109 protein-coding genes and 1 tRNA gene (2 of these 110 running past the window's edge) are annotated in these 113,010 nt (G+C 65.0%); 41 read left to right on the top strand and 69 right to left on the bottom strand.

The features are described 5' to 3' along the window. The 26 genes from BDD21_RS17780 to rimP all read right to left on the bottom strand — a co-directional run. Window positions 1–2,142 carry the 5' portion of a CDC48 family AAA ATPase gene (locus BDD21_RS17780; RefSeq protein ID WP_120798288.1) on the bottom strand. It extends 6 nt beyond the left edge of the window, so 2,142 of the gene's 2,148 nt are visible here — the first part of the coding sequence; it begins with the start codon at window positions 2,140–2,142; its stop codon lies beyond the left edge, outside the window. Between the two features lie 4 nt (window positions 2,143–2,146). Then, window positions 2,147–2,689, bottom strand: a complete 543-nt coding sequence (locus BDD21_RS17775) for an Hsp20/alpha crystallin family protein (protein ID WP_120798287.1) — start codon at window positions 2,687–2,689, stop codon at window positions 2,147–2,149. 85 nt (window positions 2,690–2,774) lie between these two features. Continuing rightward, complete coding sequence (locus BDD21_RS17770; RefSeq protein ID WP_211335091.1) at window positions 2,775–3,449, bottom strand: hypothetical protein; 675 nt, start codon at window positions 3,447–3,449, stop codon at window positions 2,775–2,777. Window positions 3,450–3,465: 16 nt separating this feature from the next. Next, window positions 3,466–3,816, bottom strand: coding sequence for a gas vesicle protein (locus BDD21_RS17765; protein ID WP_120798286.1), 351 nt, complete (start codon window positions 3,814–3,816; stop codon window positions 3,466–3,468). A gap of 10 nt (window positions 3,817–3,826) precedes the next feature. After that, window positions 3,827–4,210 carry a gas vesicle protein K gene (locus tag BDD21_RS17760; RefSeq protein ID WP_120798285.1) on the bottom strand — a complete coding sequence of 128 codons (384 nt, stop codon included), beginning with the start codon at window positions 4,208–4,210 and terminating at the stop codon, window positions 3,827–3,829. Then, window positions 4,197–4,412, bottom strand: coding sequence for a gas vesicle protein (locus BDD21_RS17755; protein ID WP_120798284.1), 216 nt, complete (start codon window positions 4,410–4,412; stop codon window positions 4,197–4,199). Before BDD21_RS17755 ends, BDD21_RS17760 begins: the two co-directional genes overlap by 14 nt. Further along, window positions 4,409–4,705: a gas vesicle protein GvpG gene (locus BDD21_RS17750; RefSeq protein WP_120798283.1), complete on the bottom strand. Its 297-nt coding sequence runs from the start codon at window positions 4,703–4,705 to the stop codon at window positions 4,409–4,411. The genes BDD21_RS17755 and BDD21_RS17750 overlap by 4 nt, the downstream gene beginning before the upstream one ends. A gap of 73 nt (window positions 4,706–4,778) precedes the next feature. Continuing rightward, entirely contained in the window at window positions 4,779–5,543 is a 765-nt protein-coding gene (locus BDD21_RS17745) for a GvpL/GvpF family gas vesicle protein (RefSeq protein WP_120798282.1), read from the bottom strand. Between the two features lie 44 nt (window positions 5,544–5,587). Continuing rightward, on the bottom strand, window positions 5,588–5,980 hold the full coding sequence (locus BDD21_RS17740; protein ID WP_120798281.1) for a hypothetical protein: 393 nt from the start codon (window positions 5,978–5,980) through the stop codon (window positions 5,588–5,590). 1 nt (window position 5,981) lies between these two features. After that, window positions 5,982–6,980: a gas vesicle protein GvpN gene (gene gvpN / locus BDD21_RS17735; protein ID WP_120798280.1), complete on the bottom strand. Its 999-nt coding sequence runs from the start codon at window positions 6,978–6,980 to the stop codon at window positions 5,982–5,984. Between the two features lie 87 nt (window positions 6,981–7,067). Then, complete coding sequence (locus BDD21_RS17730) at window positions 7,068–7,793, bottom strand: hypothetical protein (RefSeq protein WP_120798279.1); 726 nt, start codon at window positions 7,791–7,793, stop codon at window positions 7,068–7,070. A gap of 168 nt (window positions 7,794–7,961) precedes the next feature. Beyond that, the gene (gene gvpA / locus BDD21_RS17725; RefSeq protein ID WP_120798278.1) at window positions 7,962–8,180 is read right to left on the bottom strand and encodes a gas vesicle structural protein GvpA; all 219 of its coding nucleotides are present in this window, start codon (window positions 8,178–8,180) and stop codon (window positions 7,962–7,964) included. 768 nt (window positions 8,181–8,948) lie between these two features. Then, window positions 8,949–9,344: a response regulator gene (locus BDD21_RS17720; RefSeq protein ID WP_170164800.1), complete on the bottom strand. Its 396-nt coding sequence runs from the start codon at window positions 9,342–9,344 to the stop codon at window positions 8,949–8,951. After that, on the bottom strand, window positions 9,337–10,803 hold the full coding sequence (locus BDD21_RS17715; RefSeq protein WP_120798276.1) for a PAS domain-containing protein: 1,467 nt from the start codon (window positions 10,801–10,803) through the stop codon (window positions 9,337–9,339). The genes BDD21_RS17720 and BDD21_RS17715 overlap by 8 nt, the downstream gene beginning before the upstream one ends. 46 nt (window positions 10,804–10,849) lie before the next feature. After that, on the bottom strand, window positions 10,850–11,611 hold the full coding sequence (locus tag BDD21_RS17710) for a GvpL/GvpF family gas vesicle protein (protein WP_120798275.1): 762 nt from the start codon (window positions 11,609–11,611) through the stop codon (window positions 10,850–10,852). Continuing rightward, window positions 11,608–12,360 (bottom strand): GvpL/GvpF family gas vesicle protein, encoded by a 753-nt coding sequence (locus BDD21_RS17705; RefSeq protein WP_120798274.1) that lies wholly within the window; start codon window positions 12,358–12,360, stop codon window positions 11,608–11,610. The genes BDD21_RS17710 and BDD21_RS17705 overlap by 4 nt, the downstream gene beginning before the upstream one ends. 7 nt (window positions 12,361–12,367) lie before the next feature. Further along, the gene (locus BDD21_RS17700) at window positions 12,368–13,774 is read right to left on the bottom strand and encodes a sigma-54-dependent transcriptional regulator (protein ID WP_211335090.1); all 1,407 of its coding nucleotides are present in this window, start codon (window positions 13,772–13,774) and stop codon (window positions 12,368–12,370) included. A 216-nt stretch (window positions 13,775–13,990) separates the two neighbouring features. Beyond that, complete coding sequence (locus BDD21_RS17695) at window positions 13,991–14,500, bottom strand: response regulator (RefSeq protein ID WP_170164799.1); 510 nt, start codon at window positions 14,498–14,500, stop codon at window positions 13,991–13,993. Between the two features lie 446 nt (window positions 14,501–14,946). Then, complete coding sequence (locus BDD21_RS17690) at window positions 14,947–15,720, bottom strand: competence/damage-inducible protein A (protein WP_120798272.1); 774 nt, start codon at window positions 15,718–15,720, stop codon at window positions 14,947–14,949. 405 nt (window positions 15,721–16,125) lie between these two features. Continuing rightward, the gene (gene pnp, locus BDD21_RS17685; protein WP_120798271.1) at window positions 16,126–18,225 is read right to left on the bottom strand and encodes a polyribonucleotide nucleotidyltransferase; all 2,100 of its coding nucleotides are present in this window, start codon (window positions 18,223–18,225) and stop codon (window positions 16,126–16,128) included. Between the two features lie 182 nt (window positions 18,226–18,407). After that, entirely contained in the window at window positions 18,408–18,677 is a 270-nt protein-coding gene (gene rpsO / locus BDD21_RS17680) for a 30S ribosomal protein S15 (protein ID WP_120798270.1), read from the bottom strand. 194 nt (window positions 18,678–18,871) lie between these two features. Further along, window positions 18,872–19,789: a tRNA pseudouridine(55) synthase TruB gene (gene truB / locus BDD21_RS17675; protein WP_120798269.1), complete on the bottom strand. Its 918-nt coding sequence runs from the start codon at window positions 19,787–19,789 to the stop codon at window positions 18,872–18,874. Beyond that, window positions 19,773–20,183, bottom strand: coding sequence for a 30S ribosome-binding factor RbfA (rbfA, locus tag BDD21_RS17670; protein WP_120798268.1), 411 nt, complete (start codon window positions 20,181–20,183; stop codon window positions 19,773–19,775). Before rbfA ends, truB begins: the two co-directional genes overlap by 17 nt. A 4-nt stretch (window positions 20,184–20,187) precedes the next feature. Continuing rightward, window positions 20,188–22,941, bottom strand: a complete 2,754-nt coding sequence (gene infB / locus BDD21_RS17665; RefSeq protein WP_120798267.1) for a translation initiation factor IF-2 — start codon at window positions 22,939–22,941, stop codon at window positions 20,188–20,190. 18 nt (window positions 22,942–22,959) lie between these two features. Then, window positions 22,960–24,462, bottom strand: a complete 1,503-nt coding sequence (nusA, locus tag BDD21_RS17660; protein WP_120798266.1) for a transcription termination factor NusA — start codon at window positions 24,460–24,462, stop codon at window positions 22,960–22,962. A 129-nt stretch (window positions 24,463–24,591) separates the two neighbouring features. After that, window positions 24,592–25,050, bottom strand: a complete 459-nt coding sequence (rimP, locus tag BDD21_RS17655; RefSeq protein ID WP_120798265.1) for a ribosome maturation factor RimP — start codon at window positions 25,048–25,050, stop codon at window positions 24,592–24,594. 373 nt (window positions 25,051–25,423) lie between these two features. Between rimP and BDD21_RS17650 the strand changes: the two genes are divergently transcribed. Then, window positions 25,424–25,972, top strand: coding sequence for a SprT family zinc-dependent metalloprotease (locus BDD21_RS17650; protein ID WP_120798264.1), 549 nt, complete (start codon window positions 25,424–25,426; stop codon window positions 25,970–25,972). Window positions 25,973–26,202: 230 nt separating this feature from the next. Here the strand turns inward: BDD21_RS17650 and BDD21_RS27930 are convergent, their stop codons facing one another. The 5 genes from BDD21_RS27930 to nagZ all read right to left on the bottom strand — a co-directional run bounded on the left by BDD21_RS27930 (window position 26,203) and on the right by nagZ (window position 30,745). Next, window positions 26,203–27,234, bottom strand: coding sequence for a hypothetical protein (locus BDD21_RS27930; protein WP_170164798.1), 1,032 nt, complete (start codon window positions 27,232–27,234; stop codon window positions 26,203–26,205). 140 nt (window positions 27,235–27,374) lie between these two features. Next, window positions 27,375–28,115 carry an S-methyl-5'-thioinosine phosphorylase gene (locus BDD21_RS17640; RefSeq protein ID WP_120798263.1) on the bottom strand — a complete coding sequence of 247 codons (741 nt, stop codon included), beginning with the start codon at window positions 28,113–28,115 and terminating at the stop codon, window positions 27,375–27,377. A 126-nt stretch (window positions 28,116–28,241) separates the two neighbouring features. Beyond that, window positions 28,242–28,718 (bottom strand): hemerythrin domain-containing protein, encoded by a 477-nt coding sequence (locus BDD21_RS17635; protein WP_120798262.1) that lies wholly within the window; start codon window positions 28,716–28,718, stop codon window positions 28,242–28,244. Window positions 28,719–29,120: 402 nt separating this feature from the next. Next, window positions 29,121–29,672, bottom strand: a complete 552-nt coding sequence (locus tag BDD21_RS17630) for a hypoxanthine-guanine phosphoribosyltransferase (protein WP_120798261.1) — start codon at window positions 29,670–29,672, stop codon at window positions 29,121–29,123. Next, complete coding sequence (gene nagZ, locus BDD21_RS17625) at window positions 29,669–30,745, bottom strand: beta-N-acetylhexosaminidase (RefSeq protein ID WP_120798260.1); 1,077 nt, start codon at window positions 30,743–30,745, stop codon at window positions 29,669–29,671. The genes BDD21_RS17630 and nagZ overlap by 4 nt, the downstream gene beginning before the upstream one ends. A gap of 334 nt (window positions 30,746–31,079) precedes the next feature. Between nagZ and BDD21_RS17620 the strand changes: the two genes are divergently transcribed. Then, window positions 31,080–31,655, top strand: a complete 576-nt coding sequence (locus BDD21_RS17620) for a hypothetical protein (protein ID WP_120798259.1) — start codon at window positions 31,080–31,082, stop codon at window positions 31,653–31,655. A gap of 164 nt (window positions 31,656–31,819) precedes the next feature. Here BDD21_RS17620 and BDD21_RS17615 read toward each other — a convergent pair whose 3' ends face one another. Further along, the gene (locus BDD21_RS17615) at window positions 31,820–32,731 is read right to left on the bottom strand and encodes a PDZ domain-containing protein (protein WP_120798258.1); all 912 of its coding nucleotides are present in this window, start codon (window positions 32,729–32,731) and stop codon (window positions 31,820–31,822) included. Between the two features lie 250 nt (window positions 32,732–32,981). Here BDD21_RS17615 and ftsH point away from each other — a divergent pair, with 250 nt between their 5' ends. The 4 genes from ftsH to BDD21_RS17595 all read left to right on the top strand — a co-directional run bounded on the left by ftsH (window position 32,982) and on the right by BDD21_RS17595 (window position 38,115). Beyond that, a complete protein-coding gene (gene ftsH / locus BDD21_RS17610) occupies window positions 32,982–34,913 on the top strand; it encodes an ATP-dependent zinc metalloprotease FtsH (protein ID WP_120799994.1) in 1,932 nt (643 codons plus the stop codon). Between the two features lie 133 nt (window positions 34,914–35,046). Next, on the top strand, window positions 35,047–35,682 hold the full coding sequence (locus BDD21_RS17605; RefSeq protein ID WP_120798257.1) for a Maf family protein: 636 nt from the start codon (window positions 35,047–35,049) through the stop codon (window positions 35,680–35,682). A gap of 386 nt (window positions 35,683–36,068) precedes the next feature. Continuing rightward, window positions 36,069–37,628 (top strand): lytic transglycosylase domain-containing protein, encoded by a 1,560-nt coding sequence (locus tag BDD21_RS17600; protein ID WP_120798256.1) that lies wholly within the window; start codon window positions 36,069–36,071, stop codon window positions 37,626–37,628. 172 nt (window positions 37,629–37,800) lie between these two features. Continuing rightward, complete coding sequence (locus tag BDD21_RS17595; RefSeq protein WP_245969668.1) at window positions 37,801–38,115, top strand: SemiSWEET family sugar transporter; 315 nt, start codon at window positions 37,801–37,803, stop codon at window positions 38,113–38,115. 241 nt (window positions 38,116–38,356) lie between these two features. Here the strand turns inward: BDD21_RS17595 and BDD21_RS17590 are convergent, their stop codons facing one another. Then, window positions 38,357–41,035, bottom strand: a complete 2,679-nt coding sequence (locus BDD21_RS17590) for a bifunctional acetate--CoA ligase family protein/GNAT family N-acetyltransferase (RefSeq protein ID WP_120798255.1) — start codon at window positions 41,033–41,035, stop codon at window positions 38,357–38,359. Between the two features lie 258 nt (window positions 41,036–41,293). On the opposite strand from BDD21_RS17590, the gene BDD21_RS17585 reads away from it, so the two are divergent. From BDD21_RS17585 to BDD21_RS17575, 3 genes are all read left to right on the top strand, one after another. Then, a complete protein-coding gene (locus BDD21_RS17585; RefSeq protein WP_120798254.1) occupies window positions 41,294–42,226 on the top strand; it encodes a histone deacetylase family protein in 933 nt (310 codons plus the stop codon). A gap of 472 nt (window positions 42,227–42,698) precedes the next feature. Continuing rightward, window positions 42,699–43,484 carry a dienelactone hydrolase family protein gene (locus BDD21_RS17580; protein ID WP_120798253.1) on the top strand — a complete coding sequence of 262 codons (786 nt, stop codon included), beginning with the start codon at window positions 42,699–42,701 and terminating at the stop codon, window positions 43,482–43,484. A 248-nt stretch (window positions 43,485–43,732) separates the two neighbouring features. Next, on the top strand, window positions 43,733–45,184 hold the full coding sequence (locus tag BDD21_RS17575; RefSeq protein ID WP_120798252.1) for a cryptochrome/photolyase family protein: 1,452 nt from the start codon (window positions 43,733–43,735) through the stop codon (window positions 45,182–45,184). Window positions 45,185–45,446: 262 nt separating this feature from the next. Here BDD21_RS17575 and BDD21_RS17570 read toward each other — a convergent pair whose 3' ends face one another. The 4 genes from BDD21_RS17570 to BDD21_RS17555 all read right to left on the bottom strand — a co-directional run bounded on the left by BDD21_RS17570 (window position 45,447) and on the right by BDD21_RS17555 (window position 49,935). Then, window positions 45,447–47,204: a SulP family inorganic anion transporter gene (locus BDD21_RS17570; RefSeq protein WP_425470260.1), complete on the bottom strand. Its 1,758-nt coding sequence runs from the start codon at window positions 47,202–47,204 to the stop codon at window positions 45,447–45,449. A gap of 53 nt (window positions 47,205–47,257) precedes the next feature. Further along, on the bottom strand, window positions 47,258–48,085 hold the full coding sequence (locus BDD21_RS17565; protein WP_120798251.1) for a TatD family hydrolase: 828 nt from the start codon (window positions 48,083–48,085) through the stop codon (window positions 47,258–47,260). 466 nt (window positions 48,086–48,551) lie between these two features. Continuing rightward, the gene (locus tag BDD21_RS17560) at window positions 48,552–49,292 is read right to left on the bottom strand and encodes an NYN domain-containing protein (RefSeq protein ID WP_211335089.1); all 741 of its coding nucleotides are present in this window, start codon (window positions 49,290–49,292) and stop codon (window positions 48,552–48,554) included. A gap of 100 nt (window positions 49,293–49,392) precedes the next feature. Next, entirely contained in the window at window positions 49,393–49,935 is a 543-nt protein-coding gene (locus BDD21_RS17555) for a DUF2058 domain-containing protein (RefSeq protein WP_120798250.1), read from the bottom strand. 259 nt (window positions 49,936–50,194) lie between these two features. Here BDD21_RS17555 and BDD21_RS17550 point away from each other — a divergent pair, with 259 nt between their 5' ends. From BDD21_RS17550 to BDD21_RS17525, 6 genes are all read left to right on the top strand, one after another. Further along, the gene (locus BDD21_RS17550) at window positions 50,195–50,710 is read left to right on the top strand and encodes an OmpH/Skp family outer membrane protein (RefSeq protein WP_120798249.1); all 516 of its coding nucleotides are present in this window, start codon (window positions 50,195–50,197) and stop codon (window positions 50,708–50,710) included. Between the two features lie 188 nt (window positions 50,711–50,898). Continuing rightward, the gene (locus BDD21_RS17545; RefSeq protein ID WP_120798248.1) at window positions 50,899–51,135 is read left to right on the top strand and encodes an HP1242/YdcH family protein; all 237 of its coding nucleotides are present in this window, start codon (window positions 50,899–50,901) and stop codon (window positions 51,133–51,135) included. Between the two features lie 250 nt (window positions 51,136–51,385). Beyond that, window positions 51,386–52,018, top strand: coding sequence for an MBL fold metallo-hydrolase (locus BDD21_RS17540; RefSeq protein WP_120798247.1), 633 nt, complete (start codon window positions 51,386–51,388; stop codon window positions 52,016–52,018). 152 nt (window positions 52,019–52,170) lie between these two features. After that, a complete protein-coding gene (locus BDD21_RS17535) occupies window positions 52,171–53,022 on the top strand; it encodes a hypothetical protein (protein ID WP_147431127.1) in 852 nt (283 codons plus the stop codon). Window positions 53,023–53,301: 279 nt separating this feature from the next. Next, window positions 53,302–56,178, top strand: a complete 2,877-nt coding sequence (locus BDD21_RS17530; RefSeq protein WP_120798245.1) for a DUF349 domain-containing protein — start codon at window positions 53,302–53,304, stop codon at window positions 56,176–56,178. 47 nt (window positions 56,179–56,225) lie between these two features. Then, a complete protein-coding gene (locus tag BDD21_RS17525) occupies window positions 56,226–56,690 on the top strand; it encodes a LexA family protein (RefSeq protein WP_120798244.1) in 465 nt (154 codons plus the stop codon). Between the two features lie 240 nt (window positions 56,691–56,930). Here the strand turns inward: BDD21_RS17525 and BDD21_RS17520 are convergent, their stop codons facing one another. The 3 genes from BDD21_RS17520 to prfB all read right to left on the bottom strand — a co-directional run bounded on the left by BDD21_RS17520 (window position 56,931) and on the right by prfB (window position 60,328). After that, on the bottom strand, window positions 56,931–57,236 hold the full coding sequence (locus tag BDD21_RS17520) for a hypothetical protein (RefSeq protein ID WP_120798243.1): 306 nt from the start codon (window positions 57,234–57,236) through the stop codon (window positions 56,931–56,933). Between the two features lie 220 nt (window positions 57,237–57,456). Then, window positions 57,457–58,995 (bottom strand): lysine--tRNA ligase, encoded by a 1,539-nt coding sequence (gene lysS / locus BDD21_RS17515; RefSeq protein WP_120798242.1) that lies wholly within the window; start codon window positions 58,993–58,995, stop codon window positions 57,457–57,459. Window positions 58,996–59,229: 234 nt separating this feature from the next. Further along, a protein-coding gene (gene prfB / locus BDD21_RS17510; protein ID WP_120798241.1) for a peptide chain release factor 2 occupies window positions 59,230–60,328 on the bottom strand; the annotation gives its coding sequence in 2 pieces (ribosomal slippage) (window positions 59,230–60,252 and window positions 60,254–60,328; 1,098 coding nt in all). Between the two features lie 174 nt (window positions 60,329–60,502). Here prfB and BDD21_RS17505 point away from each other — a divergent pair. The 5 genes from BDD21_RS17505 (at window position 60,503) to pyk (ending at window position 64,631) form a co-directional block, all read left to right on the top strand. Continuing rightward, window positions 60,503–61,219: a transposase gene (locus BDD21_RS17505; protein ID WP_120798240.1), complete on the top strand. Its 717-nt coding sequence runs from the start codon at window positions 60,503–60,505 to the stop codon at window positions 61,217–61,219. Continuing rightward, complete coding sequence (locus BDD21_RS17500; protein WP_120798239.1) at window positions 61,216–61,605, top strand: cupin domain-containing protein; 390 nt, start codon at window positions 61,216–61,218, stop codon at window positions 61,603–61,605. The genes BDD21_RS17505 and BDD21_RS17500 overlap by 4 nt, the downstream gene beginning before the upstream one ends. 42 nt (window positions 61,606–61,647) lie before the next feature. Then, window positions 61,648–61,938: a polyhydroxyalkanoic acid system family protein gene (locus tag BDD21_RS17495; RefSeq protein WP_120798238.1), complete on the top strand. Its 291-nt coding sequence runs from the start codon at window positions 61,648–61,650 to the stop codon at window positions 61,936–61,938. A gap of 32 nt (window positions 61,939–61,970) precedes the next feature. After that, on the top strand, window positions 61,971–62,576 hold the full coding sequence (locus BDD21_RS17490) for a flavin reductase family protein (protein ID WP_120799990.1): 606 nt from the start codon (window positions 61,971–61,973) through the stop codon (window positions 62,574–62,576). A gap of 606 nt (window positions 62,577–63,182) precedes the next feature. Beyond that, window positions 63,183–64,631 carry a pyruvate kinase gene (gene pyk / locus BDD21_RS17485; protein ID WP_120798237.1) on the top strand — a complete coding sequence of 483 codons (1,449 nt, stop codon included), beginning with the start codon at window positions 63,183–63,185 and terminating at the stop codon, window positions 64,629–64,631. A gap of 185 nt (window positions 64,632–64,816) precedes the next feature. Here pyk and BDD21_RS17480 read toward each other — a convergent pair whose 3' ends face one another. Then, the gene (locus tag BDD21_RS17480) at window positions 64,817–66,259 is read right to left on the bottom strand and encodes a DUF294 nucleotidyltransferase-like domain-containing protein (protein WP_120798236.1); all 1,443 of its coding nucleotides are present in this window, start codon (window positions 66,257–66,259) and stop codon (window positions 64,817–64,819) included. Window positions 66,260–66,512: 253 nt separating this feature from the next. Between BDD21_RS17480 and BDD21_RS17475 the strand changes: the two genes are divergently transcribed. Further along, window positions 66,513–66,587 (top strand) — tRNA-Val (locus tag BDD21_RS17475). 123 nt (window positions 66,588–66,710) lie between these two features. Here BDD21_RS17475 and BDD21_RS17470 read toward each other — a convergent pair. The 4 genes from BDD21_RS17470 to BDD21_RS17455 form a co-directional block, all read right to left on the bottom strand. Continuing rightward, window positions 66,711–67,082, bottom strand: a complete 372-nt coding sequence (locus BDD21_RS17470) for a DUF6697 family protein (protein ID WP_120798235.1) — start codon at window positions 67,080–67,082, stop codon at window positions 66,711–66,713. A gap of 107 nt (window positions 67,083–67,189) precedes the next feature. Then, a complete protein-coding gene (cas3f, locus tag BDD21_RS17465) occupies window positions 67,190–69,118 on the bottom strand; it encodes a type I-F CRISPR-associated helicase Cas3f (RefSeq protein WP_120798234.1) in 1,929 nt (642 codons plus the stop codon). Next, complete coding sequence (locus BDD21_RS17460; RefSeq protein ID WP_245969667.1) at window positions 69,115–69,345, bottom strand: CRISPR-associated endonuclease Cas1; 231 nt, start codon at window positions 69,343–69,345, stop codon at window positions 69,115–69,117. The genes cas3f and BDD21_RS17460 overlap by 4 nt, the downstream gene beginning before the upstream one ends. Window positions 69,346–69,528: 183 nt before the next feature. Continuing rightward, entirely contained in the window at window positions 69,529–69,861 is a 333-nt protein-coding gene (locus BDD21_RS17455) for a DUF1810 domain-containing protein (RefSeq protein WP_245969666.1), read from the bottom strand. A gap of 85 nt (window positions 69,862–69,946) precedes the next feature. Between BDD21_RS17455 and BDD21_RS17450 the strand changes: the two genes are divergently transcribed. Then, a complete protein-coding gene (locus BDD21_RS17450; RefSeq protein ID WP_120798233.1) occupies window positions 69,947–72,142 on the top strand; it encodes a hypothetical protein in 2,196 nt (731 codons plus the stop codon). A 57-nt stretch (window positions 72,143–72,199) separates the two neighbouring features. On the opposite strand, the gene BDD21_RS17445 is transcribed toward BDD21_RS17450, so the two are convergent. After that, entirely contained in the window at window positions 72,200–73,216 is a 1,017-nt protein-coding gene (locus tag BDD21_RS17445; RefSeq protein ID WP_120798232.1) for a hypothetical protein, read from the bottom strand. A gap of 487 nt (window positions 73,217–73,703) precedes the next feature. Between BDD21_RS17445 and BDD21_RS17440 the strand changes: the two genes are divergently transcribed. The 4 genes from BDD21_RS17440 to BDD21_RS17425 all read left to right on the top strand — a co-directional run bounded on the left by BDD21_RS17440 (window position 73,704) and on the right by BDD21_RS17425 (window position 77,278). Then, a complete protein-coding gene (locus BDD21_RS17440) occupies window positions 73,704–74,030 on the top strand; it encodes a hypothetical protein (RefSeq protein ID WP_147431125.1) in 327 nt (108 codons plus the stop codon). A 147-nt stretch (window positions 74,031–74,177) separates the two neighbouring features. Then, window positions 74,178–74,813 (top strand): hypothetical protein, encoded by a 636-nt coding sequence (locus BDD21_RS17435; protein ID WP_120798230.1) that lies wholly within the window; start codon window positions 74,178–74,180, stop codon window positions 74,811–74,813. Between the two features lie 22 nt (window positions 74,814–74,835). Further along, window positions 74,836–76,023 (top strand): helix-turn-helix domain-containing protein, encoded by a 1,188-nt coding sequence (locus BDD21_RS17430; RefSeq protein WP_170164797.1) that lies wholly within the window; start codon window positions 74,836–74,838, stop codon window positions 76,021–76,023. A gap of 187 nt (window positions 76,024–76,210) precedes the next feature. Further along, the gene (locus BDD21_RS17425) at window positions 76,211–77,278 is read left to right on the top strand and encodes a DUF6973 domain-containing protein (protein ID WP_147431124.1); all 1,068 of its coding nucleotides are present in this window, start codon (window positions 76,211–76,213) and stop codon (window positions 77,276–77,278) included. Between the two features lie 97 nt (window positions 77,279–77,375). On the opposite strand, the gene BDD21_RS17420 is transcribed toward BDD21_RS17425, so the two are convergent. Next, window positions 77,376–78,629, bottom strand: a complete 1,254-nt coding sequence (locus tag BDD21_RS17420) for a multifunctional CCA addition/repair protein (RefSeq protein WP_120798227.1) — start codon at window positions 78,627–78,629, stop codon at window positions 77,376–77,378. Window positions 78,630–78,823: 194 nt separating this feature from the next. Between BDD21_RS17420 and BDD21_RS17415 the strand changes: the two genes are divergently transcribed. From BDD21_RS17415 to BDD21_RS17405, 3 genes are all read left to right on the top strand, one after another. Continuing rightward, entirely contained in the window at window positions 78,824–79,306 is a 483-nt protein-coding gene (locus BDD21_RS17415) for a DUF2939 domain-containing protein (protein WP_120798226.1), read from the top strand. A gap of 175 nt (window positions 79,307–79,481) precedes the next feature. Further along, a complete protein-coding gene (locus BDD21_RS17410) occupies window positions 79,482–79,898 on the top strand; it encodes a YajD family HNH nuclease (RefSeq protein WP_120799989.1) in 417 nt (138 codons plus the stop codon). 186 nt (window positions 79,899–80,084) lie between these two features. Then, window positions 80,085–80,555 carry a universal stress protein gene (locus tag BDD21_RS17405; protein ID WP_120798225.1) on the top strand — a complete coding sequence of 157 codons (471 nt, stop codon included), beginning with the start codon at window positions 80,085–80,087 and terminating at the stop codon, window positions 80,553–80,555. Window positions 80,556–80,641: 86 nt separating this feature from the next. Here BDD21_RS17405 and BDD21_RS17400 read toward each other — a convergent pair whose 3' ends face one another. From BDD21_RS17400 to glyA, 9 genes are all read right to left on the bottom strand, one after another. Beyond that, complete coding sequence (locus BDD21_RS17400) at window positions 80,642–81,130, bottom strand: phosphatidylglycerophosphatase A family protein (protein ID WP_120798224.1); 489 nt, start codon at window positions 81,128–81,130, stop codon at window positions 80,642–80,644. A 4-nt stretch (window positions 81,131–81,134) separates the two neighbouring features. Continuing rightward, entirely contained in the window at window positions 81,135–82,109 is a 975-nt protein-coding gene (gene thiL, locus BDD21_RS17395) for a thiamine-phosphate kinase (protein WP_120798223.1), read from the bottom strand. Window positions 82,110–82,224: 115 nt separating this feature from the next. Further along, window positions 82,225–82,722, bottom strand: coding sequence for a transcription antitermination factor NusB (gene nusB, locus BDD21_RS17390; RefSeq protein WP_120798222.1), 498 nt, complete (start codon window positions 82,720–82,722; stop codon window positions 82,225–82,227). 1 nt (window position 82,723) lies between these two features. Then, the gene (ribH, locus tag BDD21_RS17385; protein ID WP_120798221.1) at window positions 82,724–83,194 is read right to left on the bottom strand and encodes a 6,7-dimethyl-8-ribityllumazine synthase; all 471 of its coding nucleotides are present in this window, start codon (window positions 83,192–83,194) and stop codon (window positions 82,724–82,726) included. Window positions 83,195–83,365: 171 nt separating this feature from the next. Then, the gene (gene ribBA, locus BDD21_RS17380) at window positions 83,366–84,511 is read right to left on the bottom strand and encodes a bifunctional 3,4-dihydroxy-2-butanone-4-phosphate synthase/GTP cyclohydrolase II (RefSeq protein ID WP_120798220.1); all 1,146 of its coding nucleotides are present in this window, start codon (window positions 84,509–84,511) and stop codon (window positions 83,366–83,368) included. A gap of 295 nt (window positions 84,512–84,806) precedes the next feature. Then, window positions 84,807–85,484, bottom strand: coding sequence for a riboflavin synthase (locus BDD21_RS17375; RefSeq protein WP_120798219.1), 678 nt, complete (start codon window positions 85,482–85,484; stop codon window positions 84,807–84,809). A gap of 49 nt (window positions 85,485–85,533) precedes the next feature. Beyond that, on the bottom strand, window positions 85,534–86,652 hold the full coding sequence (ribD, locus tag BDD21_RS17370) for a bifunctional diaminohydroxyphosphoribosylaminopyrimidine deaminase/5-amino-6-(5-phosphoribosylamino)uracil reductase RibD (protein WP_120798218.1): 1,119 nt from the start codon (window positions 86,650–86,652) through the stop codon (window positions 85,534–85,536). A 59-nt stretch (window positions 86,653–86,711) separates the two neighbouring features. After that, window positions 86,712–87,224, bottom strand: coding sequence for a transcriptional regulator NrdR (gene nrdR, locus BDD21_RS17365; RefSeq protein WP_120798217.1), 513 nt, complete (start codon window positions 87,222–87,224; stop codon window positions 86,712–86,714). Further along, window positions 87,225–88,481 carry a serine hydroxymethyltransferase gene (glyA, locus tag BDD21_RS17360; protein ID WP_120798216.1) on the bottom strand — a complete coding sequence of 419 codons (1,257 nt, stop codon included), beginning with the start codon at window positions 88,479–88,481 and terminating at the stop codon, window positions 87,225–87,227. It lies immediately after the preceding gene. Between the two features lie 454 nt (window positions 88,482–88,935). On the opposite strand from glyA, the gene BDD21_RS17355 reads away from it, so the two are divergent. The 11 genes from BDD21_RS17355 to BDD21_RS17305 all read left to right on the top strand — a co-directional run bounded on the left by BDD21_RS17355 (window position 88,936) and on the right by BDD21_RS17305 (window position 99,403). Beyond that, window positions 88,936–89,178, top strand: coding sequence for a DUF29 family protein (locus BDD21_RS17355; protein WP_245969665.1), 243 nt, complete (start codon window positions 88,936–88,938; stop codon window positions 89,176–89,178). Between the two features lie 70 nt (window positions 89,179–89,248). Next, on the top strand, window positions 89,249–89,968 hold the full coding sequence (ubiG, locus tag BDD21_RS17350) for a bifunctional 2-polyprenyl-6-hydroxyphenol methylase/3-demethylubiquinol 3-O-methyltransferase UbiG (RefSeq protein ID WP_120798215.1): 720 nt from the start codon (window positions 89,249–89,251) through the stop codon (window positions 89,966–89,968). After that, on the top strand, window positions 89,968–90,819 hold the full coding sequence (locus BDD21_RS17345) for a squalene/phytoene synthase family protein (RefSeq protein WP_120798214.1): 852 nt from the start codon (window positions 89,968–89,970) through the stop codon (window positions 90,817–90,819). The genes ubiG and BDD21_RS17345 overlap by 1 nt, the downstream gene beginning before the upstream one ends. Before the next feature lie 263 nt (window positions 90,820–91,082). Next, window positions 91,083–91,832 (top strand): SDR family NAD(P)-dependent oxidoreductase, encoded by a 750-nt coding sequence (locus BDD21_RS17340; RefSeq protein WP_120798213.1) that lies wholly within the window; start codon window positions 91,083–91,085, stop codon window positions 91,830–91,832. Between the two features lie 29 nt (window positions 91,833–91,861). Beyond that, on the top strand, window positions 91,862–93,022 hold the full coding sequence (gene bioF / locus BDD21_RS17335) for an 8-amino-7-oxononanoate synthase (RefSeq protein ID WP_120798212.1): 1,161 nt from the start codon (window positions 91,862–91,864) through the stop codon (window positions 93,020–93,022). A 247-nt stretch (window positions 93,023–93,269) separates the two neighbouring features. Next, a complete protein-coding gene (bioH, locus tag BDD21_RS17330; protein ID WP_120798211.1) occupies window positions 93,270–94,082 on the top strand; it encodes a pimeloyl-ACP methyl ester esterase BioH in 813 nt (270 codons plus the stop codon). Beyond that, entirely contained in the window at window positions 94,079–94,996 is a 918-nt protein-coding gene (bioC, locus tag BDD21_RS17325; protein WP_120798210.1) for a malonyl-ACP O-methyltransferase BioC, read from the top strand. Before bioH ends, bioC begins: the two co-directional genes overlap by 4 nt. 111 nt (window positions 94,997–95,107) lie before the next feature. Next, window positions 95,108–95,875, top strand: coding sequence for a dethiobiotin synthase (bioD, locus tag BDD21_RS17320; RefSeq protein ID WP_120798209.1), 768 nt, complete (start codon window positions 95,108–95,110; stop codon window positions 95,873–95,875). 65 nt (window positions 95,876–95,940) lie between these two features. Continuing rightward, the gene (locus BDD21_RS17315; RefSeq protein WP_120798208.1) at window positions 95,941–97,164 is read left to right on the top strand and encodes a D-alanyl-D-alanine carboxypeptidase/D-alanyl-D-alanine-endopeptidase; all 1,224 of its coding nucleotides are present in this window, start codon (window positions 95,941–95,943) and stop codon (window positions 97,162–97,164) included. 47 nt (window positions 97,165–97,211) lie between these two features. Next, window positions 97,212–98,075 carry a trypsin-like peptidase domain-containing protein gene (locus tag BDD21_RS17310; RefSeq protein ID WP_120798207.1) on the top strand — a complete coding sequence of 288 codons (864 nt, stop codon included), beginning with the start codon at window positions 97,212–97,214 and terminating at the stop codon, window positions 98,073–98,075. A gap of 98 nt (window positions 98,076–98,173) precedes the next feature. Further along, on the top strand, window positions 98,174–99,403 hold the full coding sequence (locus BDD21_RS17305) for an SLC13 family permease (protein WP_211335088.1): 1,230 nt from the start codon (window positions 98,174–98,176) through the stop codon (window positions 99,401–99,403). Window positions 99,404–99,618: 215 nt separating this feature from the next. Here the strand turns inward: BDD21_RS17305 and dnaB are convergent, their stop codons facing one another. From dnaB to BDD21_RS17275, 6 genes are all read right to left on the bottom strand, one after another. Continuing rightward, window positions 99,619–101,010 carry a replicative DNA helicase gene (gene dnaB, locus BDD21_RS17300; protein WP_120798206.1) on the bottom strand — a complete coding sequence of 464 codons (1,392 nt, stop codon included), beginning with the start codon at window positions 101,008–101,010 and terminating at the stop codon, window positions 99,619–99,621. 159 nt (window positions 101,011–101,169) lie between these two features. Next, window positions 101,170–101,619: a 50S ribosomal protein L9 gene (rplI, locus tag BDD21_RS17295; protein ID WP_093028873.1), complete on the bottom strand. Its 450-nt coding sequence runs from the start codon at window positions 101,617–101,619 to the stop codon at window positions 101,170–101,172. A gap of 148 nt (window positions 101,620–101,767) precedes the next feature. Next, the gene (locus tag BDD21_RS17290; RefSeq protein ID WP_120798205.1) at window positions 101,768–102,703 is read right to left on the bottom strand and encodes a DUF2232 domain-containing protein; all 936 of its coding nucleotides are present in this window, start codon (window positions 102,701–102,703) and stop codon (window positions 101,768–101,770) included. Between the two features lie 9 nt (window positions 102,704–102,712). Beyond that, complete coding sequence (gene rpsR / locus BDD21_RS17285) at window positions 102,713–102,949, bottom strand: 30S ribosomal protein S18 (protein ID WP_093187021.1); 237 nt, start codon at window positions 102,947–102,949, stop codon at window positions 102,713–102,715. A gap of 15 nt (window positions 102,950–102,964) precedes the next feature. Then, window positions 102,965–103,378 carry a 30S ribosomal protein S6 gene (gene rpsF / locus BDD21_RS17280; protein WP_120798204.1) on the bottom strand — a complete coding sequence of 138 codons (414 nt, stop codon included), beginning with the start codon at window positions 103,376–103,378 and terminating at the stop codon, window positions 102,965–102,967. A gap of 173 nt (window positions 103,379–103,551) precedes the next feature. Next, complete coding sequence (locus BDD21_RS17275; protein ID WP_120798203.1) at window positions 103,552–104,004, bottom strand: SRPBCC family protein; 453 nt, start codon at window positions 104,002–104,004, stop codon at window positions 103,552–103,554. A gap of 120 nt (window positions 104,005–104,124) precedes the next feature. Between BDD21_RS17275 and BDD21_RS17270 the strand changes: the two genes are divergently transcribed. Further along, window positions 104,125–105,327 carry an acyltransferase family protein gene (locus BDD21_RS17270; protein ID WP_170164796.1) on the top strand — a complete coding sequence of 401 codons (1,203 nt, stop codon included), beginning with the start codon at window positions 104,125–104,127 and terminating at the stop codon, window positions 105,325–105,327. A gap of 27 nt (window positions 105,328–105,354) precedes the next feature. On the opposite strand, the gene BDD21_RS17265 is transcribed toward BDD21_RS17270, so the two are convergent. The 7 genes from BDD21_RS17265 to mrcB all read right to left on the bottom strand — a co-directional run. Beyond that, complete coding sequence (locus tag BDD21_RS17265; protein WP_120798201.1) at window positions 105,355–105,552, bottom strand: type II toxin-antitoxin system HicA family toxin; 198 nt, start codon at window positions 105,550–105,552, stop codon at window positions 105,355–105,357. A 10-nt stretch (window positions 105,553–105,562) separates the two neighbouring features. Further along, on the bottom strand, window positions 105,563–105,796 hold the full coding sequence (locus tag BDD21_RS17260; RefSeq protein ID WP_120798200.1) for a DUF1902 domain-containing protein: 234 nt from the start codon (window positions 105,794–105,796) through the stop codon (window positions 105,563–105,565). Between the two features lie 58 nt (window positions 105,797–105,854). After that, window positions 105,855–106,610, bottom strand: a complete 756-nt coding sequence (locus tag BDD21_RS17255; RefSeq protein WP_120798199.1) for a DnaJ domain-containing protein — start codon at window positions 106,608–106,610, stop codon at window positions 105,855–105,857. 7 nt (window positions 106,611–106,617) lie between these two features. Then, on the bottom strand, window positions 106,618–107,337 hold the full coding sequence (locus BDD21_RS17250; RefSeq protein ID WP_120798198.1) for a vWA domain-containing protein: 720 nt from the start codon (window positions 107,335–107,337) through the stop codon (window positions 106,618–106,620). Between the two features lie 363 nt (window positions 107,338–107,700). Then, on the bottom strand, window positions 107,701–109,674 hold the full coding sequence (gene yoaA / locus BDD21_RS17245; protein ID WP_120798197.1) for a DNA repair helicase YoaA: 1,974 nt from the start codon (window positions 109,672–109,674) through the stop codon (window positions 107,701–107,703). A gap of 41 nt (window positions 109,675–109,715) precedes the next feature. Next, window positions 109,716–110,600: a tetratricopeptide repeat protein gene (locus BDD21_RS17240; protein WP_245969664.1), complete on the bottom strand. Its 885-nt coding sequence runs from the start codon at window positions 110,598–110,600 to the stop codon at window positions 109,716–109,718. A 23-nt stretch (window positions 110,601–110,623) separates the two neighbouring features. Continuing rightward, on the bottom strand, window positions 110,624–113,010 hold the 3' portion of the coding sequence (gene mrcB, locus BDD21_RS17235; RefSeq protein WP_120798195.1) for a penicillin-binding protein 1B. The gene runs 40 nt beyond the window's last position; 2,387 of the gene's 2,427 nt are visible here — the last part of the coding sequence; the start codon falls outside the window, past its right edge — the gene reads right to left on this strand; the stop codon is at window positions 110,624–110,626.

The raw sequence follows: 113,010 nt of genomic DNA, 5'->3' as shown, positions 1-113,010 counted from the left end.
GCGCATGCTGCTGAGCGCATCCGTCAGGTCGGACATCTCGATACGGACATCGATGTGCTCCGTCCGCTCGGAATCCGGTGGCCCGTCCAGGGACGACACGGCGCGCCGCACCGCGGCAAGCGCCGCTCGGCTGCACACCGCCGAGACCTCGGCGCCGCTGAAGCCGGTGCTCCCCGCGACCAGCGCATCGACATCTATGCCGCCGCCCAACGGCTTGCCGCGCAGATGGACCTTGAAGATCTCCTGCCGGCTCTCGTCGTCCGGGAGCGGGATGCGGATGACCTGGTCGAACCGGCCGGGCCGCAGGATCGCCGGGTCGAGCATATCCGCCCGGTTGGTTGCCCCCAGCACCAGCACGCCGCGCAGATCCTCGATGCCGTCCATCTCGGCCAGAAACTGGCTCAAGACGCGTTCGCCCACATGATTGTCGCTGGCGCTCCCGCCGCGTGCCGGCACCAGTGCATCGATCTCGTCGAAAAACATGATGCAGGGCGCGGCTTGGCGTGCCTTGTGGAAGATCTCGCGAACGCCGCGCTCGGACTCGCCGACATACTTGGACATGAGTGCCGGACCCTTCACCGAGATGACGTTGACCTTGGTCTCGCTGGCCACCGCCTTGGCCAGCATGGTCTTGCCGCATCCCGGCGGTCCGTCGAGCAGGATGCCCTTGGGCGGGCGAACACCGGCCTGCTCGAAGAGCTCCGGATACTTGAGCGGCCAGGCCACCGCCTCCTTGAGGCGATCCTTGGTCTCGTGCAGGCCGCCCACGTCCTCCCAGGTGACGTCCGGGATCTCGACGAAGACCTCCCGCACGGCGGACGGCTCCACATCGTGCAGGGCCGCGAGAAAATCGCCCATGCGGATCTCGAGGGTCGCCAAACGCTCGTACGGGACGGTCCCGAGGGTCAGGTCAAGCTCAGGCATAAGGCGCCTGAGACAGAGCATCGCGGCCTCGCGGCACAGTCCCTGAAGATCCGCCCCGACGAAGCCGTGTGTCACATCCGCGAGATGTCGCATCGAGACGTCCTCGGCCAGCGGCATGCCGCGGCTGTGGATCTCCAGGATCTCGAGGCGTCCGTCCCGGTCCGGGATGGGGATCTCGATCTCGCGGTCGAAGCGTCCGGGGCGACGCAGGGCCGGGTCGATCATGTTCGGCAGATTGGTCGCCGCAATCACGATGACGTTGCGCCGCTGGCTGAGCCCGTCCATCAGGGCGAGCAATTGCGCGACCACGCGCTTTTCCACCTCGCCGAGGGTGCCCTCGCGGCGCGGCGCGATGGCATCGATCTCGTCGAGGAAGATGATGCTCGGCCCCTTGGCCGACGCCTCCTCGAAGATCTTGCGCAGATGCGCCTCGCTCTCCCCGTAAAACTTGTGGATGACCTCCGGACCGCTCACGGCGAAGAAGTTGGCCTCCGCCTCGTCCGCGATGGTGCGGGCGATCAGGGTCTTGCCGCATCCCGGTGGTCCGCGCATCAGAACGCCCTTCGGGGCATCGATGCCGAGCCGCTCGAAGAGCTCGGGATGGCGCAGGGGCAGCTCGATCATCTCGCGAATGCGCTGAAGCTGGGGCTTGAGTCCCCCGATGTCCTCGTAGGAGACGGGGTTGCGCGCTCCCGAGGTCGCCGACGCCTTTTGCCCCTTGGGTCCGCTGATCGTGAGCTGCGTGGTGGGGTTGATGATCACGGTGCCGCGCGGAGCGGTCGCTACGACGCGAAAATCGGTCGAGCGGCTCCCGAACAGGGTGACGCGCACGCGGTCTCCCTCACGGACCGGGAGTCCGTCGAGCAGGCTGCCGATATAGGGCAGATCGCGATCGGTGGGGGTCACCGTCGTCGGCGCCAGGGTGATGCGATCCGCCGGGGCGTGCGCGGTCACGCGCAGGACGACGAATTCGTCCAGAGCGGCGCCCGCATTGTCCCGACTGATCCCGTCGAGCTGCACCCGTCCCTGACCGCGGATGTCCTTGAAGGCCGGCAGGACCTTGCAGACCGCGGGACGCTTGCCTTCGATCTCGACGATGTCGCCGATCGCGACGCCCAGCCGAGCCATGTCGGCCGGATCCATCCGTGCGAAGGCACGCCCCACATCCTTGCTCAAGGCCTCCGAGACCTTGAGCCTCAGCTCGTTGGATTCGCTCATAGCGCTACTCTTGCTTGGTTTCCGTGTGTTGCGGTGCGACCTTTGGACAGCGGATTTCGACCACGCCGTTGTTGCAGGAGATGGTCGCGACATGATCGACACAGTGCGCAGGCAGCACGATCTCCTTGTAGTAGGAGCGTTCACCCTCCCCGGCACGCAGGGTGAGGATGTCGTCCGCAAGATCCACATGAACATCGGGGCTCGAAACACCGGGCATCTCGGCGACCAGGATCACCTCGTCGGGTTCGTCGAAGAGATCGATGACGGGCTCACGGACCTCCTGGACCACGGCGTGTCCGGTCGCCTCGTCGCGCTTGATGTTGCCGAAGGGCTCGACCTTGACCTCGTCGCGATCACCGCCGAGACCGGTGCGCACGGTAAAGCCGTAGACCCCTTTGAGGGTGTTGCCTCCGTTCTGGACGTCGAAGTTGCCCGAGCGTTTGAGCTGCTCGCCCTTCTCGGCGAGATCACCGAGCTTCTCGACGAGATTGGCGAGCCCCCCGAGGAAACCTTCGACGGATCCGTCCCGGCCTTTGCTGCTGCTCATGGTTCCTGACCTCTTGATCTGGGGGTTATCGAATGTCCGAGGGCGCGCCCGTCGCTGCGCGGGACGCGGTGCCTAAGTGCTGCCTTCAGGTCTCGGCCTCGGCCACTCCGTCGGATCCGACCGGTTTGCCGAGCGGGTAGACGACCCGGATGTCCGAGGTCAGCCCGGGCGTGATGTCATGCAACATGCCGAGAAAGAGGATGCCGACCTCGCCGGCCTTCAAGGTCTCGTTGATCCGTCCGGCGATGAAGAAATCGCGTAACTTGAGCAGGGTCCGGGCCTGTATCTGCAGGGCGTCGCGGTCGTCGCTGTCCAACCCCTGCTGCTCGGGGTCCAACAGGCGTTTTGCCAGGTTGTACTCCTGCAGCAGCAGCGGCCCGGACTCGGTGCCCATCAGGGTTGCGCCCTGGCTATGAAGACGCAGCAGGATCCGATGGTTGCGGCTCCCCTTGTAGGTCATCTCCTTGACGATCTCCAGCTCGTGGCCGCAGATCGGAAGACCGTCCTGATAAAGCCGGGTCCGGGTCGGATCCAGGTCCAGGCCATCGATCAGTTGCTCGATCTCGGTCCACATCTGCTCCACCGTGTGCACCCGCCGCCGCCACGCCTCGGCGCCGAAGGCGGTATGGGTGGCCGATTGCACGGGCGCGCGGAGTGCGCCGAGATCCACCTGGCTGTGGATCACGGGGCAGTAGATGAGGGTCCGGGTCGCGTCCGGGGCGACCTGCAGGGTCCTGGTGTGCTCGGCTGGATCGGACATGATGATTCGCGCTCCCTCAGAGGACGGTCTCGGCCGCGGCGGACTGTTTGACCAATAGGGACTCCAGGCGAGCGAGGCGGTCTTCGATGCCCGACGCCGCCGCGGTGCCGGGCAACGAGGCAGCAGAGGCTTGGGACGAGAGCCCCTTGAACATGGCGTTGTCGGACCACCAATCGATACCCATCTCGCGGGCCTTGTCGACCGAGCAGATGACCAGCCGCAGCTGGATCGTGAGCAGCTCGATGTCCACCAGCTTGATACGGATGTCACCGGCGATCACGATCCCTTTGTCCAGGACACGTTCCAACAGATCGGCAACGCTGGTGCTGTTGGTGGAATGGGTGAGTGTAGAGCGCTGAACGGACATGCTTACATCCTCAAAAGAGCTTGCCGAGCGGACCTAGATCGAGATTTAGGTCCTGCTCCTCGAGTCCGAGGAGTCGGCGCAGACGCTCGATCTCTTCGGACTGACGCATCAAGGCGAGCCCCAGCTGCTCGATCTCGTCCTCGTCCAGATCGCCTCCGTCGACACGGCGAATCGCTTGGCGCTCGAGCAGGACATGGAGCAGCTTCACGACGGTCAAGACCAATTGACCCAGACCCCGCTGCACACGTTCCGGATCGATATCGATGCGCCTGCCCGCGGCGGCGACCTTGGTCTCCAGGAGGTCCGCCAGCAGGTTGGCCCGCTGCAGGGTCGACGTGTCGGGTGCGGCCGAGGCTGCGCTGCTCGGGGCCGTGCCGGTTCTAGTGTCGGACATAAAGCATCTCCCGCTTTGCCGTCTCGACCGAGGTGATGACCAGTTGCAGGCTGAGATACAAGAGGTCGACGTTTGCGACCGCAATGGTTAGCTCGCCGGAGACCACCGCTCCCTTGTTCAGGATTCGATCGAGCGCCTCGCACAGCGAGACCCTTTGGATTTCTTCCGGGCAGTCCGGGTGTTCGCCGATCGCGAGCATCATGATGCGTCCTCGCCCGCTCCGTCGAGATCATCCTCATCCTCGTCGGAGCCGAGCTCGTTCGCATCCTCCCGCGCATCCAAGGCGTCGAGCTCGTCGAGCAGGGCCTGCTCACGGGTATCGAAGGTGTCGTCCGTGATCTCGCCTTGCTCCAAGGCGCGATAAAGGGCGCTCAAGGCAGCCATGATCTCGTCGCGCCGGGCGCGCTGCTCCGCGGTCGCGGACTTATGGATCTCCTCGAAGACCCAGATGATACCCTTGAAGGGCGCAGCGAGAAGATCATCGACGATCAACACGGTTTACCTCCGAGGGGACCAGTGTTGCACCATCGGCACCGCTGCGACCCCGATTGCGGAACAGGTTGCGGCGTCAGACATGGATGTCCATCTCGACGAAGTTGTGGGGCGCCCAAGGTCCGTTGAAATCGAAGGCATAGTTGTTGTCGAAGGGACGCGCGGCCTGCAGGACGACCTGCTCGAATCGCCCGGCGGCATCGCGATCGACGAGACAGGCCAGGTGTAAGACCTCCTTCTCGGTACGGCACTTGTTGCGCTTGATCTCGCGACAGCAGCTGCGCATGACGGACTCGACCTGCTCCGTGTACTCCTCGCGATCCTGCTCCAGGAGACGCTCGAAGCTTCGCCCGAGCGTGATCATCTGATCCTGGGTGAGGTTGCTTCCGTCGCGGAAGAAATCGTCGCGAAGCTCCTGCAGCTCCGGATGTGCGCCGACGAAATACTCGAAGATGTTGGGGACGTCCCAGGACATGCGCAGTCCCATCTCCAGACTGCCGTCCACTCGCTCGAGCTGATTCAGAAAAGCGTCTTGGTTGTCCTTCAGGATGCGGATGATCGCGGCCTCGTCGTCGGCCATCAGGCCGAAGGCCGCAGGCAAGGGGGAGACCTCGCGCAGCACCTGTTTGAGCACCTCTTGGTGCGCGGCCATATTGCGCCGCTGGGGACGAATCCGCCCGCCGGAGAGATCGCTCACGACCGCGGCGACACGCCCATCGCCGATGGTGTAGACCTCGCTCTCGTCGAGCCCGATCCGTCCCAAGGAGTGATCGCCCCGGTCGGGAATGATTGCGTAGATGTAACGCCCCGCCGCCACGTCTTGCCGCTTCGCCTGTTGCATCTCTGGACCTCTCGCTCGAATGTTTCCCGCCGTGCCTTCTTGGCTCAATAGCGGATCTTGACGGCCTCGCCGACCGAGGTTTCACCCGAGGTGGTCTGACGCCCCGCGCCGGTGCCTTTGCCCCGTCCTCGATGGGGCTGCGTCGGAACGCGGCCCGAACCCGGTCGAGCGTTGGCCGGAGGGCCACCCGGTGCGACGGCTTCCACGCCGAGGATCTGCAGCAGCTGCTCCATCTCCTCGGCGATCTCGGCGCAACGCGCGTCGATATTGTCGACCCGCAGCATGGCACTGGCACGCTCTTGGAGCCGACGATGGCGCTCGGTCTCGAGCGCGAAGAGGCGCATGTACATCTTGTGCGGGGCACGCACATCGTCGGCCATGCCCGCGAGGGTCTTGATGTCCCGGACGCTGCGTGAGGGTTGGGTGAACTTGGACATCTCAGATCTCCTTGTGCAGACCTTTGGGCTCGACGATCTTGGGTCTGCGCGCCCGAGCGCTGATGCTGGCGACGACATCGTCCACCGGCGATTCGCCCAAGGCATTGCCGTCGCGGCGGACCTTCGCCGAGTCCATGTCGAGGATGTCGCGGCAGATGTCGCGGAAAAAGCTGTTGTTCGAGCGGGCGCTGATCCTGCGATCCGCCATGATGCGCGCGATGGCGATGCAGGCGCGCAAGGTCGGGCGATGATGATTGACACTCTGCCCGCGCAGCTCTCGGACGATATCGACTACGATGGCGACCTCGCTCGGCGGCAGACCCGATTTGGCCCGGGTGACCCGGATCTCGGTCTCGCGGTCGTAATGACCGATCTTCATGGTGATCATCCGGTCCATGAGGGCATCCTGGGTCTTGTGCGTACCCGCATACTCCTCCGGGTTGGAGGTAAAGATGACCCGAAACTCCGGATGGACCTCGAGATACCCGGCGCCTTGATGACGGCGGTTGGGAAGATTCAGGATGCCCTCGCCGAGGATACTCAAAAAGATGTTGTTGACCTCCGGGCGGGACCGGTTGAACTCGTCGTAGATCAGGGTCTCGCCGTTGAGACACGCGGTCGTCACCCGGTTGTCGATCCAGAAGGTTCGAACCTCCTCCTGGGTCTTGACCACGGAGTGAATGTAATTATCGACCAGGGTGTTGCGCCGATAGCCGTTGTCCTGACCCACCATGTCGGCGAGACCCAGCTCGTCGTTGCCGTGGATGAGTTTCACCGGACGGCCGCGCTTTGCCGCGGCATGGAAGGCCAAGGTGGTCTTGCCGGTTCCCGCGGGGCCTGCGAGATGAACGGGGTAACCGGCCTGCAGATAGGCGGATGCCCGCTCCGCGAGCGCCTCGACCGACGGCGTGCAGACGAAGGTATCGCTCGCCTCGGGTTGCACATTGTCGTTGTTCAAGGCCGAGACCTCGCTGGCATCTTGCAGGGGTTTGGCGCTCATGTGTGTTGTCCTGGCATCGATTGGGCACGGGGCCTCCCGGGCCCCGCACAGTGGTGGATTCCTTGACGCTCGGCCGGTCCTGCCGGATCAGTCGGTCTTGAATCCCTCGTCTCGGGCCCGAGCAGGTTTCGGCTCCGGCTTGGCCGGTTTGTCCTCCGGTTTCGCCATCGAATCGGCGGCAACGAACGGCTTCGGCGCCGGTTTGGCGTGCGCCTTCGGACGCGCTGCGGGGGAGGGGGCCGAGGCCGGTGGCCGGGCCTTCGCCATGCCGCCACGCCAAGCCTCGCGGGCGGAGGCACGTTCGCGACTCAGGTCATCGACCAGTTGGACGGTCTCGCGCCTGAGGCCTGTAACGGCATCGACGATGTCGGCCACGAAGGCTTCTCCGGCAGCCCGTACCTCGGTCGCCATCTCGCCTCTTGCCTGCCGAAATCCATCCTGCAGTCGGGAGACATCCTCGCGCATCGCGGCGCCTTGGCTGGCTCGCTCGGCACGCGCCTCGGCGGCCGACTCGGCGAAGGACCGGCGAGCCGCGTCGCGCTGTGCCGCGGCCTCGACACGGAGATCGGCGACCTCGCTGCCCAGCTGTGTCATAAAGGCGTTGCGGTCAGCCCGGCCGGATTGCGCCATCTCGGCGAAATCCGTGTGGAACCGGCTCTGGAGTGTCTCGACGCTGTCCTTCAGATTGGTCATGAAAGCGAGCGCGCTGGCCGAAATCTCCTCGCGGGTCTCGGCGATCAGGGTATGACGGTTGGTGCGGTCCGATGCGATCTCGTCGCGCAGCCGCCCCATGTCTTCGGTAAAACGGCCCATGGTGTGCTCCTTGTATCAGGTTGCGGAATCCGACCCCGAGCAAGCAGGCCTTCGCGCCACCCGACGACCGGGCTCGGCGCGGACGGCCGCCTGACCCGGCGGGAGATGCCGCCTCGAGGCGATGCCCCGAGCATAAGAGCGGCATCTCCCGAGGTACTAGCCCCTAGATCAAGCCGGAGCAGCTGCCGGAGCGGTCAGGCCGATGGCCTCTGCATACTTGAGGTAGGTTTCGACGGAGGCGATCACCACACGGGCCTCAATCGCCAACAGCTCGATGCCGACCAGGGAGACCTTCACCCACGCGTCGATCACGATGCCCTTGTCGAGGATCCGGTCAACGACTTCGGCGAGACTGGAGGAATCGGTGGAATTTGCTACTTTTGCCATGATCTCTGTCCTAATAAAGAGTCTGGACGAATGCACGGAATGTGCGTTGTAAGCGAACCCGGCGGGCCTGGATCGAATCCCGTGCTCCCTTTACCCCGGCCCCAACGAAGTCGTTCAGCCATCGGATACCCTCGATGATCCTTGCGACTCCTCGTTCGGCGTCCTGCCTGTCGGGTTGCTTGATTCTTATAGAGCATGTGCCGTGCCAGTATTTCAAAGAGCGACGCAGATTATTTATTAACCGGAAAAACAGTGGGTTGTTCGTTTTAATTGGATGCGCATTTGGTCACTCGCGCGTTCGAAGCAATAAAAGCATGGAGCAGAGACCATAATCATGGCGGCCGCTCCATAGAGATGATGCGCCATACCGAGCATTTTAAGAGTGCGAATTGTCAATCCAAATCAAGTAATTGCGAATTATCAATAGGAGTCATGTCGGCGCCTGCGCGTTTTGAAGAGCTAAACCGCGTCCAGAGCGAGATACTCATTTTCGAGTGAGCTCGACGTTTGGTGCATCCACGGCCCTTAGCGGGAACGCGTTTAGAAATCATATATTTTGTAATCTCTTAAACCGCGCCATCGCCAGCGGTCGTCAAATCTGCCAGCCGAACCCATCCAAAGAAATCGCATACCGCACCGGGCGCGGTTTGGAAGGCTCGGGATTCTTTCAGTGATGAATCGCGGACGGCACCGTATCGATGAAGCAGGATTCAAATCGATGAAGACGCGAACCGTGTTCAATAAGACCGGTCCGTAGGTTTGACGAGTTTATGACCGGGGCGGCAATGCGGCGATGCGATCGATGATGTCGAGGATGTCGTGATGCAGAAACGGCTTGGCGACGAAGTGCTGGATCATGCCGGTCCAAATCAACTCTTCGACCGTCGGATCATCGGAGAAAAAATAACCCGAGATCAGCACGATCACCGGATCCTCCAGGCGTTCTCGGAGATGACACACCAGGGTCGTGCCGAGGATATCCGGGAGCTTGGCATCGACGAAGACGGCCCGATAGCGCTTCAGACGACAGAGCCTGAGCGCCTCTCGTCCGCTGAGTGCGTGGTCGACGGGGAAGCCTCTGCGTGCGATCAGACGCCCGAGGATCCAGTTGATCGCGGGCTCGTCATCGACGGTGAGGAAGGTCGGGGGCTGCCCGTCACTCACGGCACGAACGGACGTCGCCCTCGCCGGGGCACGGCGGTTCGGCCAAGGGCAGGCGGACGCAGAAACAGGTTCCGATTCCGACCTCGCTTTGCACGTCGATCCGTCCCCGATGCTGTTCAATGATCGAATAGCAGATGGACAGACCGAGCCCTGTACCATGCCCGATCGGCGAGCGGGTGTAGAAGGGATCGAAGATCCTGACGATGTGCGCCGCGTGGATGCCGACCCCGGTGTCGCTGATGCGCACCGAAACCTCTTCGACCTCTTGGTCGACAGCGATGGAGAGTCGACCGCCCGCCGGCATGGCCGCCATGGCATTGAGAAAGAGATTGAGGAACGCTTGCTCAAGCAGGCTCGGGACACCGCGCACCCAGAGCGGCCGATCGCCGACCTGCATCTCGACCTCGATGCGTGCGATCTGCGCCTGGTGACTCACGACCGAAAGGGCCCGCTCGAGCAGTGCAACCGGCTCCACCAGGGTCATCTTCTCCACGGCGCAGGGGCGCGCGAAGCGCAGCAGATTCTCGATGATCTCGGATGCCTTGCTGACACCCGCGATCGTCTTCTCGACACATTCGCGTTGCAGCTCCGGCTCCAAGGAGTCGTCGAGCAGAAACTGGGCTGCCGAGGAGCAGACCGCCAGGGGATTGCGGATCTCATGGGCGATCCCGCCCGCCATCACACCAAGCGCCGCCAATTTCTGGGACTGCAGCAGCTCGGACTGCATTCGGTAGCGCTCGGTCAGATCACGACCGGCCGCAACCATCCCGATCAGGGTTCCGTCCTCGCTCAACATGGGCGCGATGGTCCAGGACACCGCGATCCCCTCCCCGGATACCGTGCCCAGCGTCCACTCTTCGTTCAGACTGCCCGGCAACACCGTCGCCCGGGACAAGGCCATCTCGACCTCCGGGCGTTCCGTTTCCAGAAAGAGCTCCGAGAATCCGCGATGCATCACGACCTCGGCCGCATAACCGGTCAGGCGTGCGGCCGCGCGATTCCAACTGAGGATATGCCCGTCGGTGTCGGTGGAGACCAGGATATCGCTGGCGCTCTCGACTACGCTGGCGAGATGACGCTCGACACGCTGGATATCCTTGCTGAGACGCTCCTGCTCGGTGATGTCCTCCATCAGAAACATGGCATGGGCAACCCTGCCCTTCGCCGGCAACGGCAACGCCCGAAAATAATAGGTTCGCATGGGCATCCCCGGGGCACGGAAGGTAATCCGTCGGAAGGGGCTCTGCTCATTGTTCACGAAGACACGTTGCACGCAGTCGAGGATATCGGTCCGCTCGACGATTGCAGCCGGAAAGACCTCCTCGAAACGCCGACCGAGGGTCTCCGCGTCGGTGCGATTGCCTTTTCGCAAAAAGTTGCGGTTGGCCATCACGATCCGCAGACGACCGTCCACCACCAGGATCGAGGAGGGGATGGCGTCGAAAAGGGTTCGAAACATGATTCCACCGAGCGGCCGCGGGCTATCGGGATCGTCCGCGACCGTTTCAATCCAGTGATCGGATATCGTCATCGATGGCTCCAACGAAGTTGTATGGGGGCCATGGACCGGTCAAGAGTCCCGTCCCGCGCAGACTCGACGCGTCCTGCCGCAGACATTCGACAAAGTGTTCGCCCTGCTCGCGCGGAACCAGGAAATACAGCGAGAGCAACGATCGTCCGTCGATCTGGCCAAGCTCCTCGCGGACCTCTCGAAAGCGCCCGGCTACCCGGCCCTTGATGACCTCGCGCGCCTCGCGTGCTCGCGCGGCAAGGCTCGCCTCCACATCGAGGCGGTGACGGATCGCGAGAAGATGCGAAAGGCCCGGACCCATGTCCGGATCGGCGCGCGGGTCACTCGGCGCATTCGCATGCAGCCTCGGAGCCGCGTCGTCGTCCGTCGCTGCCGGCGCGTCGGCCGGAAGCAGCAGTCGAATACCGAACTCGAGACAATCACCGACCTGATCGAGCAGTCCGTGCAATCGATCGCGGGACCTGTGGAGGAGTTTCCCGACCGCTTCGTCGCCGGCTAAAAGACAACCGAACCGCACGGGGATCACCGCCGCGCACGCATGGATCTCCGCGACGATGTCCGCGTAGCGCTGGAGCCCGACACTGCTCGCGCCCGCAATCTCGCTCGGTTCCCGATCGGCCACCAAGGCCGCGAGCCCGTCGCGCTCGATCCAGCGCAGACCGGCCTCCGCACGCGCGATCGACCCGGGCGGAGAACGCAGGATGCAATGGAGCATCGGACGGGGCCGATCGCTCATGGTGTCCCGCAAAAACTGTACAGTGGCCAGGGACCCGAGCAATGCAGGTCGAGGCCCTGGTCCGCGAACGCCTCGCGGCTCCGCTCGATCGCTTCGCTCAGCGACGGACCCAGATCGCGAGCAACCAGACAGGCCCGACTCGCGACCATTTCGTCACGCAGGGGCCGAATCAGGAGCGTCTCGCAGCTCGGCCGCAACGCCTCGTCCAGACACCCGATCTGTCCCTTCAGCCAGGGGCCGATGGCCTGCTCGGCCTCGCCGCGGCGCCGTTGTTTCAGGAGATAACCGCGCCCCCCGGCGGGCACGTCCCCTCCTTCCGGATAGAGCGACTGCATCCGCGTGGCGATGACCCGCTCGCGGTCCATCGAGACCTTGACTGCCCATTCCTCACGCCCGGCCATACGCTCGAAGAAGTCGAGCAGGGCACGGCGTCGCGCGGCCACCTCGAGAGCAAGGGCCGGCAGCGAGGAGAACAAGGTGGCGAAGGTCAGCGGGAACACGGTCGACCGTTCCATGGTGCGTGTAATCACCCGATCATGGGCCTGCGCACGCGGCACCAGCCACTCGAGATCGGCGAGCCGTTGCTCCGCCTCGGCACCTGCAAAGCGCCCGAGAGGCACGCGACTGAGGATGACATCCAGTCCAGCAAGACGCCGGATCTCGATCGGGTCTTCCCAACCGCAGTCATCGAATCTCAGATCCGACGCCAAACAGGCCGGTGCGAAACAGAAACAATAGAACGCGTCCACGGGCGCCTCACACCCCCAATCCGTAGGCCTTCAACTTGGTGTGAACCGTCTTGTAGTCCACTTGGAGCATCCGAGCCACCGCCGCCTTGTTGCCGTTGTGGCGTCGCAGGGCGCTCGAGAGGACCTCCCGTTCCAGATGCTCGACCCGTGCGCGCACGATCTCCTTGAGCGAGAAACCTTCGCTGTCCGGATCCATTTGGGTGGCTATGGACTCGCCTAGCGGATTCGACTGGGTTCGGAACCCGGACTCCGGGAGGTCAAGGTGATTGACATCGATGAGGTATTGCGCGATCAAGACCGCACGACGCACGACGCTCCTGAGCTCACGCACATTGCCCGGCCAGTGGTAGGTCAACATGGCTTGGACGGCCTTGTCCGTGAAATGACCGATGTGTTTGTGCAGATCCCTGTTCGCATCGACCAGAAACTGGTTGGCGATGTGCATGATGTCCTCCCGCCGCTCGCGCAGCGGCGGGATCGCGATGCGATAGTCGGACAGCCGATACAGCAGGTCGGCGCGGAAACCGCCCTCGCTCACCGCATCGGCCAACTGCCGGTTGCTCGCCGAGATCAGCCGCACGTCGACCGGGATCGGCGTGCTGCCCCCGACCCGGTAGATGACCCGTTCCTGCAGAACCCGCAAGAGCCGAGCCTGCGCCGATAGGGACAAATTGGTGATCTCGTCGAGAAACAGCGTCCCGCCGTCGGCGGCTTCGAACCGTCCCGCCTGTTGCCGATCCGCACCCGTAAAGGCGCCGCGCTCGTGGCCGAACAACTCGTTCTCGATCAAAGACTCCGGGATTGCACCGCAGTCGACGGCAACGAAGGGCTGCTTCGCCCTGGGACTGGCCTCGTGGATCGCATGGGCGACCACCTCCTTGCCCGAGCCGGTCTCCCCGAACAGGTTCACCGAGAAGTCCGTGGGTGCCACCCGCTCGATGTCCTCGATGGTTCGCGTGATCGCCGTGCTTGTCCCCATCCGCTCGGTCAGCGGATCCCGACCCCCAATGACCGGGAAGGGACGTGAATCATGCTCCAACGCCCCCTGAACCCTGGCTAAAAATTCTTTGTTACCCATTGGCTTGGCGAGATAATCGTAGGCGCCTTCCTTGATGGCGCTGACCGCGCCTTCCAGATTGGCGAACCCGGTCAGAAGGATCACCGGCAGATCCGGGAGAGCGAGCTTGAGCTGACGCAAGAGTTCCAGCCCGGTCATGTCCGGCAGTTTCCAGTCGAGGATCGCCAGACTCGGCCCGTAAGTCTCCGATAGGCGCAGCCCCTCCCCCGCCGAACGGGCCGTGATGACCCCATAGCCTGCACGCTGAAGGAGAAGCTGCAGGATTCGCAGCATGCTGTCGTCGTCATCCACGACAAGGATGACGTCCGACCAATCGTTCGTTTCCTTGTTCATCATTGTTGATTTCCGATGCTTGGGTAGGCGTTCGGGTACCGGATCAAGTCCGGTTTCGGCGCGTTGGTCGCGCAAACCATCCGCTGGGTCTCCCGGGCCCCATGAACTTCAACCTCCCAATGGTGGACCATCCGCGCCGCGCGAGGGGTAAAGATTTGTGAAGAAGGAGCAGAGGAAATGCTTGACCGCGCGTGCGCTCCGATTGCCCGAGATCCGGATTCAGTCGCGATCGGCGGGACCAATCAGGCGCTTGACGGTCGCCCGCAATAACCAGGCAACGATTGGTTTTTCGAGCACGGCATCTGCCCCCATGACGCGACTGATATCGAGCACGTGGGTCCGCTGCCCGTAACCGGCATCCCCGCTGACGGCGAGGATGCGGGTTGCGCCGCCCATCGTCCGCATCCGTTTGATCACCTCGAACCCATCGATGTAGGGCATGTAGATGTCGACGATCAAGAGGTCAGGCGCGCTCGCCTCGGCAGCGAGGAGCGCGCGGTGAGGTTCGCTGTAGGTCTCACATTGGTAACCCCAGGAGATCGCGAGGCGCGACGTGGCACGCAGCAGAAGCAGGTCGTCATCGACGACCATGATGCGAGCTGCGTCGGTACCCGGATAGCGGCCCGAGGATTGCTCGAACGCTGCCTGGCGCAGGACCCGATCGACAGGTCCGAAGCAAGGTGTGACGTTCCGCCGCTGCTCCTCGGCAGTCCCGGATGCACCGAACATAATTCCTTGGATCGGCTTTAGAAAACACCCGGATCCAGCTTCGATACGAGTGTCGTCGTCAAGGACGGTGGGATGCATGGTGACTCCGCTGATAAGGACCCTTCGGAACCTGTCCCTAAGGTCCATCCCAGACTGAATGGATCAAGTTCCGTATAACCGGCGCGGTCGGCAGGGAGATTCAACCGACACGAGTTTCCCCAAATTAACCTCCTTCAAGATCTTTGGGGCAAGTAAAGATTCGTGAAGGCGCCCCCGAGCGCGGCGGCTCTTGCGTCCTTTACAGATCTTTACTGTTTTCGTGATGGGTAAAGCGCAGGATAGAGGTTCAAGCCTGGAATCGTCTCCCGACCAACCTACCTCGGCCGGCACGCATTCAGGCTTGAATTCAGCAGCAAGCAATTGACCGCCATGGCGCACCACACACCCGCGATGGCGGTTTTTTTTCGTCACGGATGCAGGGTATCCGGCGCAGCCTCGCGATACGGAATCCCATCGCGCTCGAGGCGTTCGCGCAGGGCGTCCATCGCCGCTTCGATCCCGCTGCGCCCGCGAAAACCCAACCGAATGTGGGCATCATCTCCGAGATGAGGCAGGCTGAAGAGCTTCAGCTCGGGGAACCGGTCGCCGAGATCGCGCATCACGGGGATCAGGCTGCTTTCCGGGGTATCGAAAAGCTCGAAGGCCCGCTCCTGCACCAGGTCCGAGACGCCGTAGAAGCGATCCAACACCCATTGCGCCATCGGCCAGGCCATTTGGGGGAAACCCGGAAGAAACCAGTGCCCGCGCAGCGAAAAGCCCGGGATCCGGTTGATCGGGTTCGGAATCAGATCGCACCCTGCAGGCAGATCCGCCATAAGGATGCGGTTGGGGTAGACCTCGGCACCGAACTTCTCCTCGAGCAGGGCTTTGGCTTCGGGATGACGCATCAGATCCAGACCGACCGCGGTCGCGGCGCAGGCGCGGGTGTGATCGTCCGGTGTCGCGCCGATGCCGCCGCACACGAATACGGGATCCTGGCGCCCCAGCGAGAAGCGCAGATGGGCAACCAACACCTCCGGGTCGTCCGGAAGCAGCCAGTGCCACGCCAGCTCATGGCCGCGCTCGCCGACCATCTCCTTGAAGGCGCGCAGATGGGCATCGACGCGGGAGCCCTTGAGGATCTCGTCGCCGATCACGATGAGACCGAAGGCAGTGGGCGGGCGGTGTTGGTGCGTTGACATGAGGTGATGGGCCTTACTGATTAGGAACGACGTTCAGCCACCGGGCAGACGCAGCGTGTTTCCGGTGCTGAGGATCGGCCGAGCGAAGAGCCGACTGAAGTCGGCGTACCCGGGGGCCGACTGAAGTCGGCGGACCGGGGGGGAGCGACTGACGTCGGCGGTCCGGCCCGCGGGTTCGCCGGTTTCAACCGGCACCCGGGGCAGGCGGACTTCAGTCCGCCCAGGGCAACGATCGGCATATTAAACCGCGCCCGACGCGATAGGCGTCGTTTGTTGGATTGGCTTGGCCGCGGCGGCTCCGACGACCGCCGGAGCTGGCGCGGTTTAACTCACGAAAAACACCCATGTGCTCGGCATAAAAAAGGGGCTATAAGCCCCTTTTTCATGCACATCGAGACCCGGGGATTACTCGCCCGGCTCGATCGCCTTCATGCTCAAACGGATGCGGCCTTGCTTGTCGACCTCGAGGACCTTCACCCGGACCTGATCGCCCTCGGAGAGCTTGTCGCTCACACTCTGCACGCGCTCCTCGCAGATCTGGGAGATGTGCACAAGCCCGTCGCGTCCCGGCAGGATGGTGACGAAGGCGCCGAAATCCATCAGGCGTGCGACACGGCCTTCGTAGATCTTGCCGACCTCGACATCGGCCGTGATCAGACGGATGCGGCGCTTGGCCTCCTCGCCGGCGGCCTTCTCGACCGAGAAGATCTTGACCACGCCGTCGTCGTTGATGTCGATGGTGGCACCGGTCTCTTCCGTGATGGCGCGGATGACGGAGCCGCCCTTGCCGATGACATCGCGGATCTTCTCGGGATGGATCTTCAGCTCGATGATGCGCGGGGCATGCTCGGACATCTCGGAGCGATGTGCACCGATGACCTTGTTCATCTCGCCGAGGATGTGCAGCCGGCCGGCCTTCGCCTGATCGAGTGCCGTTTCCATGATCTCGGCGGTAATGCCCTCGATCTTGATGTCCATCTGCAGGGCGTTGATGCCCTCGGACGTTCCGGCCACCTTGAAGTCCATGTCGCCGAGGTGATCCTCGTCGCCCATGATGTCGGTCAGCACGGCAAAGGCATCGCCTTCCTTGATCAAACCCATCGCCACGCCGGCCACCGGCGCCTTCACCGGCACGCCGGCATCCATCAACGACAGACTGGTGCCGCAGACACTGGCCATGGAGCTGGAGCCGTTGGACTCGGTGATCTCCGAGACCACGCGCACCGAATAGGGAAACTCTTCGATGCTCGGCATGACGGCGAGCACGCCGCGCTTGGCCAAACGGCCGTGGCCGACCTCGCGCCGCTTCGGCGTGCCGACCCGACCGGTCTCACCGACACAGAAGGGCGGGAAGTTGTAGTGGAGCATGAAGTGCTCGCGCCGCTCGCCTTCCAGGGCATCGATGATCTGCGAATCGCGCTCGGTGCCCAAGGTGGTGATGACCAGGGCCTGGGTCTCGCCGCGCGTGAAGAGCGCCGAGCCGTGCGTGCGGGGCAGCACACCGGTGCGAATCGTGATGGGACGCACCGTCACGTTGTCGCGACCGTCGATACGCGGGTTGCCGGCGATGATCGAGCTGCGCACGGTGGTCTTCTCGAACTTCTCGATCGCACCCATCACCTGGGATTCGCTCCATGCGGGGCTCTCGCCGGCGCAAAGCTCGGCAACCACCGCCGCGCGGACTGCGTTCAGGGCGGCGTAGCGCGCTTGCTTGTCCTTGATGCGATAGCCCTCGGCGATACGCTCGCCACAGGCACTCGCCACGGCCTCGGCCAATGCGGTATCGGGCACGGGAGGCGTCCAGTCCATCGGGGGCTTGCCCGCTTCGGCAGCCAGCTCGCGGATTGCGGCAATGGCCGGCTTCATCTGCTCGTGACCGAACAGCACGGCACCGAGCATCACCTCCTCGGTGAGACCGCGCGCCTCGGACTCGACCATCAAGACCGCCTTCTCGGTCCCGGCAACGATCAGGTCGAGGTCCGAATCCGGACCCACACCGACGACCGCCGGATTGAGGATGTACTCGCCGTTCTTGTAGCCGACGCGCACGGCGCCGATCGGTCCGTTGAACGGAACGCCCGAGATCGCCAATGCGGCCGAGACGCCGAGCATGGCGGGAACCTCGGGATTGACCGCAGGGTTCAGCGACTTGACCGTCGCGATCACCTGGATCTCTTGTCTGAAACCTTTCGCGAACAGGGGACGGATCGGACGATCGATCAGACGCGAGGTGAGAACCTCGACCTCGCTCGGACGCCCTTCACGACGGAAGAAGCCGCCGGGGATCCGGCCGGCGGCATAGGTCTTTTCTTGATAATCGACGGTCAAGGGCAGGAAGTCGCGCACCGCGCCGGGGCGCTTGTCGACAACGACCGTGACCAGAACAACCGTATCGTCGACATTGACGAGCACGGCGCCGTCGGCCTGGCGCGCGATCTCGCCGGTCTCGAGCGTCACTGTCTGGTCGCCGAGCTTGAATTGCTTCACGATAGCTTTGGGAATCACAAGTAGATCCTCGGGGTATGTGGTCCGTCGTAGCGCCGGGCCTTGGGCCCCTGCACCTTAGGCGCGCCTGTAGGCGCTGTGGCAACAGGGCTGTGCGTCGGTGCCGCCGGCGGCATCCCTTCCGCGGGGAGCGGGCGGATCGGGGGCAACCCGACCGCCCGATCGCCGAGTCGGGAGGCGTGTCAGCGGCGCAGGCCGAGACGCGTAATCAGCTCGCGATAGCGGTCGACATCCTTGCGCTTGAGATAATCGAGCAGCTTGCGACGTGAATTGACCATGCGCACCAGACCGCGGCGCGAGTGATGATCGTGCTTGTGCTCCTTGAAATGATCGGTGAGCTGCAGAATGCGTGCGGTCAAAAGCGCGACCTGCACCTCCGGAGACCCCGTGTCGGCATCGGCACGACGGTAGTCTTCGACAATCTGTTTCTTCTCGGCTGCGGTCATTGTCATTGGTGGTCTCCCGGGTCAGTGATGGAGAAAAAAGGTCCTGGTCCGTCTCCGATTCGGGAGAGGGATGGATCACCCCGACAATGACATCAGGGGATCGGACCGTGGGTTTGAAACGTTTCCTTGGATCCCGCACACCGCCTTCACACCGCGGCATCGCGGGTTGCTCGGGCCTCATCGCGTGCGGTTTTGAATCTCTAAATCAGCCTCTTGGGCTGGACGCGCCCGTCGTCGAGGATACTGCCTACACCGACGAAGATCTGCGACGGATCATAGAGTCGGACCAGTCCGTCGGTCGGCGCCTGCGGGATCAAGACCGCCTGGCCTTGGCGCAGATAGAACGCGGCGTCGGCGGAGAGACGCACCGCCGGCCAGTGACCCAGGGCGCTGTCGAGCGGCAGGAGCAGCGCATCCAGACCGGCCATGTCGTCTTCGCCGGCCATCGCTTCGACCTGGTCCAGACCGACAAAGGGACCGGCGGTTTCCGCGTAAGGCCCCACGGCGGTGCGGCGTAGTCCGCTGACATGGGCGCCGCAGCCCAGCATGCGACCGATATCTTCGGCGAGCGTGCGCACATAAGTGCCCTTGGAGCAATGCACGTCCAGCTCGATCTCGGGTAGATCCATCGAGAGCAGATCGAGCGCGAAGATCTGAATCTCGCGCGGGGTCCGCTCGACCTCCAAACCCTGGCGCGCCAGCTTATAGAGCCGTTGCCCCTGGTGCTTCACGGCCGAGTGCATCGGCGGCAGTTGCGAGATGGTGCCGAGAAAGCCGAGCAGCACCTCGCGCACGCGCGCCTCGTCGATCCCGACGACGGGTACGTCGGCGACGATCTCGCCCTCGGCATCCGCGGTCGTGGTCGTCACGCCCAGGCGCACGCGCACCCGATAGCGCTTGTCCGCATCCAGCAGATAGGCGGAGAACTTGGTCGCATCGCCCAGACAGCAGGGCAGGAGTCCGGTCGCCAGAGGATCGAGGCTCCCGGTATGGCCGGCCTTGGCGGCGCGGTAGAACCGTTTCACGCGCTGCAGGGCGTCGTTCGACGACAGACCCAGCGGTTTGTCCAGCAGCAGGATGCCCGTGACATCCCGGCCTGTACTACGACGGCGTCCCATCAACCTGCGGCTCCTGATCGGCGTCTTGATGCGTGGATGTGTCGGACTGCCCGACCGCTTGCGCGATCAGCGCCGCAAGGCGCTCGCCTTTGCCGATCGACTCGTCGAACACGAAATGCAGCTGAGGGATGGTCCGAAGACGCACGCGCTGTGCGAGCCCGTGGCGGAGGAAGCCGGCGAGCTTCCCGTTGAGCAGACGCGCCTGCTCGGCGGCTTCGTCGTCCGTCGGGAAGCAGGTGAAGAAGACCTTGGCGTGCGCCAAGTCCCGCGTCACCCGCACCTCGTGGACCGTGATGTTGGCCAGACGCGGATCATTCACCTCGTCGCGCACCAACGTGGAGAGGACACGCTTCAGCTCGGCGCCGATGCGTTCGGTACGGTCGAATTCCTTCATCCGCTCAGATCTCGCGGGCCCGTTCTGTCCGCTCGAAGACCTCGATCTGGTCGCCCGGCTGCACATCGTTGTAGTTCTTCACGCCGATGCCGCACTCGATGCCGTTCTTCACCTCGTTCACGTCGTCCTTGAAGCGGCGCAACGACTCGAGCGCCCCCTCGTAGACCACGACATTGTTGCGCAGCACGCGGATCGGGCTGTTGCGACGAATCGCACCCTCGGTGACCATGCAGCCGGCAACCGCGCCGAACTTCGAGGAGCGGAAGACATCGCGCACCTGAGCCAGACCGATGATCTCCTCCGTGACGATCGGACTGAGCAGGCCCGAGATGGCCTTCTTCACGTCGTCGATCAGCTCGTAGATGATGCTGTAGTAGCGCAGGTCGAGGCCCTTGTCCTCGATCACCCGCCGTGCCGCGGCATCGGCGCGGACGTTGAACCCGAGCAGGATGGCGTTGGACGTCACAGCCAGGTTGGCGTCGGATTCCGTAATGCCGCCCACGCCGACCGCGACCAGCGCGACCTTGACCTCTTCGTTGCCGAGCTTCAGCAGGCTGTCTTTGAGTGCCTCGAGACTGCCCTGTACATCGGCCTTGATGATGAGGTTGACGCTCTTTTGCTCGCCGTCCTTGATCTGCGCGAAGAGCTGATCCAGGCTGACACCGCGCTGTTCGTCGAAACGGCTCTGACGCGAACGCGCCGAGCGGAATTCCGCGACCTCGCGAGCACGACGCTCGTCGGCGACCGTCATGACGTCGTCGCCGGCATAGGGCGTGCCCGAAAGACCCAGCACCTGCACCGGAATCGACGGACCGGCCGCCTCGACCGGGGCGCCGGCCTCGTCGAACATGGCGCGCACGCGACCGTACTCCCCGCCGCTGACGATGATGTCGCCGCGCCGCAGTGTTCCGGATTGAACCAGGACGGTCGCGACCGGACCGCGTCCCTTGTCGAGACTGGACTCGACGATGGTCCCGCGGGCGGGGCCGTCGACGGCGGCCTTCAGCTCGAGCACCTCGGACTGCAGCAGGATACCGTCGAGCAGATCGTCGATGCCGTCGCCGGTCTTGGCCGAGACCTGCACCATCATGGTGTCGCCGCCCCACTCCTCGGCGACCACCTGATGCTGGGTCAGCTCCTGCATCACCTTGTCCGGATGGGCGTCCGGTTTGTCGATCTTGTTGATCGCGACGATGATCGGAACCCCGGAGGCACGGGCGTGCTGGATGGCCTCGACCGTCTGCGGCATGACGCCGTCGTCGGCCGCCACCACCAGGATGACGATGTCCGTGACCTTGGCCCCGCGAGCCCGCATCGCCGAGAAGGCGGCATGGCCCGGTGTATCGAGGAAGGAGACCGTGCCCTTGGCCGTCTCGACGTGGTAGGCGCCGATGTGCTGGGTGATCCCGCCCGCCTCGCCGGAGGCGACACGGGTGCGGCGGATATAGTCGAGCAACGAGGTCTTGCCGTGGTCGACGTGACCCATGATGGTCACGACCGGCGGACGCGGCAGCATCTCGGCCTGCTCGACCTGCTCCTGGACCTCTTCCATCAGCACGCCTTCGGCGTCGCGCTCGTCGGCACGGACCGCCGTGTGGCCGAGCTCTTCGACGACGATGGTCGCCGTATCGCGATCGAGCGCTTGGTTGATGGTGACCATGACGCCCTGTTTGAAGAGCTCGCGGATCACCTCGGAAGCCTTGACCGACATGCGGCTGGCGAGCTCGCCGACCGAGATGGACTCGGGGATCTCGACCTCGCGGATCACCGGCGCGGTCGGTTTCTGGAAGATATGCTTGTCCTGAAGCTGCGGCTTGAGCGTCTTTTTCTTTCGACGCAGTCCGCGCCCGGCGGCACCGCCGCTGGCGTCGATCTCTTCGTAATCGGCACCCGGAACCACCGCAGCATCGCGGCTACGCGAACTGTCTTTGCGTCCAGCCTTCTTGACCGACCGCTCCTTCTCGGAGAGTTCGGCAGGCTTCTTCGGGGGGGCTTTCTTCGGCTTCGCGGCCTCGGCGCGACGCACGACGGCCGCCACTACGGGCTCTTCCTCGTCGGCTTCGATCGCGCTCTCGATCTCGATCGCAGCACTCGCGGCCGAGCGCTCCGCCTCCTCGGCAGCGAGACGCGCCGCCTCTTCCGCCGCACGCGCTGCCTCGGCAACGCGTCGCTCCTGCTCCTCGATCCGACGCTTCTCGTCCTGCTCGCGCGCTTGGCGCTCTTGATCCTCCTGCTCGGCGAGCCGGCGCGCCTCCTGCTCGGCACGCAACGCCTCGAGTTCGATGCGGCGACGCCCGCCGTCATGCGCAGGTGCCGCCGACGAGGAGCGCTCGCGCTGGGGCCGCGCACGCTCCACGGCAGGCCGCTGCTGGGCGCTGGCCGCGGACGGCGGGGGCACGGGCTCGTCGGCGCGCTTGATGTAGGTCCGTTTGCGCCGAACCTCGACACTCACGGTCTTAGCCCGAGCGGCGGGGGTTGGTCGCGTACTTCCGACATTTCCCCGTGGAGCCGCCGCGGGTTGGCGCAGCTCGCTGACCGACTTGCGCTTAAGCGTGACTTGACCGGGCGCCGTACCGCTGTCGGCTTCGGCCTTTCCGTGGCTGCGACGCAGGTAGCCGAGAAGCTGGAGTTTCTCCTGCTCCGTCAAGGTGGTTTCCGCGTTTTCCGCGGTGATGCCTGCCTCGTTCAGCTGTGTCAGGAGACGCTCAACCGGGATGCCGACCGTAGAGGCGAGTTGCTTGACCGTGACTTCACTCATGAACTGACCTTTATTCCTCTATTCCTGCGGGGCGTCCGCAAACCAGGGCTCGCGGGCCTTCATGATCAAGCGGGCCGCACGCTCGCGGTCCATCCCGTCGATATCCAGCAGGTCGTCGACCGACTGCTCGGCGAGATCCTCGACTGTGGCCACGCCGCGTTCCGCAAGGGCATAGGCCAGTGGCTCGTCCATCCCGTCCATATCGAGCAAACCCTGCTCGGGATCCCGAGCCCCGTCCTCCTCGGTCGCGATCGCGCGCGTCAACAACACATCGTTTGCGCGCTCGCGCAGCAGCTCGATCGTTTCATCATCGAGCTCGTCGATCGCCTGCATCTCGACCAAGGGCACGTAGGCGACCTCGTCGACCGTGCTGAAACCTTCTTCGACCAGGATCGCCGCGAGATTCTCATCGACCCCGAGCTGCTCCATGAAGTTCTGGACGGAGCGAACGGCCTCTTGCTCGCCTTTGGCCGCCGCGTCCTCCTCGTTCATCACGTTGAGCTCCCAGCCGGTCAACTGACTGGCAAGGCGCACGTTCTGACCATTGCGTCCGATCGCCTGCGCAAGGTTTTCTTCCTTGACGGCGACGTCCATGCTGCGCGCCTCTTCGTCGATGACGATCGAGACGACGTCGGCCGGGGACATGGCGTTGATGACGTACTGGGCGGGATTGTCGTCCCAGAGGATGATGTCGACACGCTCGCCGTTGAGCTCGTTGGAGACGGCTTGAACGCGCGAGCCGCGCATCCCGACACAGGCACCGACAGGGTCGATGCGCGGGTCGGTGGTCCGCACCGCGATCTTGGCACGGGAGCCCGGATCGCGTGCCGCACCCAGGATCTGAATCAGCCCCTCTCCGACCTCGGGCACCTCGAGCTTGAACAGCTCGATGAGCAGCTCCGGGGCGGTGCGGCTGACGAACAGCTGCGGACCCTTCGGCTCGGAGCGGACATCGTAGAGATAGCCGCGCAGTCGATCACCGGGGCGCACCGACTCGCGAGGAATCACATGATCGCGCGGCACCAGGGCCTCGGCGTTGCTGCCGAGATCAACCATAATGGTACCGCGCTCGGCCTTCTTCACGATGCCGGTCACCAATTGACCTTTGCGCTCGCCGAACGCCTCGACGATCTTCGCACGCTCGGCCTCGCGGACCTTCTGCACGATGACCTGCTTTGCGGTCTGGGCCGCGATCCGCCCGAACAGCTCCGAGTCGATCTCTTCCTCGATGAAATCGCCGAGGCCGAGCTCGGGCTCGAGAATCTGTGCCGCGGACTCGGTGATCTGTCGCGACGGGGCATCCAGAACACCCAGCTCGGGATCGGGCACGATCTCCCAGCGCCGGAAGGAGCGATAGTCGCCGGTCTTGCGGTCGATCGCCACGCGCACATCGATCTCCCCGCCGTGTTTCTTGCGGGTGGCCGACGCCAGCGCGGCCTCGATGGCCTCGAAGATGACGCCTTCGGGGACGTCCTTCTCGTTCGAGACGGCCTCCACGACCAATAAGATCTCTTTACTCATTCCACCTCATCCGACTCAATAGATCCGGCTCGCAACAGGGTCGGGCGATGCCACCGACAACCGACGTGCGACTTGACCGAATGCGGCTATGTTGGTCCGGTACGACGCCAAGCCCGGCGCGTCAAAACATCAAAAGACGGGAACGAGCCGGGCAATCTCGATCCGATTCACGGGGATCGCCCAGAGACGACCGTCCGCCTCGAGGCTCACGACGCCGTCTTCGCATCCACGGAGAACCCCTTCCAGACTGCGCCGCCCTTCGAGCTTCTCGCTCAATCGAACCTTGGCGCGCGAACCTTCGAAACGCCGAAAGTGCTCGGGAAAGACGAGCGGCCGATCCAGCCCCGGGGATGAGACCTCGAGGTCGTAGCGCCCTTGGAGCGGGTCTTCGACATCCAGGACTGCACTCAACTGGTCGCTCACGGCGGCACAGTCGTCGAGTCCGATGCCGTCCTCCCGGTCGATGTAGACGCGCAGCGTGGCGCCGCTCGCACCGCGCTGAAACAGCTCGACACCGACGAGCTCATAGCCCAGAGGCTCGACAACCTCGCGGGCCAACAGGTTGAGACGACTGTCCGCAGACTCCATCGCACGCCCTTCAGAAACAAAAATTGGGCCATTGGCCCAACGACTTAAAGAGTTCGCCCCTGCCCGACACGATCGGATGAACCGAGACGACAGCCCCGCCGGGGTCAGGCGCTGCACCGATCCGATCCCGGATCATGAGAACCGACCGCACACGCGAGACGCTGGACAGGTGACACCCGGCGGACCACCTTACGAGGGAGACCGCCGACTTGAAGCTCGGCAGCGCTGAAAGGCCCGAGATAAAAAACCCCATCGAAGGGGTTCTTGAGAAACGCCGACCTTCAAGGTGCTCGTAGTAGACTTCATCTACGAAGCCCTTGGAGTGTATCCGGTTCGACCTTGATCCGCAAGGTCGTTGAGGCTTGAGGTTCCGATGACACGCGAAACGATCACAGGCGAGACCGGGACGGTCCTTTCTCCGCCCGAGCACGCCAAAGCACGTACCGGCGCGCTGCTGCGCGAGGCGGCAGCTTGGCTGAACCTCGCCATGCCTCAGGTCGAGATCCGATTCGACCTTCGCGGAACCGCTGCGGGGCAGGCGCGGATCCGAAGCGGGTCGTTCGCACTCATCCGATACAACGCGGTGCTTTTGAGTCTGCACCCGACGCAGTTCATCGCCGAAACCGTGCCGCACGAGGTCGCGCATGTCGTGGCCTTCGCCAAGCACGGCGGGCGCATCCGGCCGCACGGCGCCGAGTGGCAAGCCGTCATGCGTCATTTCGGCGTCGAGCCGTCGCGCTGCCATCGGTACGACGTGTCGAGGCTGCGCACGCGATCCCTGCAGCGGTTCCTTTATCGCTGCGGCTGCGGAACACACGAGATCAGCAGCATTCGCCACAACCGAATCTGCCGACAAGGGACCGTCTATCTGTGTCGCCGCTGCCGGCAGCCCTTACGTCACGAGACCGAGCCGCAATGCTGAACGGCCGCCCGCGAGCGATCGCGGAGCGACACCGCGTGCGTCAGACTGCTGCGTCTGGACGAGTGTGCGGATCACTTTGCGTTTGGCTTTGGAGATATCCTCGATCTCGGCGCGACGCGGTTTAAACTTTATTGTGTTTTCATACTTTAAACCGCGCCGGCTCCGACAGTCGTCGGAGCCGGCGCGGCCAAGCCAATCCTACACACTACACATATCGCACCGGGCGCGGTTTAGCGCGGGTAGGCCGGTGCGCCGTATGCGGGAGCGTAACCCGGACCGTATGCCGGATATCCCATGGGCGCGGCCATCGGGCCGGGCACCTGCATCGGGCCGGGGACTTGCATCCGCTCCCAGTATTCGCGAGCACGCTGGTCGGCGGCACGCCGCATGTTTTCATACTCGGCCATCATCCGCGCCCGATACTGATCGGCACTCTCCTGACGGCGATCGAACGCGGGAGCACCGGGCGCAGCCATCGTCGGCGCAGGCGCACTCTGGATCGGTGCGAAGGGCCGGGGTACCACCGGGACCGGCGCGAAATCCTGCGGGATCGGAGCGGGCACCGACCCGGCGACCTCGGCCGACACGGGCGCCGGCTCGGCGGGTGACTCGCCTCCCATCAGGGACTCGGCAAAGACGGCTGCCTCGGCGTCCTTCATCGGCGGCGCAACGCTGGTCGCCACGGCGGGAGCGGTTCCTTCGAGCGCGACCTCGGAGACCGGTTCCGGACTCGTTGTGCGAGCTGAAGCGGTCGCCGGCAAAGGGGCGGAATGGCGGTTGAACGCGGAGGCGACCGGACGGTCTTCCGCGACCTGCATGGGCGCGGGCTTGGCGGCGGGCTCCTGCACGGCGGGGCTCGCCTCGACGATCGCCGGCGCGGCAGCGATCGGCTCGGCCTTCGCGACCTCGGTCGGCGCCGCGTCGGAGGCGAGCGTCTCGGCTGTTTCCGTCTCCGCCAAGCCGGTCAGATCCTTGACCGTATCGACGACCTTATTGAAGCCGTTGGCGCCCGCGGCGGTCACATCGGCGAACACGGTTTCGGCCGAGGCGGTCAGCTCGCCGAGCTTGTCGACGATCTTCTGGAACCCGTCGGCTTCGACGCCGCTCTCGCCGGCCACCGCCGCCTGTGTTGCATCGCCGGTGGTGTCCGGGTCGACCGAACTCAGATACAAGTAGCCGAAGGCGATCACGACCGCCCAAAGCGAGAGCTTCGGGATCCAACCAAGACCTGAGCGTTTGGGAGCAGTATCCTCGGTGGCCATTTCGGATTCTCCTGAGAGAGATAAGGGGAAGGGACGACAATGATATCAGAGTTTCCTGATGTACTTAAACACCTTGCGCTCCCGCCTCTTGCGCATCGACATGCCTCGCGGATGCGCCCGGTCCAGCATCCAGGGGCGGATCAACCCGAGGTCGCGACGATCCCGAGCACCGCGCGTACACGCCCGACACACTCGCGCAGATGTGACTCGATCTCGGCCATCGTGATGACGCCCTCGCCTTTTCCCGCTGCCCAGTTCACGACGAACGCCAGGCTCGCATAGCACAGCCCCAGCTCGCGCGCGATCCCGGCCTCCGGCATGCCGGTCATCCCGACCAGGTCGCAGCCGTCGCGCTCGAGTCGGGCGATCTCCGCCGTCGTTTCGAGCCGCGGCCCCTGGGTCGCGGCGTAGACACCCTCCTCGATCGCCGGATGGCCGGATTCGGCGCAGGCACGGATCAACACCCTGCGCAGCGCCTCGCAATACGGCGAGGTCATGTCGACATGATCCAGCCCGTCCTGCTCCCCGTCGTAGATGCTGTGCTCACGTCCGTAGGTGTAGTCGACGAGATCGTGCGGAACCGCCAGCGCGAGCGGGGAGAAGCGCGCGCCGATCCCGCCGACCGCCGCCAGTGCGACGACACGCTCGGCGCCCAAGGCGCGCAGCGCCCACAGGTTGGCCCGGTAGTTGATGCGGTGAGGCGGCAGGCGGTGGCCGGCACCGTGGCGCGGGAGGAACAGGATCTGCGCACCGTCCAGGCGCCCGATCGCCACCGGCGCCGAGGTCTCGCCGAAGGGGGTTTCGACGCGGCGCGATGCCTCGACCTCCAAGGCCGGAAAGTCCGAAAAACCAGATCCACCGATGATGGCGAGAAGACTCATGCGTTGACCACGTCCGGCAAGTGACTCGAAATGGGCTGCGCAGTCTAGCGGAGGGCGGCGTGGAAGCCAAAAAAAGGCGCCTTACGGCGCCGATATCGTCTCGTCGAGCGATCCGACGAGCGTTTCTCAGGCCGATGGGTTGAACGAGCTCGCGCCGCGCTTTGCGGGCCGATCGGTAAAGATGCCGATCTCGATCAGCTTCGGAAACAGGACCTGCTCTTCGCGATCGATGCGCTTGTCGACCATGTCGAAGATCTCGTGCGTTTCGGCAAGAAAATCGTCCGTGAAATTGAAATCGCAGTTTTTCAGCCAGTGCTTGTGGTAGTCGTCGAAGGTTTTGCGCAATGGCTTCTCGCCGCTGATGAAGCCCCAAGCGATCGACTTGACCTTGGGATCTTCGTGGATGAGAAGGCTCGGGTAGAGACTGCGATCCTCATCGGCGAGATGACTGCGAACCTTTGTACCCAGATCGCACAACAACTCGTAAGCGGTTTTGGCATTGGGGCGAATGCGCAGCTGCTCGGGCGTGAGCAGCGATCTGAGATCCTCGATCATTTGACGCAGCTCGCCGTGGGTGTGGCGGTAGTCTTCCAGGGTCGGCATACACCATCCTCCGATTGTTATGGGTTGTGCGGTCGTCGCGTCCCCGCAGCCCCGAGCTCACGCGTCCCGCAGGGCGACGACACCGCCGCTCTCGGGAAGACCGTTCATGCTGAAGCAACGCTCGGATCAGGATGTATACCAAAGCGGAAAAGGTGTCAAAAAGCGGGTACTTATATTCCCGTTTCAACAAATACCCATAAAGCCTTCGCGCCTAAACCGCGCCTAGAGCGACATGCGTTATTTTCATGTTGCGTTTGCCTTCGGAGTGTCATCGACACTCGGTGAGACGCGGTTTAAAATTTAATATTTTTCAATACCTTAAATCGCATCGGCTCCGACGGTCGTCGGAGCCGGTGCGGCCAAGCCACTCCAACAAACAACGCATACCGCACCGGGCGCCGTTTAGACGTCTTCATCGGCCACCGCGTAGATCCCGGCAGCGTTTCTGAAGTAGCTCTTGTAGTCGAGCCCGTATCCGTAGAGATACCGGTCCTCGACCTGCACGCCGACAACATCGGCCTCGCACGCGTGCTCGCGCTCCTTTGAGACCAGCACCGCCGTGTGGACGCTCTCAGCCCCGTCCTCATGGCAGGCATCGACGATTTGGCGCAGCGTGATGCCCTCGTCGAGGATGTCGTCGAGCACCAAGACATGCTCGCCGCGGATGGCATCCGACGGACGGTAGCGCCAAACGATCTCCCCGCCGCTGGTCCGGCCCTGGTAGCGACTGGCGTGGATATAGTCGACCCGCAGTTGAAACTGCAGCCGCGGAAGCAGGAGGCCGGCAACAAAGACCGCTCCCGTCATGACGCACAGCACCAGCGGATCCTTGCCGGCGAGACGCTCGGTGATCGACACGGCCATTCGGTCGAGGGCCGCGTCGATCTCCTCGGGCGTGACTAGTTGTGTCGCGCGCGCAGCGACGGCATCGTAGTTTTTCGGGTCGAGCTTCATCGGGTTGCCTCCGGGTCGGTCGGATCGAGGAGGCCCAGATCGAGCGTTTCGAGCCCCTCGAGAAGCGCCACGCACTGCACGCCGCGCTGCCACTCGGGCTGCTCGTGCAGGCGTGCTCGCTCATGCTGACCGCGGCCGTGCATCCTGAGCAGACGCAGCTCGGCCGCGGGGTCGTGGTGATCGACGAACGCATCGAGAACCGCGAGCGCCGCCGGACGATTGTTGCAAACCAGCAGCATATCGCAACCGGCATCCGAAGCGGCTCGGGCACGCGCGACCGGACCGCCCTCGGATGCCGCGGCACCCATGCTGAGGTCGTCGCTGAAGATCACTCCTTGGAAACCAAGCCGACCGCGCAGGATGTCGCGCAACCAGACCGGCGAGAATCCGGCCGGGCGGTCGTCGACGAGAGGGTACCGAACATGGGCCGGCATGATCCCTTCCAGGGCGTGCGCGATGAGGCGCTCGAACGGGATGAGATCCTCCATCAAGAGGTCGGTGTAGGGCCTCGGATCGATGGGCAGCTCAAGGTGCGAGTCCACGCTCACCCCGCCATGTCCGGGAAAATGCTTGCCCACTCCGGCCATGCCGGCGCGGCGCACGCCGTCGAGCCAGGCGAGCGCGAGGTCGCCGACCACACGCGCACGATTTCCGAAGGCGCGATCGCCGACCACGGGATTGAGTCCCCGGTTCAGATCGAGCACGGGAGCGAAACTGAAATCCACGCCGACCGAGCGCAGCTCCGCGGCCATGAGCCAGGCCACGGATCCACAACTGGCGCGGGCGTCTCTTGGATGTCGACCGTAGAGATCGGCAAAACGGCCCGCGGGGGGCAGCCGCGTAAAACCCTCGCGGAAGCGCTGTACCCTCCCGCCTTCTTGGTCGACCCCGATCAAGAGATGCGGCTCGCGCAGCGCGTGGATCTCGGCGGTCAGCTCGGCGAGCTGTTCGGGCGAGACGAAGTTGCGCGCGAAGAGGATGACCCCGCCCACGGCGGGATGGCGCAAAACCTCGCGATCCTCGGCGTCGAGCACCGTTCCCGCGACATCGAGCATGACGGAACCCAATGACATCGGCTAGCCCCCCGCCTCCCGACCGAGCCCATTCCCCGGCCTGAAACCCTCGCCCCGACATCGCATCCACCGGCCCGCTCTTGCTCGCTTCATAGGCACCACCGCTGACTTCGCATCCGTCTACGGCCGCTGTTGTAACACAGCAACAGCCTCGCTCCTAGGGCCACCGCGCCTTGAACGCGGCGGGGCTGCGCGCGCACGCCCGAGACCGCTATGATAGAGCACCGTCGGCGGCTTTCCGCACGCGCAGGACGGCATCGAAGCATGTCCGCGCCAGGCGTCCGACGTCTCTTTCGACCGCCTCGTCCGTCCAACTCAGCAAAGGTCCGCGTCTATGTTGTCCCGCCGTTTCTCACACCTGCTGCTCGTCGCCGTCGTCGCCCTGGTGACTGCGAGCTGCGGATCCAGTCCGACCTCCGCTCCGGTCCAGACCTCGACCAGGGTCGGACCCTCGACTGTCGTCGGGACGCCGGCTCCGGCCAGGCCCAAGGCAACCGCCTCCGGAGAGATCTACGACGGCCCCCCGGCCCTCGCGATCGCCCCGGTCGTGGACGGGCGTACGTCGGCGTCGCCGGAGGTCTCGGCGTGGTGGATCCAGAAGCTCATGGTGGAGGACTTGGACCGAAGCGACCTCTTCGCCGGGGTGATTCCGCTCGAGCACGCCTCCGAGGCTCACGAGGGCGGACTGCTCATCCAACCGGCATTGACGGCACTGAGCTGGACCCAACCGAATCAGCGCAGCGGATCCATCGCGATGCGCATCCGTGCAAGCGACCCCGAAACCGGCCGGGTACGCCTGGATCGGGTCTACACCGCATCCTGTCGGGACTGCAAGGTGCCGCCGGGCCAACCCGCTGTTGCCGGTCCCTTGGCGGTCTTGATGCAGGACGTCGCCAAGGATCTGCGTTGAGGGGTAAGGTGACTTCCGGAAAAAGATCTACCGGCAGAGCCGGAATCGGGAAAAGTGATCCAAGGCTCTACTCGTTGTCGTTGTCGTTGTCGTTGTCGTGTTCGTGGTCGTCCGGAATCCGATTACGACAACGACAACGACAACGAATAGTTCTGCGACGGCGCTCAGGGCGAAGGCCCGACCCGTGCTGAATCCAAGGTGACGCCGAGCGGCCCGCGCGGGACCCAGGTCTCGATCACGCGGCCCGCGCGGCGCACCTGCACCTCGACTTGCTCGCCGTACTCGCCCTCGGTTGTTTTGCTGCGCAACTCCGAGAAATCGAACAGGCGCTCATCGGCGTAGGCCTCGATCAGATCGCCCGGTTGCAGCCCCGCAATCTCGGCAGCGGATCCGGGGATGACGGAATCGACCCTTACGCGATTGTCTGCACCTGTCGCGTAAAGATAGCGATCGTAGGTGTCGTCGCCGATCTCTTCGCGAAGCGAGCGCGTGTCCGCGTTGATCCGCGCGAGCTCCTCGCGATACTCGGCGTTGCCGAGCCAGCCTTCGCGAATCGCCTGATCCCGCAACGAGAGCCGCTCGAGCGAGCGCTGCGCCTCTTTCAAGATCAACTCCTCGGCCAGCCCCGGATCGACGCCCGCGGCGGTGAGTGCATTGCGCCGCTCCTCGGCGGTACGCGGGGCCGGTGGCCTGACCTCCTCGACCACGCTCGCGGCCGCTGTGGAGGCGCTCAGGACGCGGTTCATCGCCTGCTCCACGCTCGCCAGTCGAACACGCAGATCCGTCACCTGCGACTCCAAACTTCGCAATGCCGCGGGCGTGGGCGCGTCGCGGTCGGGCAGCCCCGACTCGGCCGACGGCGCTACCGGCTCCGAATCGGCATCCAGGGTCACACCCAGCGCCGTGGGGAGCGCGGTCGGGAGCGGCGTCGGCGAGGCCGTCTCGGCGACGCGTTCGGCATCGGACGCGGCCGGCGGCTGCGGCTCGGTCATGACGAGATAGCCGGCGACGGCGGCAACGCCGATGAGGGCACCGGCCGCAAAGCCGGCTGACAACAAGGGAACGGCTGGTTGCATTGCAGGGGATCTCGGTAGGTTGGACGTGAGCCTGCGACCGCAATGAATCCGCCGCGTTCCCGTCCGGCTCGCACCGCAGAACGACGGTGCGGTTACTCGCCGCCCCTCCAAAACTGATAAGCTCCGTCGAGTCATCGACCGCGGCAGCGTTTCCGTTGGTTTTCGGACCCATGCCCCGATGTACCCGCCAATGCCGCGAGGCAGAGCATCGAGCTCCAGCCGAGCGATGGTCAACGAGGACAGCCTGAGAATGAATGCCAAAAACTTGAATCTGCTGCTGTGGGTCGCCGTCACCATCTGGCTGGTGATGATGTTCAACAGTATGACGACCACCGACCCGATCGAATCCCGCAGCCTAAGCTACAGCCAGTTCCTTCAGGAACTGTCCGACGGCTCGATCCGCGAGGTCACCATTCAGGACGAGAAGATCAAGGGCCTGAGAACCGACGGATCCCGTTTCGAGACCTTCGATCCGGGTGATCCCGCACTGGTCGGCGACCTTCTGGAGAACGGCGTGAGCATTCGCGCCGAGCCGCCCGAGCGCCCGAGCGTTCTGGCTCAGATCCTGATCGCCTGGCTGCCCTTCCTGCTGCTGATCGGCGTCTGGTTCTGGTTCATGCGCCGCAACATGGGCGGCGGCGGTGGCGGTGGCGGGATCTTCAACTTCGGCAAGAGCCGCGCCCGCCAGCATGCCGAAGGCGAGGTGAAGGTCACGCTGCGCGACGTCGCAGGTGTGGAAGAAGCGAAGGAAGAGGTCGGCGAGCTGGTGGATTTTCTGCGTAACCCGCAGAAATTTTCGAACCTTGGCGGCCGCATCCCGCGTGGCGTCCTGATGGTCGGCCCTCCCGGCACCGGTAAGACGCTCCTGGCGCGTGCCATCGCCGGCGAGGCCAAGGTGCCCTTCTACAGCATCTCGGGCTCGGACTTCGTGGAGATGTTCGTCGGTGTCGGCGCCTCGCGCGTACGCGATCTTTTCGAGCAGGCCAAGAAGGCCGCGCCCTGCATCATCTTCATCGACGAGATCGACGCCGTCGGTCGCAAGCGCGGTGCTGGGCTGGGCGGCGGTCACGACGAGCGCGAGCAGACCCTGAACCAGCTCCTGGTGGAGATGGACGGCTTCGCGGGCAACGAGGGCATCATCGTGATCGCGGCCACGAACCGCGCGGACGTGCTCGACCCGGCGCTCCTGCGTCCGGGCCGATTCGACCGCCAGGTGGTCGTCGGTCTGCCAGATCTGGCAGGTCGCGCGGCCATCCTCGAGGTGCACATGCGTAAGGTGCCGATCGCCGAGGATGTCGACTCCCGCACCATCGCCCGCGGGACGCCGGGCTTCTCGGGTGCCGATCTCGCCAACCTGGTCAACGAGGCCGCACTCTTCGCGGCACGCGCCGGGCACACCGAGGTCGCAATGCAGATGTTCGAGCGTGCCAAGGACAAGATCATGATGGGTGCCGAGCGGCGCAGCATCGTGATGTCCGAGTCCGAGCGCAAGCTGACCGCCTACCACGAGGCCGGTCATGCGATCGTCGGGCGTCTGGTGCCGGAGCATGATCCGGTTCACAAGGTCAGCATCATCCCGCGCGGACGTGCGCTCGGCGTGACCCTGTTCCTGCCCGAGCGCGATCGCTACAGCATGAGCAAGCGGCAGTTGGAGAGTCAGCTCTCGACCCTGTTCGGCGGACGGCTGGCCGAGGAGATGATCTTCGGGCCCGAGCATGTGACGACCGGCGCCTCCAACGACATCGAGCGCGCGACCGATATCGCACGCAACATGGTCACGCGCTTCGGATTGTCCGATAACCTCGGGCCGCTGGCCTACGCCGAGGACGAGGGCGAGGTCTTCCTCGGACGCTCGGTCACGCAGCAGCGTCAGGTCTCGCCCGAGACCGCGCAGGCGATCGACAAGGAGGTGCGCCAGATCATCGATCGCAACTACAAGCGCGCCAAGCAGATGCTCGAGGACAACCTCGAGAAGCTGCACACGATGGCCGAGGCGCTGCTCAAGTTCGAAACGATCGGCAAGGATCAGATCGACGACATCATGACCGGTCGGCCGATGCGTGAGCCCGACGACGACTTCGGCAGCACCAAGCCGACGTCCGGCGGCGGCGGAGACCTGCCGAAGGGCGGTGCACCGCGCAAAGAGCCGCCCGTGGTCGGAGGTGCCGTCGGCGGCGTCTGACCTTCCTTCTGCGACCATGCACGCCCGGCCATCGGCCGGGCAGATCAATTCAAGCCCTCGCAATCGATTGCGAGGGCTTTTTTGTTTTATACTTCAGGCCGACCGACCGACCGAGCGCCCGACCTTGACGTCAATGCCTCGAGGCGACCTCCGGAAACCGCATCAGGATCCCGACACCGTGCCTGCCCCCGCGCTCGTCCTTGCCTCGACCTCGCCCTACCGGCGCCAACTTCTGGAGCGCTTGGGACTGCCCTTTACGACTGCAGCTCCCGATGTCGACGAACGACGCCGACCCGGCGAATCGCCTCAGGTCCTGGTTCTGCGACTGGCCGAAGCCAAGGCACGGGCGATCGCGCCGACCCATCCGAACGCACTCGTGATCGGGTCGGATCAAGTCGCCTGTATCGACGACGATGTCTTGGGAAAACCCGGGAGCCGCGCGAACGCCATCGCTCAACTGGAGCGGGCGTCCGGGCGGATGGTCGTCTTCCAGACCGGTTTATGTCTGCTCGACACGGCCAGCGGTCGCGCGCAGACCCTCGTCGAACCCTTTCGCGTGCATTTTAGACGCCTCGACCGAGAACAGATCGAAGGATACCTGGATCGCGAACAGCCCTTCGATTGCGCCGGCAGCTTCAAATCGGAGGGTCTCGGTATCGCGTTATTCGAGCGGCTTGAAGGTGACGATCCCAATACCTTGATCGGATTGCCTCTCATCCGATTGGTTTCATTACTCGAAGCGGAAGGCATGCATCCGCTTCGCGCCTGACCAAGCGGATAAAACGGGATCGATTTCAATCAAGGGCAAGCCGAGAAAAATAGCAATACATTGCAATGATCAATTGATATAAAACACTGACAAACATGATATTCGATAGCAATAACTCAAGCCGTTTCAAGAATATGCGCCCTACCGAGCGGATCAAGAAAGGACATGTTTTCTCTGCAATCGGCCATTGCAAAGTCAGCTTTCGTGAGCCAAGATCAAATGGTCGTCGAACAGACCGCATGGAGCGCACGCACCGAGCCGGTGATGTCGCCGAGCATTCACTTGGCATCGCCCTTTCCCCGAACGAGCCTGTGCTCTCATCGGGGTCATACCCCGTCGCAGGAACTTCGGCGCGCCCGGATCACGCTCGAGAGGACACGCGGACCATGCAGAACTATCCGATCAGTATCAGGTATTTGTCGTTCCTGCTGTTGTCGCTTGCCCTGCTCGGCTTGGCGGGCTGCGGCAGCAACGGAGGCCAACGCACCGCCTCGGAAGAGGGCTGGACGCGAGGCGATCTTGTCGCCGGCTCGGACACCTTTCCCGTTCCGGCCGAGATCCAGCCGAATGTGGATTTCTGGCGCCACGTCTACGGCATCTGGAGTCGCGGCGAAGTCGCCATCCACGACAACGAGCACATGGGCGTGATCTACGAGGTCGTCCAGCTTCCCTCGCCCATCAAAGAGGGCTACACGGACCCGCAACGCTCGCTGGTGCGTGACCGCACCGACGCCTACAAGGGCCAGCTGCGCCTTCTGGAAGAGCGCGTACGAACCGGTCAGAGCCTGAGCAGCAGCGACAAGGCGCTGCTCGCGAAGCTCGAGCAGGCCGGCGGTCGCGCCGCGGTCTACGGGGCTGCCGATCGGGTACGCAGTCAACGCGGGCTGCGCGAACGCTTCCATCGGGGTGTGGAGATCAGCGGGCGCTATGACCCGGCCTTCCGCGAGATCATGCGCAGTCACGGGGTCCCGGAGGATCTCGCCTATCTCCCGCACGTGGAATCCTCGTTTCAGACCAATGCCCGATCCGGGGTCGGCGCTGCAGGCGTCTGGCAGTTCATGCCCGCGACCGGACGCATGTTCATGAATGTAAACGACACCATCGACGATCGGTTCGATCCCATCATCGCCGCCGACGGTGCCGCTCGTTATCTGTCCCAAGCCCATCGTCGGCTCGGGAGTTGGCCGCTCGCCATCACCGCCTACAACCATGGTCAAGGCGGGATGGCGAACGCCAAGGCCCAGTTCGGCGACGACATCGGCGGCATCGTGAAGAACTATCGGGGTCAATATTTCGGCTTCGCCTCGCGCAATTTCTACGCCGAGTTCATCGCCGCCCGCGAGGTGACACGCAACGCCGATCGCTACTTCCCGGAGGGTGTCCGCCGCGAGGAGCCTTGGCCGCATGATCGCCTGGTCCTCCAGCACGCCATGCCGGTGAACCATGTCGCCGGACACTATGGCGTGACTCCCTACAGCCTCGCCGACCTCAACATGCATTGGCGCGACCGTGCACGCGACGGCCGTGCGCATCTGCCCGCCGGCAGCACGGTTTGGCTCCCGGCCGGGACCAAACGACGCGTCGCCAGCCACCCGCCGCCCGTTTCGAACGTTATGGTCGCCCGCGCCGAGTCCACGGCATCGCCGGCGACCCGTCAGGCAATCGCCAAGGTCGAGAGGCCGGTTGCCACAACGACGACCCGCGCGGCGACAGCGACGAAACCCGTGGCGAAAGCGCCCGCGAAGCAGATCGCAAAGGCCCCTACCGCGCAGCAGTCCAAGAAGCCGGCGACCGCAGCGCGCTACCATGTCGTCAAGCCGCAGGAGACGCTCTATCGCGTCGCGGTTCAGAACGGCATCACTGTCGACGAGCTGCGCAGGCTGAACAAGATGCGGCCCGACGACAACAAGATCCGTCCGGGACAGAAGCTCAAGGTCAGCATTTAAACCGCGCCCAGTGCGGTATGTGATGTTTTTGGATGGGATCGGCCCCGGCGGATTTGACGACCGCTGGAGACGGCGCGGTTTAAATGACGATTAAAAGCAACGAGATCACCGGAAAAGCTCGTTCCGTTTATTGGCTCGCGCGGGGTCGATTTTTCGGTCCCGGGCCTGGTGGGTGCCGGATGCCTGTGCTTATGCCGGGGCGACCTTCGCAGTGACGCTGTGGGTCGAGACCATCGGCTTTACTGCGGCGGCACTCACCACCGTCTCCTTCGTACCTCAAGTGGTGCGCACCTTGCGCACCCGCGACACGCGGGCCATCTCTCTTTGGATGTATGCGCTCTTCAGCGCAGGCGTCGCGCTTTGGGGCCTTTACGGGCTTCTGATCGGCTCTTGGCCCGTGATCGCCGCGAACGCAGTCACCCTTGTCCTCGCATCCATCGTGCTCTGGCACAAGCTCCGTGAAACGCCCGAGAACCCGTCCGGGTAGGTAAGCGGAGTCACGAGCGTCGGCGCATTCGTCCTTTCTCGGCTCCCGAGAACACCATTCCGATCGTTGGTCTCGGCGGACTGAAGTCCGCCTGCCCCGGGGCCGGTTGAAACCGGCGAACCCGAAGACCGGCACACCGACTTCAGCCCCCCATTGACTTAAACCGCGTCGACGCCAGCCTCACACATGGGCGCCCAATGCGCTGTCCACTCAAGGCAATACCTACGCTGCCGGACGCGGTTTAAAGCACCTTGCTGACCCATTTGACCGCCATGTCCTGCGGGTCGCTCTCGATGCGGAATCCGAGCGATTTGACCAAGGCCAGCATCCGATTGTTGGCGCTGAGTACCTCGCCGTCCATGACACGAAAGCCGCGCGAGCGCGCATTCTGCATGAGCGAACGCATCAATCGTGCGCCGATTCCGAGGTTTCGCCAGGTATCGGAGACCACGATCGCGAACTCGCAGGCCTCGCCGCCCGGTCGGGCCATATAGCGGGCCACGCCGACCTGGACGTCGGCCCCGTCGTGCTCGACCACGCCGATCAGGGCCATCTCGCGGTCGTAGTCGATCTGGGTGAAGCGCACCAACATCTCGGGCGTCAGCTCTTTGATCGCCTGCATGAACCTGAAATACTTGGTCTGCTCCGAAAGCCCCCGAACGAACTCCTGCTCCATCTGGGCATCCTCCGGGCGAATCGGGCGGATCACCAGATCCTTGCCGTCCGGCAACTGGACGCGCTCGATGAGGTGGCTCGGATAAGGGTGGATCGCCATGTGCCCGTAGGTGGTTTGCTGGGGCGGGCGATAGTCGACCTTGATGCGCGCATCCACGGCGACGACATCCTTGTCGTTGCCGATGAGCGGGTTGATGTCCATCGAGATGATCTCGGGCAGCTCGCAGACCATCTCCGAAACCCGTTGAAGAATCTTGGCCAAGGCCACGCGATTCATCGGCGGCATATGCTGGAAGGCGCCCATCAGACGCACGATCCGGGTGTGGTCAATCATGGTCTGGATGATGAAGGCGTTGAGCGGCGGCAGACCGAGCGCGCGGTCCTCGAGGACCTCGACCTTGGTGCCGCCGGCACCGAAACTGATCACGGGACCGAAGATCCGGTCCCGGGTGACACCGATCATCATCTCGCGTGCGGCACGTGTGGAGGCCATGTGCTCGACCGTGATGCCCTCCATGCGTGCATCCGGGCGCAGCCGCTTGGCTCGCTCGACGATCTCGGTGAAGGTCCGGCGCACCGATTGGGCATCGTCGATGTTCAGACGCACGCCGTCGACATCGGACTTATGCTCCAGGTCCGGCGAGTTGATCTTCATCACGACCGGGAATCCCAGGGCTTGGGCGGCCATCAACGCCTCGTTCGGGGTGCGGGTCAACACCGCCTGCATGGTCGGGATGCGGAACGCCGAGAGGATGGCCTTCGCCTCGACCGTGCCCAGCGTCTTGCGCCCCTCGGCCATGACGCCCTCGATGATGAGGCGCGCGCCCTCCACATCCGGCGCATCCTCCTGCGAGAGCGGGCCCGGCGACTGCATCAGCAGCTTCTGGTTGCGTTGGTGGGTGGCGAGGAAGGAGAAGGCGTCGATCGCCACCTCCGGGCTGTCGAAATGCGGCACATCGTACTCGGCCAGCAGCTCCTGGGCCTCGGCCACCCGCTTTCCGCCCATCCAACAGGCGAGCACCGGTTTGCGGCTGTCCTTGGCTGCCGCGATGACCTGCTCGGCCGTGGCGACCGGATCACCGAACACCAAGGGCGCCAGGATGCAGAGCACGCCGTCGACCTCCGGATCGGCGAGACAGGCATCCAAAGCCAGCCGGTAACGCTCCGGCGGGGCGTCGCCGATGATGTCGATGGGGTTGCCGTGGGACCAATGGTCAGGCAGCCCCTTCTCCAGGGTTTGACGCGTCGTGTCGCTGATCTGCGCGAGCGACAGACCCAACTCCACAATGCGATCCGCAGCCAGTACACCCGGTCCGCCGCCGTTGGTGATGACGGCGATGCGGTCGCCGGCCAGACGCCGACGCGTGCCGAAGACCTGAGCGGCCGCGAACAGCTGATCGAGGTTGGAGACCTGCACCACGCCCGCACGCTCCGTGACGGCGCGGAACACGTCCGCCGAGCCCACATAGGCGCCGGTGTGCGACTTGACCGTGCGGGTTCCGGCCGGATGTCGCCCGGCCTTGACCACCACCACGGGCTTGAGCCGCGCCGCCGCACGCAACCCGCTCATGAAGTGACGCGCGTTGCGGATCCCCTCCACGTACAGCAGGATGCATTGCGTCTGGCTGTCCAGAGCGAGATAGTCGAGCACGTCCCCGAAGTCGACGTCGGCTGCCGCGCCCAGCGAGACCATCGCCGAGAAACCGATACGTCGCCGCTCGGACCAATCGATCATCGCCGTGCAGATCGCACCGGACTGCGACACCAGGGCCACGTTGCCGCGGCGCGGAAGATCCTGTCCGACGCTGGCGTTCAGACCGTGTTGCGGGCGCATCGCCCCGATGCAGTTGGGTCCGAGAACGCGGATACGGTTGCTCCGCGCCGCCTCGACCATGCGTTCCTGGAGATTGATCCCGCGTTCGCCGTACTCGCCGAAACCGGCCGAGTGGACCACCGCGACCTTGACCCCGTAGCCGCCGCACTGATTGAGGATCTCCGGGACGCGATCGGCGGGCGTGGCGATCAGCGCCAGGTCGACATGCTTGTCGAGCTGGTCCAGGTCGCGATAGCAGGGCTCCCCGGCCACCTCCTTGTACTTGGGATTGATCGCATAGGCATTGCCTTTGAATCCACCGGCCAGCAGATTGCGAAACACGATGCCGCCGATCGACCCCTCGCTGTCGCTGGCCCCGAAGACCGCAACCGCGGTGGGCGTGAAGAGTTGTTCGATATCGGATACGCGCATGGAATCGCCCTCCCGGGCAATAAAAAGGATTAAGCTAAACCGCGTTCGAAACGCGTCGGGCGTGACACGCCCGGGTGCTGGATCGGTGATGCCTCGGATGCATCCGCCGGGTCGGCGTAGACGCGTTTCGAAGACCAAAAAGCTCGAAAGAGTGGATTCAAGGATTCGACACGGGCGCAGCAACGCGCCGAACGACAACGAGAATTGCCCGGGCACGATCCGTCTCCCGCGTGCGATCAATGCCTTGAGGACCATTGCATGAACCTCGCATTCATCTCTCACCCGTCCTGTCAACAGCACAAGATGGGTGCGCACCATCCCGAGTGTCCGGAGCGACTCTACGCCATCCAGGATCGCATGATTGCCTCCGGGATGGAGATGCTGGTCACCCACTACGACGCACCCGAGGCGAGCGTGGCGCAGTTGACACGCGTGCATGATGCGGACTATGTCCAGGGGCTGCTCGATGCCGCCCCGGAGGTCGACGACGTCTTGGTCTGGGTCGACGGCGACACCGCCATGAACAGCCATACCTTGCCGGCTGCACTGCGCGCGGCCGGCGGCGCCATCCTCGGGGTCGACCTGGTGATGAGCGAAAAACATCATGCGGCCTTTTGTTGCGTTCGCCCGCCCGGCCATCATGCCGGGCGGCGCACGACCGGAGGCTTCTGCCTCTTCAACAACGTCGCCGTCGGCGCCGCACATGCGATGGCCGAACACGGCATCGAGCGGATCGCCATCGTCGATTTCGACGTCCACCACGGCAACGGCACCGAGGAGATCTTCAGCGGCGACGAGCGCGTGCTCTTCTGCTCGAGCTTTCAGCACCCCTTCTATCCCGGATGCGGCGCAGACACCAAGGTGCCCAACATCCTCAACCTGCCGCTGCCCAAGCTGACCGACGGGGCGGCCTTTCGGGCCGCGGTGGAGGCCGCATGGCTGCCCAAGCTCGACGCCTTCGCACCACAGCTGGTCATGATCTCGGCGGGGTTCGACGGGCATGTCGAGGACGATATGGCGCACTTCAATCTGCGCGAGCCCGATTATGCCTGGATCACTCGCGAGCTCCACCTGCTGGCACGCCGGCATGCACAAGAGCGTGTCGTGTCCTGTCTGGAAGGCGGCTACAGTCTGTCCGCGCTCGGACGCAGCGTCAGTGCGCACGTCGATGAGTTGATCGGACACGCGTGATGCACTCGCCGCGAAGCAGATCCGGTCGGGATCAAGAAATGCCTCCCGGCAACCTGTTGCATCGCAGCATTAAACCGCGCCCAGCGCGGTCTGCGATGTTTTTGGACGGGATCGGCCTCGGAAGACTTGACGACCGCTGGAGCCGGCGCGGTTTAAGATATTGAAAAAATTAAATTTTAAACCGCATCTCACCGAGATCGAGGATATCTACAAGGCCAAACACAACGTGAGAATGACGCATATCGCTCCGGGCGCAGTTTAGGATAGAGAGGTCCCGCGCTTGTCGCAATGCCGATCGCGTGACAATCACGCTGACGGCTCGCTGCGCTGAACCGAGGGACTCGGGGTTGTCATCCGGGCCGCATGGCCTGACCTTTCGCAAACCGTGTCGGCCTCCCGCCTCTTCGGCGGCTCCAGGCCGGCGCACAGGACCCATTCCAAAGCTCAGTCAATCACCGGATCGGAGAGACTCATGAGAAGACCATCGACTCACATGGCCGCCTTGCTGCTCTGCGCCCCTCTCGTCGCGGGCGCCGCCATCCAGACCGAGCGTGTCGAATACCGCGACGGCGACACCGTCCTCACGGGCTATCTCAGCTACGACGATTCGATCGAGGGCAAACGCCCCGGCGTGCTCGTCATTCACGAGTGGTGGGGCCTGAACGACTACATCAAGAAACGCGCGGAGATGCTCGCCGAGCTTGGCTATGTCGCCTTCGCTGCCGACATGTATGGTGACAACAAGGTCACCGATCACGCGCCCGACGCCCAGGGCTGGATGCAGCAGATCACCGCCAATCAGTCCGCTTGGCAGCAGCGCGCTTTGGCCGGGCTCGAAACCCTGAAGACCAGCGACCGCGTCGACACCGAGAAGCTCGCCGCCATCGGCTACTGCTTCGGCGGCGCCACCGTGATGCAGATGGCCTATGCCGGTGCCGATCTCGACGGTGTGGCGAGCTTCCATGGCTCCCTGCCCCCAGCCGAAAACTTGGAGCCCGGCGCCATCAAGCCAAGCATCCTGATCGCCCACGGCGAGGCCGACAGCTTTGTCCCGCCCGAGCGCATCGCCGCCTTCAAGGAAGGGCTCGACGCGGCCGGGGCCGATTGGCAGATGATCGTCTACTCGGGCGCACGCCATGGCTTCACCAACCCGGACGCCGCCGCGTTCGGGATCGACGCACTCGCCTATGACCCCAAGGCCGATGCGCGGTCTTGGGCGTTGATGCAGGGGTTCTTCGACGAGGTCTTCGCGGACTGAACCGCGTCCTGCGGGCGCATGCAGACTTGGCGTTTAGGATCGCCTTTGTACGGCTCGTCACGGTCGGTGGCGACGCGGTTCAGGAGATCGGTTGCTTGCAATCCGGAATGCATTCGCCGTAGGTTGGGCCGAGCGGGAGCGATGCCCAACAACCCCGGCGGTCGCTCCGACCCGGCGCGAGAGACCCATCGGCTCCCTCGCATCGAGCCCGCAGCCGAATTCAAACCGACCCGAGACCGGACCCCGCAATGCCGAGCACCGCCATCCTCTGGCTTCGTCGCGACCTGCGTCTCGACGACAACCCCGCGCTTCAAGCGGCCTTGGTCGACTGCGCCAGGCTCGTACCCGTCTATGTCTACGACCCGGACTCGGAAGCGCCTTGGGCACCGGGTGCAGCGAGTCGGTGGTGGCTGCACGGCAGCCTGTCGAGCCTCGACCAGGCTCTACAGGCGTTCGGCAGTCGGCTCCTGATCGCACGCGGGGACAGCCTGGCCGAGCTGCGGCGTATCGTCGCGGCGACCGGCGCCACCCGGATCCACTGGAATCGCCTCTACGATCCGACCTCACGCGAGCGCGACGGCCGGATCAAGCAAGCTTTGCGGGCCGATGGCCTGCGGGTGGACAGTCACAACGCATCGCTTCTGTTCGAGCCTTGGGAGATCGCCACCGGCACCGGCGAGCCCTACCGGGTCTTCACCGCCTTCTGGCGCCGCTGCGCCGCTCGACTTTCCGACGTCCGCCCCCTGCCCGCTCCGGCGGTCTTGCCGCCGCCCCCGGAGTCGCTTGACTCGCTCCCCCTCGAACGCCTCGGCCTGCTCCCGACCATCCCATGGGACGCGGGATTGCGCGAGACCTGGACACCGGGCGAGACCGCCGCGCTCGAGCATGCGCGCACCTTTCTGCGAGACCGCGTCCGGGGCTACGCGACCGTGCGCGACCTGCCGGCGCAAGCCGGGACATCCGAGCTCTCGCCGCACCTGCACTTCGGCGAGATCGGTCCGCGTCGGATGATCGCCATGGTCAAAGAGCAGTGGGACGACCCGACCGCGGATCCGGTCGAGTCCTTCGTGCGCGAGATCGGCTGGCGCGAGTTTGCCCACCATCTGATCTATCACTACCCGCACACCACGGACGAGCCGCTGGATCGGCGCTTCGCCGCCCTGCCTTGGCGCGAAGACGACGCCGAGCGGATGCTCCGGGCCTGGCAGCGCGGAGAGACCGGCATCCCGCTGGTCGATGCCGGCATGCGCCAGCTCTGGCACACTGGCTGGATGCACAACCGGGTGCGGATGGTCGTCGCTTCCTTCCTGACCAAGAATCTGCGCCTGCCCTGGCAGGCCGGCGCACGCTGGTTCTGGGACACCCTGGTCGACGCGGATCTCGCCGCCAATAGCCTCGGCTGGCAGTGGAGCGCCGGCTGCGGTGCGGACGCCGCGCCCTATTTCCGCATCTTCAACCCGGTCCTGCAGGGCGAGCGCTTCGACAAGGCAGGAACCTATGTTCGACGCTGGTGCCCGGAGCTGGCCCGCCTGCCGGACAAATACATCCATCAACCCTGGACCGCCCCGGCCGCCTTGCTCGGTCATGCCGGCATTCGGATCGGGCGCGACTACCCGGCCCCGATCGTGGATCTCAAGGCGTCGCGCGAGGCGGCCCTAGCGGCCTACGAGGTCGTCAAGACGGCGGCCAGGGCGGATTAAACCGCGCCCACCGCGATATGCGAGGTTTTGGATGGGATCGGCCCGGCCAGACCTGACGATCGCCGGAGCCGGCGCGGTTTAAGATATTAAAAAATCTATGGTTTTAAACCGCACCCCCGCCAAGGGCCGTGAATGCACCAAGCGTCGAACTGACTCGAAAATGAGCATCTCGCTCTGGACGCTCGTCCACCCGATGCGATCGGGGAGGTGGCCGGGTCGATGACCAAGACCGGCTTCGGTTCGCCTCTGCGTCCGACTCGCCTCAGGTCACTGCCGGACTGCGCAGCGGGCAGGTGGTACGGTCATAACGGTCGCCGAGGCGGTCCCAGGCGTAGTTCAAGGCATAGGTCACGCGCGAGAAGAAGTGATCCTCGCCCATGATGTGGATCAGGCCGGTACGCCGGATCGTGTCCATGAACTGCTTCTTCATCCGTGCCACCAGGACCTCGATCCCCCGTTCGCGCAGTCGCTCGGCCAAATGATGCAGCACCTCCTCGCCGGTGGCATCAAGCTGGTTGATGCCCTCCCCGTCGATGATCAGGTACTCCAGCTCCGGGTTGTCGGCGACCACTGCCAAGACCCGGGTTTCGAAATAGCCTGCATTGGCGAAATAGAGCGAGCCGTCGAAACGTACGATCGAGATCTTGGGACTGGTCGGCAGGTGATGCACGGCGATATCGCGCATGGTGCCGTCCTCGTACCGCGACAGAACGGCAAAACGCGGGCGCATGGTCCGGAACAGAAAAAGGATGAGCGAGAGACCGACACCGGCCAGGATGCCTTGATCGAGATGCGGGGCGAACAACAGGGTCAACCCGAACGTCACGACGGCAACCACGCCGTCGGTGGGTTCGGCCTTCCAGGCATGAATGATCGGCGCGATCTTGAAGAGGTTCACCACCGCCAGGATGATGACTGCGGCCAGGGTCGCCTGCGGCAGGTGATACAGCAGCGGGGTCAGCCAAAGCAATGCGACGGCAACCGCTAAACCGGCCACCACGGATGAGAAGCCCGTGACCGCCCCGGCGTTGAAATTGACCGCCGAGCGCGAGAATGAGCCGGACACCGGGTAGCCTGAAAAGGCACCGGAGACGATATTGGACAGTCCCTGCCCCACCAGCTCCTGATTGGCGTCCAGACGCTGGCGGCTGCGTGCCGCCATGACCTTGGCGATGGACATCGCCTCCATGAAGCCGATCAGCGCGATCGTCACGGCGGCCGTGATGAGACTCACCATCACCGGCCAATCCAACGACGGCAGCGTCATCCCGGGCAGTCCGACCGGAATCTCCCCCACCACGCGTCCGCCCGCCTCCTGGAAACCGGTGGAATAGGCCAGGAGCGTCGTCGCCACGACCGCGATCAGGACCGACGGGGCCTTCGGCGCAGCCGAGCGCAAACCGAACATGATCACAAAAGCCAACATGCCCATCCAGAGCGTCGGCAGATGGGTCTGCGTCATCGCCGCCTGCACGGTGTACCAGACGGTCTCGTAATGGTGCTCGAAGCCCGACACGCTGACCCCGACGAGCTTGCCGATCTGAGAGGTGGCGATAATGAGCGCACCGGCGTTGGTGAATCCGACCACGACGGGATGCGATAGAAAGTCCACCAGCACGCCGAGTCGAAGCAACCCCAACATCAACTGAAAAAGTCCGACCATGAAGGCCAATAGGACCGCATAGGCAACGTAGCCCTCGGGATTCGTAGCGACCAGCGGCCCGAGCGCCGCCGCCGTCATCAAGGACACCACTGCGACCGGCCCGGTCGAGAGCTGCCGAGACGAGCCGAACAACGCCGCCACGATTGGCGGCAGGAAGGCCGCATAGAGCCCGTACTGCACGGGCAACCCGGCAAGCTGGGCGTAGGCCATCGACTGCGGGACCAGCACCAGGGCCACCGTAATCCCCGCGATCAGGTCAGCCCGCAACGTCAGGGGATGCCGAACCTCGCCGGCCCAGGCCAGAAACGGGAAGAATCGAGCGAACAACCGGCGACCGGCGGATACGGCATGTGGCACGGACTAGGATCCTCGAGACGATCGATTCAAAAGGCCCCAAGCATACTCAAGATTCATGGCGTCAATGATTCATTCCATTGATCGGTGCCATGATCGGACGTCGATCGATCGCGAGCGCCGTCGATCTCAAGCCCCAAGACGTCGCACGCATTGAGCGTGGTCGAGTCATCCAGCGCGGCGGGCGACTCGCCGCGGATATCCGCCAACGCCTGCAGCACATCCGGGAGATACTCCGGGCTGTTGCGCTCGCCCCGATGCGCGGCGACCGTCATATCCGGCGCATCCGTCTCGAGCACGATCGCCTCGCCCGGCAGCTCGGCCGCCAAACGGCGCAGACGCGAGGAGCGGGTGAAGGTCAACATCCCTCCGAAGCCGAGCCGGAACCCCAGATCCAGGTACTGCCGTGCCTGCTGGAGACTGCCGTTGAAGGCATGCGCAATGCCGCCCTTCACCCGAGCATGCCGAAGTGTCGCCAGGACCTCGTCATGGGCCTTGAGCACATGCAGGAGCACCGGCAAATCCGCGGACCTGGCGATCGACAACTGCGCCTCGAACAGCGTCTGCTGACCCGCTCGATCCAGCTCGGGCAGGCGATAGTCCAGACCGATCTCGCCGACGGCGAGCGGACGACGCTCCGCAATCGCCCGTTCCAGCGCATCGAGATCGGACGCACGGTGACGGTCGAGATAGACCGGATGCAGACCCAGCGCCGGATAGAGATCGTCCGCCGAGGCACAGAGCGCGAGCAGACCGTCCCAACCCTGCGCATGGATCGCCGGGACCACGATCGCAGCCACGCCGGCCCCACGCGTCCGGGCCAGCACCGCATCCCGATCGGCATCAAACTCGGCGACATCCAAATGACAGTGTGTATCGATCATAGATCGCATCCCGCACGGCATCGCCGTCTCGCGAGGCATGGAAGTACACATCCGAACGCGCCTCGACAGACCTGGCTCATAGACCCGTTGCGCACGTCGCTGATCGACAGAGCCGGAACCAGGAAAAGGGGTCGAAGGCTCTTCTCGTTGTCGTTGTCGTTGTCGTTGTCGTTGTCGTCCGTAATCCGATTACGACGACGACAACGACAACGACAACGACAGATTTTGCGACGGTTTGCTCGCGACGTACGGCGTGAGGGACAACCAGGAATGTGCGGGGCCGTAGGTTGTGCCGAGCCGTGCAAGGCACAACGAACCGCCCGCTGAAGTTGTGCTTCCTACCCTCAGCACAACCTACAGGTACGGATTCCTCCGGAAATCACCTCAAACCGCGTCCGCTCAGACACCGCAGATGCGCGCAACACAGACCCACCCGAAGCCCGTCCGTTGACGCGGCAGACGCGGCTTAGGCCGTCGTCTTCTGATCCCGCACGAACAACGCCTTGTGCGGACCGCGCCCGACCTGCCGCTCCTCGATGTCGAAGAGCTGGATCGCCTTGAGCAGTCCGCTGAGCTTGGCATAACCGTAATTGCGCGAGTCGAACTCGGGGCTGCGCTTGGCGATCGCCGAGCCGACGGCGCCGAGTCCGGCCCAACCGGTGTCGTCCGCGGCACCGTCCAGGGCGGCGCGCAGCAGGTTGACCAACTTGGCGTCGCGCTGCAGATCCTTGCCGCTCTTGCGCGTCGTCGAGTCGCCGCCCGCACCTTCGCGCAGCACCTCGGTGAAGACGAACTTGTCGCAGGCCGCGACGAAAGGCTCCGGGGTTTTCTGCTCGCCGAAGCCGTACACCGTCATGCCGGACTCGCGCAGACGCGACGCCAGCCGGGTGAAATCGCTGTCGCTCGAGACGATGCAGAAGCCGTCGAAGTTGCGCGAGTACAGCAGATCCATGGCATCGATCATCATGGCCCCGTCGGTCGCGTTCTTGCCCTTGGTGTAGCGAAACTGCTGCATGGGCTGGATCGAGTGCCGCAGCAGGGTGTCCTTCCAGGACCCCAGATTGGGCAGGGTCCAATCCCCGTAGATGCGTTTCACGTGAGCCGTGCCGTATTTGGCGACCTCGGCAAGCAACCCCTCGACGATGCTCGCCTGGGCATTGTCGGCATCGATGAGCACGGCGAGCTTGAGGTTGGCGATGTCGGACATCCGTGGTCTTCCTGTCTATTCGATGTTTGAATTCAGTGGGTTCGGATCACGCCGGATCATCCGCATCGAATACGGCGCCAGATCGCATCACCGGATCGCATCACCAGATGAGGTCGTCCGGGACCTGATAGTCGGCGTACGGATCGTCCGCGTCCTTCTCCTCGGCGGCCTTGTTGTGGACCAAGACCAGGCTCGCATCGCGCGCCGCCACCCGCACGGCGATCTCCGCAGGCACGACCTCGTAGAAGGCATCCTGTCGGACGACGGCCAGGCTTCCTCCGACCAGCTTCGCGTGCTGCTCCTTGTTGACATAGATGCGCTTGAGCGTCGTGCCGTCGGTGAAATTGAACGCCAGATCGCCGCGATCGCGCACCACCCGATGGGTGTGTACGAGCTGGCGAATCTCGTTCTCCGCGGCCCGCAAGGCCGCTTCTTCCTGACGGCGCAGATTGAGCTCGCGGTCGCGCTCGAGCTTCTCGCGACGGGCACGCTCGGCGGCCAGCCGGGCCTCGTTGTCGAGCGCCGTGCTGCGCGGACCGGCGTGCTGCTTGGTCTTCTTGTGCTTGGTGGAACGTGCCTGCTTGAGCTTCTGCTCGTTGACCAAGCCGGCCTTGAGCAATTGGTCCTGCAACGAGTTGCCCACGGTGTGGATCTCCGAAAAAGATGTCGACGATCGCCGAGCAGACCCAAGTCCGCGAACCCTCGGCGGATATCCGAATGCCCGAGCCGAGCGACAGGATCCGACAGGCGCGCCCGCGACGCAAGCATGCGAGTGGTTTCCCATGAGCGAGAGCGGAGGGTTAAAATCGCGCGCGGCGCCGTTCCGTGATCGGCCTTGCCGCTGTATGCTCGCAAACCGCGTCTTGCATCACCCTACTCTTTCGACCCTCGGAGTCCTGCTCATGTCCCGTTTTGCCCTCCTTGCCGCGCTTGCTCTGTTCTTCATCGTGCCGACCCACGCCTTGGCCGCCGACGTGGTGGGGTATGTCGACATGCAAAAGGTCCTCGAGGACAGCAAGCTGGGCAAACGTCTTCAGGAGCAGCTGCGTGAAGAGTTCGAGCCGCGCGGGGAAGAGATGGCTGCCGAGGAGCAGGAGATCCGCAAGCTCCAGCAATCGCTCGAGCGCGATGCACCACTGATGAGCGCCGACCAAGTCAGCAAGCAGGAGGCCGACGTCCAGAAGCGCATCGAAGCCTTCCAGGAGAAGGCCAACGGCATCCAACAGGAGATCATGAAGGTCCAGCAGACCAAGAGCCGCGAGATTATCGGTCCGGCGCGCGACTCCATCAACGCCGTCGCCAAGAAGAACAAGGTCGGCATGGTCGTCGAGCCCGGGATGTCCGGACTCCTCTATCTCGACGAGAAGCTCGATCTGACCGCCGAAGTCATCAAGCACCTGGATGCGAACACCAAGTAAGACGACGGCCAAACAAACCGTTCGGCGTGAACGGGCTATGTCCGACCCCTGACGCTGCGGTATCATTTTGGGGCATCGAGCCGGGTTTGCCGCTGCGCCTGCACCCGGCGAGCCAGACCCGCCCCGACCACACGACCCCCGGCGCGGCCACTGCGCGGGTTACTGCACATTTTTGAGGAACGGATACAATGCTTGGCGAATCACACGACCTCCTTCACGAGTTCCCCGATCTCGAAGCGAAGATCTCTGCCCTGCGCTCGAGCAACGCCGAGTTCGCGCAAATGATGGACGACTACGACACACTCGACGCCCGGGTACGCAATCTCGAAGAACTGGGCACGCCCGTCGCCGACGAGACCATCGAGGAACTCAAGAAGGAACGCCTGGTTCTGAAGGATACGCTCTACGCCATTCTGCGCTCCTGAGGGCAGACCGGGTTGCCGACATCGGCCCCCGACCCGGGCTTCTCGAGCGCCGGCAACCCGACCCGAGAGGCCCCGTCGCCCGGTCGAAGCGCGTCTCGCCCTCACGGACAGGCCCCGCATCCATCCGCCGACATCCGCGTCTCGGGTCACGTCCGCCCCTAGCGATCGGCTCTCGATCGAGTCCTGGACAACCCGGACACCAGATGAAACCATGCGCGGACATCGAGCCCCGAACGCGTGATCCTGACCCGTGCAATTTCGAATCATCCCCGTCACCCCCTTTCAGCAGAACACCACCTTACTCTGGTGCGAGCGCACCCTTGCCGCCGTCATCGTGGATCCGGGCGGCGAGGCCGAGCGCATCCTCGAGCAGGTCGCAGCGCTGAAGCTGAAACCCGAATACGTTCTGCTCACCCACGGCCACCTCGACCACGTCGGCGCCAGCGCCGAGATCGCGCGCCGACTCGGCATCCCGATTTGGGGCCCGCATCCGGACGACGCCTTCTGGCTCAACGCCCTGGCCGAGCAGTGCGAGATGTTCGGGTTTCCGCCCGTCACCGCATTCGAGCCCGATCGCTGGCTGCAGCCGGGCGAGCGCATCGCCGTCGGCGAGGAGACCCTCGAGGTCCTGCACTGCCCCGGTCACACACCGGGCCATCTCGTCTTCTTCGACGCACACGGCAAGCTCGCCCAGGTCGGCGACGTCCTCTTCAAGGGCTCGATCGGACGCACGGACTTTCCGCGCGGAAACCATCGCCAGCTCCTCGACTCCATCCGGGATCGCCTGTTTCCGCTCGGAGACGATGTGCGATTCATCCCCGGGCACGGCCCCATGTCGACCCTGGGCGAGGAGCGACGCACCAACCCTTTCGTTCGCGACTAAACCGCGCCAGCTCCGACAGTCATCCATCCAGGTCGTCGGAGCTGGCGCGGCCAAGCCATTCCAACACATGACGCATACCGCACCGGGCGCGGTTTAAGCGTTCACCGAGCAACGTCCGCAACCGGGCAGGCGCCCGCGGAAGGAACGGCATCATGCGAAAATCAGGCATCCCGACGCCGACACCGGGGCGACAGAGCAGTCCGCCGCGCAGCCGTGGGATGCGCAACGCGGAGGCCGAGCCGCCGGATGCCCCGCCTCGGAACGCGCTCAAACGCACCAAGAAGGCCCACTTTCTCGAACCCTACCGACTCTCCGAATCCGGGCGGGCCGCCCTGCTCGCGTGCCTGAGCGATCAGGCCGTCGGTGATCCGGAAAGCCGCGAGCTGTTTGCCGCCGCCGTCGAGTACGGCATTGCGAGCTGTCGTGCATCCGGGAAGGACGCCCGCACCCCGGCGAAAGTCGAGAAGGCCGCTGCCGTATCGGCCGCCAAGCCGGCGGAACGTCCAGCCACGGAGCCGACACCGCATCCAAGCGAACCGCTCTCGGCACTCGCGGACACGGCACGTCTGCTCGTCCGGGGGCTCGGAGCACTCGACGAGCCGTCGCGCGAGGCGCTCACCGGTCGTCTGCGAAGCTCCGACCCGTTCGACCGGCCCCACGACCAAACCTATCTGGACGCGGTCTGTCGCGAGGTCGAGCGCATCGCGGCAGCCGCGTCAGCCCTCCTCGACACGCCGCCTGCCGTGCAGCCGATCTCACCTTCGGCCGCCACGACCGCAGCGGCGGCGCCCCCGCATCCGGACGACCCAATCGGCGAGACGGCCCGTCGCCTCGTTCGGCGCATCGCCGACGCCTACGAGGCCTGTTTCGAGACCAAAGCCGAGACCGGCGCGGGTTACCCCTTCATTCCCGTCCTTCGCCTCATCGCCGAGGACGCCGGGATCGCGTTGCCTGCGGAGGACACCCGACTTCACGCGGTCCTGCCGACGCACTGCCGGATCTAAACCGCGCCCGGTGCGGTATGCGATGTTTTTGGATGGGATCGGCCCCGGCAGACTTGACGACCGTTAGAGCTGGCGCGGTTTAGTGGAGCAGTGCAGAGATTCCGAGACCGACCGAGATCATTTTCGTTGTCGTTGTCGTCACCGACCATCGACAACGACAACGACAACGAACAGTCTCGACACATCGTCCGTGCTGCGCCAGGTATAGAGTCGTCAGACCGTTTGCTCGCGTTTCTGAGTACAATGGCCGGTCCGTGGGCAACGGTTGGCGAGTCACACATGCTATTCGAGCGCTTTCTCAAGAAAAAACGACAAGAGACACACAAAGAGGAAGACCAGGAGGTTCTGGCCGAACGCGCCCTCAGTCACGAAGATCCCGCGGTGCGGCGCGAGGCCACGCGGCGGCTTCTCGGGCTGTCCCATCTTCGCCTGATCCTCACCGAAGACGCCGACGCCGGCGTGCGCGAGATCGCCGCCGCCCGCTATCGGCATCTCCTCTGCGGCACGCAGCCGGCCGAGCACACACCCGACGGAGTCGGCGTCGATGCACGCCTCGCGGAGCTTTCGCTCGTCGAGGACGCGCGCACCCTCGAGCAGGTCGCCATCCAAGGGCAGGCTCCCGAGGTCCGGCGCGCAGCGATCGAGCGGCTTGCGTCTCCCGAGGCGCTCGCGCTCTGCGCCGTCCAGGATCCCCTCGCAGCCAACCGCGGCGCGGCCGTCGAGCGCATCGAGACCAAAGACGCACTTGAACAGGTCGTGCGCCAGATCGGCAAGCGCGACAAGAACGTCTACCGCAGCGCACGCGAGAAACTGCGCCTAATCGCCGAGCGCGAAGAGCGTCCGCTGCGCGTGCGCGCACTGTGTGACGAACTTTGCCAAAAGGCCGAGCGTCTAGGTCGACTCGAACATTGGCACCAGGATCGTGCCATCCTCGATCTTCTCGACCGCCAATGGGCCGAGATCCGCGAGGAGGCCGAGCCGGACTGGCGCACGCGCTACGAGACCGCGCGGGAGCGCTTCATCCAGGCTTATGGCGGTCACGCCCGCGAGACCGCCGCCCGGGTCGCCGCCGAAGAGGCCCACGAGTCATTGCACGCCGAACGCCTCGCCCTCCTCGACACCTTGTCCGAGGCCCCCGCGCTGACCGCCGAGCCAGAGATTCGCGCACTGTGCGAACGGGTCTCGACCGCCTGGGACGCCCTCGACGCACTCCCGCCGCAACGCCAGAGACCCCTCGACCAGCGCTACCGCACGCTCATGGACGCGGCCGACGCCGCATGTACGGCCCTCGGCGATCAGCGCAAGCGTCTGTCGCAATTACATAAATCAAGCAATCGGGCACAGAAGCTCCTCGACGAGCCCAAGCCGCTCGATCTGCGCGCGACCAAGACCTTCATCGAGCAAGCACGCGCACTCGCCGCCGAACTCCCCGCAACGGCCGAGACCGAAGCCTTCCTCGCACTGGTGGAGCGCCTCGAATCGCGGACCAAGACCCAGCGCAAGAACGCCGAGCACCGTCTCAAACAGCTCCCCGAAAAACTCGCCGAGCTGGAGAAGCACCTCGAAGAGGGCGAGCTGAAGAAGGCCGACCCGCTCTACCAAAGCCTGCGCGCCGGCCTGGACCTGGTCGAAGCCAGCGCCCTGCCCAAGGGTGCGGCCGAGGAGATCGCCGCACGCCTGCATGTGCTCGCACCGCGCCTGCGCGACCTGCAACACTGGCGCCGCTGGGGTGCCGATCAGCATCGCGACGGCCTCTGCGAGGAGATGGAGCAGCTCATCGAGGCCGACCTGCCCCTGCAAGCCCTGAGCGAACGGCTCCACACCATGCGCATGGACTGGAAGGGTCTGGAGAAGACCGGACCGCGCGCCAGCGCCGCCGTCGCCGAGCGTTTCCACAAGGCGTGCGACGCCGTCCAAGAGCGCTGTCGCCCCTACCTCGAAGCCCAAGCGGCCGAGCGCGAGGCCAACCGTGCCGCGCGCGAGTCCGTCTGCGACCAGATCGAAGACTTCCTCTCCAAGGTCGATTGGGACCGCATCGACTGGAAGCGCGTCCTGCGCGCCGAGCGCGAGACCCGCCACACCTGGGCCTCCATCGGACCGGTGGACTCGCGCCACTTCAAGGCGCTCGAAGGGCGCTTCCGCCACGCGCTCAAGCAGCTCGATCGTCGCCTTGACGGGGAGCGCAAACGCAATCAGGCGATGAAGCAGGACCTGATCGCCAAGGTCGAGGCCCTCGTCGACGAGCCCGATCTGGACGCCGCCATCGAGCGGACCAAGGCTCTCCAGCGCGAGTGGCACACCACCGTACCGGCCCGCCACAAGGACGAAAACAAGCTCTGGCAGACCTTCCGCAGCGCCTGCGACGCCATCTTCGAGCGTCGCGCCGCGTTGCACCAGGCCCACGCCAACGAGATGAAGGAGCATCTCGCCACGCGCGAGACCGTCTGCACCGACGCCATCGCACTCGCCCGAAACGAGCAGGACCCGAAACGACTGCGCACCGAGCTGCGCGAGCTCGAACGGCGCTGGGACGATGCCCAGTCCCTGCCCATCCCGCGCCAGAGCGCCGGCCCGCTCAACGAACGCTGGCGCGAGACCCGCGAGGCGCTCAAACAGCACCTGCGCGACTGCGAGGACCAACAGCGCCGAGGCGCATTCGATCTGCTGCAACGCCAAGCCGCGCTATGCGAGCGTCTCGAACTCGGACTCCTCGGAGAAGCCGACGCCCTGCTCGCCCCCGAAGCGGCCGAGCAGGCCTGGGCAGAGCTACCCGAGCAACAGGATTCCGAGATCCAACAGGCCATCGCCGCGCGTTTCGCGTCCGCGCTCGCCGCCGCACACAACCCCGAGCAGCTCGCCGGACTGCGCCGCCGCTACGACGCCAACGCCGCGCACCTGAGCCAACTCTGTCTACAGCTCGAAATCCTCGCCGGCGTCGAAACCCCGCCCGAGCTTGCCCAACAACGCTTGGAGTTCCAGGTCGCACGCCTGACCGAGCGGATGGTCGACGGCGAGGAAGATCCCCTGCAAGGCAGCGCCAGACTCCTCAAAGAGTGGTACCTCTGCGGCCCCGCACCCCGTTCCGCCGGCCTGAACAGCCGCTTCGAGCGGATCCGCCAAGCCCTCGCCCGAGAGCCCGGCGAAGCGACGGCCTGACACGGCTGTGCATCGGCCACGACCCAGAACCCGCCCGGATGCCCTGGATGGATGACTCCGACGCAAGACTCCACAAACGCCGGCACCGCACCTGGAATCCCGCGCTCGACCCGCGCAACCCGAGCGAAGACCCCGGTGTCGAGCTGCCCCTGCTCGGCTGCGTCAGCGCCGGAGCACCGATCGAGCATCTCGAGGATCCCGAGACCATCCTCGTCCCCACCCACCTCGCACGCCCCGGGGCCTACGCCCTGCGCGTGCGCGGCGAATCCATGCTCGAAGACGGGATCCACGACGGCGACCTCGTCATCATAGACCCCCGCCCGAACGCCGAAACCGGCACCACCGTCGTCGCACGCCTCGACGGCGACCGCGTCACCCTCAAACGCTTCTACGCCGAGAACGACCGCATCCGACTCCAGCCCGCCAATCCCGACATGGAGCCCCTCATCCTGCACGACGGCGACATCGAAATCCTCGGCGTCGTCTCGGGCGTGGTGCTCCTGTCCGCTTAAACCGCGCCCAGCGCGGTATGCGATGTTTTGGAAGGGATCGGCCCCGGTAGACTTGACAGCCGTTGGAGTCGGCGCGGTTTAAGAGATTAAAAAAATATCTTATTCTAAACCGCGTCCCCGCTAAGGGCCGTGGATGCACCAAACGTCGAGCTCACTCGAAAGTGAGCATCTCGCTCTGGACGCGGTTTAGGAACGGTTCAGAACCTGGATGCGATGGCGAAGGGGCGAATCGGCCGCGGGTCAGCGATCTCTGAGCAGACGTTGCCCCGAGCCATAGTCGGGTGTGTTGGTGCCGGGAATGGCGTTGTAGACCTTGCCGTCACGGATGATCAGGCGCTCGGACGCGCCGTAGTCCGGGGTGCGGGTGCCTTTGATCGCGGGATAGACGATGCCGTCGCGCTCGATGAGGAGCGGGCCGCCGTAGTCGGGGGTCCGGGTACCCGGAATGGGCGTCCAGATCTCGGCGTCGGCGTGCGGGAGCGGGGTCCATGCGGCGGCGACGATTGGCAGGGCCGTGCGCCATGCGGCTTTTGCGGTTTTGTTCATTCGGTCCCTCCAATCCGCCTCGGCCTGATCGACCGAAAGTGGCGCGACCGCCGGCGATGCCGTGCGGGGCGTCGGCTTGTTCGGATCGACAACTGGCGCGTCGCTCCCGGAGTCCGCGTGAGGATAGACCGAAACGCGTGACAGCGGCCCGCCGGCAAGCTTGCGGCGGAACGGCCGCGAGCTGCCGCGCCGGACCTCTCCTTTGAGCTCTCCTTTCGACTCAGGCGCCGGCTTCCGGGCGCATGTGCGGGAACAGCAGGACATCGCGGATCGAGGGCGAGTCGGTGAAGAGCATCACCAGGCGGTCGATGCCGATGCCCTCGCCCGCCGTCGGCGGCATGCCGTGCTCCAGGGCGCGGATATAGTCGGCGTCGAAATACATGGCCTCGAGATCACCCGCTTCCTTCTCGGCCACCTGTTGGCGGAATCGATCGGCTTGGTCTTCGGCGTCGTTCAGCTCGGAGAAGCCGTTGGCGATCTCGCGTCCGCCGACGAAGAATTCGAAGCGGTCGGTGACGAAGGGGTTCTCGTCGTTGCGCCGCGCCAGCGGGGAGACCTCGGTGGGGTATTGGGTGATGAAGGTCGGGGCCATCAACCGGTGCTCGGCAGTATGCTCGAACAGCTCGATCTGGAGCTTGCCGAGACCCCAGCCGGGCTTGACCGCAATCCCCAGTCGAGCGGCGACCGCGCGGGCACGCTCGAGGTCGTCGACATCCGCCGGTTCGAGATCCGGGTTGAAGTGCAGAATCGCCTCGCGGACCGTCATGCGCGCGAAGGGCTGTCCGAAGTCGTAGTCCTCGCCTTGATACTGGATCAGCGTGCGGCCGAGGACCTGCTCGGCCATCTCGCGCAGCATGTTCTCGGTCAGATCCATGAGGTCGCGATAGTCGGCGTATGCCTCGTAGAACTCGAGCATGGTGAACTCGGGGTTGTGGCGCGTGGACAGCCCCTCGTTGCGGAAATTGCGGTTGATCTCGTAGACCTTCTCCAGACCGCCGACCACCAGGCGCTTGAGGAAAAGCTCGGGCGCAATACGCAGAAAGAGCTGCATGTCCAAGGCGTTGTGATGCGTGATGAAGGGACGCGCGACCGCGCCGCCTGGGATCACCTGCATCATCGGGGTCTCGACCTCCAGATAACCACGGGCGTTCAGATAGTCGCGGATGAACTGGATGACCCGGGTGCGGATGCGGAAGGTCTCGCGCGTGCCGCCGTTCATGATGAGATCGAGATAGCGCTGGCGATAGCGGCTTTCCATGTCGGTCAGACCATGGAACTTCTCGGGAAGCGGACGCAACGCTTTGGTCAGCAGACGAATGCTGTCGCACTTGATCGACAGCTCGCCGGTCTTGGTCTTGAACAGCAGACCCTCGGCGCCGAGGATATCGCCCAGATCGTAGTCGCGCTTGAAGACCGCGTAGGCGTCCTCGCCGACTATATCGCGCTGGACGAAGAGCTGAATACGCCCGGACATGTCCTGCACATGCGCAAAGCTCGCCTTGCCCATGACGCGCCGGCTCATCAGCCGACCGGCGACCTTCACGGGCAGCCCGAGCGCCTCGATCGCCTCGGGCTCGTGCTCGCCGTATTCGGCCAGCAGCTCGCCCGCGATCACATCGCGCCGAAAATCATTCGGAAACGCAGGGCCTTGGGCGCGCAACTGCGACAGCTTCTCGCGACGCTGCGCAATCAGCTTGTGCTCGTCGACCGCGTCCTCGCTCGACGCCGCCGTAGTGGTGTTCCGATCTTGCTCGCTCATTGCCCTGCTCCCCCTTAAACCGCTTCCGGTTAAACCGCTTCCGGCGCAACAGGCTCATGTCGTCGCATGGTTGAGTGCACCGGATACCGACATGCGTCGCAGCAGAAGCGGTTTAAGAATTTTAAGTTTTTAAATGCTTTTACATCTTGAACCGCGTCAACTCCAACGTCCCGCATGAACGCGACACCGCGGCAACCTTCCAGGCTCCCGAAAACACTCGGACGCGGTTCAATCTTAGAGGCCGCTTTTGAGACTCGCCTCGATAAACGGATCGAGATTCCCATCCAACACCGACTGGGTGTTGGCGATCTCTACGTTGGTCCGCAGATCTTTGATGCGCGATTGGTCAAGGACATAGGAGCGGATCTGACTGCCCCATCCGATGTCGGACTTGGTGTCCTCGATCGCCTGCTGACTGGCGCGCCGATTCTGCATCTCCAGCTCATAGAGCTTGGCCTTGAGCTGCTTCATCGCGTGGTCTTTGTTCTTGTGCTGCGACCGATCGGTCTGGCACTGCACCACGATTCCGGTCGGGTTGTGGGTGATGCGCACGGCGGACTCGGTCCGGTTGACGTGCTGGCCGCCCGCGCCGCTCGCGCGGTAGACGTCGATGCGCAGGTCCGCGGGGTTGATCTCGATGTTGACGGTGTCGTCGACCTCGGGCGAGACGAAGACCGCGGCAAAGGAGGTGTGGCGCCGGTTGCCCGAGTCGAACGGTGACTTGCGCACCAGACGATGCACCCCGGTCTCGGTGCGCAGCCAGCCGAAGGCATAGTCGCCCGAGAACTGGATGGTCGCCGACTTGATGCCCGCGACCTCGCCGGGCGAGACCTCGAGCAGCTCGGTCTTGAAGCCGCGGCGCTCGCCCCAGCGCAGATACATGCGCAACAGCATCTCGGCCCAGTCCTGCGCCTCGGTGCCGCCCGACCCGGCCTGGACGTCGACGTAGGCGTTCTTGGCATCCATCTCGCCGGCGAACATGCGGCGGAACTCAAGCTCGGCGACCTTCGACTCTTGCTGCTCCAGGTCCTTCGCGACCGCGGCGAGCGTCTCCTCGTCCTGCTCCTCGGCGGCCATCGCCAGGAGATCATCGGCATCGACGAGGCCGGTGGTGAGCTCGTCGATGGTGAGCACGATGGCCTCGAGCGTCGCACGCTCGCGCCCGAGCGTCTGAGCACGTTCCGGTTCGTTCCAGACCTTCGGGTCTTCGAGTTCGCGCAGGACCTCCGTCAGACGCTCTTTGCGTTCCGGGTAGTCAAAGATACCCCCTAAGGGACTCGACACGTCCCTTGAGGTCACTGATTTGGTAAGCGATCGGGTTGATGTCGAGCATCGTGGTATCCGTCCGGAAAAATCCGCAAGTATACGCCGGCGCCGAGGCGAGCGTGTCGCCATATTCCGCCCGGCCTCCATGCGGCTATCGAGCGGCCGAGCGTTCGGACCCGCAGCAATTCCAAAACGGTTCTATACTCAGATTCAGGTCAACCAACCGGCTCCGACCCTAACCATGGCACGCTTGCCCAGATTCGTCCTGCCCGGCTATCCGCAGCACGTCATTCAGCGCGGCAACAACCACGAGCGCATCCTGTACGAGGAAGAAGACTATTGGTTCCTCTGGGAAAAGATCGGGGCTGCCGCCGAGAAGTTCGGATGCGAGCTTCATGCCTACGTGCTGATGCCGAACCACTTCCACCTCTTGGTCACGCCGCACCTGGACAATGGTGTCGGCAAACTGATGCAGTACGTCGGGCGTTACTACGTCCAGCACTTCAACGCCCGTTATCAGCGCACCGGTACGCTCTGGGAAGGACGCTACCGTGCGACACTGCTTGATCCGAAACACTTTCTGCTGCCGGTTAGCCACTACGTGGAGGCCAACCCGGTGCGTGCCGGGCTGGTGAGCAGCGTCGGCGACTACGGGTGGTCGAGCTACGGGGCCAACGCGCGGGGCGACGACGACCCCTTGGTCACGGTCCACGCGGAGTACGATCGCCTCGGGCGCAGTGCGAAGGCACGCCGTGCCGCCTATGCCGCGCAGGCCGAGCAGCCCCTGGACGATGCCCTCCTGGCCCGGATTCGGGATGCCACCAACAAGGCATGGGTGCTCGGCGATGAAACCTTCTGCGGGGCAATCGAGACGGCGCTGAACCGGCGCGCCTTGCCGCGCCAACGCGGCGGCGACCGTCGCTCGGCTGCTTATCGACGTGCGACGGGGCGCACATGAGTTCGACGCTCGGAGTCATCCACACGCCGCGTGAGGCCGACGAGTTCTTTACGGACGAAGGCTGCTACATCCTCGAGACCTGGAATCGCGCGGACGACCCGGCGGTGTCCGTCGCCCGCGCGAGGGTCGAGCCCGGCGTCACGACACGCCTGCATCGTCTCGCCGGGATCGCCGAGCGCTATCTCATCCTCTCGGGTGCGGGACGCGTCGAGGTAGAGGGCATCCCGCCGCAGTCCGTCGGGCCGGGCGATCTGGTCTACATCCCCGCCGATCAGGCCCAACGCATCGCCAACACCGGGGACGGCGACCTCGTCTTCCTGGCCATCTGTACCCCGCGCTTCGTTCCCGAGGCCTATCTGGATATCGAGACCGACCCGCCGACGTGACCCGACCTTGACCGGCCCCCGACACGGACCAACAATAGCGGCATGGCAGATATCTTCATCGAACGCGAGCACACACTGGGCCTCGACCGGGCGCTCGACCAGGTCGAGGCCCTCGCCTATCTGCTCGTCGAGGAGCTCGATGCCCGATGCGCGTGGGACGGAAATCGGCTCGATTTCGAGCGACCGGGCGCGAGCGGATGTGTCGAGGTGACCGAAACCCTGCTGATCCTCGAGGTCTCGCTCGGATTCCTGCTCAAGCCCTTCAAAGACCGGATCGAGCAGAGCATCACCGAGAAGCTCGATGGCCTGGTTCCCTGCCTTCCCTCGGTGTGATGCGTCACTGTGCATCGGCCGGCCGACATGACATGAGTCCCGAGGCGCACGCCCGAAACCCAGCGGCGATCAACGCCGTCAATGAGGTCTTCCATCTCTACGACCCACCCCTGTGGCTCGTCACAGCGCGCGACGGGGCGCGCCGAGGCGGCTTCATCGCCACCGCCGCAACCCGCGCATCCATCGTCCACGAGATCCCGCGCATGCTCGTCGCGGTCGCCAAGCACCACCACACCTGGCGCCTGATCGAGGCGAGCGGATCCTTCGCGCTGCATCTGCTCGCAGCCGACGATATCGCCGGGGTTCGGCGTTTCGGGCTCGCCTCCGGGCACCAGGTCGACAAGTTCGCCGACCTGCCGTCCCGCGAGACACCCGCGGGCTCGCCCTTGATCGAGGGGACCATGTCCTGGCTGGACTGCCGGGTCGAATCACGCATGGACATCGGCGACCGCACCACCTACCTGGCCGAGGTGACCGCAGGCGCGGTCTTGCGGCGCGGCCCGATCCTCACCGTCGCGGGTCTGCTGCGGGATGCGCCCGAGGCCGATCGGGCCGAGCTGAAACGTCTCTATGCACAGGATCAGGAGACCGACCGAGCCGCGATCCTGGCCTGGCGCCGATCCCGTGGCGATACCTAAACCGCGTCCAGAGCGAGATGCTCATTTTCGAGTGAGTTCGACGTTTCGTGCATCTACAGCCATCAGCAGAGACGCGGTTTAAGGCGATTTCCGGCAAAGGATCGACTTGCGCGTAGGGGCGAATTCATTCGCCCCTACTACGACCCGGGGACTCGCGAACGCCCTCGGCGGTGTCACGCTTGCTCCAATGGCGATCTGCGCCACGCGCCGCGACGACCCGCACGACCTCGGCCAATTCGCAAGAATCCCCGCACCCCGACATGCGTCGGGGTTTAGCCCGACAGTGGCAGCTCCGAGAGTCCGCGAGATCGCGCCGGACTGAAGTCCGACCCACGGCAAGACCCAACGACACGCAAACATCACAGTGCGTCGGTATAACGACAACCGCCGCGTGCAAGCGCGCGCCGGACCATCGGCGTCGCGCCCGGCGTGAATCACCCGTCGAGCAACCCGCACGCGAGCAGGCACTCGCGCCGGATCGCGATCTGACATCTGGCGCAAGTTATGCTTAGATGACGACCAACCGGCCATGCTCGGCTCGGTCCCGCCCGAAGCCCCGACCGAACCATCCGAGCACCAAACCCTCCAGCAGTACGAGACCCAGACATGCAACTGCCCAACCACAAGACCAAGATCGTCGCGACGATCGGCCCGGCGTCGGATTCGCCCGAGATGCTCCGCGCCCTGATCGGAGCCGGTATGAACGTGGCCCGATTGAACTTCTCCCACGGCGATCCGCACTATCACGGGGCGCTGATCGGGCGCATCCGCGAGGCCGCGGCAGCCACGGGGCAGCGCGTCGCCATTATGGGCGACCTGCCCGGCCCCAAGATGCGCATCGGCGATCTGGCCGAGGAGCCGGTCGAGCTGCTGCGCGACGATATCCTCACCCTGACGACCGAGGACATCATCGGCGACAAGTCGCGGGTCTCCATGAGCTTCCTCGACCTCCCGGCGGCCGTACAACCGGGCGACAGACTCTTCCTCAACGACGGATTCATCCTGCTGAAGGTGCTCGAGGTCGAGGGCTCCGAGATCCGCTGCAGCGTGCGCGTCGGCGGTGAGCTGCGCTCGCGCAAGGGGCTGAACTTTCCGGGTATCAATCTCGGCATCAGCGCCTTCACCCCCGACGACCACGGCTGGCTGCACTTTGCCGCGGAGCACGGTCTCGATGCCGTCAGTCAATCCTTCGTCGCCACGGACGAGGATATCCTCGCCGTGCGCCGTGCGGCGGACGCCATCGGCTATGCCCCCTTCATCATCGCCAAGATCGAGCGCGCCGATGCACTCGACAACCTCGAGGCCATCCTGCGCGCCGCCGACGGCATCATGGTCGCCCGCGGGGATCTCGGCGTGGAGATCCCCATCGAGCGGATCGCCGTGGTGCAGAAGCAGATCACGGAGCTCGCCAATCGCTTCGGCAAGCCCGTGATCACCGCCACTCAGATGCTCGAATCCATGGTGACCTTCCGCCGCCCGACCCGCGCCGAGGCGACCGATGTCGCCAACGCCATCCTGGGCGGGACCGACTGCGTCATGCTCTCCGCCGAATCGGCAATGGGGCGCTACCCGATCGAATCCGTCGCCATGCTGGCGAGCATCGCCACCCATGTGGAGCCCGAGCGCAGCAAACAGCCCTTCGTGCGCACCATGGACGGCTTCCACGGCTCGGGGCGAATGCGCGCCGTCGACCTGATCGCCGCGAGCGTCTATCACACCATCAAGGACAGCGCCCCGCAGGCGGTCGCCGTCCCCACCCAAACGGGCAGCACGCCCCGCAATGTCGCGCGCTTCCGGCTCCCGGTCTGGATCATCGCCTTCAGCCCGAATACGGCCACCTGTCAGGCGCTGCAGTTCTCCTACGGCATCCACCCGATCGAGGTCGAGGCCGACCGCTCCGACTGGTCGAGCTTCGTGCGCAACTGGCTCTACGAGCGCGGGATCCGCGAAGGCTTGGTCTTGCTGACCCAGGGTCCGACCATCGAAAACCCGTGCGGAAACTATCGCATGGAGATCCTGGCGCTCGAGGCGCCGTCGGGACAGCGCTGCGATTGACCGCGGCCGGGAAGGGACGACAACAGGATCGACGGGATCCTGCTGCGTGCAGGGGCGTATGCATTCGCCCCTGCAGTCCTGTAGGGGCGACATTAGCCCCTACAAACGCGACCCCGCGTTCCATCAGAGCAGCCCCCTGCGTTGCCCCATCCCGCAACACCAGCAAGCTCGCTCCGAAACAGGCTTCAGCGCCCCATCTGATTGAGATGAAAGCGGCTTCGCAAAAACCCCTGGAAGTGACCAACCTCTTGGAGCGCGAGCTTCAGACGTCCCTCCTCGATCCGATTCAGCCGCTCGAGCGGTAGATAATTGTTCGGCTCGCGGTGCTCCTCCAGCGCGAGCAACTGCGCACGCAGCCGCAGGGTCACCAGAAAATCCAGGGCCGCGATCAGACTCTCCGCCTGCTCGGCGCGCAAGATCTCGGACTCCTGCAAACCGAGCACCCGACCGCGAGTACTGCCGTCGACAATGCCCGCCTGTAGGGCCATCGCTTTGACCCCCTCGGTAATCGGAAAGATGCCGGCCTTTTTCAGCTCGATGCTGCCGCGGTGCGGTCCATGCCGCTCCGGCTTGATCCCCCCGAAAAACCCCAACGGCGGCTTGAAGCTGACCGCATTGGCCGCGCTATGTACGAGAAACAGATTATTGGCGCGCAACTGCGACGTGATGTGGGCCTTCAACTCGGCCTCGAAGCTCGCGTCTCCGTAAAGGGTGCGTAGGTCGAAGAACATGCTGCCCGAGAGGATGTTCTCGGGCGACGGGGTCCGCAGCCACTTCTCGAGAACATGCTTCCAGTCGGAGAGACTGCGCCGCCACGCCTCGTTCTTCGCCATGATGCCGCCGGGGCACGCCGGCACGCCGATCCCGATGAGATGGTCGATCAGCTCGACGCTGAAGGCCGCGAGGCGCTCGCGCTCGTCCGACGTCAGATCGTCCGCGTAGACGATCGCGTTGTCCTGATCGGTGGAGAGCGTCTGCTCTTTGCGGCCTTCGCTCCCCAGCGCAAGGAAGGCAAAGCGGTCCGTGAGATCCGGATAGTGCGCGGTGCGTACCAGCTCGATCAAACGCACCAGGATGCGGTCGTTCAAATGGGCCACCGTCTGCACCAGATCCTTGGTCGCCACGCCCGTGCCCGACAGATGCACGACGAGCTTCTCCAGCTTCTCGTGCAGGATCTTCAGATCATCGACGTCGGCCGCCTCCTCGATCTCCTTCACCAACTGCTGCGGCGAGCGGCTTTGCAGCCGCAGTGCGTCGGAATCCGTCACGATCCCGCAGAGCGCACCACTCGCATCCACCACGCACAGCCGGTGGATTCGCCGCCGACTCATGAGATGAAGCGCCTCGAAGAGATAGTTGTCCTCGCCGATCGTCACCAGCGGGCTGTTCATGATATCGCTCACGCGCAGCTCGCCGGGATCCTGCCCCCGCGCCACGACCTTGTTGCGCAGGTCGCGGTCCGTCAACATGCCGACCGGAACCTGATCCGAGCACACGACGATGCTCGAAATATTCCGCTCGCTCATCATCTCGGCGGCGGCGACCAGCGACTCATCCTGCTCGCAGGTCACGACATCGCGTTGACACAGATCCCTGACGGGAACGAAAAACACATTATCAGCGGACATTGGGCCTCGATTGCGACTGATTTTGACGACTGCATCGGCGGTGGAGGTGTGCGCTGGACCGCAAAGCTCTCCATCCGCGATCCGATGCATTCGTGAAATGGTTCGATCCAACGGGACTGGACCGAATCCGCACACGCCACTTTAGCCCGGGGAACCCGATCACGCGAGACCGAGCGAGCGTCGCCGTCGACTCGACGGCGACTCGACGGCGTTGACCTCGCCAACCTTGCCTGGTAGATTGCTCCGCTGAGTCGGGCGCATAGCTCAGCGGGAGAGCACTGTCTTCACACGGCAGGGGTCGGTGGTTCGATCCCACCTGCGCCCACCAATACAATCAGAAACTTATAAAGCCGGCCTCGCGCCGGCTTTTTTGTTTGTGCCCACACTGTGCCCGAACGGCGCCCTTCGACGAACGTCGATGGATAGGGATCACGGTCTCATCTCAGCCGGCTCAGTCCGCGCTGTGCAGGAAAAGAACCGAGGTGACGTCACCGACTCTGTTCGCCTTTTGCGCGTACGGCAGAATCTCGGCTTGGTCGTGGGTCTGCCGCACGACCCTGTAACGGCCAACGTATTCCCAACAGTTCACGCGCCTCTTCACGAACGTCGGGACCGCATCCCCCTGGCGCGTGAGTTGGTCTGCGGTCCCTTCGATGATCGGTCCCCGACCGGCGAGGACGATCTGCGGCGCATCCGGATCGAACGCCGGGGTGACGAAACCCGCCACGACGCGCTTCTGCACCGTGGGCAGGTACGACTGCACGCTGCCCCCGATCAGTCCGTGCACCTCTTGCCGTGTGTAACAATCTCCGAGAGCGAACATCGACAACTCCTTCGTTCAGACGCTCAGCACAGCGTGGTGAAGCGGATTCCCCCCCCCCTGCTGGGTCTTCAGGGCGATGCCGACGACCTGCGTCGGCTCGATGCCCATCATCCATTCGGTGATGCGGCCGGAAGCACCTCTGCCAGGATACGGCGCAGGTGCGTGTTGGTGACATTGCCGCCGGTGAGCCAGAGGATGCGAGGTGGCGGACCAAGTCTCAATGCGAGCTCCACGAAATCGCTATCCTTGCTCATGATAACTACACCGCCCTGGTCGCGAGCCGCTTGGAAGATCGCCTGGTCATCGCTGTCCCGCAGCCCCAGGTCACGGACAGCCAGGCATTTGGTTTCAAATTTACTTGCCAGACAGGTTGCAAGGGCCGGCGGCAACTGGGCATCAAGCCAGATCGTCACGCGACCAGCCGCGGGATGTCGACGCGCTCTGCAAAGGCGGGCGTTATCTCGTTTTGAGTGCGCTCGTGCTGGGATGACTGCCTTGATCAAGAGTGATCGGATGATTCCACAGAAGTGTCTTCGCCGAACAAATTGTCCGACAGCCTGGGCCGAGCCCCCCACCCGGATGGCGAGGTCATCATCGCCCAGTCCCAGCATGTCACGGAATGCCTTTCCGGTTTGCAGCGTCAAGGTGCGCAAGCCCAGCGCGAAGACGCAACGCATGCCCTGGGCGGGATCGGCCAGCGCGTACATGATGCGGGCGTTGCCGAGCGTCTTGCCGCAACCCGTAGAAGCCATGTTGACGATGAATGCGCCATGCTCGCGTGAGCGCTCGCGCATCCCGCCAGCCAGATCGAACGACTTGTCTTGCCACCGAAAGCGCTCGTCCCGTGCACGCTGCTTCAGGCGTTTGTGCCGACCGACACGCGGCAGGTGCTGCTCGAAGCGAGGCAGGAAGCGGGCAATCTGGGAGCCGTGTCGGGCCACGCCGAGCAGGTGTTCATCCAATGACTGGTTGGGACTGCCGTCTTTGCGACAGGTGTTGGCCAACAGCGGATTGCCTGGCGTGACCTTGATCCGTTCCGGATGCGCGCCCTCGAGGCTGGAGTAGTGGTGGTCCGCGAGCATCAGGCTCAACCGAGCGAGGTGCATCACAAAGGGGTTGTCCAGTACCGACTCGGATGCGGTTCCCACACTCGAAGAAGGCGCAAAAGGTGACAAGCGCCGTGCAATGCGACTGGCGCGTTGGCGCCAGGCATCAGTGGTGACGGGCAGACCGTTCGTGAAGTGCCAGTACGCCCCCAGCGCCTCGCGGTCCGAGGTGTCGAACGCGCGCTCGTTCCAGGCCGGCTGGAGTTGCGTCAAGAGACCGGGCAGCGACGACATCTGAAAAACCGCCTCGCGCGGCAGCTCAGGGAGGCGGTGGTGTGTCACGACGAGCCAGGCCAGCGCCTGTGCGATCGGCGCTCGACTCAGCGTCTTGAACGGCGAATCGAACGCGCCATCCAAGCCATCCTTGCGCAACTGCTTCAGCCAGCGATCGTTGTCGGCCTCGGTCGGCGAGGCCAAACGGGCCAGCCACGCGGCGTCATCGTCATCGCCGACAAACGCCTCGAACAGACGCACCGACACCCACTCATGCCGGATTCGGTTACGCCCGACCAACCGTCCCTCCAGCCTTGATTGAAAAGCATCGATCGCTTTGCCGAGGTCGTGCAGCAGTCCAGCCAAGTCGACCAGCAGGCAAATCAGCTCGCCGGTATGCCAGTCGTTCTCGTCCTCGCCGCGAAGGATATTCCGCTCGGTCGTGTTGGTCGGGGTGCCACCATCAGCATTGAAACGGCGCAGATCGCCGACCACCCAGAGCAGTTCGCTGTGATCCTTGCCGCGAATCCAGTGGCACGCAACCGCCGTGTTCTTGCGCGCGGTCTTGCGCAGCAGGCGATGCAGGGTGTCCAAACCCTGCTGGGTGATCGGCGTCTGCCAGGTCCGGTCGCCGCGTCGCTCGGCGAACTGATCCAAAATGCGGCGGGTTTCGGTAAGCGCGTTCTTGGTGCATTGGGAGATCAGCAGAACATTCATGCCGTTGCGCCGCCAAGGTCATGAGCGATCGCCTTGAGCGAATCGATCATGAAATCCAGTGCCTCGGCGCGCGTTAGGGCATCGATGCAGGACTTGCGGAAGGTCTGTTCATCGTCCCCCTGCATAGCGGACAGGAACGCCTGCGGCAGGATAAGCGAATCCTTGATCAGGTCGGCCGCGTCGAAGACCAGACCTCCGCGTCGGGTCTTGCCATGAAGGACCGCCAACCCGTGCGGCAGTACAATTCAGTGGTCGTCACCCGGAAGGCATGTTCCACAGCGTCCGCTCCGGGGAACCAAGCATGCAGCAATGCTACAAAGGCCGTGGCTCAACACATGAGGCACTGCCATAAAGTGTACGAAACTCGGCTGTATATTGCAGCACCGAAGACCGTCGGAATCCGTTCGGTTTCAAAGCGCCCCTAATGCCTTGCCCGACTCATACCCGAGCAACGCCAACGTCATCGCATCTTGCTCACCCCCGAAATACTCCTCCAACACCCGCCGAAACACCGACACCGTCGGCGACACTTCCGCAAACAGCGTCACACACGAACGCAGCTTCAAATCATCCGGGGTACCGAAGATCTCTCGCGCCGAGCGCCCCTGAACGGCGAGCACCGCCTCGGCACACGCGACCAACCGAGGCCCGAGCACCGGATGGCCGAGATACGCCCGCGCCTCGTCGAGACCGCGGATCGCATACCGCCGCGCCGCTTCCAACTCCGACCCAGCCCGCAGCACCTCATCCAGACCAGATCACATCGCTGACTCCGAACGCGGTTTAGAATCCTCTCAGGACGTCACATCGATAGCACGGGAGCACGCGATGACAACATCGGTTCGTATCCTGACCCTAATCTACGTCGGTCCTCCTGCGGACCGGCTGCCGCCGGATCATCCCTGGCGACAATTCGACGCACTCGGACGAACACTCAGACGGCATCTGCCCGGGGCAACGGCAGCCGTCTTCGCCCGGCCCGAAATCGCCGTCGACGGCTCGGGTACCGTCACTTGGACCAGCGAGTTGCCCGGACAACCGCGGCCCTTGACCGATCTGCCGGACGAAGAGCAGGCGGCGGCTCGGCGCATCCTCGACGATCACCTGAACGCGATCTCGCACCTGGCCGACGAGCTGACTCGTCGCGAGCCGGAGGATCCCGAGCCCGCGCGCCTGCTGATCCGCGCCATCGTCTATCCCGGCGACGAGGCGGTCTATGTGATCGGCGGCGCCCCGGTGCTGATCTCCTGGGGCGGGACCGACCCCGGCCGCCCGCCGCACGCAGCCGGTGCGACGGATCCCGCGACTGTCCCGCCCGCGCCGCGCCGGCCCGCGTGGATCCTGCCCCTTCTCGGATTGATCGCATTCGCTACCCTGGGCCTCGGTCTCGCCCTGGGTATCTGGCTCTGGCAACTGGAGGAGACCGAGCAGGGCTTGCGCGAGGATCTCGACGCCGCGCTGGCCAACCACTGCGACCCGGTCGCGCCCCTGTTGGAGATCGCGTCCCGCTTGGAGCGATTCGATCGGGAGGACGCACGCTACGCGGACCTCCGCATGGCGGTCCTCACCGAGATCGGCATCTGCGAGGAGGCCGCACTCTTCACCGAGCGGCTCGCGACCGAGCCGCCCTGCGATCATCTGCCCGCCTTGGACGAAGAACTCGCCTTCTACGACCTCGAGCGCGAACCCTTCCGCGCCTTAAAGGCCGAGCTGGACCGAAGGATCTTGGCCTGCACGCGGGTCGCGGGACTCGTCCAACGCCTCGATGCGGTCGCCGGCGACTGCCTCGCCGTCGCCGAGCTGGACCAAGAGATCGCGACGCTCGAAGCACCCCGGAGCGAGCTGGCCGCACTGCGCATCGGCCTGGATCGCGCACGCGCCGCCTGCCGTCTCGCCGAGACGCTCGGCCCGCGGCTGACCGAGGTGTCGACCGACTGCACGGCACTGCGCACCCTGGCGCGCGAGACCGCCCCCGCCTCCGTCGAGCTGGACGCAAGCCGCCCACCCTTAAGCGAGATCCGGCGCGGGCTCGACGAGGCCCTCGCGCGCTGCGACCTGGCCGATCGTCTGGAAGGCGAGCTGGCCCGCTCGCAGGACGACTGTCTGGCCCTCGCCGGACTCGACGAGACCCTGTCACGCCATGCCCCGGAGCGCGAGCCGCTCGCCGCCATCGCCGAGAGGCTCGCTATCGCGCTGCGCCAATGCGCGGCCCTGAACGACCTGGAGCAAGGCTTCGCCGAGGCGAACGGTGACTGTGAACGTCGTCGGGCACTGGCCGACGGGCTCGATGCCTACCGAAACAACCTGCGCTTCCTCGACATCCGCACCCGACTCGCACCCGAACTCCAGATCTGCATCGAGGCCGACGCGCTCGAGGAGCAGATCGCGGCCATCGGTGGAGACTGCACCAAGGCCCGCGCGCTGGCGGCAGGTCTCGCGGACCAAGGCGACCCGCGCTACGCCAGTGCGCGCGAGGCACTCAAGGCGCCGATCACCGACTGCGATCGGATCGACCGCTACACCCGACGCCTCGCCGAGGCCGGCACGGACTGCACCCGACTCGTCGCACTGGAGCGCGACCTCAAGCGCGAGTCCGCCCCGACGCTGCGACCGGTCCGGCGGGAACTCGGCGAGCGGATCGGTCCGTGCCGCCCGCCGCCACCGAAACCCGTCGTGGCCCAAGCGCATCCGCCTCCCAAAGAGAGCGGCGCCTTCGCCATGCGCGGAGACTGCATCGGAAGCCTCACCATTGACCCGACCGCCGGCTGGGACGGCGACCGCGTCCGAGACATCGTGACCATCGATCCGCTGACCAGCAAGCGCGTCGCCCGCGTGACCTCCACCAACCCCTTATGCCGCAACTGCGGCCTGCGCAAGATCGGCCGCAACACCTGGCGCGGCGATCTCTCTTACCGGTGCAGTGATCGCGTCATCATCCCGACGTCCTATGCCGCTTACGATGCGAGCGGGCGGGTGATCTGCAGAGGAAACGGCAGCAGCCTTTGTCTTGGACGACGTCGATAAACAGCCGAACGTCGAATCGAGCCGCATCCCGCAACCTGACGACCAAGGGGCCACCCCTCAACCACTCGCCGCCGACCGCTCTGGATCGAACGAATCCTCCGTCCAATCCACCCCGGTCAGCAGTACCGACAGCATCCGCGCCCGCTCGGCGCAGGACAGATAGAGATTCGTCACCAATCCCGCCTGATAGGCCGTGTTCGGGAAGAACGCCTGGAACGCAAGCGTCCCCTCCTCATAGCCGAAGCTGCCGAACCCATAGCCCATCGGGGTCTCGCTCAAGGCGCGCGCGTTCAGCTCGAGCGCCAGGTGCCGACCCTCCACGTCCGATGTCACCGACACGGGGAAGCGCTGCCGCAACGCCAGGCCGTGGCCATACCAGGGGTGGGTCTGATCCGTCGCGACCTCGCAGAGCGAAGAGGCGCGCTTGCCGTGGGGAAACTCCGCCGTGAAGCCCGTCGCGTCCCCGGATCCCAAGAGGGCAGGGGGCTGATCCAGATAAGCATCGACGCACTGCGCCAGATCCTCGCCCGGCCACCGCGACGGCGCCCGGCCCTCGGTATCGAGCAACTCCAGGGCCTCGGCGATTAGATCATCCAGCTCCGCGCGCAAGCCCCGCTTGGGATGGCCACTCTGCGCGGGCACTGCGCCAACCGCCTCGGCGATGGCCGATGCGCCCCGATCGGCATCACGGATCTGCAGCATGGCGGCCAGGCCGATCAGACGCCGCATCCAGCCGTTGTTGTCCGTGTTCACCCGCACGAGCGTGCAGAGGTCCAGGGTGCGGCGCGCCGGGTCATAGACCGGGGCGGCCATCCCCGCCGTGCGTAGCGTGACCGCCTGGAGCACCGCCAAGACCTCCTCGCCAAGATCCAGGTCGCGCAGCAGCTCGGTGCGCACCAGCACCAGAGCCGCCGGCGCGCCGTCCGGCCCGGCCTCTCGGCCGATGACCTCCAGCGTCTGCGCCTGCCGATGCGGCCACCAGCGGAACCCGCGCGGGGTCTCCTCCGACCATGCCTCCTCGACCTGGAACAGCTCGGTGCGCAGCCAATTCAGCGTGTTCTGTCCAATGTTCATGCGGATGATCCCACCGTCTGATGTCAACCAACCGCAGCCCGAGCACCGGATGCTTCAGATACTCAAGACTGACGGCATCAGGGACTCGATGCCTTCCAGGCAGTCGCTGTCGCGCTGACTATTCCCGGAAATCACCTTATTCTCGACACTCTTCTACCCTTCTTCCTGTCGCCTGGTATAGGGTAAACGTCAGCCGGTCAGGTCTATGCCGGGTCTTTCAAGATTTCGGCGAGGATTTCGGAAATCTCCTCGTCTGATGCCGGGGATGAAAGGCGCCCGCGGTGCTGCAAGCTCCGCGCTCCTGCGCGATACTGCCGCGATCCATCGGTAACCGAGTTCGGCGCTCGCCACCCGAGAGCGTCGCGACGGAGGGCGATGCCGAGTCCTGTCCACTCTATCCCGACGTGATCCGACATCCGACACCCATGTCCCTACTCAAGCGAAAAACACCAAACAGAAGAAGATCTCCGCCACCTTCCTGGCGTTTGTGACCCCCACCCTCAATCCGATGGGCCTGTCGCCGGAAGACCCCGAAAGCGAGACCCTGATCAGGGCCTGCTGGACGACCTGGAATGCCGTGGTCTTCGCCGATTTCGTCGGCAGGACCGATTTCCTCGACGCCTTGCTTGATCCGACACGCTCGAGCCCTGCCTCGGTGATCCTCGTCAAGACATTGGTCGAGCGCAAGCGATCACGCCGCTTCGCCGCCGACGACCGAGTGATCGGCGACTACAAGATCAGACTCGTCGATGGCGAGGTACGACTCTGGGCCGAAGCGCGCAATCCTTACCCCAAGGATCAGACGGCATCGTGACCGGCATGGGGGGCGGTACACCGGAATCCGGCCCACGTGGAACGAGGTTCGCAGTGGCTGAGCAGCATCGGGCAGTCCCTTTCGCGAAACGATTCCAGGTTACAATCCGCCTCCACGAAAACTCCACCGTCCCTCGGGAAACCACGCATGACCGATCTACTCGATACCCTCCTCCCGGCGATCCCCGAGACCTTCTTCCGCAGCCTCGAGGAACGGATGAACGACGGCGCCGCCATCGCCCACCGGCAGGCGTTGCGCACCCCGCCGCACCTGCCGGCGCACCGCATGCGTCTGGGCACCACCCGCTATTTCGAGCGCGGCGAAGCGCTGCGCCTGAGTGCGGAGGATGTCGGCCTGAGCCATCGTTTCGTGATGGTGAACACGCACGCCGAGATCCTGGTGACGAGCGGGCCGGTGCTGATTGCGCACGCCAAGGCCGATCACTGGGGCGATCCGATCGAGGACAAGGAGTACAAGCTGGAGCTGGCGTGCCACAACCCCGGCGACGGCGAGCAGCTCACCCTGTGGGACGAGCCCGCCGAATCGGGCATCCTCGCGGTCGTCGTGGTGCAGTACGCGCGCCCCGGCACCGAGCAGGACGAAACCGTGCCGACGCGGATCGGCTTCGGCGTTCCGACGCGTGATCTGAAGGGCTGGCATCTGCTGAAACCGCTCGACCAGATCTATGCCGCCTACGCCGATCGCACGGGTAGCGTGCTCGACCAGGCCAGGCCCGTCCTCAAGCGGCACCGCGACCGGCGCGGGACCACGGGGCAGGGCTGAGGCGGGCGACGGAGCGAGGATCATGACCGCACGCACCCCGGGCTTTCAGGCCCTCCAACTGACCCGCGCGCGTCTCGCCCGGGGCTTGACGCGCATCGCCTTGGGCGAGGCGGTACAGCGCTCGGCGCCGACCGTGACCAAGTGGGAGAGCGGACAGCAGACGCCCGACCCCGCCGCACTCGCCGCCCTGGCCGAGGTGCTGCGCGTGCCCCGGGACTACTTTCTCGACACCCCGTTCGACCCCGGCACACGACCGCGCTTCTTCCGCTCCATGGCCAACGCCACCAAGCGGGCACGCGAGCGCATCGAGCAGCACCTGCTGTGGCTGCAACACATCGGCCACGCCCTGCAGGAGTGGGTGGACCTGCCGGCACCGGACGTCCCGAACTTGGGCGCGGACGATTTCCGCCTGCTGCGCGAGTGCGACATCGAGGACGCGGCCTTTCGTGTGCGCGCGCGCTGGGGTCTGGGCCGAGCGCCGATCCCGGACATGCTGCTGGTCCTGGAGAATGCCGGCATCGTCTGCGGCCGCTGCCTCTTCGGGGCGCCGTCCATCGATGGCGTCTCGCACTGGTCGCGCGCCGACGACCGTCCCTACGTGCTGATCGCCTCGGACAAGCGCACCGCGGTGCGCTCGCGCTTCGACGCCGCCCACGAGCTCGGCCACCTGGTCCTGCATCGCCACGTCGACCCGACCGCGCTGACGCACCGCGACGAGTTCAAGGCGCTGGAGAACCAGGCCCATCGCTTCGCCGGCGCCTTCCTGATGCCCGCCGACGGCTTCACCGACGAGCTGCCGGAGGCCTCCCTGGACGCCTTCCGCGTTCTGAAGCCGCGCTGGAAGACCTCCATCGGCGCCATGATCTATCGCTGCAAGGATCTCGGGCTGATCTCCGAGACGCACGCCGGGCGCATGTTCAAATCCAGCAGCGCACGCGGCTGGGTTCGCGGCGAGCCCGACGACGAGGTGCTGCCGATCGAGCAGCCCCGCCTGATGGAGCGCTCCATCCGCTTGCTGCTGACGCAGGGCGGCTTCGGCGTCGAGCGCCTGCTCGCGGAGCTGCGACTGGCGCCCGCCGACATTGAGGCCCTGGCCGGACTGCCCGCCGGGATGCTCTCCAATCGCGGCGCACGGATCGCCCTGCTGCCCACACCCAGGCTCAAGACCGCCACGCTGCGGGACACGCCCGCCGAGGTCATCCCGATTTAAACCGCGCCCGGTGCGGTATGCGTCATGTGTTGGAATGGCTTGGCCTCGCCGACTCCGATGACTGTGGGAGCTGGCGCGGTTTAACACTGCAGCGCGAACGCCGGGTCTACCGGGCGCCTCGACGCTGCGCGGCTTCTCCCCGCCGATGCGCCCGCCCACGCAGCCCCATGATCCCGACATCCTCATTATGCGTCGTCAGTCCTCGAAGTTTCGCTCACATCGCCTCCTCATCCTGCTGCTGCTCGTCGGGAGCCTTTGGGCCTTGGTCTGGACCCTGACATCGGTGTTGGTGCCCTCGCTCGCACGCGAGGCACTGCCATCGTTGCAGGCTCGGTTGGAGCCGATCGGCATCGGGCTGGGCGATGTCGCCTTCTCGGGCCTGCGGATCTCGCCTTGGCTGAACGGCTTCGTGCTGAGCGATCTGGAGGCTCGGCTGGATCTGAACCCACGGGATCGGATTCAGCTGCGCTCGCAGCTCGATATCGCGACACTCGAGGTGCGACTGACCCACCCCTTGAGCTTGCGCGGCGCCATTCATGCCACCGGTTTGGAGGTTCGCCTCGATCCATCGGATCGCCCCTCGCAGTTGCCGTTCGACCGATTTTCCAACGCCCGTTTGGCAATCGGCGATCTCCCGCTGGGCGACCCGCGACAGACTGCGAATGCGATCCGCGAGAAGCTGCACGCGTTGTTCTTCGAGAATCACGCGGTCGGGGAGGTCGAGTTCAGCGGCGCGGTCGTCCTCGATATCGACGGTGTCGCCCGGGTCGCCAACCTCGACACCGAGCGCGTGGGTGAGACCTTCAAGCTGCGGTTCCGGGAAGACGATATCCGGGCGATCGCGCAAGCCAAGGCCATGGACTTAGTCCCAGAGCAGATCGAGATCGTCTCGCTCTACCCGCTGCGGGCGCCCGTGATCCTGATGCTGACCGATCAGGCGCGCGCGCTCGCGGCCCGGTACGCGCCGGATGATGTCTGGCTCCAGGATGCCATGCGCCATGTGATTTGGAGCTTCCTGCTGACCCGCACCTTCGGGCCAGACTTCGCAATCACGGTCACCGATGCTCAAGAGCTGCGGCCGGGCAATACCCCGGACGAGCGGGCCATGGACTATCACAACAATGCCATCGGCCGGCGCTTCGTCTCCGAGGACATCCCGCTCGCCGCCCTGCCGCGTCGCATTCGAAAAGACCCGGACGTTATCCGTCACCCGGATGAGGTCGAGCACTTCGGCGAGGAACGCCTGCTGCGTTGAGCACCGAAGATGCAGGACATCCGCCGTGCGCTGCGACCGGGCGGACGGGTCTTTCTGATCGTGTTGCGCGACGGGAACACCTGCGACAGCGTCGCGATCAACAGGGTAAAGACCGGTTGCGCATGGCTGTCTTCAGGGCGGCGACGCGCTCGGCGCGGATGTGCCCCGGGATGAGTCGCGGCTCGCGCGCGGCGCGGGCGACGGCACCGACATCCACGGCCGCGACGGCGGCTTGCAGCCGACGCAGAGTCTCGCCCTGCGGATAGTCGCGGTCGGCATAGCCGGTGCGGCCCCGATAATCGGCCTCGCAGGCGGTCAGCATCCGGTGGAAGCGCTCCGGCCGACGGAAGGCGTCGGCGCCTTCCAGGAGATCGAGGATGGTCGTCGCGCGCAGCTCGTCGACCTTGTGGACGAGGCCGTGATAGCGGGCCGTGATTCGGGCAAGCTCGCGAAAGCGGACGGGGACGCGCAGACGCTCGCAGATGCCTTCGAGTAGATCGACGCTGCGCTCCTCGTGACCCCTGTGACTCGGCAGGATCTCGGTCGGTGTGGTGCCCTTGCCAAGGTCGTGACAGAGCGCGGCGAAGCGAACACCGAGATCCGGGGACAGGCGCGCGGCCATGTCGATCACCAGCATGACGTGGACGCCGGTGTCGACCTCCGGGTGCCATTTGGCCGGTTGGGGGACGCCCCACAGCCGATCGACCTCGGGCAGCAGCCGCACCAGTGCGCCGCACTCGCGCAGGACCTCGAAGAAACGCGAGGGTCGATCCTCGCAGAGCGCGCGCGCCAGCTCCTGCCAGACCCGCTCGGGGACCAGGGCATCGACCTCGCCGGCCGCGACCATCTCGCGCATCAAGTCCATGGTCTCGGGCGCGACTCGGAAACCGAGGTCGTCGAAGCGGGCGGCGAACCGGGCGAGGCGCAGGATCCGGACCGGGTCTTCCGCGAAGGCCGGGGAGACATGCCGCAAGACCCGCGCCTGGAGGTCCGCAAGCCCTCCGTACGGATCAATCAGGACACCGGACGGATCCTCGGCGAGTGCGTTGATGGTGAGATCCCGACGCTGCAGGTCTTCCTCGAGCGTGATCTCCGGATCCGCGTGCACCGCGAAGCCGTGGTAGCCGGGAGCGGTCTTGCGCTCGGTGCGCGCCAAGGCGTACTCGTCCTTGGTGTGCGGATGCAGAAAGACCGGGAAGTCTTTGCCGACCTGCTGGAAACCGCGGGACAGAAGATCATCGGGTGTTGCGCCGACCACGACGAAATCTCGCTCGCCGACCGCGCGCCCCAGCAGACGGTCGCGCACGGCGCCGCCGACCAGATAGATCCGCAGACCGTCGGTGGCGCTCACGGAGAGGGTCCATTCCGTAAGGACGCATCGGGAGCGGACCAAAGGGCCGACCGGGTGCGGGTGACGTCTCGAGCGGGAGTCGCGATCGGCATGGATAGCCTCATCTTTGCGGTCTGTCCGGTCGCGGGATTATACCGGGCAGAGGCTTGCGGGTAGAATTCACGGTCCGTTTCATCACTCGAGACCCGAAGACCATGCGATTGTTTGGATATCTGATCCTGTTCGCGCTGATCGGCTACGGCATCTGGCCCTACTTTACGGTCTTCCGTCTCGATGAAGCCATCAATCAAGAGGGTACGGCTCAGCTCGCCACCATGGTGGACCTGCCGGCGATCCGTGCCAATTACAAGGCGCGGGTCACCGCGGGTGTGGACGGCATTTTTCCCTCGGGCGATCCGGAAAGCGTCATGAGCTGGATCCGCCAAAACGTCGACCGCCTCGGCGACTCCGCGCTCGAGCAGGCGATCACCCTGCCCTGGGTGCGCGACACCCTGCGCGGCGCGGTCACGCAAGCCACCGGCCAGAGTCCGCCCTATCTGCTCGGCGGGATCGACTTCGCCTTTTTCGAGTCCTACAACCGATTCCTCATCCGCATCGGCGATTTGGGCCGTTCGCCCACCCATGTGCGGATGACGCTGCAGGGCACGGACTGGAAGATTACCGACATCATCGACTGAGTCGGCGTTCCCGCCACCCCGGCCACGACCCGCGGCCACGGCATCTATCTTAGCTTGTAAACCGTGTCTCACCGAGCTCGAGGACCTCTCCGAAGCCAAACGCAACATGAAAATGTTTGAAGCGTCAAGACCGGATAAGATGACCGGCATCGTCAATCCACAAGAGGACACCTCGATGACCTCGAGCAGCGGTCCGCGTCACGCCAAGACCGGCAAACCCATCGACAGCGCCAAGCTCGACCGCGTGGTCGCCGACGCCCGCAAGGCCAGCGACGAGCGTGCCGCCGGCTATCGCGAGCAGGCGCTGAAACTCTACGACTGGGTCTGCGGCCGGTGTGCTCGCACCTTCACCCGCGAGAACCTGCGCGAGCTGACCGTCCACCATAAGGACATGAACCACGACAACAATCCGCCCGACGGCAGCAACTGGGAGCTGCTCTGCGTCTATTGCCACGACAACGAGCACCAGAAGTACGAGGAGCACCTTGCCTCTCTGGCCGGCGGCCGAGTCGCCAAGCCGGGCGTCGCCGGAAAGCAGACGACACACAACCCCTTCGAAGGGCTGGCCGATCTGCTGAAGAAAGACGGCTAAACCGCGTCCGGTGTGTTCCATGGCGTCTCGCACGAGAGCGAGATCACTGAAACCAACGCGCGCGGGAGCGGATGCGGTTTAGGCTTTTCTTTGAGCCGGTGCGTTGGAGTGTGCATGGAAGGCTGGTGACATTCGGAAAGCCGATTACACTTGAAGAGGAGCGTCAATAAGCGAATGAGGTTTGCGATGGACAACCACGACTATCAAAGCCTGTTGCTCGCAGTGGATTTCGAGAAGGAGAGCGAACCGGTCGTCGCCCGTGCTCAACGGCTCAAGGCAGCGCTCGGGGCGCGACTGTATCTCCTGCATGTGGTCGAGCATGTCCCGCCGACGATGGAGTACATGCCGGTCGGATATGCCGGGGACGTCGCCGTTCCGGAGAACCTTGATCTGGAAGAGGAGTTGCTGGCGATTGCTCGGCGCGAGATCGACAGCCTGGGCGAACGGCTGGACGTGCCCATCGCGGATCGCTTGGTCCGTGTCGGTCCGACAGGACGCACGATCGACGAGGTCGCAAGCGAGTTGGACGTCGATCTCGTGGTGATCGGCAGCCGCGGACGCCACGGCTTTTTGGGGCTCTTCGGGTCGACCGCGCGCTCGGTCCTGCGCAACCGATCCTGCGACGTGCTCTGCGTGAAGATCGACGAGGCCGGCTAAACCGCGTCTTAGCGAGATCGAGGATATCTCCAACGCCAAACGCAACGTGAACATGACGCAGATCGCTCTGGAGGCGGTTTAGAGCCTCAGATCGGCACCCACAAAGCGGCAAGGGCGAGAACGATCGCTGCCATCGCCCCGGCGATCACGTCGTCGAGCATGATGCCGAGGCCGCCGGGCACCTTTCGGTCCGCCACACTCACCGGCCAGGGTTTCCAGATATCGAAGAGCCGGAAGAGAACAAAACCGGCGAGGATCCAGAGCCATCCGGCCGGTGCGGCGACCATGGTCAGGAGAAAGCCGACCCACTCGTCCCAGACGATCGCGGAGGGGTCTTTGGAGCCCATATCGCGTGCGGTGCGCTCGCAGGCCCAGATCCCGACGAGCATAAAGAGGACCAGCAGGCCGACATAGAACGGCCAGGCGAGCGGACTCAGGAGCAGATAGAGCGGAATCGCGGCAAGCGTGCCGGCTGTTCCGGGCGCGCGCGGCGACAATCCCGAGCCGAAACCGAAGGCGATCCAATGATGGAGTCGTCGCGGATTGAAGCCGGACTTAAAGCCACTTGGGGACATGCCGTCAGGTGTTGTCCGAGAAATGGTCATAACCGGCATTCGTCAGCGTGATGGATTCGCCGCTCGGCATGCGCGCGACCAAACCGGGCTCCGGACGGATCCTCCCGACCACCGAAAGGGCGCAGCTCAAGGTATTCCCCAAGGATCCGATCAGCGACGCCTGCTCGGGGGGCGCACAGAAACACAGCTCGTAATCATCGCCGCTCGACAGCGGCAGCGACCAATCGCCCTCGGATGCAATCCGGCTTGCCACGGCGGAAGACAGGGGCACGGCCGCGAGGTCGATCTCGGCCCCGACACCGGATGCTGCGAGGATATGACCGAGGTCCCCGGCAAGACCATCCGAGAGATCGATCATGGCCGTGGCGATCCCGCGCAAGGCGGACCCGAGCGCGACGCGCGGGTCCGGGCGTTCCAGTCGCGCACGCAGAGCCGGATCGACCGGATCGCCCTCGCGCAAGTGCCGAAGCGCGAGCCCGGCATCGCCCAGCGTCCCGCTCACCCAGACGAGGTCGCCGGGGCGGGCGCCGTCGCGACGCACCGCCGCCGCGGGGCGCACCAGACCATGGACCTGCACGGTCACGCTCAAGGGGCCGCGCGTGGTATCGCCGCCCACCAAACGCACCCCGTAGGTTCGGGCCAGGTCGCCGAAGCCGCGCGCGAATGCCGCGAGCCAGTCGTCATTGCGCTCGGGCAGGGTCAAGGCCAGGGTCGCCCAAGCGGGTGAGGCGCCCATCGCGGCCAGATCGCTCAGTCCGACGGCCAGGGACTTGTGTCCGACGGCTTCGGCATCGCAGTCATGAAAGAAGTGGATCCCGGCGACCAGCGTGTCGATGCTGACCGCCAGGCTCAGGCCGACAGGGACCTCAAGCAAGGCACAGTCGTCGCCGACGCCGAGCAGGACATCGGCACGATGCGCGCCGAGATCGGCAAAAAAGCGGCCGATCAGGTCGAACTCGGAGCGCGGTTGATTATCCATCGGTCGTTTCTGCAGATCCGGGGGGCGCAGCGTTGCCCGTCACCCTTCGGAACACCGTCGGATGAGCGTTCGGGCCGAGCCGGCGCCATGAACACACCTGCGGTGCCACGCTCGACTAGACCGGCCGACCCGACGTCACCGCGTGCGCGCGCGCGACCTTGTCGAGCACGCCGTTGACGTACTTGTGCCCCTCGTGGGCGCCGAGCAGCTTGGTCAGCTCAACCGCTTCGTTGATGGCCACACGATCCGGGATGGAATCGGAGAAGAGGATCTCGAAGGCACCGAGACGCAGGATCGCAAGCTCCACCGGATCGACCTGGCTGATGGGTCGGTCGAGGACCCGGTCAAGCTCGGTATCGATCTCCGTGACATGGATCGGAACACCTGTCAGCAGTTGATCCAACAGCTCCATGTTGAAGTTGAACCGCTCCTTGGCATCGGGCGGGGCATCGTCGTCCTCGGCCCCGTTCAGCGAGCCGGCAACGGCATCGAGCCACTCGGGGTCATCGAGGAGATGCCGTTTGATCTCCATGGGGTCTTCGCCGGTCAGACGCCATTGATAGAGCGCCAAGGCGGCATAGCGGCGTGACTGGCTGCGGGGATTGATCGTCATCTCAATCGAGCTGCCGCAGGAGGTCGACCATCTCGATGGCGGACATGGCCGCCTCTGCGCCCTTGTTGCCGGCCTTGGTGCCGGCACGCTCGATCGCCTGCTCGATGGTGTCGACGGTGAGGACGCCGAAGGCGACCGGGATGGCGTACTTGAGGCTGACCTGAGCCATGCCTTTGACGCATTCGCCGGCGACGTATTCGAAGTGTGGAGTGCCGCCGCGGATCACCGCACCCAGCGCCACAATGGCGTCGAAGCTACCCTTGGCGGCGATGCGCTCGATGGTCACCGGCATCTCGAAGGCACCGGGCACGCGCACGATGGTCAGCGCGTCATCCGTCGCACCGTGGCGCTTGAGGGTGTCGATGGCGCCTTTCTCGAGCGCCTCGACCACGAAACTGTTCCAGCGCGACACCACCAGGCAGAAACGCGCATTGTCGGCGCGCATGGCGCCTTCGATCGTCTTGATAGTCATTGGTTGGCTCGTCTCGATTCAAAACGCAAAGGCGCACAGGGCGCGAAGGGTTTCGAACCGAATTCTCGGAAGCTGTTCTTATCGACGAGGTGTCGGCAATTCGTGCATCGCCACCTCGTCATCCTTTGCGCCTTTGCGGTTCGACCTCTCCGTCGCGACATCCGCCAAGGCTTAGCTCGGTGGACCGCTCGCCGGCCTCCCGCCAGTGTACTCCACGACCTCGAGATCGAAGCCCGAGATGGCGTGCATCGCCTTGGGCGCACTCATGACGCGCATCTTGCGCACGCCGATATCCGAGAGGATCTGGGCGCCGATCCCGTAGGTCCGCAGGGCGTTGCGGTCTTGGCGGCGCGCGGGCACCACGTCGTCCTCGTCGTGGAGCTGGAAGTCCTTCAGACGCGCCAGCAGGTCGGCGGCGCTGTCGCGGTTACGCAGTACCACGATCACGCCCTCGCCCGCAGCAGCGACCTGTTTCATCACGTCCTGCAGCGGCCAGCCGCAGGCGTTGTGACGCGTGCCGAAGAGGTCGCACAGGGTGTTTTGCAGATGCACCCGAACCAGGGTCGGGCGTTCCGGGCTGATCTCGCCCAGGGTCAAGGCCAGATGGATCTCGTTGTCAATACTATCCCTGTAGGCCACCAGGCGGAAGGTCCCGTAATCCGTGCGCAGCTCGCACTCGCATTCGCGCAGGACCGCCTTCTCGTGCCGAACCCGATAGTGGATCAGGTCCGCGATGGTGCCGATCTTCAGCCCGTGCGTCTCGGCAAAGGCTTCGAGGTCCGGCCGGCGCGCCATCGAGCCGTCCTCGTTGAGGATCTCCACGATCACCGCAGCGGGACTGTAGCCGGCGAGCCGAGCAAGGTCGCATCCGGCCTCGGTATGGCCGGCCCGCACCAAAACCCCGCCCGGCTGGGCCATGAGCGGAAAGATATGTCCGGGCTGAACCAGATCCTTCGGCTGCGCATCCGTCGCGACCGCGGCCTGGATGGTTGTCGCCCGGTCGGCTGCCGAGATGCCGGTCGTTACGCCGCGTGCCGCCTCGATGGAGACGGTGAAAGCGGTGGAATGGGCGGCCTGATTGTCGCTGACCATCATGGGCAGGCGTAGACGCTCGCAGTGCTCCTTGCTGAGGGTCAGGCAGATGAGACCGCGCCCGTATTTGGCCATGAAGTTCACGGCCTCCGGGGTCACGCGATCGGCCGCCATGAGCAGATCGCCCTCGTTCTCGCGATCCTCGTCGTCCATGATCACGACCATCCGCCCCGCACGGAGCTCCTCGATGATCTCTTCGGTACTGTGGAGGCCTGAATTACCCATGACTCAAATATCGTCCGAACGAAAGCCCGTTAGTTTAACAAAGTCGGGACCGAGAAACGCTCGACGATCCAACAGCGTAGGATGGGTAGAGCGCAGCGAAACCCATCCTCCCCGCTCCAACGCCGCGAACAAAAAGCATGAAAACCCATCCTTCCCGCTCCGATCCCATCGGGCGGCCGACCCGAAATGCAGTGGTCCGGAGGATCGGTTTCCGTGCGCTCAACCCTTCCTGCGAGCTGCGGAGTTTTGGAGGATGGGTTTCGCTTCGCTCTACCCATCCTACGGCGAATGTCGATCATCCGTCGCCGGATCTCGCAAAACCATGCTGCGCGAGAAATCCCATGGTGAGTCCCGGCTTCGCCGTACCGCTCTCGGCCGCGGCATCGCCCAGCAGCAGGCGCTCCAGATAGCGCGCGATCAGGTCCACCTCGAGGTTGACCCGAGTGCCGCTGCGGTAGCCGCCGATAATGGTCTCGGTCAGCGTATGGGGCACGATATTGAGCTCGAAGACGGCGCCGTCCACCTGATTGACCGTCAGGCTGGTGCCGTCCACGCAGATGGAGCCCTTCGGCGCGATATAGCGTGCCAGCTCCGCCGGGGCCTGGATGCGCAGCCGCCAAGACCGCGCATCCTCGCGCTGCTCGATGATCTGCCCGACTCCGTCGACATGACCGCTGACCAGATGGCCGCCGAGCGGGGTCGCCAAGGTGAGGGCCGGCTCCAGATTGACCGGGCTGCCGGGCGTGAGTGTGCCGAGCGTCGTGAGCGAGAGGGTTTCGCGCGAGACATCCGCGGCAAAGCCGTGAGCATGAAGCTCGACAGCGGTCAAGCAGATGCCGTTGACCGCGATGCTGTCGCCGAGCGCCGCGTGCGTGAGATCGAGCTTTCCGGCATCGATCGAGAGGCGCACGTCGCCGCCGCGCGGCTCAAGTCGTGCGATGCGACCGATGGATTGGATGATTCCGGTGAACATGATGAGTGGGGAGTGATGAGTGATGAGTGATGAGTGATGAGTGGTGTGATTAAACCAGTGCACGGTCGCTGCCGGCCGGCTCCGGGCGGGCGGTGATGCGAAGATCTCGGCCTACCGCACGGACATCGGTGATCGCGAGCGGGATGCGATCGCACATCCGATCGAGTCCGGGCAGGGTGAACAGACCGCGTCCCGCATCGCCCATGAGGTGCGGGGCGAGGTAGATCAGGATCTCGTCGACCAGACCTGCGGAGACGGCCGCGCCGGCGAGGGTCGGACCCGTCTCCAAGAGCACCTCGTTGATCTCGCGGCGGCCCAGCTCCTTCAGAAGCGCGCCGAGATCGACCCGCGCCGAGTCACCGGGACAGAGATACACCCGGGCACCTGCGCCCTTCAGTTCGGCCATCCGCCCCGGATCATCGAGCGCCCCGACGATCAGGGTCGACCCGGACAGGGTCAGGATGCGGGCGCTCGGCGGCGTGCGCCAACGGCTGTCGAGAACAACCCGTAGCGGCTGGCGAATCGCCTCGCCCGGACCCATCCCCGGCAAGTCCTCCGCACCGAGACGGACATTCAGGCTCGGATCATCCGCCAACAGAGTCCCGATCCCGGTGAGGATCGCCGAGCTGCCGGCGCGCAGGCGTTGCACGTCGCGGCGTGCGGCCTCGCTCGTGATCCATTGACTCTCGCCGCTCGCCATCGCGGTCCGTCCGTCCAAACTCGCCGCCAGCTTGCAGCGCACATAAGGACGGCCCTGCTCCATCCGCTTGATAAAGCCCGGGTTGAGCGCGCGCGCCTCGGCCTCAAGCAGGCCGGTCTCGACCGCGACACCGGCCTCGGCGAGCAGTCGCAAACCCCGCCCGGCGACCAGTGGATTCGGATCGACCATCGCGCAGACGACACGCCCGACCCCGGCCTCCAGCAGACCGTCGGTGCAGGGCGGCGTGCGGCCTTGATGACAGCAAGGCTCGAGCGTCACATACGCGGTCGCGCCGCGGGCACGCTCGCCCGCCTCGATCAGGGCGTGGCGCTCGGCATGCGGCTCGCCGGCGCGCCGATGCCATCCCTCGCCGACGATCCGGCCGTCGCGCACGATCAGGCAGCCAACTCGCGGGTTGGGATCGGTGGTAAAACGCCCCAGCTCGGCGAGCTGGATGGCCCGCGCCATAAAGGCATGGTCGGCGCCCGGGCCCGTACTGTCCTCTGGCGCGTCATCCGGCCCGGTCCTCAAGGCTTGGCCTCCAGCTCCTGGAGCAGATCCAACTGCTGACGCTTCACCTCGGGCGTGGGCTGTTGCTCGAGCCGCTCGATCTCCTCGCGGAAGGCGGCGACGTCCTCGAACTTGCGGTAGACGGAGGCGAAGCGCACGTAGGCGACCTGATCGAGCTGGCGCAGCTCCTCCATCACCAGTTCGCCGATGCGCAGCGCCGGGACCTCGCTCTCGCCGCTCGACATCAACTTGCGCTGGATCCGCCACATAGCGCTGTCGACCTGATCCGTGCTCACCGGCCGCTTCTCCAGCGCGCGCATCATCCCGGAGCGGAGCTTGCTGCCGTCGAAGGGCGTACGGCTGCCGTCGCGTTTCACGACCCGCGGCAGGTTCAGCTCGGCCGTCTCGAAGGTCGTGAAGCGCTCGTGGCAGACAACGCACTTGCGCCGTCGGCGCACTTGGTCGCCCTCACCGGAAAGACGCGAGTCCACCACCTTGGTGTCCTGGGCGCCGCAGAAGGGGCAGCGCATTCAACGCTCGTAGACAGGAAAGCGTTTGCAGAGCGCCAGCACCTTGGTCTTGACCGCATCAATGGTCGCCTGATCGCCGCGCGCATCGATCAGATCGCACATCCAGTCGGCTAGATCGCGCGCCTCGTCGGTCCCGAAACCGCGAGTGGTGATGGCGGGCGTGCCGATACGGATGCCGCTGGTGACGAAGGGCGATTGCGGATCGTTGGGCACCGCGTTCTTGTTGACCGTGATGTAGGCCGCGCCCAACCAGGCGTCGACGTCCTTGCCGGTCAGACCCTGCTCGATGAAGCTGACCAGGAAGAGGTGATCGTTCGTCCCGCCCGAGACCACGTCGTAGCCGCGCGAGAGAAAGACCTCGGCCATCGTCTGGGCGTTCAGCAGGACCTGCTGCTGGTAGACCTTGAAGCCGGGTTCCAACGCCTCTTTGAAGGCCACCGCCTTGGCGGCGATCACATGCATCAGCGGACCGCCCTGCGTGCCCGGGAAGACCAGCGAGTTGAACTTCTTTTCAAGCTCGGGGTTGGCCTTGGCCAGGATCAAACCGCCGCGCGGACCGCGCAGGGTCTTGTGGGTGGTAGTCGTGATCACGTCGGCGATCTGCACCGGGCTCGGGTAGATGCCTGCGGCGACCAGACCGGCGACATGCGCCATGTCGACCATCAGATAGGCGCCGACGGCATCGGCGATGGTCCGGAAACGCGCCCAGTCTACGACCCGCGAATAGGCCGAGAAGCCGGCGATGATCATCCTCGGGCGATGCTCGTGGGCCAGACGCTCGACTTCGGCGTAATCGATCTCGCCGGTCGCCGAATCCAGTCCGTATTGGACCGCGTTGTAGATCTTGCCCGAGAAGTTCGGCTTGGCACCGTGCGTGAGGTGACCGCCGTGCGCCAGGCTCATACCGAGCACCGTGTCGCCGGGCTCGCACAGCGCCATGAAGACCGCCGCGTTGGCCTGGGAGCCGGAATGCGGCTGGACGTTGGCATAGTCGGCGCCGAACAATTCTTTGGCGCGCGCGATGGCGAGGCTCTCGGCCACATCCACGTACTCGCAGCCGCCGTAGTAGCGCTTGCCGGGATACCCTTCCGCATACTTATTGGTCAGAACGCTGCCTTGAGCCGCCAAGACACGCGGGCTCGCGTAGTTCTCGGAGGCGATGAGCTCGACGTGCTCCTCCTGGCGACGCTCCTCGTTTTGGATTGCACCCCAAAGCTCAGGATCATAGTCACTGATCTGCATGCTTTTCTCGAACATCGTTCATTCCCCCGGCGGCGCAAAGCCGCACAGTGTATCGATTTTGCAGTCCCGCGTCGCTATCTCGCCCGCACAGCCCGCACAGCCCGCACAGATCTGAAGAAGTGAGGGAGATCGCGAGGATTGGCAATCCCGCGGGGGACGGGTTTGAAGGGAATCGGTCTCGCTCCGAGCGAGAACCGCGCCCGGGATCGTCGACTTGCAGTCGACCCGCTGGCCGCAAGGCCAGCGCAAGAGGTCGACTGCAAGTCGACGATCCCGGGGGTGTCGGATGTCTAAACCGAATCGCACGAAACAGGGTTTACCGTGCCGGTCGAATTGTCATGACTATAGATTCGGCAAGCGGCGGCGGCAAATCCTACCGGCCTGGGCAGGAATCCCGAACGCCGGTCAGTCTGGACTGAACGATGCCCGGCATGCGAGATTTCGACAGCCTGACCCAAGGGGATACTCGATGACACCCGAAGTCGATTACGACCGGGACTTTTATGCCTGGATTGCACGCAATGTCGCGCTGCTGCGCGCAGGACGCGTCTCGGAGGTCGACGCGGAAAACATTGCCGAGGAGCTTGAAAGCATGGGAAAGCGCGACCTGAGGCAGTTGAGGAGTCGGAGCCGGCGCGGTCACACCAATCCAACACACGACGCATATCGCACCGAGCGCGGTTTAACCCGATGCAGGCGCTTCGCGGTGTAGAATTGCGGCCCGATCAGACCGACATGGCCATCATGGACCAGTCGACAGCACACCGCCGGGGCCGCAGACGATGACCGAAACCATCCACAACGTCGATCACGCCGAGATCAACAAGTTCGAGGAGCTGGCCTCGCGCTGGTGGGATCCGCACAGCGAGTTCAAGGCGCTGCACGAAATCAATCCGCTGCGCCTGGACTATATCGAGCGCGCGGCCGGCGGGCTGACCGGCAAGCGCGTCCTGGACGTGGGATGCGGCGGCGGCATCCTCTCCGAGTCGATGGCGTTGCGCGGGGCCGATGTCACCGGGATCGATATGGGCGCCATGCCGCTGCGTGTCGCCGAGCTGCATACCCTCGAGAGCGGCGTGGAGGTCAGCTACCGGCTCGTACCGGTCGAGGTGCTTGCGGCGGAGCAGCCGGACAGCTTCGATCTGGTCACCTGCATGGAGATGCTCGAGCACGTGCCGAGTCCGGCCTCGATCGTGGATGCCTGCGCGCGTCTGGTGCGTCCGGGCGGGACGGTGGTCTTCTCGACCCTCAACCGCAATCCCAAGTCCTATCTCTTCGCGATCCTCGGCGCCGAGTATGTAATGGGTCTTTTACCCAAGGGTACGCACGACTACGCCCGCTTCATCCGCCCCTCCGAGCTGCACGCCTGGATCCGCCCGACCGATCTGCGCACCACCGACATGACGGGCATGACCTACAACCCGCTAACCCAAATCTATCGGCTCGATCCCGACAATCTCGATGTGAACTATCTCGTGACCTGCGTGCGCGATTCCGATTGATGCAGGACCCGCAGGCAGCGACCGAGTGGGCCTTTCCGAATCCCGCAACGCCGCCCGGCTCGTCCGCGTACTACAGCGTTCGCTTTGCGCCGGTTGGGTTGCGCGATGATCTGGCCGCGCTGCTCGGCTGGCGTCACCTGGTGCGATCGGTCATCGATGAGGTCTCGGACCGAGGGGTGGCCGCACGCAAGATCGAATGGTGGAACGACGAGATCAAGCAGATCTTCGCGGACACGGGTCGACATCCGCTGGGCGTGCCGCTCGGTCGGCTGATCGCCCGGGCCGAGCTGCCGCGACAACCCTTCGTCGACATCATCATGGGGACGGAAGCGATCCTGGCCGACCGGCACGCGCAGGACGTCGCCGCACTGGCGGCCTTGGCCGATCTGGATCTCGGGGCGCTCTTCGAGCTGATCGCCCGCGCCCACGGCGAGACCACACCGGCCGACTTGGCCACGGCCCGCCGCGCCGGGAGCTATTGCGCAATGGTTGAGATCGTCCGGGACAGCGGTCGCCTGCTCCGACAGGACAGGTGCGGCTTTCTGCCCGAGGATCGAATGAATCGTCACGGGATGAGTCACACCGCTCAGACGCCGACCAAGATCCGCAAGCATTTGGCCCCGCTGCTCGCCGACCTCTCCAAGGACCTAAATGACCATCGTGCCGAGCTGATTCATGACCTTCGCCGTCTGCCCGCCGTGATCCGCATCCGCGTCCGCCTTGCCGATCGACTTCTTGCCGAGATCGCGGCCAGCGGCTTTCAGGTCGCCGACCAGCGGATCGCACTGACCCCGATCCGCAAGCTCTGGAACGCCTGGCGCGAGAGCCGACGTGGCGGGGCACTCGGCTAAACCGCGCCCAGCGCGGTATACGATGTTTTTGGATGGAATCGGCCCCGGCAGACTTGACGACCGATGGAGTCGACGCGGCTCAAGGTATCGAAAAATATATCATTTTAAACCGCGTCTCAGCTAAGGGTTGTCGATGCACGGAACGTCGAACTCACTCGAAAATGAGCATGTCGCTCCGGACGCGGTTTAATCCTCAATGCCGCTGCGCGCGATCGCGGCGATAATGCCCAGTGATGACAACCGAGCAAGAGGCATTTCATCCAATGGACCAAGGACCATCCGACACCGACCGACTCGACGGGCGCGTCATCTTGGTGACAGGCGCCGCCGAGGGGATCGGACGCGCCGTCGCGCTCGCCTGCGCCGCCGCCGGGGCGACCGTCGTCCTGTCGCAATCCAACGAGTCGGACCTGACCGACGTTTACGACCGGATCGAAGCCGACGGCGGGCCTGAGCCAGCGATCCTGCCGCTGAACCCGGAGACCGCGACCGAGGACGACTTCCTCGCTGCCGCCAACGTCCTCGGCAATGCCTTCGGACGTCTCGACGGGCTCGCCCACTGTGTCTCCTATGCGCCCTTCCTCAGCCGCATCGACGACTACGACGCGAGCGAATGGGATCGCGTCATCCGCATCAATCTCACCACGCCGTTTCTCTTGACGCAGGTCTGCATGCCCTTGCTGCGGGCCTCCGAAGACGCCTCCGTGATCTTCACCTCCGACCGCGTCGGCCGTCAGGGGCTAGCCTACTGGGGCGCCTACGCGGCGGCCAAGTTCGGCATCGAAGGGCTCATGCAGGTCCTAGCTGCGGAGATGCGCGAGAACGGGAAGATCCGAGTCAACAGCATCGACCCCGGCGTCGTGCGGACCGCCCTGCGCGCCCGCCTTTATCCCGGCGAGAACGCGCTCAACAACCCCTTGCCCGAGACCATCGCCGGCGTCTACGTCCGCCTGCTCGGGCCGGCCGGACGGGGAACCAACGGCGTGGCGCTTCAGGCGCAAGACCCGGTTTGAGAGGCCCGAGCGCAGCCGATGCGTCAGCAGTGACCGTTGACCTGGAACAAGCCCTCGAACGGCTTCGGGCCGCCGGCCTCTACCGGCGTCGCCGCGTGCAGGACCGTCCGCAGCAGCCGGAGGCCATCGTGGACGGCCGCCCCATGCTGAGCTTCTGCAGCAACGACTATTTGGGTCTCGCCAATCACCCCGAGGTCATCGCGGCATTGCAACGCGGTGCGGAGCGTTGGGGCGTCGGCAGCGGTGCCGCCCATCTGGTCAACGGACACAGCGCCGCCCATCATGCGCTGGAAGAAGAGCTGGCCGATTTCACCGGGCGCCCCCGCGCGCTCCTCTTCTCGACCGGATACATGGCGAACCTCGGGATCATCTCGGCACTGACCGGCCGGGGCGACACACTCTGGCAGGACCGGCTCAATCACGCTTCGCTCCTCGACGGGGCCCTCCTCTCGCGCGCGACGCTGCGGCGTTATCCGCACGCCGATGCGGCCGAGCTCGACCGTCTGATCGGCGACCGAGACACGCGCATGATCGCCAGCGACGGCGTCTTCAGCATGGATGGCGACCTCGCCCCCTTGCCTGCGCTCGCCCTGATCGCACGTCGCGCGGGCGCCTGGCTCCTGGTCGACGATGCACACGGACTCGGGGTGCTCGGCCGCGAGGGCCGCGGGACGCTCGATCATTTCGGACTCGACGCCGAGCAGGTGCCGATCCTGATGGGTACCCTGGGCAAAGCATTCGGGACCTTCGGCGCCTTCGTGGCCGGCTCGGATGCCCTGATCGAGACCCTGATCCAGCGTGCGCGAAGTTATATCTACACCACCGCGACGCCCCCGGCCCTGGCCGAGGCGACACGCACGAGCCTCGCACTCGCGCGTCGCGAGGACTGGCGACGCGAGCACCTGCACGCCCTGATCGCCCGGTTCCGGACGGGTGCGAACCAGCTCGGTCTGCCGTTGTCCGACTCGCCGACGCCCATCCAGCCGCTCATCGCGGGGAGCAGCCACCAGGCATTGTCCTGGGCCTCGGACCTGGAGACCCGCGGGATCCTCGTCGGCGCCATCCGCCCGCCCACCGTGCCGGAGGGCAGCGCACGCCTGCGGGTCTGTCTGTCGGCCGCTCATTCCGAGACCATGGTGGACCGCCTGCTCGACGCACTCGCAGCCCTGCGGCCCGAGAGTGGCGAGTAGTGAGTGGATAGTGGATAGTGGATAGTGGCGAGTGTTCAGTCGATTTTCGGGAAAGCAACTTCCAGCACGTCAGGGCGACTTCAGTCGCCTCAAAGGTTTCTTATGTCGGCGCATTAGGGATGTTAATTCCCGGAAATCACCCTAGTGGCGAGTGGCTTGAGACGCATTCCTTTCTCACCACTCACCACTCACCACTCACCACTCACCACTCACCACTCGCCACTCGCCACCCACGACCGAGCACCGAATGACCGACCCGATACACATCCAGCATACCGACCGCCACCTCGTTCTGCTCCACGGCTGGGGGATGAACAGCGCCGTCTGGGACGATCTCGCCGGCGATCTACCGCCCGGCGTCATCCCCTGCCCCATCGATCTGCCCGGTCACGGCGACCGCCGCTTCTCGCCGCGACTCGGCGACCTCTGGTCCTGGGCCGACGCCTGTCTGGAGGCCGCGCCGGAGCGCGCGTTCTGGCTCGGCTGGTCGCTCGGCGCACTGGTCGCCTTGGCGGCCGCGGTGCGTGCGCCCAAGCGGGTCGAAGGACTGATCCTCTTGACCGGCACACCGCGTTTCGTACGTGCGGCGGACTGGATGCCGGCGATGCTGCCCGAGACGCTCGACCAGTTTCATGCCGGCCTGCTCGCCGATCCCGCCGAGACACTCGCACGCTTCCTCGCACTCCAGGTCCGCGGCAGCGACGACGCGCGCGAGACCCTGCGGGGCCTGCGCCGGCGTATCGCCGAGCGGCCGCAGCCGGACGCGGATGCGCTCTCGATCGGCCTGGACATCCTGCGCGACGAAGACATGCGCGGCCGGCTCCCGGACATCCGCTGCCCGACGCTCTGGATCTTCGGCACCCATGACGCCCTCGTACCCCCGGCCGTGGCCGAGCGTATCGAGATCCTGATGCCGGGTGCGCTCACCGCCGTCGTCCAGGGTGCCGCCCACGCGCCGCATCTCTCGCACCCGCATCGAACCCGCGAGATCGTTCGGACCTTCCTGGCCCGAACCGAAGATCCGGGGGCAGGTCCGAGCGAGGCGCGGACCAGGCCATGAATTCGATCGACACCCCCATCGACCACAGGATCGACAAAGGTCGGGCCCGGCGCAATTTCGAGCAAGCCGCTGAACGCTACGACGATGTCGCCGTGCTCCAGCGCGAGGTCGCCGATCGGCTGCTGGAACGTCTCGATTACGTGCGACTCGAGCCCGAGCGGGTGCTCGATCTCGGGGCCGGCACCGGCTATGCCGTGGATGCGCTGCATCGGCGTTACCGCAAGGCGCGGATCATCGCATTGGACTTCGCTCACGGCATGCTGCTGCAGGCGCGTCGGCGCGGCCGCTGGCTCAGGCGGCCGCTGTGCGTTTGTGCGGATGCCGAATCGCTTCCGCTTGCCGACGGCGCGGTCGATCTCATCGTCTCCAACGCCACCTTTCAGTGGTGCAACGATCTGGATCGCACCTTCGCCGAGTGCCTGCGTATCCTGCGTCCGGGCGGACTCCTGATGTTCAGCACCTTCGGACCCGACACCTTGAAGGAGCTGCGGCAAGCCTGGGCGCGGGTCGACGGCGCCTCGCACGTGAGCCCCTTTCTCGACATGCACGACGTCGGCGATGCCTTGGTGCGCGCCCGCTTCGCCGACCCGGTCATGGACACCGAGCGGATGACGCTGACCTACCCCGCCGTCCGCGAGTTGATGCAGGATCTGAAAATCCTCGGGGCGGGCAACGCAACCGCCGATCGCCCGCGCGGTCTCACGGGGCGTGCCCGGCTCGCGGCCTTGGACGCGGCCTACGAGATGCACCGCAGCGACGGTCGACTCCCGGCCAGTTACGAGGTCGTCTACGGCCACGCGTGGGTGCCTGAGCAGAAACCCGCGGAGGGCGGAATTGCCGTCCCCGTAAGCGCCATCGGACGCCGCTACCGCGAGCCCTCGCCCGCGGATCGCGCCGTCGAGACCGGTGGCTGACGCCACCTAAACCGCGCCAGCTCCGACAATGATCGGAGCCTGCGCAGCCAATCCAATCCACCAGACTACGCAGACCGCGCTGGGCGCGGTTTAAGGGAGGATCGCATCGCCATGCACGGGCTCTTCGTAACAGGAACGGATACCGGCTGCGGCAAGACCGAGATCAGTCTCGGGCTGATGGCCGCACTGCAGGCGACGGGTGAAAGCGTGCTCGGGATGAAGCCCGTCGCCTCCGGTTGCGCGCGCGGCCCCGACGGATTGCGCAACGACGACGCCGTGCGCCTGCGCGCTCATGGCAGCTCCGAGGCGCCCTATGGCCTGGTCAACCCCTATGCCTTCGAGCCCGCCATCGCGCCGCACATCGCCGCCGGCCAGGCCGGGGTCGAGATCGGTCTGCCGACCATCGAGCAGGCGTATCGCGCGCTCGCGGGCGAGGCCGATCAGGTCGTCGTCGAGGGTGTCGGCGGGTGGCGCGTGCCCTTGGGGCCGCAGCTTTACCTCAGCGACATCCCCAAAGCGCTGGGGCTGCCGGTCATCCTAGTGGTCGGCTTGAGGCTCGGCTGCATCAACCACGCGGTGCTGACGATCGAGAGCATTCAGAGCACAGGGGGCGTGCTGGTCGGCTGGGTCGCCAATCAGGTCGACCCGACGATGCTGTCGCGCGACGCCAACCTCGCCACCCTTGCGGCCCTGATCGACGCGCCCTGTCTCGGCGTCCTGCCCTGGCTCGAAGAGCCGAACCCGAGCGAGCTGGCCGAATACCTCCATCCCGAGCTGATCGATCTGCAGCCGCGACATACCGCCAAGCTCGCCACGACGCAGACTCGGTCAGAGTTGCGGTCCGAGACCGGGGCACGGACCCCAACGCGACGCGCATAGACCGACATTGTCGGCTATTCTTGGGGCTCGACACCTCGCGTGCCTCTCACCACATTGGATCCGGAATGATCGCCCTTTTGATGCCGTCTCAAAGCCGCAATCGCCTCACCTCGAAGACCCTTGCCCTGGTCACGATCGTGCTCGCAGCCGTCCTCGCCGCGCCGACGGCGCTCGCGGACCCCGTGGCACAGGTCCGGGCCCTTCCGCAGGCGAGCCTGTTGCTTCAGGAAAACGGCCGCGACCTGATCGCGACCCGCGCCGAGACACCACGCATCCCGGCCTCGACCATGAAGATCCTGACTGCATTCGCCGCGCTCGAGACCTGGGGACGCAATCATCGCTTCGAGACCGACTTCTACATGGACGACGCCGGCTGGCTCTGGGTCAAGGGTTATGCCGATCCCTATCTGGTCTCGGAGGAGCTCGACAAGGTCGTGAGCGCGCTCGCGGCCAAGGGTCCGCGCCGGATCACCGGCATCGGGCTCGACGACAGCTTCTTCAGCCCGGATGTCGAGATCGCCGGGCGATCCTCGACCGACAACCCCTACGATGCGCCCGTCACCGCCTTGGCGGCCAACTTCAACACCGTGAACCTGATTCGTACCGGCGACAGCATCAAGAGCGCCGAGCCTCAGACTCCGCTGACCGACTCGGCCCGGCGTTTCGGCATGGCCGGATCGGCCGGCAAGCAGCGCGTGAATCTGCGCGAGCGCGACAAGGCGCTGCGCTATTTCGGCGAGCTGCTCGCCGCCAAGCTCGAAGGCGCAGGCATCCAGGTCGGTGAGGAGCAACGTATCGCGCCCATGCCGCGCGACGCCAAGCGCATCTACCTTCACGCCAACAGCCGCACACTCGCCGAGATGGTGTCGCCGATGCTCGAGTACTCCAATAATTTCATCGCCAATGCGCTCTTCCTGCGGCTTGCCGACCCGAAAGGCACCGGACAAGTGACCATGACCGGCGCGAAACGCGCCATGACCGACTTCGCACGCAAGCGCTTTGCCTGGCGCGATTTCACGATCGACGACGGCGCCGGTCTCTCGCGCGCCAATCGGCTCAGTGCCCGCCAGCTCGTGGAGCTGCTCGACGCCTTCGAGCCCTATCGGGATCTGATGCCTCAGCAGAGCGGGAACCCCTCCGTGCGTGCCAAGACCGGCACCTTGCGCGGCGTCAGCACCTATGCCGGCTATGTCCGCCGCGGCGCGAGCTGGGAACCCTTCGCGCTGTTGGTCAACGAGCCGGTCGACGGCGCCATCAGACAACGTGTCGCCAGCAGCTTGGCGCGCTGAGCATTCGACCTCGCCCGCCCCATCGCTTCGACCATCGGGAGTTCTCCGTGAATTGTTCGACAGCTGCGACTGCGCCCCGGCGCCGAACGGGTTCGATCGCGGCGTCCGCACTCGTCGCACTGCTCGCGACCGGTTGCGCGATCTCGCCGACTGCCGAACGCGAGACGGGCCTGCCGGCCGCGATCGTAGGGGCTCCGGCCCTCGGGACCGCGTCGGGTTTCCCGTCGCTCGCACCCTTGATGCGCCGGGTGACCCCGGCGGTGGTCAACATCTCGGTCAAGTCCGAGGTACCGATGGAGGACCATCCGTTCCTGCGTGATCCGGAATTCCGCCGCTTCCTCGATCGCTTCGGTCTACCCGCGCCCGAGGAAGGGGAGATCGAGCAACGCCAGAGCGTGGGCTCCGGGATCATCGTCGATGCCGCGCGCGGCTATGTCATGACGAACGACCATCTGCTGCGCAACGCGACCGAGATCCGGGTCACGCTCAAGGACAGGCGCACCTTTCGCGCACGGCGACTGGGTTCGGACGCCGCCTCGGACGTCGCCATCCTCGAGATTCCGCCCGTCGACGTGCGCGCGCTCAAGCTCGGCGACTCCAATCGACTGGAGGTCGGCGACTTCGTCATCGCCATCGGCAATCCGTTCGGCTTGGGCCAAACCGTCACCTCAGGCATCGTCAGCGCCGTCGGGCGCAGCGGGATCGCCGGCAACCGTCTCGGCGAGCTGATCCAGACCGACGCCTCCATCAATCCGGGCAACTCGGGCGGCCCCTTGATCAACCTCGCCGGCGAGGTTGTCGGCATCAACACTGCACTCATCGGCCCGAGCGGAGGCAATGTGGGCATCGGGTTCGCGGTGCCGAGCAACCGCGCCCGCGTGGCCCTGGACAACGTGATGCGCGGGCGATGAGCCTGAGGCTTTGCGGTTCGGCGCGTCGGCCTTGGTCGTAAACCCGGTCACGTCGTTTCGAGACAAGAGCAGGGCACGTCCATTGAGACCGGCGCACCTTGGATAGCCTGCCACTCTGGACACTCGGCGGCGTGCTCGCGTTGATCGCCGCGCGCAACCTCGCGCGGATCCCGCTCGGGATCTGGCAGATCATGGGGCTCGGGGCGCTGCTCGTCCTCCTGACCGGCACCATTGCGCCGGGGGCCGCCTGGCGGGCGATCGACTGGGAGGTCATCGGGTTTCTCTTCGGGGTCTTCGTGCTCGGCCACGCCCTGGTGGAGAGCGGTTGGCTGGCGGCCATGAGCGCGCGAGGGCTCAGTCGCATCGAGGGCGCCGACCCCCTGCTGATCGCCGTGATCTTCGCGGCCGCGATCGGCTCGGCCTTCCTGATGAACGACACGCTGGCCGTGATCGGCACCCCGATCGTCCTGGCTCTGGCGCGCGATCACCGTCTACCGCCGGTCCTGTTGCTGCTCGCGCTCGCCTTCGGGGTCACCATCGGCTCGGTCATGAGCCCGATCGGCAATCCCCAGAACTTGTTGATCGCGCTTCACGGGGGCATTCAAAACCCTTTCGTTGACTTCATCGGTGCCCTGGGGCCGCCGACACTGCTGAACCTGCTGATCGCCTACGCAGTCCTACGCCTGGCCTTTTGGCGCCATATCCATGGCGAGGCCCTGGTACACCTACCCGCAAAGATCGACGATCCGCGACTGGCCCGTCTGGCGAGCCTCTCGCTGGGACTGCTGGTGCTGATGGTCGCGGTGCGGATTACCCTGTCCTTCGTCGCACCGCAGCTCGCCTTTCCGCTGGTCGTCATCGCATTGGTCGCTGCTGCGCCGCTGCTGTTGTTCAGCCCGCACCGGGTCGCCCTGTTGCGCGGGATCGACTGGCATACCCTCGTTTTCTTCGTCGCGATGTTCATCCTGATGCGCAGCGTCTGGGACACCGGTCTGCTGCAATCCTGGATCCCCGTGGGCCCAATCGGACTCGGCGAGGTCTTCGGCGCCGGAGTGCTCGGCAGTCAGTTGATCTCCAACGTCCCGCTCGTCTCGCTCGCCCTACCCCTGCTGCCGCCCGAGCGACCGGACCTGCTGATGGCACTCGCCGCCGGCTCCACCATCGCCGGCAATCTCACCCTGATCGGCGCCGCCAGCAACATCATTATCGTCCAAGCCGCCGAGCGTCGCGGCGCACACCTCGGGTTCTGGGTCTTCTTTGCCGTCGGTGCGCCGCTTACGCTGTTGAACCTGGCGGTGTATTGGGTATGGCTCGGGATCATGTCCTGATCGGGAGAGTCATGCTCGGTCGGGATTCCCATTCCCGAAAACACCATAGTTCTTTACGCCGCAAGTCCTGAACACATCATCGCAGCATTTGTCGTTGTCGTTGTCGTTGTCGTTGTCGTAATCGGATTCCTGACGACCTCGATTACGACAACGACAACGACAACGAGCAGGGCCTTCGAGCAGGTTTCTTGGCTCCGCCTCGGCCGGGTATGAGCTCAGTCTCCACCCTCGCCGTAATAATTGCCGATATAGTTCTCGAACTTGGTGTACTTGCCGAGAAAGGTCAGGCGAGTCGTCCCGATGGGCCCGTTGCGCTGTTTGGCGATGATGATCTCGGCGACACCCTTGTCCTTCGTGTCCTCGTGATAGACCTCGTCGCGATAGATGAAGACGATGAGGTCTGCATCCTGCTCGATTGCTCCCGACTCGCGCAGATCCGACATCACCGGCCGCTTGTTCGGCCGCTGCTCGAGACTGCGATTGAGCTGAGAGAGTGCGATGACCGGAACGTTGAGCTCCTTGGCGAGTGCCTTGAGCGAGCGGGAAATCGCGGAGATCTCGGTCGCCCGATTCTCGCCGACACCGGGTGCCTGCATGAGCTGGATGTAGTCCAGAACGATCAGACCCAGGTCGTCCTGATCACGCTTGAGACGCCGCGCACGCGCCCGGACCTCGGTCGGCGAGAGGGCCGGCGTGTCGTCGATGAACATGGATGCACCGGCCAGGATATTGACCGCCGAGGTCAAGCGCGGCCACTCGTCGTCCTCCAGCCGCCCGGTGCGGACCCGATGCTGGTCGATGCGCCCGAGCGAGGACATCATCCGCATCGCCAGCGAATCGCCCGGCATCTCCATACTGAAGACCGCGACCGGGCGCTTGGATTGGATGGCCACGTGCTCGGCCATGTTCATGGCGAAGCTCGTTTTTCCCATGGACGGCCGACCCGCCACGATAATGAGGTCCGCGGGCTGCAGCCCCGAGGTCATCATGTCGAAGTCGGTAAAGCCGGTCGCCAGGCCCGTGATGGGCTCGTCGCGCTGATAGAGTGCGTCGATACGCTCGACTGCGCGCCCGAGCAGGGTCTTGATGGGTTGAAACCCACCGCCGCCGCGTGCCTCCTGCTCGGCGATCTCGAAGACGCGCCGCTCGGCCGCATCGAGCAGCTCGGAGGCATCGCGACCCATGGGGTTGTAGCCGCTGTCGGCGATGTCGGTGCCGGCAGCGATCATCTGGCGCAGCACCGAGGTCTGGCGGACGATCTTGGCGTAAGCCTTGATGTTGGCCGCACTCGGGGTCTCGTTGATGATGGTTCCGAGATAGGGCAAGCCGCCCGCACCCTCGAGCTGCTCGGTGCGCTCGAGGGTCTCGGCGAGGGTGACGACGTCGAAGGGCTGGTCTGTGGCGGCGAGCTTGGCGATCGCCTGGAAGATCAGGCGGTGCTCGCGCCGATAGAGGTCACGCTCGGTGACCATGTCGGCGATGCGGTCCCAGGTGCTGTTGTCCAGCATGAGACCACCGAGCAGGGATTGCTCGGCATGGATGTTGTGCGGCGGGACGCGGAGCTCGTCGAAGTCCGCGCCCGGAGGGCCTTGGGAATCGTCGAACATAGATTACCCCCGGCCCGAATGACTTGCGCAAGGGCGTGAGTCTCGTCAGACCTTCGAGTCGAGTCGCGTGACGTGCCCGGTGGGTCCGAGCGAGGTTCGCCTTGAATCCGGCGGACATGTGCCGCCGGACCATGAGGATACGGGGAGGATACGAGCGTATCAGTCCTCGGGAACGACGTCGACCTTGATGACGGCATCGACCTCGGGGTGCAGGTGCAGGGTCACCTCGTACTCGCCGGCAGCGCGGAAAGGCCCGCCCGAAAGCTTGATCTCCTGCTTGGTCAGGGCGAAGCCGGCAGCGGTCACCGCATCGGCGATGTCGCCGGTGCCGACCGAGCCGAACAGCCGTCCTTGCTCGCCGGCACGACGCGCGATCGTGACGCTCATCCCTTCGAGACGATCACGGCGAGCACGGGCCTCGGCCAATTGCTCCTCTGCGACCTGCTCGAGTTCCGCGCGCCGAGCCTCGAACGCTTCGAGGTTGGCGTCGGTCGCCGACACGGCAAATCCGGAGGGGATCAGATAATTCCGGCCATAGCCCGAACGGACACTGACCTTGTCGCCGAGCGCACCGAGGCGACCGACATTCTTCAGCAGGATAACTTCCACGTGTGTATTCCTCTCAAAAGTTCGTCCGGATCAGGGCCATGTGCCCTTGATCCTCGGGTGATCCTTCGGAACGGGCGGCGCATGCGCAGGAACCTGATCCATTCCGTCAAGTACGATCGGCCAAAGGGTTTCGGTCAATCCGCACGGATCAGGTCACCGGACCGCTCGGGCCGGGCCCCGGCGGCCCTGCCGATGGAGCGACTCGGGACCGGATATCGGCCCAGATATCCACCAAACCGATACAGGCGATCAGGAGCAGGACCTGCGGCATGAAAAACACCACCATGACATAGAGTCCGACCAACCACGCCTGACGTGCCTGCTTGAGCGCACGCACCTGATGGGCCACCGCGAGACCCTGAAACAGGAGCAGGACACCCGGCACCAACAGCAGGTTTGCCGTGAGGCTCGCGCCGTCGCTGAAGGGAAGAAGCGCCAAGAGCAGCAGCACGAGGACCCCGAACGGGCGGCTCAACCGCAGCTCCCGAAACTCTTCGCCGAATCCGCCGGGGTTGTAGAGCAGCGCCTGCCACCAACGCGCAATAAAGAGCCCGAACAGCAACTGCGCGACCAAGGCCGCAGCAAATGCACCGGTCATCCAGCCCGCAAGCTCGGCGAACACGGCCGCGCTCGCCGTATCGTCCAGCACGCCGTCCTTCACCAAAGCCTCTCTGAACGGCTCGAGGATCGTCAGCCAGGTCGCACTCGGGTCGCCCATCAGGGCGTAGGCCGTCAGCATGAGCAAGATGCCCAAGGCACCTGCCACCTGCAGCGTCAGTGCCAGAGAGCGGCTGTAACGCAGCAGGAGTGCCAAGGTCAGAATCGGCACCCACAGCATCAGCAGGACGCCGAGGGCAGGCAAAGGCGAACCCAAAGCCAACCAGGCAATGGCGCCCATCCCGAGGGTCGCCACCGCACTGACGATCAAGCCGTAGACAGGACCGCTACGCAGAGCCACCAAACCGATCGAGCCGGCGCTGAGCAAGCCCAACGGCGGAATCAGGATCGACAACAAGGCCGTGACGGCGGCGACCAGCGCCGCCTGCGACGGGCCGCGCATCACGAAGGCCGCAATCGCCTTCATGTCGGCGGCTCAGTGGCCGTCGGTATACGGGAGCAGTGCCAGGTAACGGGCGCGCTTGACCGCTTGGGCCAATTGACGCTGATACTTCGCAGAGGTCCCGGTGATCCGGCTCGGGACGATCTTGCCGGACTCGCTGACGTAGGCTTTCAGCAGGTTGAGATCCTTGTAATCGATCTCGGTGATGCCTTCGGCGGTAAAGCGGCAGTAGCGCTTACGACGGAAAAAACGTGAGTTGTTGGATTCCATGGCTGGCTTCTCGTCTTAGTCGCTCTGGGAGTCGCTGTCGGGGCTGCTGCTTCGACCTGAATCGTCCCGGCGGCTGCCGCCTTCGGGTGCATCCGAGCGCTCGCGCTCCTCTCCGGTCTTCACCAACGGGGAGGGCTCCGTCACGGCATCGTCGCGGCGAACGATGAGGTTGCGCAGGACTGCATCGTTGAAACGGAAGGCGCTTTCGAGCTCGTCGATGGCCTCTTGATCGCACTCGACGTTCATGAGGACGTAGTGCGCCTTGTGCACCTTGTTGATCGGGTACGCCAGCGGGCGACGTCCCCAATCCTCCAAGCGGTGCACGACGCCGCCACGCTTTTGCAGATTCGTCTGGTAGCGCTCGATCATGCTCGCCACCTGCTCGCTCTGGCTCGGATGAACCATGAAGACTACTTCGTAATGTCGCATTGAAGCTCCTTTCGGATTGACAGCCTCCCGCAGCGGCAAGATGACCGAAACGGTGAGACAAGGAGTTCCCCGGAGTCCGGGGAATCGCGCATTATACGGAGTCCGGCCGTTAGGTCAAAGGTTTGCGGACGACGGCCCGAGACGTGCCCCCGGCGCCGAAGTCTTGGACGCGCTCACGCGGCGGCGCCGAACTCGGATTCGATGAGGCCCTTCAGGTTGCGGGTCACGCGCTCGGCACCATCTTGTGCGGCGATGCGAATCAGCTTCTCGAAGGGGCGAAGCGCCAAATTCAGCTGTGCCAGCTCGAAGATGAAGGTGAGGTGTGTATGCTCGCCGAGGGGCTCGAACCGATACTCGATGACGTAGGGGTCGGTGGTCCCCTTGAAGGAAACGCGCCGGCCTGGCTCGAGCGCGACGACACGAAACCGGCTGTCGGTGCGACGCCCTTGGTCGACACGAACCTGTCGACCGATCCAACCGACCCGGACCGGACCTTGTGTCACCGCCTGAAGGCTCTGCACCTCGGGCGACCAGCGCGGGTAGTTGCGCAGGAAGTCCTCGACCACGAAGCTGTAGACCTGCGCGGGTGGAAGACGAATCAGTGTTTGTACTTGGGTTTTGACCATGGATGATACCGTCCCCCGATGCGCGCTGTTGACCAGGCAAGCAGGACCGAACATGGATCTTCGCAGAGAATGGGGCCTTGCGGAACCGCCCCAAGACCGAGAATTGTCGAGCGCAAGCGATTGAACCCCTCCGCAACAGATCGAAATCACGCGCTCGACGGCATTCGCGGCCTTGCGATCCTCTGGGTCTTCGCCTTTCACGCCAACGCCCTGCTGGTCGGGGTAACCGCCGACGCACCCGCGGGCTGGGGCCAATCACTGGCCGAGAAGGGTCTACTCGGCGTGCAGCTGTTCTTCGTGCTGAGCGGCTTTCTGCTCGCCCGACCCTGGATGCAGGCGACCGTCGCAGGCACACCCTATCCGAGCATCGGAGGTTTTTACGCACGCCGAGCCCGGCGGATCATCCCGACCTACTGGCTGCATCTCGCCCTCTTGTTCGGACTCGTCCTTCCGATCCTACGCGGCAGCTACGCGATCCTGGGTACCGACATCGGACTGACCAACCTCTGGCTTCACATCCTCTTGCTGCACTTTCTGCACCCCGGAAGTTCCAGCTCGCTCGGGCTCAACATGGCCCTGTGGAGCCTGAGTATCGAGGCCCAGTTCTATCTCCTCTTGCCGTTATTGGCCCCCTTGTTCGCCCGAAACCGGGTCCTGATCGCACTCCCGGCGGCCCTGATCATCGCGCTCTTGTGGAAGACCTATGCGCCGGACCTGCTGATGGAGTGGGTCTATCTGAACGTCTCCCCGGCTCGATTGTTCTTCTTCGATCCGGTGTCGGGACGCGCCGGCCCCTTCCCGCCCGAGATGATGCGATTCTTTCTGGAGCGCCAGTTGCCGGGCGAGCTGATCGCCTTTGCACTCGGGATGGCGGCAGCCAACCTCTACGCCCGACTGCACTCGGGCGAAACGGCCGCGCCACCGCCGCGCGCCATCGACCTGGCTGCACTCGCTTTCCTGGTGCTTGCGACGCCGACGCTGATCCACCTCTCCTTCGGCGAGATCGTGACGGGTGTCGGATGGCGGCTTTTGGGCATGCCGCTGTTTCTCGTCGGCTGCACGCTGCTCGTCCTTGCCGCTGCGCTTCGGACCCCGTTGATCGATCGAATCTTCGCAAGCCCGGTCCTGGTGCCGATCGGCATCGTCAGCTACAGCCTCTTTCTGTGGCATGAGCCCGTGCTGCGACTCGTCGCGACGGGCCGGCTATTCCCCAACGTGTGTGACGGTGCACCCTGCCGCATCGCACTTGCACTTGGGCTCGCGCTGCTCGTCGCAGCGGCTTCATACGTCCTGACAGAGCGACGCCGGGCATCGCGGATATAGAGTCCGTTGGCATCATCCGTGGCGGCGTTAGAGTGTTTGCGGCAGACCCGCTTGTTTGAGGACCGTGTTGGCCATGTGGCGCGAGCGGATCTTCCCATCGACAGGGAAGCGTCGACCGCTGATGGGGCTTTCCCAGATGTCATGGTCGCCCTTGCCATGCCTGACCAACGTACAACCGGCGGCGCGGAGCAGACGGATCAGCTCGGGCGTAAAGTTCGCACCCATCAGCTCTTGCCTATCGGGCGACCTGACGCAGTTGAGCAAGATGCGTGGTCGTCAGCAGCCGCAGCGGGATCGTGTCATCCGCCGGACAGCCATTTTCCGCCAGCATTTCCGGAACCCGGGCCTGCAACAGTGTCATCATGGCTTCCAGCGTGGACGCCTCTCCTACCAGTCCGGGGACATTGCTGTCCTCGATGTACCAGACGCCGGCCTCGGCATCCCATTCGACGCAGATTTCATAGTGCATAACGGTGTCCCGGTGTGAAGTGATGCCGCGAAAGGATCGAGGCGTCCCGAGCCGCAGCCTAGTCCCCCAGCAACAACCGCTTGGCCTCGTTGATCTTCGCGGCCAGATAATCCGACCCGCCGCGATCGGGATGCAGACGCTGCATGAGCCGCCGATGGGCCGTACGGATTGCATCGGCATCGGCGTCCGGCTCCAACCCGAGGATTGCCCAGGCTTCGGTTTTGGTCAAACGCTCGCTGTGCGCCGGCGCGCGACCGGTGCGACCGTCACCGAGATCGCTCTGTCGCCAGTCGGCCTCGCGCTCGCGATCGAGATAAGCCTCGAGCACAGCTGCCGATTGAGCATCGGCGTCGCGATAGAACTCAAGTATTCGCATCAGCTCATCGAGCGTGAGATCCGAGAGCCGACGATCCTTGAAGGGGCCATCGAGGATCTGGCCATCCATCGTCCCGGTCGCATGATCGAGGCGCATCTCGAAGAACTTGGTTCGGATGCTGGATGCCCGGGCGCCGCCTCCGGCTCCGGCAGGTCCGGCCAAGCCACCCAGGCCAAGGCCACGCAGCAACTGCTGGATAGCGGGGAAAAGCCGCACCACGGCGGCCGCACGCAGCAGCAGCGGGATCGCCGCGCCGACGGCTGCGAAGATGGGACTCAGCCGTCCGGTCGCTGCGGCCAGGACTAAGACCCCGATGACGCCCCAGAACGCGGCCTTGCGCAGCACCTGACTGACCCGGTGCGCCGGGGTGACGCGAAACCAGTGCAAAAACCACAGAACTGCGCCCAGGATTCCGAGCAGGATCAGCAAACGCGCCATGCAAACCTCAGGTCCCTTTTTTGGTTATTTGGTGGGTCAATTGAAGGACGGCCCCGCCGTGGGTCTCGCCGTAGTGCGTCAGCGCCGCCCGGCCGCCGGCGGCATAGACGGCCACCGCGGCGAGCAGATCGTGCAGCATCCGGGGGCTGCTCGCGTCGAACGGACACCAGGCACCGCCGCTCAAGCGAGCAATCTCGCGGAAACTGCGCTCGGTCGCCGGGTCGCGACCCTCCTGGAAGACGAACGCCGGCACGCCCGCGAGCCCGAGCCGCCCGGCCAGATCGGCGAGACGATCGCGACTCTCTTCCATGCAGTCGCCGACGAACACCACGGCATCGACACGCCCTTTCTTGGCCTCCTCCAGGGCATGCTCCAGAACGCGGCCGATCTGGGTCAGACCAGCCTCGCAGAAGACTCGGTTCATCCGTTTGAGCAGCGCCTCCGAGTCCTGAAGCCACGGCGAGGCCGAGAAATCCCGGAAGCCGCGATAGTAGCAAAGCTGGACCTCCAGCCCGCCCAAATCGCGCGTCTCGATGAACATGCCGGATTGGATCTGCGCCGCCCGATCCCACGTCGGCTCGCGGCTCGCCGTGGCGTCCATCGCGAAGATGAGCCGCCCGCGTGCGCCGGGCGGGCCGACACGCGGTGTCGCTGCGACCTGACGCAGGAAGGCGCTCACATCGGTCGCGCTTGCGGTTGATTCGAGATCGGTTCGTTTCGAGGTCATCTCAGATCCCTTCGGTCGTCATGGCCGCGGCGACGTGGGGTCGAACGCCGCGGATCCGGGGCATTCGACCGGCGCGCGGGGCAAGCATTCCCGATGGGGGGCCTGCCTCCTGCCTCCTGCCGCGAGTTTCCGTCAATGACATTGCGGCGCGTTGCTCGATGCAGGAGAAATGCCGGCATCGTCGGCCCCGATCAACCTAAATCCGGCATTTAAACCGCGCCCGGGGCGGTATGCGTCATTTGTTGGAATGGCTTGGCCACGCCGGCTCCGACGACTGTCGGAGCCGGCGCGGTTTAAGGTATTCCTTTGCGTCCTTTGCGCCTTTGCGGTTCAACTGCTCTTTTTAGGATCAAGCGCACGAGGTCAGATCGCGGCCTCGACGGGCGCGGCTTGCGCTGCATCGATCCGCTCCGGCGCGTCATCGGCCTGCGGCGCCGTCTCGAAAAAGGCCCTCACGTCCTCGATCGATCGCGTCCGAGCCATCGCCGGCAGGCTCTCCAGAAAGCGATGGCCGTAGGAGCGACCGAGCAGGCGCGGGTCGCAGACCACCAGCACGCCGCGATCCTCGCCGTCGCGGATCAGGCGTCCGGCCCCCTGCTTGAGTGCGATGACGGCCTGCGGGAGTTGATGATCGTTGAAGGGATTGCCGCCGCGCCGACGCACGGCGTCGATCCGCGCGGCCAGGACCGGATCGCCCGGGGAGGCGAAGGGCAAGCGGTCGATAAGCACGCAGGAGAGCGCCTCGCCTCGGACGTCGACACCCTCCCAAAAGCTGGAGGTGCCCAAGAGGACGGCGTTGCCGAGCGCACGGAAACGCTCGACCAGATCGGCCCGCGGTGCCGTGCCCTGGACCAGGATCGGATAGGGGATACGGCCTGCCAGACCCTCGGCCGTCTCGCGCAGGGCGCGGTAGCTCGTGAACAGCAGGAAGGCGCGCCCGCGGCTGTAGCCGAGCACCTCGCAGGCCAGCTCGAGCAGGTGGCTGTTGTACGCGGGATCGGACGGCTGCGGCAGGCCACGCGGGACGAACCAGAGCGCCTGGCTCGCATAGTCGAAAGGGCTGTCCCAGCGCTCGGTTTGCGCCTCCTCGATCCCAAGCTGGCGCGCGAAATGATCGAAGCGATCGCCCACGGCCAGCGTCGCCGAAGTAAACACCCAGGCGGTTTGGGGTCGCCCCATCTGGGCGCGAAAGGGCTCGGCCACCTCGAGCGGTGTTTCGTGCAGCCGAAACCCGCGTCCCTGGGTCTCGAACCAGCGCACCGCCTCGGGCGGCTCGACCGATGTCAGGCGCTGCAAGGCGTCGCCGAGATCCTCGGCACGTCCCAGGCAGGCGTCCAGACCCTTGCCGCGACCCTCGACGGCCTTCAGACCCTCGGTCACGGATGCCAGACGCCGTACGAGGGTTTCCAGCGCCTTCAAGACCTCCGGCACGCCGGCAAGCTCGTTCCAAGGCCCGCGGCGATCGATCTCGCCGAGGCCCAGACGTAGATCCTGAACCGCCCGACGCAGCGCCGAGAGCCGTTTGGGAAGCTTGGGCATGTCGCCGGCCTCGCGCCGATACTCAAGCTCGCTGTCGCGAACCAGATCGAGCAGTTGCCGACCACTGACCCGAACACCGAAGAAGCTGGTTGCCGTCTCCGGCAACTGATGGGCCTCGTCGAGTACGAAACAGTCCGCACCCGGCAGGATCTCGCCGAAACCCTCGTCCTTGAGCGCCAGGTCAGCACAGAAGAGATGGTGATTCACGACCACAAGGTCCGCGGCCTGGGCCTCGCGGCGCGCGGCGACCAGATGGCAGCCCTGCCAGTCGGGGCAGTCCTGTCCGAGACAGTTATCGCTGGTCGAGGTCACGCTCGGCCAGACTTGGGCATCCTCCGGGATTCCCAACTCGGCGATGTCGCCGCGCGTCGTCGATTTGGCCCACTCCTGGACCTGCTTCAGACCGCTGCGCGACTCCGGGTCGAGGTGCGTGATGTCGTCGATCGCGAGCTTCAAACGGTGGCGGCAAAGATAGTTGGCGCGCCCCTTCAACAAGGCGGCCCGCACCGCAACGCCGAGCGCAGCCCGGACCAGCGGTAGATCGCGATGAAACAACTGGTCCTGCAGGTTGCGCGTCCCGGTGGAGATCAGGACCTTGCGCCCGGAGAGGATGGCCGGCACCAGGTAAGCGAAGGTCTTGCCGGTGCCGGTGCCCGCCTCGCAGATGAGTGTGCCGCCCTCCTCCATGAGGGCGGCGATCCGCTCGGCCATCGCCTGTTGTTGCGCCCGATGGGCGAAACCCGGCAGGCGCTCGGAGAGCCGGCCGTTCGGGCCGAAGATGTCGCCGAGATCGGCCATGACGGAGGCGTGGTGCCCTGAGCGTGCCGCTGTCGGCGCGCTCAGTTCCCGCTCGCCCGCTTCTCCGCCTCGGTCGCGCCGGCGATATCGCCGGCGCGACGTTTGGACTCGGCGATGACCCGCCAGTTGTCTTGCTTGACGTTCGGTGTGTCGCCCGCGAGATCGTTCGAGCGGGAGGCGAGATTACCGGCTTGCGCGGCCTGACCCTGCTCGAGACGGACTCGGGCGAGACGGTTCCAGAGGTAGGCCTCGCGCGGTGCGATCCGCAACGAACGCTCGAGCGAGGCCGCGGCACCCGCATAGTCACCCGACTGGCGCTGCTGCTCGGCCTGGCGAGCCAAGGCGTCCGCGGCCGGCGGCAGACCGGGTGCGGCCAACGGCGGTGCCGGCGGGATCGCAGCGACCTGCACCGGTGGAGCCGGCGGCGGAGCGGCCGGCGCTGGAGCAGGGGGCGGCGGGGGCGCCTGCGCCCGATCTGGCGCAGGCGGGGTCGGCGGCGCCTTGGCCTCGGGTTTGGGCGGGGTCTGCGCAACCTTCGGCGCAGGTGGAGCGGGGGTCGGAGGCTTCGCAGCAGCAGGAGCGGGCGCCGGCGGGGTGGCCTTCGCCTGAGTGGGCGCCTGAGTCGGCGACGGAGCCGGCGTGGCTGCCGGCTTGGCGGCAGGCGCGGGCTGAACCGGCGTCTGGGCGACGCTCGGCGCGGCGGCGGCCGGCTCCGGCGGCGGCGCGGGAGCGGGCTCGGCCGCCGGATCCCGATAGGCAAAGACCCTCGTCTGCTGCTTCTTGGGCGCTGCCGGTTGCTCCGGCGCGGGCGGCGCGGCCGGCTCAGCCTCCGCGACGACAGGCTCGCGGGGCGTGACCTGAAGCACCGGCGCCGGACCGTCCTCGCGCTGCCCTGTCGCACAGGCCGTCAGGACCAACCCGGCCATCAAGATTATTGGCGCTCTAGTCATCAGTTGTAGAAATCACTCATAAAAAGATTCTTTCTGGACGACGCCTTAGGCGCCTCCTTGGGTTCGGGCGCAGATTCCGGCTCGGGCGCGGACGGCGCACCGGACTGAGCCAGGTCCTGCGTATCGCCGCGCGTCGGCGCGGGCTTCTTCGCCCCCCCGCCACCGCGTGCTGTCGGCGCCGTGCCGGCGATATAGGGCGCTTCGCCCTTGCCGGCCACAACCACCCCCTCCGGCGGGATATCCGACAGTGGCTCGTTGGGGATCGCCAGCATGAAATCGCCCCAAACACGCAGTGCACCGGCCCCTCCGGCCAACCCCATCGGCTGATAATCATCGCGACCGACCCAGACGACGGCAACCTTGTCACCGCTGAATCCGGCATACCAACTGTCGCGCATCTCGTCCGTGGTGCCGGTCTTGCCGGCCATCGTCATCCCCTTCGGCAGTTTCTCGCCGAGCCAGCGTGCAGTGCCGTGCGTGACCACGCGCTGCATCGCCCAGGTCGTCAGATAGGCCGCCCGGGGATCGACCACGGCCTCGACGGCCAGCGGATAGCGGTTGAGCGGCCGCCCGTTGGGATCCATGACCTCGCGAATCGCCCGCAACGGCGCACGATAGCCCCCGGCGGCGATTGTCTGATAGACCTGCGCGACCTCCAAGGGCGACAAGGAGACCGCTCCGAGCAACATCGCGGGCACCTTGCTGATGCGCCGCTGCGCACCGAGCCGATAGAGCGTGTCGGTCACCTCGGTGATGCCGAGACTCAACCCCAGATGGACCGTCGCCAGATTGAGCGAGCTGCTGAGGGCGCGATGCAAGGTCACGGACCCGTTGACCCGGCGGTCATAGTTCTTGGGTGCCCAGATCTTGTCGCCGACCCGCATGCTGACCGGCGTGTCCTGCAGGCTGGTGGTCAAACTGTAGCGCTCGGGTTTCGACAAGGCGGCCAGATAGATGGCCGGCTTGACCAGCGAGCCGATGGAGCGCACCGAATCGAGTGCGCGATTGAACCCGGCATAGCCGGCCTCGCGCCCCCCGGCGAGCGCCAGAACCTCGCCCTGAGCCACCGAGGTGACCACCGCCGCGGCTTCCAGCGAGCCGGCCTTCATCCTGCGCGATTTCTCCAACTCGGAAAGCCGAGACGGCAGGGCCTTCTCGACCTCGAACTGCACCAGCGGGTCGAGCGTCGTGAAGATATTCAAACCCTCGGATCGGAGATCCTCCTCGCGGTAATCGCGCTGGAGTTGGCGCCGAACCAGGGAAATGAAGTCGGGATAGCTCCCGACCGGCCGACCGCCGCCTTCGGCAATCCCGAGGGGAGCGCCCTTGGCCGCCTCGGCATCGGCTTGGCTGATGACACCGTCGCGCGCCATCAGATCCAGCACCAGATTGCGCCGCTTGAGCGCCGCCTCGGAACGACGCCGCGGATCCAGGCTCGACGGCGCTTGGACCATTCCGGCCAACAGCGCCGTTTCCGGGATACCGAGTTCTTCAATCGGTTTGTTGAAAAAGAAGCTGCTCGCCAGACCGAAGCCGTGGATCGCGCGGCTGCCGTCTTGGCCCAGATAGATCTCGTTGGCGTAGGCCTCGAGGATCTCGTCCTTGCTGTAGCGCCGCTCGAGCAGCAACGCCATCAGGGCCTCGTTGATCTTGCGCTCGAAGGTGCGATCCGCGGTGAGATAGAAGTTCTTGACCAACTGCTGGGTCAGGGTGCTCGCCCCCTCGACCACGCCCCCGGCCCGCAGGTTGCTGAAGGAGGCGCGCACGATTCCGCGCGGATCCACGCCGATATGCCGATAGAAGCTGCGGTCCTCCACCGCGATCAGCGTGCGGATCAACAGATCCGGGATGTCCTTGCGGCGCAGCAGGACGCGGTCCTCGTTGTGCGTCGGATAGATGCTGGCGATCAACATCGGATCCAGACGCACGAGTGCCGGGGCCGGACCGCCGGAGGCATCGTCCAGCTCGGCGACGCGCCCCTCGGCAAGGCCGACCTTCAGGGCGTACGCGGGCTCTTCGCCATCCCAGAACCGAAAGGAGCGTGTTCGGATCAGGAAGCGCTCGCCGTCGCGGCTGTAGCTGCCGGGCACATCCGGGGCGGCGGTGCGCCGATAGTTCAGACGGTCAAGCTCGGCCTGGAGCTGATCGCCGAGCAGCGGCCGATCCGCATACAGCTCCAAGGGACGCGCAAAGACCCGGGCCGGCAGCGCCCAGCGTTGCCCCTCGAATTTCCCGCGCACGACGCGGTCGAGATGGATGCTGTAGAGGGTGCCGGCGAGACCGACGCCGACCAGAATCAGCAGGATCCAGCGGAACAGAAATCCGCCGATCCCGCGGCGTCGACGCACGGGGGCGCGACCTGGACGTCGTGCCACGTCAGCACCCC

The organism is Thiocapsa rosea (assembly GCF_003634315.1).
Classification (GTDB): domain Bacteria; phylum Pseudomonadota; class Gammaproteobacteria; order Chromatiales; family Chromatiaceae; genus Thiocapsa; species Thiocapsa rosea.
The sequence above is the reverse complement of the archived record's forward strand: the minus strand, read 5'-3'. Positions and strand labels throughout refer to the sequence as shown.

Excerpts from the sequence above, each read along its gene's own strand:
- BDD21_RS17775 (WP_120798287.1), bottom strand. The coding sequence starts at position 2,689 with ATGAGCAGCAGCAAAGGCCGGGACGGATCCGTCGAAGGTTTCCTCGGG.
- BDD21_RS17770 (WP_211335091.1), bottom strand. The coding sequence starts at position 3,449 with ATGTCCGATCCAGCCGAGCACACCAGGACCCTGCAGGTCGCCCCGGAC.
- BDD21_RS17765 (WP_120798286.1), bottom strand. The coding sequence starts at position 3,816 with ATGTCCGTTCAGCGCTCTACACTCACCCATTCCACCAACAGCACCAGC.
- BDD21_RS17760 (WP_120798285.1), bottom strand. The coding sequence starts at position 4,210 with ATGTCCGACACTAGAACCGGCACGGCCCCGAGCAGCGCAGCCTCGGCC.
- BDD21_RS17755 (WP_120798284.1), bottom strand. The coding sequence starts at position 4,412 with ATGATGCTCGCGATCGGCGAACACCCGGACTGCCCGGAAGAAATCCAA.
- BDD21_RS17745 (WP_120798282.1), bottom strand. The coding sequence starts at position 5,543 with ATGCAACAGGCGAAGCGGCAAGACGTGGCGGCGGGGCGTTACATCTAC.
- BDD21_RS17740 (WP_120798281.1), bottom strand. The coding sequence starts at position 5,980 with ATGTCCAAGTTCACCCAACCCTCACGCAGCGTCCGGGACATCAAGACC.
- gvpN (WP_120798280.1), bottom strand. The coding sequence starts at position 6,980 with ATGAGCGCCAAACCCCTGCAAGATGCCAGCGAGGTCTCGGCCTTGAAC.
- BDD21_RS17730 (WP_120798279.1), bottom strand. The coding sequence starts at position 7,793 with ATGGGCCGTTTTACCGAAGACATGGGGCGGCTGCGCGACGAGATCGCA.
- gvpA (WP_120798278.1), bottom strand. The coding sequence starts at position 8,180 with ATGGCAAAAGTAGCAAATTCCACCGATTCCTCCAGTCTCGCCGAAGTC.
- BDD21_RS17715 (WP_120798276.1), bottom strand. The coding sequence starts at position 10,803 with ATGTTTCGAACCCTTTTCGACGCCATCCCCTCCTCGATCCTGGTGGTG.
- BDD21_RS17710 (WP_120798275.1), bottom strand. The coding sequence starts at position 11,611 with ATGAGCGATCGGCCCCGTCCGATGCTCCATTGCATCCTGCGTTCTCCG.
- BDD21_RS17700 (WP_211335090.1), bottom strand. The coding sequence starts at position 13,774 with ATGATGAACAAGGAAACGAACGATTGGTCGGACGTCATCCTTGTCGTG.
- BDD21_RS17695 (WP_170164799.1), bottom strand. The coding sequence starts at position 14,500 with ATGTTCGGTGCATCCGGGACTGCCGAGGAGCAGCGGCGGAACGTCACA.
- BDD21_RS17690 (WP_120798272.1), bottom strand. The coding sequence starts at position 15,720 with ATGTCAACGCACCAACACCGCCCGCCCACTGCCTTCGGTCTCATCGTG.
- rpsO (WP_120798270.1), bottom strand. The coding sequence starts at position 18,677 with ATGACAATGACCGCAGCCGAGAAGAAACAGATTGTCGAAGACTACCGT.
- truB (WP_120798269.1), bottom strand. The coding sequence starts at position 19,789 with ATGGGACGCCGTCGTAGTACAGGCCGGGATGTCACGGGCATCCTGCTG.
- rbfA (WP_120798268.1), bottom strand. The coding sequence starts at position 20,183 with ATGAAGGAATTCGACCGTACCGAACGCATCGGCGCCGAGCTGAAGCGT.
- infB (WP_120798267.1), bottom strand. The coding sequence starts at position 22,941 with ATGAGTGAAGTCACGGTCAAGCAACTCGCCTCTACGGTCGGCATCCCG.
- nusA (WP_120798266.1), bottom strand. The coding sequence starts at position 24,462 with ATGAGTAAAGAGATCTTATTGGTCGTGGAGGCCGTCTCGAACGAGAAG.
- rimP (WP_120798265.1), bottom strand. The coding sequence starts at position 25,050 with ATGGAGTCTGCGGACAGTCGTCTCAACCTGTTGGCCCGCGAGGTTGTC.
- BDD21_RS17650 (WP_120798264.1), top strand. The coding sequence starts at position 25,424 with ATGACACGCGAAACGATCACAGGCGAGACCGGGACGGTCCTTTCTCCG.
- BDD21_RS27930 (WP_170164798.1), bottom strand. The coding sequence starts at position 27,234 with ATGGCCACCGAGGATACTGCTCCCAAACGCTCAGGTCTTGGTTGGATC.
- BDD21_RS17640 (WP_120798263.1), bottom strand. The coding sequence starts at position 28,115 with ATGAGTCTTCTCGCCATCATCGGTGGATCTGGTTTTTCGGACTTTCCG.
- BDD21_RS17635 (WP_120798262.1), bottom strand. The coding sequence starts at position 28,718 with ATGCCGACCCTGGAAGACTACCGCCACACCCACGGCGAGCTGCGTCAA.
- BDD21_RS17630 (WP_120798261.1), bottom strand. The coding sequence starts at position 29,672 with ATGAAGCTCGACCCGAAAAACTACGATGCCGTCGCTGCGCGCGCGACA.
- nagZ (WP_120798260.1), bottom strand. The coding sequence starts at position 30,745 with ATGTCATTGGGTTCCGTCATGCTCGATGTCGCGGGAACGGTGCTCGAC.
- BDD21_RS17620 (WP_120798259.1), top strand. The coding sequence starts at position 31,080 with ATGTTGTCCCGCCGTTTCTCACACCTGCTGCTCGTCGCCGTCGTCGCC.
- BDD21_RS17615 (WP_120798258.1), bottom strand. The coding sequence starts at position 32,731 with ATGCAACCAGCCGTTCCCTTGTTGTCAGCCGGCTTTGCGGCCGGTGCC.
- ftsH (WP_120799994.1), top strand. The coding sequence starts at position 32,982 with ATGAATGCCAAAAACTTGAATCTGCTGCTGTGGGTCGCCGTCACCATC.
- BDD21_RS17605 (WP_120798257.1), top strand. The coding sequence starts at position 35,047 with ATGCCTCGAGGCGACCTCCGGAAACCGCATCAGGATCCCGACACCGTG.
- BDD21_RS17600 (WP_120798256.1), top strand. The coding sequence starts at position 36,069 with ATGCAGAACTATCCGATCAGTATCAGGTATTTGTCGTTCCTGCTGTTG.
- BDD21_RS17590 (WP_120798255.1), bottom strand. The coding sequence starts at position 41,035 with ATGCGCGTATCCGATATCGAACAACTCTTCACGCCCACCGCGGTTGCG.
- BDD21_RS17585 (WP_120798254.1), top strand. The coding sequence starts at position 41,294 with ATGAACCTCGCATTCATCTCTCACCCGTCCTGTCAACAGCACAAGATG.
- BDD21_RS17580 (WP_120798253.1), top strand. The coding sequence starts at position 42,699 with ATGAGAAGACCATCGACTCACATGGCCGCCTTGCTGCTCTGCGCCCCT.
- BDD21_RS17575 (WP_120798252.1), top strand. The coding sequence starts at position 43,733 with ATGCCGAGCACCGCCATCCTCTGGCTTCGTCGCGACCTGCGTCTCGAC.
- BDD21_RS17565 (WP_120798251.1), bottom strand. The coding sequence starts at position 48,085 with ATGATCGATACACACTGTCATTTGGATGTCGCCGAGTTTGATGCCGAT.
- BDD21_RS17560 (WP_211335089.1), bottom strand. The coding sequence starts at position 49,292 with ATGTCCGACATCGCCAACCTCAAGCTCGCCGTGCTCATCGATGCCGAC.
- BDD21_RS17550 (WP_120798249.1), top strand. The coding sequence starts at position 50,195 with ATGTCCCGTTTTGCCCTCCTTGCCGCGCTTGCTCTGTTCTTCATCGTG.
- BDD21_RS17545 (WP_120798248.1), top strand. The coding sequence starts at position 50,899 with ATGCTTGGCGAATCACACGACCTCCTTCACGAGTTCCCCGATCTCGAA.
- BDD21_RS17535 (WP_147431127.1), top strand. The coding sequence starts at position 52,171 with ATGCGAAAATCAGGCATCCCGACGCCGACACCGGGGCGACAGAGCAGT.
- BDD21_RS17530 (WP_120798245.1), top strand. The coding sequence starts at position 53,302 with ATGCTATTCGAGCGCTTTCTCAAGAAAAAACGACAAGAGACACACAAA.
- BDD21_RS17525 (WP_120798244.1), top strand. The coding sequence starts at position 56,226 with ATGGATGACTCCGACGCAAGACTCCACAAACGCCGGCACCGCACCTGG.
- BDD21_RS17520 (WP_120798243.1), bottom strand. The coding sequence starts at position 57,236 with ATGAACAAAACCGCAAAAGCCGCATGGCGCACGGCCCTGCCAATCGTC.
- lysS (WP_120798242.1), bottom strand. The coding sequence starts at position 58,995 with ATGAGCGAGCAAGATCGGAACACCACTACGGCGGCGTCGAGCGAGGAC.
- BDD21_RS17505 (WP_120798240.1), top strand. The coding sequence starts at position 60,503 with ATGGCACGCTTGCCCAGATTCGTCCTGCCCGGCTATCCGCAGCACGTC.
- BDD21_RS17500 (WP_120798239.1), top strand. The coding sequence starts at position 61,216 with ATGAGTTCGACGCTCGGAGTCATCCACACGCCGCGTGAGGCCGACGAG.
- BDD21_RS17495 (WP_120798238.1), top strand. The coding sequence starts at position 61,648 with ATGGCAGATATCTTCATCGAACGCGAGCACACACTGGGCCTCGACCGG.
- BDD21_RS17490 (WP_120799990.1), top strand. The coding sequence starts at position 61,971 with ATGAGTCCCGAGGCGCACGCCCGAAACCCAGCGGCGATCAACGCCGTC.
- pyk (WP_120798237.1), top strand. The coding sequence starts at position 63,183 with ATGCAACTGCCCAACCACAAGACCAAGATCGTCGCGACGATCGGCCCG.
- BDD21_RS17480 (WP_120798236.1), bottom strand. The coding sequence starts at position 66,259 with ATGTCCGCTGATAATGTGTTTTTCGTTCCCGTCAGGGATCTGTGTCAA.
- BDD21_RS17470 (WP_120798235.1), bottom strand. The coding sequence starts at position 67,082 with ATGTTCGCTCTCGGAGATTGTTACACACGGCAAGAGGTGCACGGACTG.
- cas3f (WP_120798234.1), bottom strand. The coding sequence starts at position 69,118 with ATGAATGTTCTGCTGATCTCCCAATGCACCAAGAACGCGCTTACCGAA.
- BDD21_RS17450 (WP_120798233.1), top strand. The coding sequence starts at position 69,947 with ATGACAACATCGGTTCGTATCCTGACCCTAATCTACGTCGGTCCTCCT.
- BDD21_RS17445 (WP_120798232.1), bottom strand. The coding sequence starts at position 73,216 with ATGAACATTGGACAGAACACGCTGAATTGGCTGCGCACCGAGCTGTTC.
- BDD21_RS17435 (WP_120798230.1), top strand. The coding sequence starts at position 74,178 with ATGACCGATCTACTCGATACCCTCCTCCCGGCGATCCCCGAGACCTTC.
- BDD21_RS17430 (WP_170164797.1), top strand. The coding sequence starts at position 74,836 with ATGACCGCACGCACCCCGGGCTTTCAGGCCCTCCAACTGACCCGCGCG.
- BDD21_RS17425 (WP_147431124.1), top strand. The coding sequence starts at position 76,211 with ATGCGTCGTCAGTCCTCGAAGTTTCGCTCACATCGCCTCCTCATCCTG.
- BDD21_RS17415 (WP_120798226.1), top strand. The coding sequence starts at position 78,824 with ATGCGATTGTTTGGATATCTGATCCTGTTCGCGCTGATCGGCTACGGC.
- BDD21_RS17410 (WP_120799989.1), top strand. The coding sequence starts at position 79,482 with ATGACCTCGAGCAGCGGTCCGCGTCACGCCAAGACCGGCAAACCCATC.
- BDD21_RS17405 (WP_120798225.1), top strand. The coding sequence starts at position 80,085 with ATGGACAACCACGACTATCAAAGCCTGTTGCTCGCAGTGGATTTCGAG.
- BDD21_RS17400 (WP_120798224.1), bottom strand. The coding sequence starts at position 81,130 with ATGTCCCCAAGTGGCTTTAAGTCCGGCTTCAATCCGCGACGACTCCAT.
- thiL (WP_120798223.1), bottom strand. The coding sequence starts at position 82,109 with ATGGATAATCAACCGCGCTCCGAGTTCGACCTGATCGGCCGCTTTTTT.
- nusB (WP_120798222.1), bottom strand. The coding sequence starts at position 82,722 with ATGACGATCAATCCCCGCAGCCAGTCACGCCGCTATGCCGCCTTGGCG.
- ribH (WP_120798221.1), bottom strand. The coding sequence starts at position 83,194 with ATGACTATCAAGACGATCGAAGGCGCCATGCGCGCCGACAATGCGCGT.
- ribBA (WP_120798220.1), bottom strand. The coding sequence starts at position 84,511 with ATGGGTAATTCAGGCCTCCACAGTACCGAAGAGATCATCGAGGAGCTC.
- BDD21_RS17375 (WP_120798219.1), bottom strand. The coding sequence starts at position 85,484 with ATGTTCACCGGAATCATCCAATCCATCGGTCGCATCGCACGACTTGAG.
- ribD (WP_120798218.1), bottom strand. The coding sequence starts at position 86,652 with ATGGCGCGGGCCATCCAGCTCGCCGAGCTGGGGCGTTTTACCACCGAT.
- nrdR (WP_120798217.1), bottom strand. The coding sequence starts at position 87,224 with ATGCGCTGCCCCTTCTGCGGCGCCCAGGACACCAAGGTGGTGGACTCG.
- glyA (WP_120798216.1), bottom strand. The coding sequence starts at position 88,481 with ATGTTCGAGAAAAGCATGCAGATCAGTGACTATGATCCTGAGCTTTGG.
- BDD21_RS17355 (WP_245969665.1), top strand. The coding sequence starts at position 88,936 with ATGACACCCGAAGTCGATTACGACCGGGACTTTTATGCCTGGATTGCA.
- ubiG (WP_120798215.1), top strand. The coding sequence starts at position 89,249 with ATGACCGAAACCATCCACAACGTCGATCACGCCGAGATCAACAAGTTC.
- BDD21_RS17345 (WP_120798214.1), top strand. The coding sequence starts at position 89,968 with ATGCAGGACCCGCAGGCAGCGACCGAGTGGGCCTTTCCGAATCCCGCA.
- BDD21_RS17340 (WP_120798213.1), top strand. The coding sequence starts at position 91,083 with ATGGACCAAGGACCATCCGACACCGACCGACTCGACGGGCGCGTCATC.
- bioH (WP_120798211.1), top strand. The coding sequence starts at position 93,270 with ATGACCGACCCGATACACATCCAGCATACCGACCGCCACCTCGTTCTG.
- bioC (WP_120798210.1), top strand. The coding sequence starts at position 94,079 with ATGAATTCGATCGACACCCCCATCGACCACAGGATCGACAAAGGTCGG.
- bioD (WP_120798209.1), top strand. The coding sequence starts at position 95,108 with ATGCACGGGCTCTTCGTAACAGGAACGGATACCGGCTGCGGCAAGACC.
- BDD21_RS17315 (WP_120798208.1), top strand. The coding sequence starts at position 95,941 with ATGATCGCCCTTTTGATGCCGTCTCAAAGCCGCAATCGCCTCACCTCG.
- dnaB (WP_120798206.1), bottom strand. The coding sequence starts at position 101,010 with ATGTTCGACGATTCCCAAGGCCCTCCGGGCGCGGACTTCGACGAGCTC.
- BDD21_RS17290 (WP_120798205.1), bottom strand. The coding sequence starts at position 102,703 with ATGAAGGCGATTGCGGCCTTCGTGATGCGCGGCCCGTCGCAGGCGGCG.
- rpsR (WP_093187021.1), bottom strand. The coding sequence starts at position 102,949 with ATGGAATCCAACAACTCACGTTTTTTCCGTCGTAAGCGCTACTGCCGC.
- rpsF (WP_120798204.1), bottom strand. The coding sequence starts at position 103,378 with ATGCGACATTACGAAGTAGTCTTCATGGTTCATCCGAGCCAGAGCGAG.
- BDD21_RS17275 (WP_120798203.1), bottom strand. The coding sequence starts at position 104,004 with ATGGTCAAAACCCAAGTACAAACACTGATTCGTCTTCCACCCGCGCAG.
- BDD21_RS17265 (WP_120798201.1), bottom strand. The coding sequence starts at position 105,552 with ATGGGTGCGAACTTTACGCCCGAGCTGATCCGTCTGCTCCGCGCCGCC.
- BDD21_RS17260 (WP_120798200.1), bottom strand. The coding sequence starts at position 105,796 with ATGCACTATGAAATCTGCGTCGAATGGGATGCCGAGGCCGGCGTCTGG.
- BDD21_RS17255 (WP_120798199.1), bottom strand. The coding sequence starts at position 106,610 with ATGGCGCGTTTGCTGATCCTGCTCGGAATCCTGGGCGCAGTTCTGTGG.
- BDD21_RS17250 (WP_120798198.1), bottom strand. The coding sequence starts at position 107,337 with ATGACCTCGAAACGAACCGATCTCGAATCAACCGCAAGCGCGACCGAT.
- yoaA (WP_120798197.1), bottom strand. The coding sequence starts at position 109,674 with ATGGCCGATCTCGGCGACATCTTCGGCCCGAACGGCCGGCTCTCCGAG.
- BDD21_RS17240 (WP_245969664.1), bottom strand. The coding sequence starts at position 110,600 with ATGGCCGGGTTGGTCCTGACGGCCTGTGCGACAGGGCAGCGCGAGGAC.